The following is a 110,167-nucleotide window of genomic DNA, read 5'->3' as shown; positions in this document are numbered from 1 at the left end:
CCGTGGCAGTCGTGGTTCTACGGACGCGGCGGGCGGCCGCAGAGCCCGTTCGCGTGGACGCACCTGTTCTCGTGGGGCCTGGAGGACGCCCAGGCGGTGTATGCCGACATGTGGGACCAGGTGGCGACGAACCGGATGGCCGGGGCGCTCTGGCCCAACGACACCGACGGCCTGGCCTGGGGAAATCCGGACATCGGCTTCCCACCCGCCGTCGCCCAGCGCGGCTACACGATCGTCGACCCGGGCAACTACACCGGCGGCAGCCAGGACTTCTCGGCGCAGATCGCCGCGTTCCGCACCGCCGCGGCTGAGGTGCTGCTCGGGGTGCCGAACCCGGCGGACTTCGCCGCGTTCTGGCGGCAGGCGTCCGAGAACGGCTACCGGCCCCGGATCGCGACGGTCGGCAGGGGCATCCAGTTCCCGGCCACCGTGGAGGGGATCGGCCAGCCCGCCGTGAACCTCGCCACCGAGGTCGGCTGGTCGCCGAACCACCCGTTCAGCTCCTCGCTCACCGGGCAGAGCGCGGCCGATCTCGCCGGCGCCTACACCTCGGCGACGGGGCGGCAGTGGTCCCAGGCGCTCGGGTTCGCGCACGCGCTGTTCGAGGTCGCCGCGGCGGCGTTCGCCGCCGTCGGATCGGTGGAGGACCGCAAGGGGATCGCCGACGCGATCGCCGGGATGCGGCTCGCGACGGTCGTCGGCCCCCTCGACTTCACCGCCGGCCCGGTGCGGGGCGTCGCGAAGACCCCGCTCGTCGGGGGTCAGTGGCGCCCGGGCACGACCACCCCGTACGAGCTGGTGATCGTGAGCAACGCCCAGCACCCGGAGATCCCGGTCGCGGGCACGGTCGAACCGCTCTGACCGCGGGTCACCCGCCCAGCTTGCGGAAGTCCCAGCTCGTGATCTTGTCCGGCGCCAGTCGGAGCCACGCGTGCCGGCCGTCGTGGACGAACGTGCCGCCCAGGTAGCGATCGGCCATGAGCTGCTCGGGGCCCTCCAGCTCGGGCACCCGCTCACCGGTGCGCGGCACCTCGCCGACGACCTCGACCCGCCCGCGCAGCTCGACTCCGCGCAGCTCGTCGTAGGACGTACCGGCGTCGACGACGACGGCCACTCGCGGGTCGCGCTGCAGATCCGCCCAGCGCTGGCTGCGCACCACGGACGTGAGCCAAAGGGCGCCGCCGTGCCACGCGTACCAGAGCGGCGTGGCGTGCGGGCCGTTCGGGCCGACGGTGGCGACGCGGCAGGTGCGCTCCTCGGCCAGGAACGCGTCCACCTCCGCTGGGCTCATCGCGATCCGCCTGCCCCGGCGCTGCTCCACCATGACTACGCAGCGTAGCCGACCCGGTGGGGTCGTCACCTGCCGTGGGCGAGTAGAACCAGGGGCGTGGACGACGTGGTCGACCTGGCGGTCGTGGGCGCAGGCCCCGCCGGCAGCGCCGCGGCCCTGCGCGCGCTGCAGCTGCGCCCGGAGGCCCGCGTGCTGCTGGTCGACGCCGCGGAGTTCCCGCGCGACAAGACCTGCGGCGACGGGATCGCCGCCCACGCCCTCGACCTGGTCGAGGCGCTGGGCGTGCCCGGCGTGTCCCGGCTCGGGCCGCCCGTGCCGCGGATGCGCCTGCGCAGTCCGGGCGGGCAGGTGGTCGAGCGCACCTGCGCGCGGCCGAACCGCGTGGTGCCACGCACCGTCTTCGACGCCGAGCTGGTGGCCGCCGCCGTCGCGCGCGGGGCGCGCCTGCTGCGCCACCGCGTCCGGCGCCTCGAGGTGCGCCCGGACCGGGTCGTCCTCGACGGCGCGGTCGCGGCGCGGGTCGTGGTCGGCGCCGACGGGGCGAACTCCACGGTCCGCCGCATGCTCGGTGCCCCGGTCGCGCCGCCGTCCGCCACGGCGGTGGCCGTGCGCGGGTACGCCCCCACGGCCGTCGACCCGGACACGCTCGTCATCGAGTTCGCCCGCGGGTCCTATCCCGCGTACGCCTGGTCCTTCCCGCTGCCCGGCGGCGGGGCCAACGTCGGGTTCGGGGTCTTCGACAAGCGCGGCAGCGGCTCCCGCGCCGAGCTCGTGGCGGCCCTGCGGGCGCTCCTGCCCGGCCACGAGCCCGACCCGGCCTCCGTCCGCGGTCATCACCTGCCGCTCTCCACGACGCCCCGCCACCACCCGGACGGCCGCGTGCTGCTCGCGGGCGACGCGGCCGCGCTGGTCAACCCGCTGACCGGGGAGGGGATCTTCGACGCGCTCGCGTCCGGCGTGCTGGCCGGGCGGGCCGCGCTGCTCGGCGCGGCGGCGGGCGCGGCGCACCGGGCCGCGATGCGCCGGACGTTCGGGCGGCACCACGCGCACGGCGCCGTGCTGTCGCGTCTGCTGCACCGCCCCCGGTTCCTCGACGCGGCGGTGCTCGCGGCGGCGCGGCGCCAGTCCGTCTTCGACTCCGCCGTCGACCTCGGCCTCGGCTGCGGCACGGCCTCGCTCTCCTCGCTCGCCCATGTCGCGCTGAGCTACGCGACCGCGGGTTCGTAGGCTTGCCCCGTGGTGGGTGCGGTGCTCGAGGACGTGCTGCGGCCCCTCGTCCCGCAGGTCCTCGGCGTGCTGGTGCGCCGGCACGGACAGTTCGAGGCGTGCGAGGACGCGGTGCAGGAGGCGCTGCTCGCGGCCACCGTCCAGTGGCCGGCGGAGGGCGTGCCGGACAACCCGCGTGCCTGGCTGCTGACGGTGGCCACCAGACGTCTGACCGACCAGTGGCGCAGCGAGCACGCGCGGCGCCGCCGCGAGACGACGTCCGCGCTGCTGGACGGTCTGGAGGAGGTCGCACCCGAACAGCCCCCCGCCGAGGACGACACGCTCACGCTGCTGTTCCTGTGCTGCCACCCCGCGCTGTCGCCGCCGTCGCAGGTGGCGCTCACGCTGCGTGCCGTCGGCGGGTTGACCACCGCCGAGATCGCCCGCGCGTTCCTCGTGCCCGAGTCGACGATCGCGCAGCGCATCAGCCGGGCCAAGCGCACGGTGGCGGGCGGCGACTTCGCGCTGCCGGCCGAGGCGGATCGCACGTCCCGGCTGGGTGCGGTGCTGCACGTGCTGTACCTGGTGTTCAACGAGGGCTACACGGCGACGTCCGGACCGGACCTGCAGCGGCCCGACCTCACCCGGGAGGCGCTGCGGCTGGTCCGGCAGGTCCACCGGCTGCTGCCCGACGACGGTGAGGTGGCCGGCCTGCTCGCGCTCATGTCGATCACCGAGGCCCGCCGGCCTGCTCGTACCCGGCCCGACGGCGGGCTGGTGCCTCTCGCCGAGCAGGACCGCGGCCTCTGGGACCGTGCCCTGCTCGCCGAGGGGATCGCGCTGATCGAGGCGACCATGGCGCGTGCCCCGGTGGGGCCCTACCAGCTGCAGGCGGCGATCGCGGCCGTGCACAGCGAGGCGGAGTGCGCGGAGGACACCGACTGGCCGCAGATCGCGCAGCTGTACCGGGTGCTGTCCACTGTGGCGCCGGGCCCGATGGTCACGCTCAACCGGGCCGTGGCCGTCGGGATGGTCGAGGGCCCGCAGGCCGGCCTCGACCTGCTCGCCACCCTGGACGAGGGCCCGCTCGCGGGACACCACCGGGTGCCGGCCGTGCGCGCCCACCTGCTGGAGCTGGCGGGCGAGCGGGAGGCGGCCCGAGCCGCCTACCTGGAGGCGGCCCGACGGACGACGAGCGAGCCCGAGCGCCGGTACCTGGAGGAGCGCGCTGACCGCCTCGGGTGACACCCGTACTCGGGAGTATCGAGACGATCACTGCATCGTTGTGTCGATGTGCGCCGCTCCCCGGCCCGATGGGTCGCCCCGGTTCTGCTCGCCACCGCCATCCCGCTCGCGACGGCCGGTCCGGCCGCAGCGGAGCCCGAGCAGACGCCGGTACAGCGCTACGTCGCGCTCGGCGACTCCTACGCGGCCGGCCCGCTCGTGCCGATCCCCACGGGCGAGCCGGCCGGGTGCCTGCGCTCCAACCAGAACTACCCGTCGGTCGTGGCGAAGGAGCTGGGCGTCGCCGACTTCCACGACGTCAGCTGCAGCGGGGCGACCACGGAGAACATCACCGGGCCCCAGAGCGTGCCGCTGGGGCAGAACCCGCCGCAGCTGGACGCGCTGGCGCCCGAGACCCAGCTCGTGACGATCTCGATCGGCGGCAACGACATCGGCTTCGGCGACATCGTCACCGAGTGCGCGAAGCGCTCGCCGCTGCAGCCCACCGGAAGCGCGTGCAAGGACCACTACACGGCCGGCGGCACCGACCAGCTCGCCCAGCGGATCGACGAGGCCGCACCGAAGGTGGCCCGCGTGCTCGCGGCGATCGACGAACGTTCCCCGGACGCGCGCGTGCTGCTCGTCGGCTACCCCGCGATCCTGCCCGACGAAGGCCCCGGCTGCTTCCCGCTGGTCCCGTTCAGCCCCGGCGACGTCGACTACCTGCGCGGCGTGGAGAAGCAGCTCAACGCGATGCTGGCCGACCAGGCGTCCCGGGCGCGGACGGACTTCGTCGACACCTACACCCCGTCGATCGGCCACGACGCCTGCCAGCTGCCGGGCACGAAGTGGGTGGAGGGCCTGGTGCCCACTTCGCCCGCGGCGCCCGTGCACCCCAACGCTCTTGGCATGCGCGAGATCGGCGGGATGGTCGTGGACGTGCTGGGCGACCAGCCTTCTCGCGCCGCCGCCTAGAAGGCCTTCTCCAACCGGTTGACCCACTCCTCCCAGCCGCTGCGCAGCTCGTCGTAGTAGGACGGTTCGAACTCCGGCCCGGTCCAGGAGTTCACGAGCGTCAGCTCGGTGCGCCCCGGCTCGACCTCGCGGAAGGTGACCTCCACCTTCTCGTCGCTGATCCGGTCCTCCGGGGTCTGGGAATGGTGGGTGAAGGTGAACGCGATCCGCGTGGGCGGCGTGAGCTCCAGGTACTCGCCGGTGAAGCCGTTGACGCTGCCGTCGTCCTCGTGCAGCTCGATGCGGTACCGCCCGCCGACGCGCACGTCGGCGTCGACGACGGTGGCGTACCACTGGCGCATCTTGTCCGGCTCGGTCCACGCGGCGTAGAGGGCCTCGGGGGAGGCGGCGATCGTGCGGACGACGGTGACGCGGTGCGGGACGGTCCTGGGGATGTCGGTCACGGGGACTCCTCATCGGCTCGGGTGACGAACGCTTCGAGGGCGTCGATGCGCTCGGTCCAGAACTGCTCGTAGAAGCGCAGGTGGCGGCTCGCCGCGGCGAGGGGCTGGGCCTCGAGACGGCAGACGTGCCGCCTGCCGAGCACGGTGCGCCGCACCAGACCGGCCCGTTCCAGCACCTTGAGGTGCTTGGACGCGGCGGCGAGCGAGATCGGGTGCGGCGCGGCGAGCTCGCCGACGGTGCGCTCGCCCTCGGCGAGGGTGCGCACCATGGCGCGGCGCGTCGGATCGGCCATCGCGTGGAAGACCGCGTCGAGTTGCTCAACCACTCGGTTGAACATAGTGCGGAGCGCGGCAATCGTCAACCGATCGGTTGAGTGTTGACAGCAGGGTTATGGTGAACCTCGAAGTTAATTAACCGAGAGGTTTGATTCGTGGTCGACGATCAGCTGGACACCGTGTTCGGGGCGCTGGCCGACCCCACCAGGCGCGCGATCCTCACGCGGCTGGCCCACGGCGAGGCCACCGTCACCGAGCTCGCGGCACCGTTCGCGATGAGCATGCCGGCGGTCTCGAAGCACCTGAAGGTCCTCGAACGGGCCGGGCTGATCAGTCGGGGCCGCAACGCGCAGCAGCGGCCGTGCCGGCTGGAGGCCGCGCCGCTCGCGAGCGTGGCGGAGTGGGTGCAGACCTACCGGCGGTTCTGGGAGGGCAGCTTCGACCGCCTCGACGAGCACCTGCAGGAGCTGCAGGAGGGAGGTCCGGCGTGACCGCCACCCGGGAGTTCACGATCACCCGCGAGTTCGCAGCGCCGCGCGAGCTCGTCTTCCGGGCCTGGACCGACCCGCAGCACCTCACCCGCTGGTACGGGCCGCACGGCTTCACCACACCGCTCGACTCCATCAGCGCGGACGTCCGCCCGGGGGGCATGTGGCGGGCCACGATGGTCCTCGACGCCACCGGCCAGGAGTTCCCGACGGGTGGCTTCTACCTGGAGATCCGCGCCCCGGAGCGGCTGGTGTTCACGTGGCGCGAGCCGGGCGGTGACGCCGAGTCGGTGATCACCGTCGAGCTCACCGACCTCGGCGACGGCCGCACCGCGATGACCTTCCACCAAGCGGGCTTCACCACCGAGGAGGCCCGGGAGAACGTCCACGACGGCTGGTCGAGCGCGTTCGACCGCCTCACCGAGCACGTCACCCATCCCGAGGAGGACACCCGAGAATGAGCACACCGACGCGCACCGAACTCGCCCCCGAGGCGTTGCCCCCGATCGTCACGCCGCAGGAATGGGCCGTGGCGGCCGCCGAGCTGCGGGCCGCCGAGAAGGAGCACATGCGCGCGGGCGACGCGCTCGCGGCGCGGCGGCGCCGGATGCCGATGGTCGAGTTCGGCAGCTACACCTTCCAGGGCGCCGACGGGCCGGCAACCCTGCTGGACCTGTTCGAGGGCCGCCGCCAGCTCGTCGTCTACCAGTTCATGCGCGGGCCGTCCTGGTGCGAGGGCTGCTGCATGTTCACCGACCAGATCAGCGAACTCGCCCACCTGTACACCCGCGACACGACGATGGCGAACGTCTCCCTGTCGCGGTACGAGGACCTCGCCGCGCTGCGCGAGCGGATGGGCTGGCAGGTGCCGTTCTACTCCAGCCTCGGCAACGAGTTCGCCGCCGACTGCGGCACCGCGGAGGGATTCGGTCTCAGCGTGTTCCTGCGCGACGGCGACCGCGTCTTCCGCACCTACTTCACGAACAACCGGGGCGTCGAAGCCATCGGCAGCGTCTGGTCGCTCCTCGACCGCACCCCGCTCGGGCGGCAGGAGACCTGGGAGGACACCCCCGCCGGCCGCCCGCAGACCGCCGCGTACGAGTGGTGGCGCCTGCACGACGAGTACTGATGGCGGCCGAGATCGCGGCCTTCCAGCCGCTGATCGGGGCCTGGGCGACCTCCGGGCGGACCGTCGAGGGCGTCACCATCGAGGGGAGCGACGTCTACGAGTGGCTTCCCGGCGAGCGCTTCGTCGTCCACCACGTGGACGTGCGGATGGGCGGCCAACAGGTGGACGTGCTGGAGGTGATCGGCGAGCCGGACGGCGACGCGTTCCTGATGCGCTCGTTCGACCGCCAGGGCGGCACCGCGGTGATGCGGGCGACCGTCGACCACGCGGGGGTGTGGACGTTCGCCGGGCCGACCGAGCGCGCCACGCTCGTGGTGGCCGGCTCCACGATGTCCGCGAAGTGGGAGCGCAACGTCGGCGGTGCGTGGGAGCACTGGATCGACATGGAGTTCCGACGCTCGCAAGACGTCGCCCTCGCCGAGTCCGCGGACGCTTCTCAGCGTTCGTCGTAGCCCTCGACGACGCGGGCCTGCATCGGGAAGCGCACCGGCGTATCGCCGAACAGGCGCCGCCCGGCCGTGGCCGCGGCGGCGTGGACGGCGGCGGCGGTCTCCTCGGCCACCTCGGCGGGGGCGTGCAGCAGCACCTCGTCGTGCTGGAAGAACACGAGCTGGGCGGGGCTGCCGGACGCGCGCAGCTGCCCGCGCAGCTCGGCGAGCAGCACGAGCGCCCACTCCGCCGCGGTGGCCTGCACCACGAAGTTGCGGGTGAACCGCCCGCGGGCCCGCGCCGCGGCGGGCTGCTCGTGGCCGGGGCGCGCCGGTGGGCAGGTGCGGCCCAGGTGTGAGCGCACCAGGCGGCCCTCCTCGCCGGCGCGGGCGGCGTCCTCGACGAATCCCATCGCGGCCGGGAAGCGGCGGCGCAGCGTGGCGAGCAGCACGCCGGCTCCGCCGTAGGTCTGCCCGTACATCGCCGAGAGCAGGGCGAGCTTGGCCTTGGCCCGGTCGCCGCCGAACTCGCGGGCGGCGAGCGCGGTGTACAGGTCGTCCTCGCCGGGGGCGAGCGCGTGGTCGCCGGAGAGCGCGGCCAGCACCCGCGGCTCCAGCTGCGCGGCGTCGGCCACCACCAGCCGCCAGCCGGGGTCGGCCCGCACGGCCGCGCGCACCGCCTTCGGGATCTGCAGGGCGCCGCCACCGCGGGTGGCCCACCGGCCGGACACCACCCCGCCCACCACGTACTCGGGGCGGAACCGCCCGTCGCGCACCCAGCTGCGCAGCCAGGCCCACCCGTGCGCGGAATGCAGGCGGGCCAGCTCCTTGTAGGCGAGGAGCGGCGCGACGGCGGGGTGGTCGACCTGCTTCAGCTCCCAGGACCGCGTGGTGGCCAGCTCGTGCCCGGCCCTGGCGAAGGCGCGCAGCACCTCGGCGGGGGAGTCGGGGTTGACCGGGCGGCCGAACGCCGCGTCGACCGCCTCGGCGAGGGCCGCCAGCTTCGGCGGGCGCCCGCCCAGCACCGGCCGCGGCCCGAGCAGGTCGACCAGGAGCCGGTCGTGCACGTCGGCGCGCCAGGGCAGGCCGGCGGCGGTCATCTCCTCGGCCACGAGCATCCCGGCCGACTCGGCGGCCGCGAGCAGCCGCATGCCGGGACCGGCCGCGGCGAGGGCCCGCTGCTGTGCCGCGTGCACCGCCACGACGTCGGCCAGCTCGTCGCCGGGAGCGGCCGTGTCGAACAGCGCGGGCGGGCCGTCGTCGACGGCCGGCGGGTCGGGATCGGGCGCGCGGCCCTGCAGGCGGGCGACGGCCGCGGCGAGCCCGTGGGGCTCCCCGAAGTGCCCGTCGGCGGCGACGAGCAGGCCCTCGACCAGCTCGACGTCGTGCGCGCGGCCCACCCCGGCAGGCGGCCCGGCTCCCGCCGTGAGCAGGCGCCGATAGGTGCGGGCCCTGGCGAAGACCCACCGAGGTGCCTCCCGCTCCTCCAGCACGGCCACCGCCGTGAGATCCGGCAGCGTCTCCGGTGCGGCGGCCGGGGAGCCGTCCTCGTGCAGCCGCTGGATCCGCGGCCGGCCGTCGCGCGGTCCCGGGTCGAACGCGACCCTCACCGGCGGCGCGGCAGCAGCCCGGCGAGCAGGCCGCGCTGCGGGCCGCCGCGGAGCTCCTCAGGGGCGGCACCCACCTCGGCGAACACGTCGTTGGCCGCCAGCACCCCGGTAGCGGCCGCACGTTCCATGAGGCCCGTGAGGAACGGGGTCGTGACGTGATCGCCCGCCACGCGGAGACCTCGGCACGAGCCGGTGACGTTGATCCGGGACGCGGCACCGCCCGGTGGGAACGACGGCGCGGTGGCCTCCATCCGCTGCTGCTGGTGCAGCACACCGGCGTCGGCCGTCTCGGGCCACAGCTGCGCGAGCTCGGCCCGCATCCGGGCGGAGGCGCTGTCGGCGTCGGGCGCGGAGCAGGCGTAGGAGTGCAGCTCCACGACCGAGCCGCCCGTGCGCGCGGCCCACCGGGCCGACGGCTCCTCGAGCCGGGAGTAGACCGTGACCGAGTCGAGCGTGCGTTCGCGGCTCACGGCGTTGAACGTGGCGCGGTGGGGGGCGACGTCGCGGTCGAGCCACAGCCGGGTGACCGCGAACGGCGGCGCCACCGGCAGCGCCGCCGCCTTGGACACGAGCCGCGGCGCCACCGCCGCCACCTGCGGGGACGCGGCGAGCAGGGCCCGCAGCGCAGGCGGCTCGGTGGCGAGCACGAGGTGCCGGGTGAGCAGGGCGCCGTCGTCGAGCTCCACGCGCCAGCGGTGGCCGTCGGCCGGTGTGATCACCCGGGCCGGTGTGGCGGTGCGCACCTGCGCGCCGAGCTTCTCCAGGTACGCCGTGAAGGGTTCCCAGATGGCCGTGCGGTGGTCGGTGGCGGGAGCGTCGAAGCCGATGCCGTGCGGGTTGCCGAGGAAGTAGTAGTGGAACATCGCGATCAGCTCTGCCGCCGAGAGCGCGCCGGGGTGGGCGAAGAAAGAACGCGCGAACGCCTCGAAGAGCATCGCCTGCGCGCGGTCGGACATGCCGAGCGAGGCCAGGAACCGCGCGGCCGGCACGTGGTCGAAGCGCGCGGTGGTGCGGACCCGGTCGTAGGCCAGCAGCTCGGCGGCCAGTGACTGGCGGGAGCGGAGCAGGTCGCGCAGGCCGAGGCTGGGGGAGCGGGCGAACAGCGCGATCAGGTTGAACGGCGGGTTGCCCGGGAGCCCGGTGAGATCCTCGTCCGGCCAGTCGCGGGAGATCACCGGGTAGCCGTCGACGGGGCGGAGGAACCCCAGCTCCGGGTCGATGCGGCGCAGCAGCGCGCGCCAGGTGTGGTAGTGGCGGAAGAACGCGTGGAACCCGTGCTCGACCACCTGCTCGGTGCCGTCGGGCAGGGTGTGCGGCCACGCGCCCAGCCGGCCGCCGAGGGTGGGCGCCGCCTCCAGCAGCGTGACGGCCACGCCGCGCTCGGCCAGCACCACCGCCGCCGAGACCCCGGCGATCCCGCCGCCCACCACCACGGCCTCGGTGCCTTCCGGGGCCTTGTGGGGCAGCGACGGGTCGGCCGGCACGAGTACCCGTGCACGCGGTTCGCGGCTCACCCGCCGACTCTATGTGCGCGCCCCGACACTTCGTGGAATGCCCGCGCACGCCGGCCGCGTTGGCCCCTGACATGACGATCGATGTGGGCCGGTACGGGATCTGGCGGGGGAAGCAGGGGCTCGGCCCGGAGTTCGCGGTGGAGGCCGAGGCGCTCGGGTACGGCGCCATCTGGATCGGTTCGTCGCCACCCGGGGACCTCGCGCTCGCGGAGGCCCTGCTCGACGCCACCGACCGCATCGTGATCGCCACCGGCATCGTCAACATGTGGGCGACCCCGGCGCAGGAGGTGGCGGCCTCCTACCACCGGATCGTGGCGAAGCACCCGGATCGCTTCCTGCTCGGCGTCGGCATCGGCCACCCGGAGAAGTCGGAGGAGTACCGCAGCCCGTACGCCACCATGGTCGACTACCTCGACACCCTCGACGAGGCGGGCGTCCCCGTGGCGGGCCGGGCACTCGCCGCGCTCGGCCCGAGGGCGCTGCGGCTCGCCGCCGACCGCACGGCCGGTGCACACCCTTACCTGACCACCCCCGAGCACACCCGCGAGGCGCGGCAGCTCGTCGGCGACGGTGTCCTGCTCGCCCCGGAGCAGAAGGTGGTCCTCGACACCGACGCCGAGCGCGCCCGCGCGGTCGGCCGCCCGTTCGTCGACCAGCCGTACCTGCACCTGGTCAACTACCGGTCCAACCTGCTGCGGCTCGGCTGGACCGAGGCGGATCTCGACAATGGGGGCAGCGACGCGCTCATCGACGCGCTCGTCGCCCACGGCGACGCCGGCACGGTGGCCGAGCGGCTCACCGCCCACCTGGAGGCGGGCGCCGACCACGTCTGCGCGCAGGTGCTCACCGCAGGCGGCGCCGACCCGCTGCCCGCGCTGCGCGAGCTCTCGGCGGCACTCGGACTGCGCTGATTCCCGTCCGCTACCGCGGCGTGCCCGTCGGGTGCAGCGGTGGCCCGGTCATCGGGCAGTGCACGCACTCCTCCACCCGGATGCCGTCAGCGGCGGGCGCCTCGGCTTCGAGCGGCTTGCGGATCAGCGTGTACCCGGCCAGCGCCGCCGCGACGAGGAGGCCTGCGCCGATCATCATCGCCACCCGGAAGCCGGCGTCGAACGCGGCCGGGTCGGTGTAGTCGTCGCCCGTGATGCCGGCGAGGCCGGGCACGACGGCGACGGCGAGGAGGCCGGCTGCCCGGGCCACCGCGTTGTTCACGCCGGACGCGGCGCCCGCGTACCGGTCGGGGGCGGAGTCGAGCACGGTGGCGGTGAGCGGGGCGACCGTGAGCGTGAGGCCGGCGCCGAACACGAGCATCGCGGGCAGCAGGTCGGTGAGCCACGACGTCGTGGCGTCGACCCGCAGGAGCAGGAGCAGGCCCGCGGCGCTCACCAGCGGGCCGACGGTCATCGGCAGCCGTGGCCCGATCCGCCCGGTGAGCGCGCCCGCCCGCGCCGAGAACGCCAGCATCACCGCTGTGACCGGCAGCAGCGCCGCCCCGGCCGCGAGCGGCGTGAACCCGGCCACGGTCTGCAGCTGCAGCACCAGTAGCAGGAACACCGCTCCCATCGCGCCGTAGATCAGGACGGTGGCCACGTTGGCGGCCGTGAACGTCCGGTTCCGGAAGAGGGCCGGCGGCACCAGCGGGTGGGGTGAGCGCCTCTCGACCAGCACGAACGCCACCAGCGCCAGCACCCCGACGGCCACGGCAACCACCGGGAGCGGCTCGGCGCCGACCTCGCCGAGCCCGGTGAGGCCGTAGGTCAGCGCACCGAGCCCGACCACCGCCAGCACCGTGCCGGTGATGTCGAGGCCGGGAGCCGACTCGGCGTCGCGGCTCTCCGGCACGTGCTTCAGCGCGATGACGATGATCAGTGCCGCGAGCGGGATGTTGATCAGGAAGACCGCCCGCCAGCTCCACTCGACGAGCCAGCCGCCCAGGAACGGGCCGACGGCGCCCGCGATGCCGCCGAGGCCGGACCACGCGCCCACGGCCGCGGCGCGGTCCGGCCCGTGGAACGAGGCGGAGATCAGCGCGAGGCTGCCCGGCGTGAGCAGGGCACCACCCACGCCCTGCAACGCCCGCGCCGCGATCAGCGTGCCGATGTCCGGGGCCAGCCCGCAGGCCAGCGACGCCACGGCGAACCAGGCGACACCGACGATGAACACCCGCCTGCGGCCGAAGTGGTCGCCGAGCGACCCGCCGAGCAGGATGAGGGCGGCGAGGGTGAGCGTGTACGCGTTGACCGTCCACTGCAGGCCGGTGAAGCCCGCGCCGAGGTCGGTGCCGATCCGCTCGAGTGCCACGTTCACGACCGTGCCGTCGATCATCGCCAGACCGGATCCGAGCACCGTCGTGGTGAGCACCCAGCGCCCCGCCGCAGTGCCCATCCGCAGTTCCCCCGCCACCATGTGGCGCAGCTTACGGCGCTCGAGCACGCGCCCGAGCCGATCACCGGTAGATCGAACAACTCCCCGTGCACGACGTATGACACCCCGTCACCTCTGCGGAGCGCGGTCGTTGACCGTGCAGGAACGGGAGGCGACATGGGACGAAGCGCGCGGCGGCTACCAGCCGCCCGTGTGGCGGTTGGCGCACTGGCGACGGTCATGGCGACCGGACTGCTGGGACTCGGGTACGCACAGGCGAACCCGCAGGTCGCGGCCCCCGGCCTGCCCCCCGCGCCTGCCGTGGCCGGTCCCGCCCAGCCCGCGGAGCGCACCCCCGACGACGACTCCCGCCACGCCGCGACCAGCGACCGGGACCTCGAGCCGGAGGCGCCGGGCCGGGTCCGTGCCGCCGCGCCCAACGCCGGGCACTCGACGGCGCGCCGTGCTGCGCCCCCTCCCGACGCCGCCCAGAACACGGGGTCGAAGCCGGCTCCGCCCGGGCCCGCCCTGGTGGCCGGCACCCCGTGCACCGTGACCGCGCGCGCCTGCGTGGCGCTGACCGAGCGGCTGGCCTGGCTGATCGAGGGCGGCGTCATCAGACGGGGACCGGTCCACATCCAGCACGGCGACGCGGCGGACCCCACCCCACGGGGCACCTTCAGGGTGCAGTGGAAGGCCGAGCAGTACACCAGCCGCGAGTACCTCACCCAGATGCCGTACTCGGTGTTCTTCGCCGACGGCGGGATCGCGTTCCACGAGGGAACGCAGGACAACCCGTCCGCGGGCTGCGTGAAGCTCGAGCACGCGGATGCGGAGGCGTTCTTCTACTTCTTGCAGAAGGGTGACGAAGTACAGATCCACTAGGTGGTGCCGGGGCTTCTACCTCCAGTAGAATGGCGTTCGTGCCGACACTGGGTGAGCTGGAACGCGCCGTGATGGAGACCCTCTGGTCGGCCAGTGCACCAGTCACCGCTCGCGACGTGCAGGACGCGCTCGCGGGCCGTGACCTCGCCACCACCACCGTGCTCACCGTCCTCGGGCGGCTGGAGCGCAAGGGCCTGGTCACCCGGGAACGGGCGGGTCGTGCCCACCGCTACCGGGCCGTCGCGAGCCGCGAGGACCACGTCGCCGAGCTCATGCGCGACGCCCTCGACGCCGCTCCCGACCGCGGTGCCGCGCTGGCCCGGTTCCTCGGCTCCATCCCCGAGGACGAACGCGCCGCCCTGCGCGACCTGCTCGACTGACATCCTTAGTACTCATGGAGAGCGCGGCGCTGTTGCTGCTCGTGCTCGGCGTGCTGCTCGCCGAGCCGGTCAGCCGTTCGCTGGCTCGTGCGCAGTGGACCGTCCGCGACCCGGTCGGTGCCCTGCTCGTCTGGCAGGCCGTCGGGCTGGCCGGAGGGCTCGCGCTGCTCGGCTCGGGGGTCGTGTACGGCCTGGCACCGCTCGGCCCGTCCCTCCCGACGGCGGTGGGCAACACCGCGGAGATGCTCGCCGCCGGGCGGGTGCCGCAGCTCGGCGTCACCCACGTGCTGGCCCTGCTCGCCGCACTGGTGCTGGCGCTGCGGCTCGTCGGGGTGCTCGTGGCGGTCACGACGCGCACGCTGCGGGCCCGCAGGCGCCACCGCGACCTGCTCGACCTGCTCGCGACGCCGTGGCCGGACGTGCCGCACGCCCAGGTGCTCGACCACCCGGTGCCCGTGGCGTACTGCCTCCCCGGGCTGCGTTCGCGGCTCGTGGTCTCCGCCGGGGTGCTCGACGCCCTCGACCCGCCCGCCGTGAAGGCCGTGCTCGCCCACGAGCAGGCGCACCTGCGGGAACGCCACGACCTCGTCGTGCTGCCGTTCGTCGCGTGGGGCGCCACCGCGCCGTTCGTGCGCGGGATGGTGTGCGCGCAGGTGGCGGTGGCTGCGCTCGTGGAGATGCGGGCCGACGACGTCGCGTCGGCGGCGGTCACGCCCAAGCAGCTCACGGGGGCGCTGCGCACGGTCGGCGGGGCCGCTCCGGCCGCCGCGCTCAGCTCCTTCACCGACGCCCTCGACCGGCGGCTGCTGCGCATCGTGCGCCCACCGGCCCCGCTGCCGTCCGCGGTGCGGATCATGGTGCGGCTCGGCGCCCTCGGGCTCGTCGCGATCCCCACCGGCCTGCTCCTGCTCTCCTGACCGGTCAGGCACGCAGCGGGGCACTGGCGGTCCGCAGCTGGCCGAGCGACTCCGCCCACGACCGGACGAGGCCGGTCTCGTGGTAGTCCACCCCGACCTCGCCGCAGAACTCGCGCACCAGCTTGCGCGACCGGCGCAGGTTCGGCGTGGGCATGCTGGGGAAGAGGTGGTGCTCGATCTGGTGGTTCAGCCCACCCATCGCGACGTGCAGCAGTCCGTCGGTCAGCCGCCCACCTGCCACGTTGCGCGAGGTGAGCACCTGCTTGCGCAGGAAGTCCATGCGCTCCGTCGGCATCTCCATGCCCTTGTGGTTCGGGGCGAAGATCGAGCCGAGGTAGATGCCGAACAGGCCCTGGTGCACGACGAAGAACGCCACGGCGAGCCCGGGCGGCAGCACCGCGAGGAGCGCCGTCAGGTAGCCGGCGGCGTGCACGGCCAGCAGCGTGAGCTCGAGCCCACGACCACGCACCTTCGAGCCGTTCGCGCCGAGGAGGCCCTGCAGGCTCGCGCGGCGCAGGTCGATACCGGCCAGGGTGAGCAGCGGGAAGAAGAGCACCGCCTGGTGGCGGTTCAGGAACCGGTTGATCCCGCGGCTCGCCTCGGCCTGCTCGCCGGTCCAGGCCAGCGCGCCCGCCTCGACGTCGGGGTCGAGGCCCTCGTGGTTCGGGTTGGCGTGGTGGCGGGTGTGCTTGTCCATCCACCAGCCGTAGGACATCCCGATGCCGAGGTTGCCGAGTATGCGCCCGACGACCGCGGACGGGCGGCGCGTGCGGAACACCTGGCGGTGGGCCACGTCGTGGGCGAGCAGCGCGATCTGGCCGTACAGCACGGCGGCCGCCGCGGCCACGGCCAGCTGCCACGGCGAGTCGCCGATCAGGACGAAGGCGGTTGCGGTGGCCGCGGCGAAGGCGCCCACCAGCGCGAACCGGGCCAGGTAGTAGCCGGGGCGGCGGCGCATCAGGCCCGCCGCGGCCACCCGCGCGGAAAGGCGGGCGAAGTCGCTCCCGGCGGGGCCCGCCGCGGTCTCGGTGATCGTGCTGCTGGTCATGGTCAGAGCCTGGGGGAGCAGCACGCCGGTGATGAGCCTGCGAGCCCCCGGACCGGGGGTGGGGCTCGCCCCCCGCCGGCCGCGCGGAACTCACAGCGTCGTCACAGCGACGGTCTGGGAACGTGTGGCTCTCGCTGCCCGACACCCGGAGACGCACGATGTCGATCTCGCTGCACACCGGTGGCCGCACCGCGACCGTCAGCTCGTCGTGGACCGCGTGGGACGCTCCGTTCCGGCTGGTGGTCACCGACCCGTGGGCGATGCACCACGCCCGCCACCAGGTGGCGGACGTCGTCGGCGCACTCGTGGCCACCGTCGATCGCCGCCTCCCGGCTGCCCGGCGTGATGCGCAGCTCGTTCAGATGCTCGGTGGGACGCGCAGCACCCCACTGCGGCCCTTCCCGTACGGGATCGCGGCCTCGCCCGCCGACGGGGACGTCCACCGCCCCGCACCCACGCGGTGGCAGCAGGCGTTCACCGCCGCCGGGCGCGCCCGCGACGGCTGGTCGGTGACCGCCGGACCCGCCGCTCCTGCCCTGATCGCGCAGCGGTGCGCCGAGCTCGTGGCCGAGGCGGCCTCGTGCGGTGTGCTCGTGGCGTTCGGCGACCACGTCGCCACGTCCGGGCTCGCGCCGGTCGGCGGCTGGCGGGTGCAGATGCAGGACGCGCTCGTCGCGATCGACGGCGGAGCGGTCTCCTCGACCAGCTGCGTGCAGCGCGGCCGGGCCGACCGGCTCCAGCCGTTCGCGGTGGCGGCGACCGGGCGCACGGTCGTGCCCGCATGGCGGTCGGTCGCGGTGGCCGCGGCCGACGCCCCCGCTGCGAGCGCGGCGTGCAACGGCGCGCTGCTGCGCGGCGCCTGCGCGCCCGCGTGGCTGGCCGAGCTCGGGCTCCCGGCGCTGCTCGTGGACTCCCACGGCGTCCCGCACGCCGTGGGACGCTGGCCCGTTCCGGCCTGACCGGTCGGTAGCGTCAGGCAGGAACGGGATCGGCCGCCGCGACCCGGTCGGGCCCGCCGAGCAGGAGCGTGGTGAGCCCGGCCAGCGGGAGCACCACGAGGAGGCAGAACGCCCCGGCCACGCCGATCACCTCGGCCAGCCCCCCGACGAGCGCAGCGCCGACGCTGGCGCCGGTGAGGAACACCAGCGTCGCGATGCCGAGCGCGACCCCGCGCTGGGAGTCGCGGACCGCCGTCCCCACCGAGGAGATCATCGCCGGCTGCCCGACCCCGAACGCGCCGCTGACCAGCATCACGGCCAGCGCGAGTAGCACCGGGGCCTGGAGCCACGCGCCGGTGGCGGCCACCAGCAGCGCGACCACGGCCGTCGGGCAGGCCAGGGCGATCGAGCGCCGCGGGCCGAGCCGGGCGAGCAGCGTGCGGGCGATCCTGGGGGAGACGAACCCGACCACGGCGGACGGCACCAGGAGGACGCCGGTGGCGAACGGTGTCCAGCCCCAGGAGGCCGCCGTGAGCGGCACCCCGAGCAGCAGGGCGAACCAGCTCGCCGGGATCGCGCCCGCCGCGAAGGCGCTGCGCAGCACCGTGGTGTTGGTGACGATCTCGCGCGGCAGGAACCCGTGCGGCCGCACCCGGACCCGCAGGGCGAGCAGCGGCGCGCCGACCACCAGCAGCACGGCTCCGACGGTCCCGGCGACCACGCCGGCGGACGGCGACTGGAGCAGCAGCACCAGCCCGGACGCTGCGACCGCTACGAGGACCGCACCGATGCCGTCGATGCGCTCACCGGTGCCTTCGGCCGGGGAGACCCGCCACAGCGGCACGATCGCGAGGGCACCGAGCACCGGCAGCACCACGGACCACCGCCAGCCGCCGAGCGCCTCGAGGCCGCCGCCCGCGAGCGGGCCGAGCGACCCGAGCGTGGCGGCCACGCCCGCGATGCGCCCGAGCGCCGCCCCGCGCTGCTCCCCGCTCCACCGCGCGGTGATGAGCGCCGTGGCCAGCACCGGGATCGCCGCCGCGCCCGCACCCTGCACCAGCCGGGCGATCATGAGCACGGTGAAGGACGGTGCGAGCGCCGACACCAGTGCGCCGAGCGACATCGCCCCGATGCCCAGCACGAGTGGGAGCCGAATTCCGACCATGTCGGCGATCCGCCCGTACGCCGGTGTGCCGACGGCCAGCGCCACCGTGTAGCCGCTCACCATCCAGGCGGCCGTGGCGTGGCTGACGTGGAGCTCCGCCGCGAGCTCCGGCAGTGCGACGGTAACGGCCGACGTCGACATGCCGGCGAGTCCGAACAGGAGACCGAGCAGGGCGGCGGACCGCCCGGGAGACCGCATGTGTACGGGGAACCCCGCGACCGCGGTGAACATTCCCGCTCGCGCACTCAGAGCGCGACTCGCGCGCACGGACACCGCGACTCGCGGGGCCTAGCGCCCCCGCTCTCGCGAGTCGCGCTCTGAGTGCAGGTGAGTCGCGTTCAGGGTGTCAGGACCACCTTGCCCGTCGTCGCCCGCGTCTCGAGGGCCTGGTGCGCCGCCGCGGCGTCGGCGAGCGGGAACGGCGGGTTCACGAGCGGCACGAGGTGCCCGGCGGCGGCCTCGGCGAGGGATCGCGTCTCGAGACCGCGCAGACCGCCGTAGCGCTTCATCATCCGCGGCCCGGTGACCCACGCGACCGACAGCGAGCGCGCGGCGATGTCGGTGCTCGTGAACGGCGTGACGCCCCCCGACGTCCAGCCGAACATCACGATCCGCCCGCCGGTGTCCAGCATCTCGAGCCCGGCTCGCCCGACCTCGCCGCCCACCCCGTCGAGCAGGACGGTGGGCTTGCGCCCGTCGAGCGCGGCGAGGACGCGGTCCGGCCAGCCCGGCTCGCGGTAGTCGACGGCGACGTCCGCGCCGAGCGCCTGCACCCGACGCACCTTCTCCAGCCCGCCCGCGAGTCCCACGGCCACGGCGCCCGCCCCCCGTGCGGCCTGCACGAACAGGCTCCCGAGCCCGCCCGCCGCCGAGGGCACGAGCACGACGTCCTCCGCCTCGATCTCGGCGGCGTCGAGGATCCCCACGGCGGTGCGCCCCGTCCCGATCATCGCGACGGCGGCCTCCGCGGTGAGGGAGTCGGGGATCTCGTGCAGGGACGTCTGCGCCGCGACCGCGAGGGAGGCGTAGCCGCCGCTCGCCATGCCCAGGTGGGCGACCACGCGCTTTCCGGTCCAGCTCGGGTCGGCGCCCGGTCCGGTGGCCACGACGGTGCCGGCGACCTCCCGCCCGGGCGTCATCGGCAGCTCAGGCCGTGGGAACGGTCCGCCCGTCTGGCCCGCCCTGATCGCGGTGTCCAGCAGGTGCACGCCCGCCGCGGCGACCTCGACCAGCACCTGCCCCTCGCCGGGCACCGGGTCCGGGACCTCTTCGTAGCGCAGCGTCTCCGCCGGTCCGAACTCGTACTGCCGGATCGCCTTCACGTTCGTCTCCTCGCTCGTTCCGATCTCGTCGAACCGCACGCTAGGAGTTGAAGTCAGGTCGAGGTCAACGGAAACGGTTGGCGGTTGACCGGTGTTGCGGGCGTAACGTTGATTACGTGCCTTCTGGACTACCCAGCACCCTGGGCGCGCTCCGCGCGTCCGGCCACGAGCTCCGTGGCGTCAAGGACGAGATCCGCACCAACCTCATCACCGCGCTCCGGGAGGGGCGCGACCCGTGGCCCGGCATCGTCGGGTTCGACTCCACCGTGCTCCCGCAGCTGGAACGCGCGCTGATCGCCGGGCACGACGTCGTGCTGCTCGGCGAGCGCGGCCAGGGCAAGACCCGGCTGCTGCGCACCCTGGTCAACCTGCTCGACGAGTGGACGCCCGTGATCGAGGGCTCCGAGCTCGGCGAGCACCCCTACGACCCGATCACCCCCGCCTCCCGCCGCCGTGCCGCGGAGCTGGGCGACGACCTGCCGGTGGCATGGCGCCACCGCGACGAGCGGTACACCGAGAAGCTCGCCACCCCCGACACCGCCGTCGCCGACCTGATCGGCGACATCGACCCGGTCAAGGTCGCCGAGGGCCGCTCCCTCGGCGACCCGGAGACCATCCACTACGGCCTGGTGCCGCGCGCCCACCGCGGCATCGTCACGATCAACGAGCTGCCCGACCTGGCCGAACGCATCCAGGTGGCGCTGCTCAACGTCATGGAGGAGCGCGACATCCAGGTCCGCGGCTACACGCTGCGGCTGCCCCTGGACGTGCTGCTCGTGGCGTCGGCGAACCCCGAGGACTACACGAACCGCGGGCGGATCATCACCCCGCTCAAGGACCGCTTCGGGGCCGAGGTCCGCACGCACTACCCCCTCGAGCTGGCCGACGAGATCGCACTCGTGCAGCAGGAGGCCCAGCTCGTCGCCGACGTCCCGCGGCACCTCCTGGAGGTGATCGCCCGGTTCACGCGGTCGCTGCGCGAGTCGAGCGCGGTCGACCAGGGCTCGGGCGTCTCGGCCCGGTTCGCCGTGGCCGCCGCCGAGACGGTCGCCGCGGCCGCGCTGCGCCGCGCCGCGATCACCGGCGAGGAGCGGCCCGTCGCCCGGCCGATCGACCTCGAGTCGGTGCCCTCGGTGCTGCGCGGCAAGCTCGAGTTCGCGTCCGGTGAGGAGGGGCGCGAGTTGGAGCACCTCGAACACCTGCTCCGCCGCGCCACCGCCGACACCGCCCGCGCCCGACTGCGCGGGATCGACCTGAACCCCCTCGCCGAGGCGGTGGCCGAGGCGCCGGTGCGCACCGGCGAGCGGGTGCCCGCGGTCGAGGTGGTGGCCGCGCTGCCGGCCGTCGAGTCGCTCACCGAGGTCGCCAAGCGCCTGGACGCGGCGGGCACCGAGGACCCCGGTCCCATGGCGAGCGCGGCGGAGCTGGCCCTGGAGCTGCTCTACCTGACGAGGCGCCTGACGAAGTCGGAGTCCGACGACGACAAGGTGATCTACGAATGAGCGGCCCGACCGACGAACGGCGCGTTCGTCGGATAGGTACCGACGAACGCGCCGCTCGTCGGAATGCGTGCGGGGAAGGAGCGAGCCGTGGCGCGACCTAGCAGGCGATATGCATATGGGCCCTATGTCGACGGGCCCGACCCGCTCGCGCCACCCGTCGACATCCGCGCCGCGCTCGACGAGATCGGCCGCGACGTCATGGAGGGTTCGTCGCCGCGCTCGGCGCTGCAGGAGCTGATGCGACGCGGCACCCGGGAGCGGCGCGGCCTCGACGAGCTCACCCGCGAGGTCTGGCAGCGGCGCAGCCGCCTGCAGCGGGAGAACCGCCTCGACGGCACGTTGCAGCAGGTCCGCGAGCTGCTGCAACGTGCCCTCGACGCCGAGCGCGACGCGCTGGGCCGCCAGGACACCGACGACGCCCGGTTCCGGGAGATGCAGCTCGACGCGCTGCCGTCCGACACCGGCGGTGCGGTGCGCGAGCTGGACTCCTACGACTGGCAGTCCGGCGATGCCCGCGAGGCCTACGAGGAGATCCGCGACCTGCTCGGCCGGGAGATGCTGGACCAGCGCTTCGCCGGGATGAAGCAGGCGATGGAGAACGCCACCCCGGAGGACGTCGAGCGGATCCGCGAGATGCTCGACGACCTCAACTCGCTGCTCTCCGAGCACGCGCAGGGGCGGGACACGCAGCAGCAGTTCGAGCAGTTCATGCAGAAGCACGGCGAGTTCTTCCCGGAGAACCCGCAGAACACCGACGAGCTGGTCGACCTGCTCGCCCAGCGGGCGGCCGCGGCGCAGCGGATGCTCAACTCGATGTCCGCCGAGCAGCGGGCCGAGCTGATGGAGCTGGCGCAGCAGGCCTTCGGCGACCCGCGCCTTGCGCAGGCCCTCGCCCAGCTGGACGCCCAGCTGCAGGGCCTCCGGCCCGGCGAGGACTGGGAGGGCCAGGGCCGCTTCCGCGGCGACAACCCGCTCGGCATGGGCGAGGCCACCCGCGCAATGGAGCAGCTCGGGCAGCTCGACGCGCTGGCGGAGCAGCTGTCGCAGAGCTACCCGGGTGCGCGGATGGAGGACATCGACCTCGACGCGCTCGGCGAGCACCTGGGCGACCAGGCGCGCGTCGACGCCCGCGCGCTGGCCGAGCTGCAGCGCGAGCTGGAGCGCCAGGGCCTGTTCGAGCGGGCACCGGACGGGTCGTTGCAGCTGTCGCCGAAGGCGCTGCGGCGCCTCGGTGAGTCGGCGCTGCGCGACATCGTCGACAAGATCGGTGCGCGGCGCGGCGAGCGGGAGGACCGCAGGTCCGGGCCCGCCGGCGAGGCCACCGGGGCCACCCGGCCGTGGGCGTTCGGCGACACCGAGGCGTGGAGCGTGCCGCGCACGCTGCTGAACGCCCAGCTGCGGCGGGCGGGCGGGGACGAGCGGCGGCTCGACGTCACCGACGTGGAGATCGTCGAGACCGAGCAGCGCTCCCGCGCGGCGGTGGCGCTGCTGGTGGACACGTCGTGGTCGATGGTGCAGGACGGGCGTTGGGTGCCGATGAAGCGCACGGCGCTCGCGCTGCACCAGCTGATCTCCACCCGCTTCCGCGGCGACGACCTGAAGCTGGTCACGTTCGGCCGCCACGCCCGGTCGGTGGAGCTCGGGGAGCTGGTCGGCCTGGAGGGGGTGTGGGAGCAGGGCACCAACCTGCACCACGCCCTGCTGCTGGCCGGCGAGCACCTGCGCCGCAACCCGGACGCGCAGCCGGTCGTCCTCGTGGTCACCGACGGCGAGCCGACCGCCCACCTGGAGGCCGACGGCGAGGCGGTGTTCGACTGGCCGCCGAGTCCGGAGACGCTGCGGGCCACGATCGGCGCGCTGGACAAGATCACGACCCTGCGCCCGTCGATCACGTTCTTCATGCTCGGCGACGACCCGCGGCTCGCGATGTTCATCGATGACGTGGCTCGGCGCTGCGGCGGCCGCGTGGTGGCTCCGACGCTGGACGGCCTGGGCGCGGAGGTGGTGTCGGACTACATCCGCTCCCGCAAACGCTGATCATGCGTATCGCCGCTCGCTCGCCCGCCGCCGAAGGCCGGTGCAACGGTCACCGATCAGGTGCGTGCGGGCGGGCGAGCACCAGCGGCATGTGGTGGAGCTCGTAGCGGGTGATCATCCCCGAGGTGATCGCCGGATCTCCGGCCACCAGGCGTTCGGCCGCATCACGCGACTCCGCCTCGAGCACCCCGATGCCCCAGACGCCGGCCGGGTCGGCGACCGAGCCGACCACGACCACGGCGCCCTTGGTCAGGTGGCCGTGCCAGTACTCCGAGTGCTCGGCCATCACCCCGGCCTCCGCCTCGGTCATGTCCGTGGCGAAGCTCGGGCGGGGCGGGATGAGCCGGAGGAGGAAGTGGCTCGTGCTCGTCATGGGGCAAGCCTGCCAGCGTCGGTCCGTCCCGGCGACGATCACGGTCTGCGCTCCGGCGAGCGCACTGCCCGGTCGGGCGGACGGTCACCTCGGGAGGAGCCGACCCGCCCGGTAGACCTCGCGGACCTTCAGCCCGGTGTCGAGTACCACGAGGTCGGCCCGCCGGCCGGGGGCGATCACCCCGACGTCGGCGAGGCCGAGGGCGCGCGCCGGAGACGTGGCCGTCAGCGCCACCGCGCGGCGCAGGGCCTCCTCGTGGGGCACCGCGGCGTGCCGCACGACCTTCGCGAATAGGACGTCCGTGGTGGCGGTGCTGCCGGCGATGGCGCCTGCCCGGCCGTCGCTGCCCGCGGCGAGCCGGGCCACGCCCTCGGCCACGGTCACCCGCATCGCCCCGAGGTGGTACTCGCCGTCGGGCATGCCGGCGGCGGCCATCGCGTCGGTCACCGCCGCAACCCGACCGGTGCCCGCGCTGCGGACGACGTGCTCCCACAGCGCCGGGTGCACGTGCAGGCCGTCGGTCACGAGCTCGACCGTGACGCGGTCGTCCTCCAGCAGCGCGACGGCCGGGCCGGGCTCGCGGTGGTGCACCGGCGCCATCGCGTTGAACAGGTGCGTTCCGACGCGGGCGCCCGCGTCGATCGCCTCGCGGGTGAGCGCGTAGCTGGCGTCGGTGTGCCCGAGCGCGGCGACCGCTCCCGCGTCGACGACCCGGCGCACCGCGTCCAGGCCGCCCTCCCGCTCGGGGGCGAGCGTCACCATCCGGACGGCGCCGTCCCCGGCCCGCAGGAGGCGGTCCAGCTCGCCGGGGTCGGGGTCGCGCAGCTGCCGCGGGTCGTGCGCGCCGCAGCGCCCCTCCGCGAGCCATGGGCCCTCCAGGTGCACGCCGGCGAGCTCCCCGTCCGCGACGAGCTCGGCGAGCGCGTCGACGGTCTTCAGCAGGTCGTCCGGGCCGGCGGCCACCAGGCTCGCCACCATGGTGGTGGTGCCGTGCGCGCGGTGGAACCCCACGGCCCGCAGCGCGGTCTCCGCGTCGCCGTCCGGGAAGGCGGCACCGGCTCCGCCGTGCACGTGCATGTCGACGAAGCCGGGCACGAGCACCGCGTCGCCGAGATCGACATCGGCGGGCCGGGGAGGTGCGCCCGCGCCGGTGGCGACGATCCGGTCGCCCTCGATCTCGACCCAACCGGCACCGACCGGGACGCCGTCGGCGACGAGCGTGCCGGCTGTGACGATCGACGCCGGGATCGTCACAGGGTCTCCGTGATCTTGCTCAGGCCCCGCGGGGCGTCCGGATCACCGCCGCGCCCGACCGCCACCTGCAGCGCGAGCAGCTGGAACGGCAGGATCTCCAGCAGCGGCGACAGCTCTTCCGGCGCCCCCTCGGGCAGCGCGAAACCCACCGCCGCGTCGGTGACGGCGCTCGGGTGACCCACGCAGCACACGTCCGCGCTGCGTTCGGCGAGCCGCGGCAGCACGTCGCCCATCGCGGCGCCGCCCACGCCCGACGCGACGACGGCGAGCACCGGCACCTGCGGGTCGACCAGCGCGAGCGGGCCGTGCAGCAGGTCGGCACCTGAGAACGCCTGCGCCGACACGTAGGAGGTCTCCATCAGCTTCAGCGCGGCCTCCCGGGCGGTGGGGTAGGAGTAGCCGCGCGCCGTGGTGATCATCCGCTGCGCGAACCGGTAGCGCTGCGCGAGCGCCGTGATCTCGTCGGTGCGTGCGAGCAGCGCGTCGCCCAGGTCCGGAAGCGGCGCGGCGGCCTCCCGGCCGTCGACGTCGCGGACGCGCTCCAGCAGCAGGTACAGCGCGAGCAGCTGCGCCGTGTAGGACTTGGTGGCGGCCACCGAGCGCTCCGGGCCCGCGAGCACGTCGACGTGCGCGTGCGCGGCCCGAGCCAGCGGTGAGGACACGTCGTTGGTGACCGCGACCGTGAGCGCCCCCTGCTCCCTGGCCACCTCGAGCGATCGGACGAGGTCGGGTGAGCCGCCCGACTGGCTGACCCCGACCATCAGCACGTCGCGCAGGTCCGGCCGGGCGCCGTACGCGGTCATCGTCGAGGGGGAGACGAGGCCCGCCGGCAGGCCGTGGCGGATCTCCACCAGGTACTTCGCGTAGAGCGCTGCGTGGTCGCTGGTGCCGCGGGCGACGAACAGCACCGCACGGGGCCGCCGCGAACGGATCAGCTCGGCGGCGGCGTCGATCCCCGCCGCGTCGGCGTGGGCGAGCAGGCTGCGCCAGATGGCGGGCTGCTCGCGGATCTCCGCCGCCATGAGGTGGCCCGGCCGGGAGGCGAGAGCGGGTGTCACAGGATCTCCATCTCGGGACGGGGGATGGCTGCGGCGAGCCGCACCGCACCGACGGCGGGGGCGTGGGTGAGCAGCCGGACGTCGACGCCGGTGAGCCGCTCGCGCACGGCCCGCTGCAGCAGCGGCTGGTGCACGGCGAACCCGCCGCCGAACACCACGGGGCCGGGCAGGTCCAGCCGGTCGAGCACGCGGGTGGCCAGCGCCGCGAGGGCGTCGGCGGCGGTGTCGATGATGAGGGAGGCAGGAGGGTCGCCCCGCGCGGCGAGCCCGATGACGACGGCGGCGCGCTCCGCCCAGTACCGCTTGTCCTGCCGTGCGTAGAAGAAGTCGATCAGTTCCGTGCGGTCGGTGAGGCCGCAGTCCGAGACCAGCGCCGTCGTGAGCGGGTCCGCAGGCGCTCCCGCGTCCATCCGGTCCAGCGCGTGGCGGATGGCGGCGAGCGCGACGTGGTACCCGCTGCCCTCGTCACCCAGCATGTGGCCCCACCCGCCCGCGCGCGCCTCCCTGCCGTCGGCGCGCCTGCCCCACGCCACCGAGCCGGTGCCCGCGATCAGGGAGACGCCCGCGTCGAGGCCCTCGGCGGCGAGCATCAGCCGCGCGTCGTGCACGACGCTCACCTGCGCGCCGGGCACGCGTTCGGCGAGCAGGCGCGTGAGGGCGCCGATCGACTCGGTGCCGTCGGCGCCCGCCGCACCCGCGCAGACGGCGTCGACCGCGTTGACGTCCAGCTGGGCGAACAGGACGTCGAGCTGGCGGCCGGCTTCCGGAACCCCGACCGCGGCGACGTTGGCACTCCCCGCCACGGCCTCGGCCACCGGCTCACCGTCGACGGCCAGGATCCCGTGCGTCTTGGAGCCACCGATGTCGACGCCGATGACGGTCCGCACGCGCGTCCTCGCAGAAGTAGACGTTTGGTCTAGATGACTTGCCTCAGGTTGTCACGCGGCAGGGCCACGGGCAAGTGGGCGCGGCGGGTGGGCAAGCTGTGCGCGTGCACACCTGTCGGCACTGCGGCGCCCCGCGCGATCCGGACGTGGCGGACGCCATCGCGTGGGTCCTGGAGCGCGACCCAGACGGTCGGGAGCACTGGCTGTGCCCGCCCTGCGCCCGCCGCCACCTGCGTGACATCGAGGCCAAGCTCCCGCACGAGTGGTGGGGCTGACGGGCGGGGCTACCGGTGTGCCAGCTGGGCCACCACCGGCGTCCGGTTGCCCGCGACGGTCCTGACGATCGCCCGGTCCAGCCCGGGGATCCTGCTGAGCTTCAGGGCGGCCCTGCGCAGCCGGACCTGCCGCTGCGAGGCCGGCAGGAACCACCGCGCCGCCCGCCGGCCGGCCTCCTGCCGGTCCGTCGTGATCGGGCGCCAGGTCCGCTCGTACCGCTCGAGGCCGGCCTCGAGCGTCGGGGCGGCGGCGAGCTCCTCGGCCAGGACGTACGCGCCGCCGACCCCGAGCGACGCGCCCTGACCGGCGAGGAGCGACACGGCGGCGCACGCGTCGCCCAGCAGCGTCACCCGACCGCGGCTCCACCGCGGCACCTCGATCTGGGCGACCTGGTCGTAGAAGACCTCGGACGGCGGCGGGCAGGCGGCGAGCGCGCGCGGGACGAGCCAGCCGAGCGAGCCGTACTCCTCCCGGACCGCGGCCCGCGCGTCCGCCGGCAACGTGGGGTCGGGCGTGCGGTGCACGGTGAACGTCACGACCCGCCCGCCGCCCAGGCCGTAGATCCCCATCTGGCGCTGCGGGGTGTCGGTCAGGCAGACGCGGTGGCGGGTCGCCTCCTCCGCCACCGGGTCGTGGAACTGGAAGGCCGCGGTGTGGAACCCGAGGTAGCGCAGGAAGCGGCGGTCCTCGCCGAAGACGAGCCGCCGCACGGTGGAGTGGATCCCGTCCGCGCCGACGAGGAGGTCGGCGGCCACCCGGGTGCCGTCGCCGAGACCGAGGTCCACGCCGTCGGACCCGTCGCGCACGTCCGCCACGCCCGCTCCGAACCGCAGCTCGACCGCGTCGGGCAGCTGCTCCCGCAACGCGGTTTCCAGCTCGGAACGCAGGAGGCTCAGCAGCCGGCCCTTCTCCGCTGTGGCGAAGCGCGCGAAGGTGAGTCGCCCCGTGGTGCGTCCGGCAGCGTCCACGTAGGTCGCCTCGTCGATCGGGTGCGCCCGCTCACGCAGTGCCGGCAGCAGCCCCATCGCCTCGGCCGCGTCGAAGCCGGGACCGAAGAAGTCGATCATGTAGCCCTGCTCGCGCGGGCCGGGTGCGCGCTCCAGCACGACGACGTCCCAGCCGTGTGCGTGCATCCGGTGCGCCAGCGCGAGCCCGGAGATCCCCGCACCGCAGATCGCGACCTTCATCACTGCTCCCCCTTCTCGACGATCCGGTGCAACACGGGCGCCACGGCCGGTGCCGGACCGAGCGACCGGTGCAGCAGCACCCCGTCGATCACGGCGGCCAGCACGGCGGCCGTTGCGTCCGGATCCGGCACGCCGTGCTCGTGCAGCCGCCCGGCGAGCCCGTTCCGGAACTCGTCGAGGACGGCGGAGAGCTCCCGGCGCAGTGCCGGGTCCCGCGTGGCGGCCAGGTAGGTCTCGACGGCGAGGAGCGAGGCCGGGTCGGTGCCGGTATACCGGTCCGCCTCGCCCGCGATCAGGTCGACGATCTCGGTGGGGCTGCCGGCGTGCTGCAGCAGCGCCCCGACGCCGCCGACCATCTCGCGCAGCGCACCGACCGCCGCCTCGGCGAGCAGCGCCTGCAGCGATGCGAAGTGGTAGTGCACCAGTCCGGGCGCCACCCCCGCCCGTTCGGCCACGGTGCGGGTGCTCACGGCCGTCCACCCGCGCTCCGGCACGAGCTCCCGCGCGGCCTGCACCAACCGGCGTCGCACCTCGCGTCCCCGGCTTGCCGAGGTCTCGGCCATCGGCCCTCCTTGGACGTTCGCCTTGGGCAACTGCCCAAAGGATAGCATCGCGTAAGTTGTTGCCCATGCAGACCTGGGCATCCGTCGACGTCCCGCGGCTAGAAGGTGGGGGTCCACCGCTTCGGCTGCACGACACCGCATCCGCCCGGATCCGTCCCACGGCGCCGGGCAGCACGGCCACGATGTACGTCTGCGGCATCACCCCCTACGACGCCACCCACCTCGGCCACGCCGCCACCTACCTCGCGTTCGACCTCGTCCACCGGGTGTGGCGGGACCTCGGTCACGACGTGCACTACGTGCAGAACGTCACCGACATCGACGACCCGCTGCTCGAGCGGGCCGCCCGCGACCAGGACGACTGGGTCGTGCTCGGCATGCGCGAGACCGCCCTCTTCCGGGAGGACATGGAGGCGCTGCGGGTGCTGCCGCCCCGGCAGTTCGTGGGCGCCGTCGAGGCCATGGGGGAGATCGCGGAGCTGGTGGGCAAGCTGCTCGCGGCCGGAGCGGCCTATCGCGTGCCGGACGCGGAGTACCCCGACGTCTACTTCGACTCGGACGCGAGCGGCCACTTCGGCTACGAGTCGAACTACGACGAGGCCACGATGATCGCGCTGTCGCGGGAGCGCGGCGGCGACCCGGACCGGCCCGGCAAGCGCCACCCCGCCGACGCCCTGCTTTGGCGCATGGCGCGGCCGGGGGAGCCGCAGTGGGAGTCCGACCTCGGTGCCGGGCGCCCGGGCTGGCACGTCGAGTGCACCGCGATCGCGCTCAACCGACTCGGCAACCAGATCGACCTCAACGGCGGCGGATCCGACCTGGTCTTCCCGCACCACGAGTTCGGCGCCGCCCACGCCGAGGCGTTCACCGGCGTGCACCCCTTCGCCCGGCACTACGTGCACACGGGGATGATCGGCCTCGACGGCGAGAAGATGTCGAAGTCACGCGGCAACCTGGTGTTCGTCTCCAAGCTGCGCGCCGAGGACGTCGACCCCAACGCGGTGCGGCTCGCCCTGCTCGCCGGTCACTACCGCACCGACCGCGCATGGACCGCCGACCTGCTCGCCACCGCGCAGCAGCGGCTCGCCCGGTGGCGGTCCGCCGTGACGCTCCCCGCCGCCCCGCCCGCCGACGACCTGGTGACCCGGCTGCGCACCCACCTCGCCGACGACCTGGACACGCCCGCCGCGCTGGCGGCGATGGACGCGTGGGCGGCGGAGGCCCTCGACCGCCACGGCCGCGACGAGGGCGCGCCGCGGCTCGCCCGCGACGCGGCCGACGCGCTCCTGGGCGTGGAGCTCTAGCCGAGCCCCCGCCGACGGGATCAGTCCGGCGGCTCCGTGGCACCGGCGCCCGGCTCGACGTCGTCGTCGTCGGGGACGTTGCCCGGCTGATCGTCGGCGCCCTCGCCTCCGGGCAGGTCCACGTCCAGGTCGGGCGTGCCCGGAGGGCCCGGCGGGTCCGGCTCGGGTTGCTGCGGTTCGGTCATGCGCGCGGGCTACCCGTTCTGGTTGGGTGGGGCACATGGCGCGCAACGTCCTTGGCGGCGAGCTGCAGACCTGCGGCACCGACCCGATGACCGGCTTCTACCGCACCGGCTGTTGCGACACCGGCGCCGAGGACGCGGGGGTGCACACGGTCTGCGCGCAGGTCACCGCCGAGTTCCTGGAGTTCAGCGTCGGCCGCGGCAACGACCTGTCCACCCCGCGGCCCGAGTACGGCTTCGCCGGCCTGCAGCCCGGGGACAGGTGGTGCCTGTGCGCCGACCGCTGGGTCGAGGCGCTCGCCGCCGGGGTCGCGCCACCGGTGGTGCTGGAGGCCACGCACGCCCGCACCCTGGACTGGGTGGACCTCGGCGACCTGCGGCGCCACGCCGTGCAGACGACATGATCTCTGTCGAGCTGGCGCTGCGCCTGCGCGCGGCCGGGCTGGCCTGGAAGCCAGAGTCCGGGGACCGCTTCGTGATCCCCGGCCGGGAGATGGACGCCGAGGTGTTCGTGGTGAGCGAGCTGACCATCGACGTCCACCAGGCGCCCACCGGCCCGTTGATCCGCTTCAACGGCACCACCGAGTGGGCGCTGGACAGCGTTCCGCAGGAGGCGGTGGTCTGGCTGCCGCACGAGGGCCGGCTCCGCGAGGCGCTCGGGCCCCGGTTCCGGCGCCTGGAACCCATCGGTGACGGCTTCGCCGTCGTGGTCGAGGGGCGGGGCGGCGACGAGGAGCGCCACGTCGACCTGGACGCCGAACGGGCCTACGCCCGCGCCCTCCTCTCGGTCCTCGGGGAGTGACCGCTCGGGGCGGCGGGTCCGAAGCGCCGGTGGCAGGATGCGCCGGTGGACGTGCGGAGCAGGAACAACGTCGTCGTCACCGGCCCTCCGGCGGGGCGCACCGTTCTGCTGGCCCACGGGTTCGGGTGCGACCAGAACATGTGGCGCCTCGTCGTGCCGCGGCTCGCCCGTGACTTCCGGGTCGTGCTGTTCGACCACGTCGGAGCGGGCCGGTCGGACCTGTCCGCGTGGAGCGAGGAGCGCTACGCCGCCCTCGACGGCTACGCCGAGGACGTGCTGGAGATCTGCGCCGAGCTGGACCTGCACGACGTCGTGCTCGTCGGGCACTCGGTGAGCGCGATGATCGCCGTGCTCGCCGCGAACCGGGATCGTGAGCGCTTCGCCGGGCTGGTGCTGCTGACCCCGTCGCCCCGGTACATCGACGACGGGGACTACCGGGGCGGGTTCAGGGCGGCCGACATCGAGGAGCTGCTCGACTCCCTCGAGAGCAACTACCTGGGCTGGTCGGCCGCGATGGCGCCGGTCATCATGGGCAACCCCGACCGTCCGGAGCTGGGGGAGGAGCTGACGAACAGCTTCTGTCGCACGGATCCGGCCATCGCGCGCGTCTTCGCAAGGGCCACGTTCCTGTCGGACAACCGCGCCGACCTCGCCGCCGTCGACGTACCGACGCTGGTCGTGGAGTGCAGACAGGATGCGATCGCCCCGCCGGAGGTGGGCGCCTACGTGCACGCCGCCGTGGGCGGCAGCCGGCTGGTCACGCTGGACGCCACCGGGCACTGCCCGCAGCTCAGCGCGCCCGAGGCCACCGGCGCGGTGATCGCCGAGTTCGTCGCCGAGCTGCGTTGACCGGCCCGGCCTCCTGGCCCGCGGTCCCCGAGGAGACCGTCGAGGAGCTGTACGAGCACGCGCCCTGCGGCTACCTGTCGACCTCCCCGGACGGGTTGGTCACCCGGATCAACACGACGCTGCTGCAGTGGCTCGGCTACGACCGCGAGCAGGTCGTGGGTGCACTGCGCTTCGCCGACCTGCTCACGGTGGGCGGCCGGATCTACTGCGAGACCCACCTGTACCCGCTGCTGCGGATGCAGGGCGCGGTCGGCGGGATCGCGCTCGAGCTGCGTACCGCGGCCGGTGGGCGGCTGCCCGTGCTGGTCACGTGCACGCTCGGCGTCGATGCGGACGGACAGCCGAGGCAGGTCCGCGCCGCGGTGTTCGACGCCCGTGACCGGCGCGCCTACGAGCAGGAGCTGCTGCGGGCCCGCCAGGAGGCCGACCGGGAGCGGGACGAGGTGCGCCGGCTGGCCACCGCGCTGCAGCGCAGCCTGCTGCCGCCGGTCCTCCCGGCGGTGGCGGGGCTGGAGATCGCGGCCCACTACCACGCGGCGTCGCCCGACGAGGTCAGCGGCGACTTCTACGACCTGTTCCCCCTGCCCGGCGAGCGCTGGGGGATCGTGCTCGGGGACGTCTGCGGGAAGGGGGCGGGCGCGGCGGCGCTGACGTCGCTGGCCCGGTACACGGTGCGCGCCACCGCCGTGCACGACTCGGACCCGGCCGCCGTCCTGCGAACCCTCGACACGGTGATCAAGCAGGAGCACGACGACGTCGACGCGCGTTTCTGCACGGTGGTCGCCGGGCGCCTCACCCCTGGCGGGTCGGGGTACCGCGTCGAGCTCGCCAGCGGCGGTCATCCCCCCGCGCTGCTGCTGCGCGCGAACGGCACGGCCGACTACCTGGACACCCCCGGCGGGCAGCTGGTCGGGATGCTGCCCGACCCGCAGTTCGTCGCCGCGACGGTCGACCTCGGGCCGGGCGACACCCTGCTGCTGTACACGGACGGCCTCACGGAGATGCGCATCGACAGCACCCGCGACCGCTACGAGGAGGCCGCGCTGCGCGAGTTCGCCGGCACGCTCGCGCCCGCCGCCGCCTCCGTCGTCGTGGAGGCCGTGCGCGCGCTGCTGGTCGAGGCGGGGGACCGGCTGGACGACGACACCGCCGTGCTCGCCGTCGGGGTGCCGTCGGCCGGGTGACCCTCAGCCCTCGCGTTCTCGCGGCAGTACGGCCGGCACCGCGAGCGCGAGCAGTGCCGCCGGTACGAGGAACCCGGCGAGGGGTGCTGCGTGGTAGAGCGGGGTGAACGCCACCGGGCTCAGCGCACCCCCGCCGAAGCGCAGCGACTGCACCACCGACACCGCCCCTCCGCGGTTGTGCTCCGAGCCCAGTACGAGCGCGTTGACGCCGACGAGCAGGAGCTGGGTGGCGACCCCGCCGACCGCCCACGCGAGCGCGATCATCCAGAGCGTGGGCAGCGTCCCGACTCCCACGATGACGATGGCCCCGCACGCCGCGCCGATGAGCACGCTTCGTCGCCGCCCGATGCGGTCCACGCTGCCGCCGACGAGCCGGGCCGTGAACAGCCCGGCGACTCCGGCGGCGGTGAGCACCAGCCCGCGCGTCCCCGCCCCGACCTCGAACCCCTCCTCCAGCCGCAAGGCGACCATGAAGCTCAGCCCGGTCAGGCACCCCCAGCCCAGCGCGGCGGCCGCCCCGATGCGCAGGACCTCGGGCCGCAACGCCGCGCGCAGCGCGGTGGCGAGCGGTTCCCGTCGCATCCCGTCGGAGTCCTCGTCCGGGGGGATGCCGACCAGGGCGAGCGCGGCGGCCACCACCGCGACCCCGCCGAACGCGAACCGCCAGTCCGCTTCGGCGGCAACCCCACCGAGCAACGGGGCGGACGTCTGCCCCGCCGCCTGCAGCGACCCGAACCAGCCGAGCGCGCGGCCCAGCCGGTTCCGCGGCGCCGCCGCTCCGAGCGCGGACAGCAGCAGCGGTGTGGTGAACGCGTTCGCCACACCTTGCAGCGCCCTCGCCGCGAGGAACAGCGGGAACGTCGGGGCGAGGACGCACGCCAGCGACGCCACCACGTAGCCGGCGTAGCCGAGGACGACCGTGCGCCGCCGCCCCCAACGCTCGCCGAGCGCACCCGAGAAGAACATGACGGCCGCGAACGGCAGGAAGTAGGCCGTGACCGACAGCGACGCCGTTCCGGCCGACACGCCGTAGGAGGCCCCGAGCTCGGGCAGCATCGCGACGGTGACGCCGGCCCCGAACGGCCCGAGGAACGCCCCGGCGTAGAGCCCCGCCCGTGCGAGGGCGGCCCTCAGTTGCCCGAGCCCCCCGTGCCCCGGCGGCGCAGGTACCGCTCGAAGTCGGCGGCGATCGCGTCGCCGTCGGCCTCCGGCAGCGCGTCGGCGTCGGCCTCCGCCTGCTCCTCGAGCTGGCGCACGTACTCGCGCACCTCGTCGTCGGCCTCTGCCATCTCCGAGACCGTGCGCTCCCACTCCTCGGCCTGCTCCGGCAGCCCGCCGAGCGGCACCTCGACGTCGAGGACCTCCTCCACGCGGTGCAACAGCGCGACGGCGGCCTTGGGGACGCGGGCTTGCGAGACGTAGTGCGGCACGGACGCCCAGAACGACACCGCCGGGATCCCGGCCTCGACGCACGCGTTCTGGAAGACGCCGACGATCCCGGTGGGCCCCTGGTAGCTCGACGGCTCCACCCGCAGCTCGCCCGCCGACGACTTGTCGTAGGAGATGCCGCTCACCGGCGTGGGCCGGGTGTGCGGCGTGTCGGTGAGCAGAGCACCGAGCGTGATGACCTTCGTCACGCCGAGCTTCTCCACGTAGTCGAGGAGCTCGCGGCAGAAGCTGCGCCAGCGCAGGTTCGGCTCGATGCCGTTGACGAGCACGACGTGCCTCTCGGTACCCGGCAGCTTGGCAACCGAGAGGCGGGTGGTCTGCCACTCGATCTTGCGGGTGACCCCGTCGGCCAGTCGTACGTGCGGGCGCGTGACCTGGAAGTCGTAGTACTCCTCGGGGTCGATCGACGCCAGCGGTGTGGCGTCCCAGCTCAGCTCGAGGTGCTCCAGCGCGGTGCTGGCGGCCTCCCCTGCGTCGTTCCACCCCTCGAAGGCGGCGATCATCACCGGCTCGACCAGACGCGGCAGGTCGCCCGACGCTCCGGTTCGCGGATCGCGATCGGTCATCGGTCCAGCCTACGGCCCTCGCCCCGCCCCGACCGGTAGATACCCCCGGGGCGGCTACCGTGGGCTCGTGCGGTCCGATCTCGACTCGACGTTCCTCGACACTCTCGCCGAGCGCGTGGTGCTCGCCGACGGGGCCATGGGCACGATGCTGCAGGCGGCCGACCTGGTACTGGACGACTTCGACGGCCTCGAAGGCTGCAACGAGATCCTGAACGACACCCGCCCGGACGTGGTGCGCCACATCCACCGGGCGTACTTCGAGGCGGGCGCCGACGCCGTCGAGACCAACACGTTCGGGGCCAACCTGCCCAACCTGGCCGAGTACGACATCGCCGACCGGATCCGCGAGCTGGCGGAGAAGGGTGCGCGGCTGGCGCGGGAGGTCGCCGACGACCTGTCCACCCCCGACCGGCCCCGGTTCGTCCTCGGCTCGGTCGGCCCGGGCACCAAGCTGCCCACGCTCGGCCACGAGGCGTTCGCCCGGCTCCGCGACGCCTACACCGAGTGCGGCCGCGGGCTGCTGGCCGGCGGCGCCGACGCGTTCATCGTGGAGACCTGCCAGGACCTGCTGCAGGTGAAGGCGGCCGTCCACGGGATGCAACGGGCCATGTCCGCCGAGGGCAGGCGCATCCCGCTCATCACGCAGGTCACGGTGGAGACCACCGGCACCATGCTGCTGGGCAGCGAGATCGGGGCCGCCCTCGCGGCGATCGAGCCCCTCGGCGTCGATCTCATCGGCCTGAACTGCGCCACCGGGCCCGCCGAGATGAGCGAGCACCTTCGCACCCTCTCCAAGCACGCCCGGATCCCGCTGTCGGTGATGCCCAACGCAGGCCTGCCGCAGCTCGGCCCGAAGGGCGCGGAGTACCCGCTCACGCCCGACGAGCTCGCCGAGGCGCTCGCCACCTTCGTCCGCGACTACGGGCTGAGCCTGGTGGGTGGCTGCTGCGGCACCACGCCCGAGCACATCAGCACCGTCGCCGCCGCGCTCCGCGATCTCCGGCCCGCGAAGCGCACGCCGCGCCCGGAGCCGGGCGTCTCCTCCCTCTACGCCGCCGTGCCGTTCCGGCAGGACACCTCCGTGCTGATGGTCGGCGAGCGCACCAACGCCAACGGCTCCAAGAAGTTCCGGGAGGCGATGCTCGCCGAGGCGTGGGACGACTGCGTCGCCATCGCCCGCGACCAAACCCGCGAGGGCGCCCACATGCTCGACCTCTGCGTCGACTACGTGGGCCGCGACGGCGTGGCGGACATGAGCGAGCTGGCCGGCCGGCTGGCCACCGCGTCCACCCTGCCGATCATGCTGGACTCCACCGAGCCGGAGGTGCTGCGCGCCGGGCTGGAGCGGCTCGGCGGGCGCTGCATCATCAACTCCGTCAACTACGAGGACGGGGACGGGCCCGGGTCGCGGTTCCAGCGGGCGATGGAGCTGGTCCGCGAGCACGGCTGCGCGGTGGTGGCGCTCTGCATCGACGAGGAGGGCCAGGCCCGCACCGCGGACTGGAAGGTGCGGGTGGCCGAGCGGCTCATCCGCGACCTCACCGGGAACCACGGCATGCACGTCGAGGACATCGTCGTCGACACGCTCACCTTCCCGATCACCACCGGGCAGGAGGAGGTGCGCCGCGACGGCCTGGAGACCATCGAGGCCATCCGCGAGCTCAAGCGCCGCCACCCTGACGTGCAGACCACCCTCGGCGTCTCCAACATCTCCTTCGGGCTGAACGCGGCCGCCCGGCAGGTGCTGAACTCGGTGTTCCTGCACGAGGCGGTGAACGCGGGCCTGGACACCGCGATCGTCTCCGCGGCCAAGATCCTTCCGATGTCGAAGATCCCCGACGAGCAGCGCTCGGTGGCCCTCGACCTCGTGTACGACCGCCGCCGCCCGGGCTACGACCCGCTGAACAGGTTCATGGAGCTGTTCGAAGGCGTCACCGCGAGCTCGTCAAAGGCCGGGCGCGCCGAGGAGCTGGCCGGCCTGCCCCTGTTCGAGCGGCTGGAGCGCCGGATCGTCGACGGCGAGCGGAACGGGCTGGAAGCCGACCTGGACGAGGCGCTGGAGTCCCGGCCCGCCCTGGAGATCATCAACGACACCCTGCTGTCGGGGATGAAGACCGTCGGCGAGCTCTTCGGCTCCGGGCAGATGCAGCTGCCGTTCGTGCTCGCCTCCGCCGAGGTGATGAAGGCCGCGGTGGCCCACCTCGAGCCGCACATGGAGAAGACCGACTCCGACGGCAAGGGCACCATCGTGCTCGCCACCGTCAAGGGCGACGTCCACGACATCGGCAAGAACCTCGTGGACATCATCCTCACCAACAACGGCTACACCGTCGTCAACCTCGGCATCAAGCAGCCGATCTCCACGATCCTCTCCGCCGCCGAGGAGCACCGGGCGCACGCCGTCGGCATGTCCGGCCTTCTGGTCAAGTCCACGGTGGTGATGAAGGAGAACCTGCAGGAGATGAACGCGCGCGGGGTGGCGAAGAAGCTCCCCGTGCTGCTCGGCGGTGCCGCGCTCACCCGCTCCTACGTGGAGAACGACCTCTCGGAGGTCTACGAGGGCCGCGTCTCCTACGCCCGCGACGCGTTCGAGGGCCTGCGGCTGATGGACGCCACGATGGCCCGCGCCCGCGGCCTCGCCCCGGCCGTCGACCCGGAGGAGGAGGCGAGGCAGGCCGAGCGCAAGGCGCGCCACGAGCGCTCGCAGCGGATCGCCGCCAAGCGGAAGGCCGCCGAGGCGGAGGCGGCCGGGCCCCTGCCGGCCCGCTCGGACGTCGCCCTGGACAACCCGATCCCCACCCCGCCGTTCTGGGGCACCCGCGTGGTCAAGGGCATCGCGGTGGCCGAGTACTCCGGCATGGTCGACGAGCGCGCGCTGTTCCTGGGCCAGTGGGGGCTGCGCGGCGCGAAGGCCGGCACCGGGCCGAGCTACGAGGAGCTGGTGGAGACGGAGGGCAGGCCGCGGCTGCGGTACTGGCTGGAGCGGCTGTCCACCGAGGGCATCCTCGCCCACGCCGCCGTCGTCTACGGGTACTTCCCCGCGGTCGCCGAGGGCGACTCGCTCGTCGTGCTCGGCGAGCCGAAGCCGGACGCCGACGAGCGGTTCCGGTTCACGTTCCCGCGCCAGCGCCGCGACCGGCACCTGTGCCTGGCCGACTTCTGGCGCCCCCGCGACCGGGCGACAGCCGAGAGCCAGGTCGACGTGCTCCCGCTGCACCTGGTCACGATGGGACAGCCGATCGCCGACTTCGCCAACGAGCTCTTCGCCAAGGACGCCTACCGCGACTACCTCGAGGTGCACGGCCTCGGCGTGCAGCTCACCGAGGCGCTCGCCGAGTACTGGCACCGGCGCATCCGCGAGGAGCTGGTGTTGCCGGAAGGCGGGGCGGTCGCGGCGGAGGACCCGGACGACGTCGAGGAGTTCTTCAAGCTCGGCTACCGGGGCGCGCGGTACTCGCTCGGCTACGGCGCCTGCCCGAACCTCGACGACCGCACGAAGATCGTGGAGCTGCTCGAACCCGGCCGGATCGGTGTGCAGCTGTCCGATGAGCTGCAGCTGCATCCCGAGCAGTCGACCGACGCGCTCGTGGCCCACCACCCGGAGGCGAAGTACTTCAATGCTGGCTAGTGGCTCTGGTCCCGCGGCTGTTCTGTGGGACATGGACGGCACGCTGGTCGACTCGGAGAAAGTCTGGACGATCTCCCTGGCGGACACCGCGCAGTGGCTCGGTGGGGAGCTCTCCACCGAGGCGCGCGAGGCGATGGTGGGCTCGAACATGGCCCGCTCGCTCGCGCTGATGTTCGATGACCTCGGCCTGGACCGGGACCCGGAACCGATCGCGCAGGCCGCGCGGTACCTGACCGACCGCACCGGGGAGCTGTTCGCGGCCGGGCTCGAGTGGCGGCCGGGGGCCCTCGACGCGCTGCGCATGGTCCGCGCGGCGGGCTGGCCGACGGCGCTGGTCACCAACACCCTGCGCACGCTCACCGAGAAGGCCCTCGACAGCATCGGGCGCGAGCACTTCACCGTCACCGTCTGCGGCGACGAGGTCCCGCACGGCAAACCGGACCCCGACCCGTACCTGCGGGCGGCCGAGCTGCTCGGGGTCGCGGCCCGGTCCTGCCTGGCGGTCGAGGACTCCCCGACGGGCGCCACCGCGGCGGAGCGGGCCGGCTGCGCCGTGCTCGTCGTGCCGTGCGACGTGGCGGTGCCGACCGGCCCACGGCGCGTCCACCGGGGCTCGCTCCTCGGGCTGACCTCGGACGACCTCAAGGTCAGCTACGCACAGGCACAGGGCGAGCGCGTGGCGTGACCGCTCGTCCGCGGGCAGGGTCCGCTCGCCGGACACGGAGCCCGTGATGCGAGGCTTGAGACCGTCCGGCGCATCGCGCTGACCGGGCGCAGCACGAGGTCGGGTCCCGTTCGCGTCGCCCTCGACCAGATATGACACTGACCAGGAGAGGAGAACCGAACGTGAAGACCTTCGACGGGCTGTACGCCGAGCTCACAGAGCGCGCCGCCACGAGGCCGGCGGGCTCCGGCACGGTCGCCGCGCTCGACGCCGGGGTCCACGAGCAGGGCAAGAAGCTGCTCGAGGAGGCCGGGGAGGTCTGGCTCGCGGCCGAACACGAGGCCGACGACGCCTTGGCCGAGGAGATCTCCCAGCTGCTCTACCGGATCCAGGTCCTCATGATCGGGCGCAAGATCACGCTCGAGGACGTCTACAAGTACCTTTGAACCACTGTGCATCTTGAACGGCACTGCACGTAGCTCTTGAGGAGAGTCCCATGCTCCGCGTCGCACTCCCGAACAAGGGGACGCTGGCCGAGCCCGCCGCGACCATGATGCGGGAAGCGGGGTACCGGCAGCGCTCGGACTCGCGCGACCTGAGCATGTTGGACGAGGAGAACGAGGTCGAGTTCTTCTATCTGCGCCCCAAGGACATCGCCACCTACGTCGGCTCCGGCGACCTGCACCTGGGCATCACGGGCGCCGACCTCATGGAGGAGTCCGGCAGCCAGGTCAAGACCGTCATCCAGCTGGGCTTCGGGGCCTCCAAGTTCCGCTTCGCCGCGCCTCCGCTCACCGACAACGGTGAGGAGTGGACGATCAAGCACCTCGAGGGCAAGAAGATCGCCACGTCCTACCCGCGCCTGGTCCGCGCGCACCTGGCGCGCAACCGCGTCCGCGCCGACATCATCAAGCTCGACGGCGCCGTCGAGATCTCCGTGCAGCTCGGGCTCGCCGACGCGATCGCCGACGTCGTGTCCTCCGGTCGCACGCTGCGCCAGCACGGCCTCGTCGCCTTCGACGACGCGATCGCCGTGTCGCAGGCCACCCTGATCGAGCGCGAGCCGCGCCCCGACCGCCCCGAGACCGCCGAGATCAAGGCGGCCAAGGTCGTGTTCACCGGCCGCATCCAGGGCGTCGTCTACGCCCGCCAGTACCTGATGCTCGACTACGACTGCCCCGACCACGTGCTCGAGCAGGCCAAGCGGATCACGCCCGGCATGCAGGCGCCCACCGTCTCCCCGCTCACCGAGCCCGGCTGGTCCGCGGTGCGGTCGATGGTGCGCCGCACGGTGGCCAACAGGGTGATGGACGACCTCGCCGAGCTCGGTGTGCGCGCGATCCTCACCTCGGAGATCCGCTCCTGCCGCGCGGTCGACGGCGCGATGATCCAGCCGTACCCGAGCTAGGTTCCTCGGGCGCGCCGTTCCGGGCACCTCTGCTTCGGCCGCAAGGCCTCCTGGCTCCAGGTCTTGCTTCCCCAGGCCCTCCTGGCGGCGCCGCGCATTGTGCGGGGCCGCCCCTCACAGCTCAAGGGCGCCTGCGGCGTCGCTGCGCGATCGCTGCGCGGCCCTTGACCTGCGAGCCTCTGCGGCCCCTGAGGGCAAGCAGTGCGGGCAGGCCCAAGGGCCTGCCCTCTTGGTGCGCGGCGCCGCCAGGAGGCCGGTGTCGGGCATCTTCCTGCGCTCGCACACCGACTTCTGCGCTGACACACCGATTGCAGTCGGTGTGTGAGCACCGAAGTCGGTGTGTGACCGACTTCGTCGGCCGTTTTGCCCGTTTCTGTGGGAGGGAATCCTCGATCATGGTGGTGAGACCGACTTCGGTGGCGCCGCGCGCCGAAGGGGCAGGCCCACCGCCTGCCCGCGAAGCGGGCCTTCCAGGGGCCGTAGAGGCTCGCGGGTCAAGGGTCGCGAAGCGATCGCGGCAGCGACGCGCAGCGCCCTTGAGGCGTGAGGGGCGGCCCCGCACGATGCGCGGCGCCACCGAAGGCCTGGTGAGAGGTGGCCTGAGCGATGTGTGGCGCAACCAGAGGCCTGGTGGGGTCGGCCTTGGCGATGCGTGGCGCCACGGAAGGGCCGGTGGAGGCCGAGCCTGGACGTACAGGCGACGACGCTGAGCCGCCGACCACCGAGGGCGTCTACCCCCGCGGCCGCACGATCAGCGCCTGGGCGCTGCGCCCGGTCTGCCCGTCCTCGTCGTGCAGCAGCGCCGAGACCGTGCCGCCCCCGGTCGGCCCGATCACCGTGGTGGCGCTGACCCCGATCCACTCGCCCACGGGCGGGCGGTGCAGGTGGACGGTGAGATCGGTGTTGACGAAGAGCCATTCCCGCAGGTCCAGTGGCGCCCCGATGCCGTTGGCACAGTCGGCTGCGACCATGAGCCGCTGCGCGGGGCTGGGCTTCTCGCCTTCCACCAGCGGCACCCGCAGGCGAACCCACGCCACGCCAGGGCCCGTCCCGGGTGGCCCGCCGGCCAGCCACCGCCACTCGACGGCGTCGATGAAGCCCGGGAGCCATCCCTCGGCCCACGTGGTCTGCGGGGTGGCCTGCGTGGGCGGCGGCAGCGGGTCGGCGGCGCCGACGGCGGCCGCCGTCGTGTCGCCGGCGGCGAGCCGCCATGCTCGGGCACGCAGCACCGGCCGGCCACCCGCGCTCATCTCCGCCGTCATCAGCTGGATCGCCCGGCCCGGTCGCTCCACCGCCGCGGTGACGTGCACCTCGCCGGCCGGCACCGGCCCGAGCACCTCCACGGTCACGCGGGCGAGCTGGGTGCCGGCGCCGCCGTCGAGCCGCTCCAGAGCCCGGGTCAGGAGCGCGGACGGCGGCCCGACGTGCTGGGCGTCGGCGAACCACGGCCCGGTCGTGGAGGCCGTGGCGTGGAAGCGGTGGCCTTCCGGGCCGTCGAGGGGGAGGTAGAACGGCTCGAGCTCACTCATGTTCCGGAGCCCGGGGACGGGCCGGTGCCGCCGCCGGACAGCATCCACCGGCCGTCGACGCGGCGCAGGTGCGTGGTGCCCGGCCCGGTCTTGCCGTTCACCTTCGACGTCCACTTGATGACGGCTTCGTCACCGGTCACCCGGACGCTGTCGATCGTGGCGTTCTTCGCGACCTGCTCCACGATCTTCGCGTTCTCGGGGATCGCGTAGACCGCGGTCATGCCTTCCTCGCACGTGCCGGCGTCGACACCGCGGGTGTGCAGGTCCGCCAGCAGTCGGCTGGTGGTCTCCGGCGCGTTGTAGCTGCACGCCTTGGCGAAGTCGCGGTCCTGCAGCGCGCGGTAGTAGTCGCGGAACACGGTCTCGACCGCCTGCCGGTCGGCGGCCGGGCTGGGCGGCGGTGTCGTCCGGACCGGCGTCGCCGGCGGGGCGGGCTGTGGGGCAGGCGTCCCGGCCACCGGGCTGCCGCACCCGGCGAGGGCGGCGACCAGCGCGGCGGCGGCCACCGCGGTGCGGATCGTCTTCACCGGGTCAACCTAGAGCAGCCACCTCGGTGAGGGCCGCGCCGCCCGGTAGTGTCGGTGGTCTCGCCTACGCTGCGGAGCGTGACCGACACCGCGGGCATCCAGATTGCGGGCACGGCGGTGGAGCCCGCCCCGCGGCGTCGTCCTGCCCTGTCGCCGTCACGGGCAGGCGATTTCAAGCAGTGCCCGCTGCTGTACCGCTTCCGCGCCATCGACCGGCTTCCCGAGCTGCCCTCCCGCGCCCAGGTCCGCGGCACGCTGGTGCACGCCGTCCTGGAGCGGTTGTACGACCTGCCCGCGCCGCAGCGTTCCCCCGAGGCGGCCCGCGGGCTCGTCGGGCCGGTGTGGGAGGAGCTGTCCGCCGCGCTGCCCGAGCTGGTGGGGCAGCTGTTCGTCGACGCGGAGGATCCCGAGCTGCCGGTGTGGCTGGAGTCCGCGGCCGAGCTGCTGGAGGTGTACTTCCGGCTCGAGGACCCACGCCGTCTCGAACCCGCTGCCCGTGAACTGCTGGTCGAGACGGAGCTGGCGTCGGGCCTGCTGCTGCGCGGCTACATCGACCGCCTCGACGTCGCTCCTTCCGGTGAGATCCGGGTCGTCGACTACAAGACGGGCTCGTCGCCCCGCGAGGCGGGAGAGGTCGCGGCGCTGTTCCAGATGAAGTTCTACGCGCTCGCGCTCCTGCAGGAGCGCGGCGTGGTGCCCACCCAGCTGCGGCTGCTGTACCTGGCTGACGGCGAGTACCTCACCTACGAGCCCGACGAGCCGGAGCTGCGCCGGTTCGAGCGCACGCTGGAGGCCATCTGGGCGGCCATCCGCACGGCGGGGGAGACCGGTGACTTCCGTCCCAACCGCACCCGCATGTGCGACTGGTGCAGCCACAAGGCGCTCTGCCCCGCCTGGGACGGCACTCCGCCCGAGTACCCGGGCTGGCCGGAGTCGGCCGAGGACACCGTTCTTGATCGGATGGAGTAACGCCTCACCCGTTCAGCCGCTGCGGGCAGGAAGGGGACGCGTGACGGGCCGACGACGGTGACCGTTAGCGTTACGCCTCGTGCCCGAGCCCCGACCCGCCGACACCGACCTCCCCACCCGCGGCGGCCCGTTCCGCGCAGGCGACCGGGTGCAGCTCACCGACCCGAAGGGCCGGCACTACTCGATCACCCTGCAGGCGGGGGCGGAGTACCACACGCACCGCGGCGGGCTCGCCCACGACGACCTGATCGGCAAGCCGGAGGGCAGCCTCGTCGTCTCGCCGGTGGGCACGCCGTACCTGGCGCTGCGGCCCCGGCTGGCCGACTACGTGCTGTCGATGCCGCGCGGGGCGCAGGTGATCTACCCGAAGGACGCGGCCCAGATCCTGATGTGGGGCGACGTCTTCCCGGGGGCGCGCGTGCTGGAGGCGGGCGCCGGGTCGGGGGCGCTCGCGTGCTCGTTGCTGCAGGCAGTGGGCCCGGAGGGGGGCGTGGTGTCCTACGAGGTCCGCGCCGATCACGCCGAGCACGCCGAACGCAACGTGCGGCAGTTCTTCGGGGAGCTCCCCCCGCACTGGAGCCTGCGGGTGGCCGATCTCGCCGCGCTCGGCGAAGACCACCCGGACGAGCGTTTCGATCGGGTGGTTCTGGACATGCTCGCGCCGTGGGAGCACCTGGACACCGTCGCGAAGGCGCTCGTTCCGGGCGGTGTACTGGTGGGTTACGTCGCGACCACCACCCAGCTGTCCCGGCTCGTGGAGGACCTGCGCTCGCAGCAGTGCTGGACCGAGCCCCAGGCGTGGGAGACCCTCATGCGTCCGTGGCACGTCGTCGGCCTCGCCGTGCGTCCGGAGCACCGCATGCAGGGCCACACCGCGTTCCTCGTGACGGCGCGCCGCCTCGCGGAGGGTGTCGTTCCGCCCCGTCCGCAGCGCCGTCCGACGAGCCGGTGAGCCCGACCGGCTTAACGGAGGCGGTCCCAGCGGTAACCGGACCAGGACTATCGCCTGGCGTCAAGGTGCCGTCCGGTTGAGTGGTGGATCACCGGTTCGCCGCAAGGTGGGAACCGCCCATTGGCAGGTACCGTATGGAAACGGAACACGGAGGGAGGATGCCGTGAACCCCTACGACGGTCCCGGCAGGCGTGAACCAGGTGATCGTGGCGAGCTGAGCCCCGCAGAGGCCGCCGCGCAGATCCGGTTCCTCGAAGAGGAAGTCGCCCTGCTCCGCCGCAAGCTCACCGAGTCCCCGCGGCACGCGCGCGTCCTCGAGCAGCGCCTGGCCGAGTCGGCGAGCCGGCTCGCGCAGCTCTCGGCCCGCAACGAGAAGCTCACCGAAACCCTCAAGGAGGCCCGCGGCCAGCTCGTGGCGCTCCGCGAGGAGGTCGACCGGCTGGCGCAGCCGCCGAGCGGCTACGGCGTCTTCCTCACTCGTTACCCCGACGAGACGGTCGACGTCTTCACCTCCGGCCGGCGCATGCGTGTCGCCGTGTCCCCGGCCGTCGACACGTCCGACCTGCGCAGCGGGCAGACCGTGCGGCTCAACGAGGCGCTCACCGTCGTCGAGGCGGGCGACTACGAGCGCATCGGCGAGGTCTGCGGGCTGCGGGAGGTGCTGTCCGAGCCCACCGAGGACGGCCTCGCCGGCCGTGCGTTGGTGATCGGGCACGCCGACGAGGAGCGCGTGGTGTGGCTCGCCGCACCGCTGTTCCCCGGCCCGGACGACCCCGACGGCGTCGCGCTCAAGCCCGGCGACTCCCTGCTGGTCGACACGAAGGCCGGCTACGCCTACGAGCGGGTGCCGAAGGCCGAGGTGGAGGACCTCGTGCTGGAGGAGGTGCCCGACGTCGAGTACGAGGACATCGGCGGCCTGTTCCGGCAGATCGAGCAGATCCGCGACGCCGTGGAGCTGCCGTTCCTGCACGCCGAGCTGTTTAAGGAGTACGAGCTGCGCCCGCCGAAGGGCGTGCTGCTCTACGGCCCTCCCGGTTGCGGCAAGACGCTCATCGCCAAGGCGGTGGCCAACTCGCTCGCCAAAAAGGTCGCGGCCGTGCGCGGCGACGACCCCAACGAGGGCAGGGCGTTCTTCCTCAACATCAAGGGCCCCGAGCTGCTCAACAAGTTCGTCGGCGAGACCGAGCGGCACATCCGGCTGATCTTCCAGCGGGCCAGGGAGAAGGCATCGGCCGGCACCCCGGTGATCGTGTTCTTCGACGAGATGGACTCGATCTTCCGCACCCGCGGGTCGGGCGTGTCCTCCGACGTCGAGACCACGATCGTGCCGCAGCTGCTGGCGGAGATCGACGGTGTCGAGGGCCTGGAGAACGTCATCGTCATCGGCGCCTCCAACCGCGAGGACATGATCGACCCCGCGATCCTGCGGCCGGGCCGCCTGGACGTGAAGATCAAGATCGAGCGGCCGGACGCCGAGGCGGCGCAGGACATCTTCTCCAAGTACATCACCGAGACCTTGCCGATCCACGCCGACGACATCGCCGAGTTCGGCGGCAACCGCAAGGCCTGCATCGACGCGATGATCCAGCGGATCGTCGAGCGGATGTACGACGAGACGGAGGAGAACCGATTCCTCGAGGTCACCTACGCCAACGGTGACAAGGAGACCCTCTACTTCAAGGACTTCAACTCCGGCGCGATGATCCAGAACATCGTCGACCGGTCGAAGAAGGCCGCGATCAAGTCGGTGCTCGAGACCGGCCAGCCGGGGCTGCGCGTGCAGCACCTGCTGGACGCGATCGTCGACGAGTTCGCCGAGAACGAGGACCTTCCCAACACCACCAACCCCGACGACTGGGCGCGGATCTCCGGCAAGAAGGGGGAGCGGATCGTCTACATCCGCACCCTCGTCACCGGCAAGAACACCGAGACGGGCCGCGCGATCGACACGGCGTCGAACACCGGTCAGTACCTGTAGTCCTGTCGCGAAGCGGCCCGCCGATCACGTCCGGTCGGCGGGCCGCTTCGTGCCCGTCAACGCCGTCACCACGAGCCCGACGCCGAGGACCCCGGCCATCGCGCCCACGACGTCGGTCGGGAAGTGCTCGCCGAGCACCACGCGGCTCGCCGTCGTGACGGTCACCGCGAGCACCTCGACCGCCAGTACGGCTCGCGCCAACGACGGCGCGGACCGGCGGCAGAGGACGACCGCGGTGACCGCCACGGCCGTCACCACCGCGGCGTGCCCGCTCGGGTAGGTCCAGTCCTGCCCGGCACCCGGTGGGCCCGGTCGCTGGAAGAGCACCTGCGTCCCGGCGACGGCGGCGCATGCGGCGAGCAGGACGGCGTGGCGCCAGAGCTGCGCCCGTACCGCCGGCAGGCGCAGCGCTGCGGCGACCGCCAGCACGAGCCCCGCCACCGCCAGCAGCACGCCCGCTCCGGCGACGGCCTCGACGACGGGTGGGTCCACCGGCAGCCGGAACTCGCGCACGAACCACGTGTCGAGCGGGGACCACCGGTCTCGCACGACGGCACCCAGCACCGCGGCCGTGCCGATCGCGGTGGCGCCACCGACGAGCAGTCTGGCCCTGTGGTCGGATGCGAGGTCGTGGGAGGTCATGCCGGAAAGCGTCCCGTCGCGGTCGCACCCGGCCATCCGGGATGTCCCCCAGCCGACCCCGGTCACGCCTCGGCGGGCTCCCGCAACGTTCGCAGCAGCAGCCAGCTCAGGGCCGGGAACGCGATCAGCGGCGTGAGCGCCACCTGCAGGGACGTGTGGTCGGCCAGCAGACCGATGAACGGGCTCGCGATGCCCCCGACGCTCACGGTGAGGCCGAGCGTCACGCCGCTCGCGGTGCCGACGCGGCGGGGCAGGTAGTCCTGGCCGAGGGTGATGCTCAGCGAGAACGGCACGTAGAGGCAGGCCGAGGTCAGCGCCACGCAGACGAGCATGAGCGGGCCTGGCACGAACACGACGCCCGCGACGGCGAGGACGCCGACGGCCGCGGACCAGCGCACGACCGCGACCCGGCCGAAGCGGTTGGCCAGCGTCCCGCCGAGCACGGTGCCGACGGCGCCGCCGAGGTACAGCACGAACAGCGCGGCGGTGCCCGCGTCCTCGCCGCCGCCCGTGCGCTCCGCCCCGTAGAGGGCGATGAACGCGCTCAGCCCGACGAACACGATCGAGCGGCAGACGATCGAGCCCGACAGCTTGCCGAACGACGCCCAGTCGTCCGAGCCCGGCGCGGGAGTGGCATCGGTGCCCGCGGGGCGGCGTGCCGGCACGGCGCGCACGGCGGCGAGGCAGAGCGCGCTGCCCACCACGGCGGGCACGACCAGCAGCGGCGACGCGCCGAGGCCCCCGACCGCGACGACCACGCCGACCATCAGCGGTGCCGCCGCGAACCCGAGGTTGCCGCCGAGGGAGAACCAGCTCATCGCGGTGTGGCTGCCGCCGCTCAGCGCCCGCGCCACGCGGGCCGACTCGGGGTGGTAGGCGGCGACGCCGATGCCCGACAGCGCGAGGAGTGCCAGCGTCAGGGGGTAGGAGTCGGTGACGCCGCAGAGCGCGACGCCGATGCCGGCGAGGAGCGTGCTGACCGGCAGCAGCCAGGGCATGGGCCACCTGTCGGTGAGCCCGCCGAACAGGGGCTGCACCACCGACGACAGCAGCGACGCGGCGAGGACGAGTCCGGCCGCCGCAGCGTGCGTGTAGGCGCGTTCGGACACGAAGAACGGCACCAGTGCGGCCACGGCGCCCTGGTAGACGTCGACGCAGCCGTGCCCGGAGGCCATGAGGGTGATCGATCGGGAGCGGGTGGCGAGCCGGCGGTTCACGGCTCGATCGTCACCGCGGTGCGGCCTGTCCCGCTTCCGATAAAGTGCCAACACATGCCGGACATCCGCCACGCACCGGTGGCGCCGACCCGGCTGCAGCCCCTCGCCGCCGGGGAGAGCATCGACCCGCACCGGCACGACGACCACCAGATCCTCTACGCGGGCTCCGGCGTGCTGGCCATCACCACCGACGCCGGCACCTGGTTCGCGCCCGGCACCCGCGCGATCTGGGTCCCGGCCGGCACCGTGCACGCCCACCGCGCGTACGGGGATCTCGAGCTCCACATGCTCGGCCTGCCGGCCTCCACCAACCCGCTCGCCCTGGACCGTCCCACGGTGCTGGTCGTCGGTCCGCTCCTGCGCGAGCTGATCCGCGCCTACACCGGCTCCCCGCACGACGACAGCCCCGAACGGCGCCGGCTCCGGGCCGTGTTGCTCGACGAGCTGCGCGCGTCCCCGCAGCGACCCGTGCACCTGCCCGAGCCGACCGACCCGCGGCTGGCGGCGGTGTGCGCGGCCCTGCGCCGCGACCCCGCCGACTCCCGCAGCCTCGCCGCGCTCGCCGCGGAGGCCGGAGCGAGCGAGCGGACGCTCACCCGCCTGTTCCGCTCCGAGCTCGGGATGACCTTCCCGCAGTGGCGCACGCAGCTGCGCCTCTACCACGCGCTGCGGATGCTCGCCGACGGTTCGCCGGTCACGAACGTGGCCCACGCCTGCGGCTGGTCGTCCGCGAGCGCGTTCATCGACGTCTTCCGCCGCGCGTACGGCCACACGCCCGGCACGCACCTGTCCGATCCGTTCACGACCCGCAGGCGGCACCGCGCCTAGCGTCTCGCCCATGACGATCGAAGCGAAGCTGGACGCCGTCGGCATCGTGGCATCCGACCTGGCGAAGTCCCTGGCCTTCTACCGCGCCCTCGGACTGCCGGTGCCCGACGGCGCCGAGAACGCGCCGCACGTCGAGGTGCCGCTCGGGGGCGGGATGCGACTGATGTTCGACACGGAGGAGACGGTCCGCTCGTTCCACCCGTCGTGGAGCCCGGGCGGCGGCGCGGGCCGCATCGGCCTGGCCGTCTCGCTCCCGGATCCCGCCGCGGTGGACGAGATGTACGCGAAGCTGACCGCTGCCGGTCACCACGGCGAGCTGGAGCCGTTCGACGCCCCGTGGGGGCAGCGCTACGCCAGCATGAACGACCCGGACGGCAACGGCGTGGACCTCTACGCGCCGTTGCCCGGCTGACCCGCGTACATCTGGCTGGGCGCGACGCCGGCCAGCGCGCGCACCTCCCGGGACAGGTGCGGCTGGTCGGCGTAGCCGGCCTCGGCGGCGGCCTCGGCGATGGGGACACCGTCGTAGAGCAGGAGCGAGGCCCGGCGGAACCGCAACACGCGGCGCAGCACGGCCGGTCCGTACCCGAACGCGGCGAGGCAGCGCCGGTGCAGGGAACGTTCCGTCCAGCCGAGCCGCTCGGCCGTGGCGGCCGCCGACGCGCCCCTCGCGAGCTGCGCGGCGACCACCCGCAGCGCGTGCTCGGCGGGATCGCCGGGAAGTGCGAGCGCGAGGTCGAGGAGCACCGGGAGGGGCGGGCTGCCTTGTTCGAGCCGTGCCAGCGCCCGCCGGGCGAGGGCGGGGTGCACCGCCGCCAGCGGTGCGCGCTGGTCGCGTACCTCGGCCGCGGGAAGCCCGAGCATCGCCGGGAGCCGGCCGGGCGCGAAGCGAAGGCCCGCGCTCAGGACCCCGGGGTCGCGGCGGGTGGGGTGCGGCCCGGTGTCCGGCCCGGCGACGAGCAGCTCCCGCCCCGTCCAGACCAGGTCCATGCACGCGTCGGGCAGCACGTGCAGCGACTCGGCGGGAGCGTCGGCGGCGACCCCGGCCGTCCAGGCGCACTCGATCTCGCCGCGCAGCGGGCGCGGCGGCGGGATCTCCCGGTAGCCCACCCGGTCACGGTAGCGCTGCCCTCCGACACCTGCTGCCCCGCGCGGATCAGCTCGGCAGCTCCAGCGCGAGCAGCCGGGAGCTGAGCGACTTCCCGTGCGTGTCGAGGGCCAGCGACGTCGTCACGCCGCCATCCCGGATGCCGGTGCAGACGAACTGCAACGCCGGCAGCAGCGGCAGCTCGTAGCGGCGCACGTCGCCGTCGACGTGGCCGGCGAGCTGGGCGCGGACCCGCTCGGCGGTGAGCTCGCGGACGAGCAGCGGGTAGTCCGCGTCGGAGTAGGGGATCACCGAGAGGGTGGCGACGTTGCCCTTGTCGCCCGCGCGGCAGTGGGCGAGCTCATGCAGCCGGACGGACATCCCCGGCCTCCAGGATCGTGACGGCGGGCTCGACCGCCGAGCGCGGGACGAGCGTGGACACCACGCCGATGACCTCCCGGGTGAACGCGCGCACGCCACCGCCGCCCGCGGGGCCGTTGGTGTAGAGGGCCTCGACCTCGTGCCCGACGATCTCGAGCAGGCTCGGGTCGGCGGCGAGCGCGGCGACCCGCACCCGGCACTCGGCGTGCTCGTCGGCGTCCGGGGGCGCGACGCCGAGCACGTCGATCCGCGGGCGGACGGGCAGGCAGGCGAGCCGCTCGGCGAGCACATCGGCGGCGAGCGCGGCACGCCGGTCGGCCCGCGGCCCGGAGTAGGAGATCTCCGCCTCGACCTTGTGCCCCGCCCGGTAGCCCACGCTCACCTTCAGCTGGTCGGGCCGCGGCCGCCCGCGTGCGCCGGCCACCCGCACCCGGTCCGGTGCCACCTGGGCGACGGTGACCCCGCGCAGGTCGAGCAAGACGTCCGGGGTGCGGTAGCCGGTGGGGTCGGTGATCTCGTAGAGCAGCTGCTCGCGCACCGTGGCCCGGTCGAGCACGCCGCCGGTGCCGGGCAGCTTGCCGTACTCCGCGCTGCCGTCGGCCGCGACGTCGGCGTAGGGGAAGCCCAGCTGGGCGAGGCCGGGCACGTCCTTGACGCCGGGGTCGGCGAAGTAGCCGCCGGTGAGCTGGCCCGCGCACTCGAGCAGGTGCCCGACGAGCGTGCCGGCCGCGGCGAAGCCCGGGTCCGCGAGGTCTCGGCCATGGCGGTGGGCCAGCGGCGCGAGGAAGAGCGACGGGTCGGCCACCCGCCCCGTGACGACGACCTGCGCCCCCGCCTCGAGCGCGGGCAGCACCGCGTCCGCCCCCAGGTAGGCGTTCGCCGCGACCACCTCGCCGTGGTCGCGCAGCGGCCGCCCGTCCTCGGACGCGGGGGCGTCCAGGTCGAGCCGGTCGAGGACGTCGTCGCCGGTGACCACGCCGACTGCGGCACGCCGGCCCAGCCGGGTCAGCAGGTCCCGGGTGACCTCGCCCGCGCGCAGCGGGTTGGCCGCGCCCATGTTCGTGATCACCCGCACGCCGCGCTCGAGCGCCACGGGCAGCAGCCGCTCGAACCGGGCGATCAGCCGCGGGTCGTACCCGGCGGCGGGGTCGGCGAGCCTGCGCTGCTGACCCAGCGCGATCGTGCGCTCGGCGAGGCACTCCAGCACGATGTCGGCGAGCCCGGCCCGTTCGGCCAGCTCGACGGCGGGTTCGAGGCGGTCACCCGCGAACCCGGCACCTGCGCCGATCCGGACGGTCCTCATACGATCGCCCCGGTGACGAGCGCGACAACCGTCATGACGAGCGTGGTGCCGAACGCCCAGCCGAACACGAACCGCTGGTGGGCACCCAGCTGCACCCCGGCCATCCCGACGAGGATGAACGTGGAGGCGGTGAGCGGGCTGAGCGGGAACCCGGTGGTCATCTGGCCCAGGATCGCCGCGCGGGCGACCTCGGCCGGGTCCCCGCCGAGCGTGGCCGTGGTCTCGGCGAGCACCGGGAGCACGCCGAAGTAGTACGCGTCGGGCGTGAACACGAGGCTGAGCGGCATGCTCGTGACGGCCACGAGCGTGGGTAGCGCCCCGCCCGCGCCGTCGGGCACGAGGCCGACGAGCGCCCTGGCCATCGCCTCGATCATCCCGGTGCCGCCCAGCACGCCGGTGAACACACCTGCGGCGAAGATCATCGTGGTGACGAGCACGACGCTGTGGCCGTGCCGCGTGAACAGGTCCTTCTGGGCCTCCCAGCCGGGCCGGTTCACCAGCAGCGCCAGCACGAACGCGACCACGAACACGACGGGCAGCTCGGCCAGCTGGGCCAGCAGCACCACCACGAGCGCCAGTGTGAGCGCGACGTTGAGCCAGAACCGCACGCGGTCGGCCGTCGTGCCGCGGTCGACGGGAGCGTGGGCCGCGCCCGGCCGGTCGGCCGGTACGGAATCGCCCGGCGCAGAATCGGCCAGCACAGAACCGCCCGGGACCGCGTCACCCGGCGCACCTGGCTCGGTGACCGTCCCGATCCGCTTGCGCTCGGCGCGCCCGATCAGGAAGGCCGCCACCAGCACCCACAGGATGCCGGCGGCCATCGCCGGCAGCACCGGCACGAAGACGTCGCCGCTGCCCAGGTCGAGGGCGGCCATGGCGCGGGCGGTCGGACCACCCCACGGGATCATGTTCATCACGCCTGCGCCGAGGCAGACCACCGCGGTGAGCACGATCGGGCGCATGCCGATCCGCTGGTAGATCGGCAGCATCGCGGACACCGTGATCAGGAAGGTGGAGGCGCCGTCACCGTCGAGCGCGACGAGCAGCGTGAGCACCGCCGTTCCCACGGTGATCTTCAACGGGTCGCCGCCCGCCCAGCGCACGACGCGGCGCACGGCCGGGTCGAAGAGCCCGGCGTCGATCATCAGGCAGAAGTAGAGCACCGCGAACGTGATCATGATCGCGACCGGGGCCACCGTCTCGAACCCGCCGAGGATCAGCTCCCCGAGCCGGCCGCCCGCGCCGACCACGAAGGCCGCGAGGATCGGCAGCACCGTTAGCGCGATGAACACCGACACGCGCTGGGACAGCACCGCCACCAGGAAGGCGGCGATCGTGAGGAAACCGGTCGCGGCGAGCATCGTTGACCTCCGGCGGTGTGGGATTGCCTCCGCTTCGCTCCGGCGCGCGCGGGCCGTGTGGCGAGACCACATCGACTGGGACTCACCCTGTTGGGCCTGAGGTATGCGCGTCAAACACCAGTTCGCGATAGATTCATGCGCCATGCGCACGGATCTGACGCTCCAGCAGCTCCGCGTGGTGATCGCCGTGCACGAGGCCGGCAGCTTCACGGCTGCGGCCGAGCGGCTGCTGGTGGCGCAGTCGTCGCTCAGCCGAACGGTGGCCGAGGTGGAGCGGCGGCTGGGCACCCCGCTCTTCGAACGGACCACCCGCCGGTTGGAGGCCACACCTGTCGGCCGGGAGGTCGTTGCTGCGGCGCGGCGCGCGGTCGACGCCGTCGACGCCGAGATGCGGCACGTGGAGGGCTACCTCGCGGGGCTCATGGGACGGGTGCGGATCGCGACGCTGCCATCGCTGGCCGCGATCCTGCTGCCCGGAGTCGTCTCGGCGTTCCGGACCGAACACCCGCAGGTGGACCTCTCGATCGAGGACGCGCTGTCCGGCGAGGTCCTCGAACGGGTGCGGGGTGGCGTCGTCGACCTGGCGGTCACCGTGGTCTCGGAGGCACCCGACCCGCTCACCGACCTCGCGGTGACACCGGTGGCGACCGACCGGTTCTGCTGCGTGGTGCCGCCCGGGCACCGGTTCGCCGAGCGGGAGGTGCTCTCCTGGGCGGAGCTGGCGGGGGAGGCGTTCATCGCCTTCGACGGCACCACGAGCATCCGCCAGCACGTCGACGCCTCGCTCGCCGCTGCGGGCGCCGTCCCGCGGCAGGTGGTGGCCGCCCGCAACATCGCTGCGGTGGCGGGTCTGGTGGCGGCCGACCTGGGCGTCTCCGTGGTGCCCGGCCTTGTGCTCCCGCTGATGGGGTTCGCCGGGGTGCGCCACGTCGTGCTGGACGAGCCCACCGCGCACCGCACGATGGCCGTGGTGCGGGCCGCCGCGCGCCCGCTCTCGCCCATCGCGGCAGCGTTCGTCGCGGCGCTCACCAACCCCGCGCGGGCGCGACCGGAGCTGCCGGAGCAGGCGAGCTGGCTGGAGCGGGATGCGGAACGGCCCGGCCCTCACGGGAGGGGGGCCGGGCCGTCGTAGGTCGAGCGGGGCTCACGCCTTGCGCAGCACGCCCTCGATCTCGAGGTGGATCTGGACCTTGTCGCTGACGACGACGCCGCCGCCGTCGAGCGGCATCTTGATGTCGACGCCGAAGTCGTTGCGGTCGATCGCGGTGGAGGCGGAGAAGCCGGCGCGGGTGCCGCCCCAGGCGTCCGGGCCGAAGCCGTTGATCTCGAGCGCCAGCGTCACGGGCCGGGTCACGCCCTTGAGCGTCAGCTCGCCGTCGAGGGCGAGGTCCTCACCGTCGACGCGCAGGGCGGTGGAGCGGAAGGTCCACTCCGGGTGGTTGTCGACGTCGAAGAAGTCGGCCGAGCGGATGTGCCCGTCGCGCTGCTCGTTGTTGGTGTCGATCGAGCTGGCGTCGATCGTCGCGGTGACGGAGGAGTCGGCCAGGTTCTCGCCGGTGACGATCTCGCCGGAGAACTTGCCGAAACGGCCGCGTACCTTGCTCACCATCATGTGACGCACGGTGAAGGAGACGTCGGAGTGGCTCGCGTCGATGTCCCAGGTTCCCGCGAGGTAGCCGGGGATCGAAGTGGTGGCTGCGCTGGTCATCGAAGCTCCAGGAGTTAGTTGAACTCTCACTTGTTGAGAGTGACACTAGCTGAAGGCGCATGAGCGCTCAACTATTCCGGAGGTGTGGTGTCCGACACGCGTTGGCTCGACGAGCACGAGCAGCACACGTGGCGCAGCTTCCTGACCGCCCAGCGGCTCCTCTTCGACGGCATCGAGCGGCAGCTGCAACAGGACTCGAGCCTGCCGCACACCTACTACGAGATCCTCGTGCGGCTGTCCGAGATCCCCGACCGCACGCTGCGGATGAGCGAGCTCGCGAGCTCGTCGCTGTCCTCCCGCAGCCGCATCTCGCACGCGGTGGCCCGCCTCGAGGAGATCGGCTGGGTGCGGCGGCGGCAGTGCGAGCACGACAAGCGGGGCCAGCTCGCCGAGCTCACCGAGGAGGGGATGGCCGGGCTGGAGGCCGCAGCACCCGGGCACGTCCAAGCCGTACGCCGAGGCCTGTTCGACGCGCTCTCCGCGGAACAGGTGGCCGCCCTGCGGGACATCAGCGAGACGCTGGTCGCCCACCTGTCGAACGAGCCGGTGTGGCCCGCGGCAGATGATCAATCCCGGACGGCGACTGGGCGCAAGCCCGCAGGCTGACGCGGCCTAGAGTCGTTCCCATGGCAACTCACGTCGATGTCGTGGTCCTCGGAGCGGGTCCGGGTGGGTATGTGGCGGCGATCCGTGCGGCCCAGCTCGGCCGCAGCGTCGCGGTGGTGGAGGCGAAGTACTGGGGCGGGGTGTGCCTGAACGTCGGCTGCATCCCGTCGAAGGCGCTCCTGCGCAACGCGGAGCTCGCCCACATCGTCACGTCCGACGCGAAGACGTTCGGCATCTCCGGCGACGTCTCGTTCGACTTCGGCGCGGCCTTCGACCGCAGCCGCACCGTCGCCGACGGCCGGGTCAAGGGCGTGCACTACCTCATGAAGAAGAACAAGATCACCGAGGTGGACGGGTGGGGCTCGTTCGTCGACGCCAACACCGTCGAGGTGAAGCTCGGCGACGGCGGCACCGAGCGGATCACGTTCGACGACGCCATCATCGCCGCAGGCGCCGAGACGAGGCTGCTGCCCGGCACGTCGCTGTCGGAGCGCGTGGTGACCTACGAGGAGCAGATCCTCACCCGTGAGCTGCCGCGCAGCATCATCATCGCCGGCGCGGGCGCGATCGGCGTCGAGTTCGCCTACGTCATGCGCAACTACGGGGTCGACGTCACGATCGTCGAGTTCCTGGACCGGCTGCTGCCGCTCGAGGACGTGGACGTGTCCAAGGAGCTGGCCAAGCGCTACCGCAAGCTGGGCGTGCAGGTGCTCACCTCCACGCGCGTGGAGTCGATCGACGACTCCGGCGACCAGGTCACCGTCACCGTCACCGGCAAGGACGGGCAGACCCGCGAGCTGCAGGCCGACAAGGTGATGCAGGCCATCGGGTTCACCCCGCGCGTGAAGGGCTACGGCCTGGAGAACACGGGTGTTCAGCTCACCGAGCGCGGCGCGATCGCCATCGACGACAACATGCGCACCAACGTGCCGAACATCTACGCCATCGGTGACGTCACCGCCAAGCTGATGCTCGCCCACGTCGGCGAGGCGCAGGGCGTGGTGGCGGCCGAGACGATCGCCGGTGCCGAAACCATGCCGCTGGACTACGTGATGATGCCCCGCGCCACGTTCTGCAACCCGCAGGTCGCGAGCTTCGGCTACACCGAGGCGCAGGCCCGCGAGCTGGCCGACGAGAAGGGCTGGAAGGTCAAGGTCGCCCAGTTCCCGTTCACGGCGAACGGCAAGGCGCAGGGCCTCGGCGAGCCGGGCGGGTTCGTCAAGCTCGTCGCCGACGAGACCTACGGCGAGCTGCTGGGTGGCCACCTCATCGGCCCGGAGGTCACGGAGCTCCTGCCCGAGCTGACCCTGGCGCAGAAGTGGGACCTCACCGCCCACGAGCTCGCGCGCAACGTGCACGCCCACCCCACCCTGTCCGAGGGTCTGCAGGAGGCGATCCACGGCCTGGCCGGCCACATGATCAACCTGTAGGGCGACCACGATCACCGGTCGCGGTCTAGTAGTACTACTCAGCCGGGATGTCGTGATCACGGTTGTTCGGTGCTCTTGCCGGGCCCCGTCCAGTGGTGGTCGCGGGCATGATCCGGAGTATCGGTTGTCAATGGCTGTGCCGACAACCATGGACAACCGCTACACGCGATCTTGGGGTTCATGATCCGGCATATCGGGTGTCCATGGTTGTGGAGGCAGCCATGGGCAACCGCCAATTCGGATCATGGTCGCCCGGGCGGCGCGTTGTGCCGCCTCGGCACACGGTCTCTGCCGTCTGTGGGAACCGCCGTGCCCCGCGGCTGCGTTCCGCGGAACGCACGAGGGACCGTGATCAGCGGCCGCCGCAGATCCACTCGCCCGGGCGCCGGCGCGCCGACCATGGAATGGCGATCACAGGGCTGGCCTTCGCCGGGTCTCGGCGCCCACCGTGCACACCGTCCCGGCGCGACGCACACCACCGGACATGTGCGCTGACCCCGCACGATGTGCACGCCCACCCGGCCGGCGTTCCGAGGCCGCCGTCACTCGTCTAGTACCCCGGCGGCGGTGTGAACCCGCCGAGCTCGCGCTCCACGAGCTCGGCGAAGCGGATCGTGGTGCGATCGCCGTACATCGGCCCGATGGCCTGCACCCCGACCGGCAGGCCGTCCTCGGACAGGCCGACGGGCAGGGCGGTGGCCGGAAGGCCGGGCAGCGTTGCCACACCTGCGAGGGCGATCTGGTCGAGGTAGTCGTGGTCGACGCCGTCGATGGTGATCTGCCGGTCTCCCATCGGGCCGTGGTCGTGCGGGAAAGCCGGCGTCGGTGCGACCGGGTGGACGACCACGTCGAACTCGGCGAAGAGCTCGTTCCAGTGCTGCCGCAGCACGGCGCGCCGGGCGTCGGCGAGGATCCAGTCGCGGTGGCTCAGCACCGTGCCGCGGACGCGCTCGGCACGGAGGCTCTCATCGGCGGGATCCAGCCCTGCGGCCGCCGCGAGCACCTGCTCGTAGACCTCCGCCGGGAAGCGCGACCCGAGCGTCGACATCAGCAGGCGCGTGTACACCCGGGCCGCGTCGGCCTGGTCGGGCAGCAGCGGGCTCTCGCGCTCCACCCGCGCGCCCGCCTTCGCCAGCGCCTCGGCGAGGCCGCCGATCGCACTGCGCACGCTCGCCGCGCTCGGGATCGACGGGTGGGTGTCGACGACCAGCACCCGGTAGTCGGCCAGCTCGGCGTGCCGGGACGCCGGCAGCGCGAGCCGGTAGGCGACGCCGGAGCTGAGCGGGTCGGGCTCGGCGAGGACGTCGAGCAGGAGCGCCAGGTCCGTCGCTGAGCGCGCCATCGGCCCGATCACCGCCAGGTCGCTCTCCGTGGGCAGCGCGGGCACCCCGGGCGGCGTGTGACCGCGCGCCGGTACCAGCCCGAGCGTCGGCTTGTGGGCGTAGACACCGCAGTAGTGGGCCGGGTTGCGCAGCGAGCCGCCGATGTCCGACCCGAGTGACAACGCCCCGTACCCCGCGGCGAGCGCTGCGGCCGACCCGCCCGACGAACCGCCGGGGGTCCGCTCCGGGTCCCACGGGTTGCCGGTGGTGCCGTAGATCGCGTTGTAGCTCTGCACGTCGCCCAGTACGAGCGGCACGTTCGTCTTGCCCAGCACGACGGCGCCCGCCGCCTTGACCCGCTCCACGGCCAGCGCGTCGGTGTCGGGGACGAAGTCCTCGAAGTCCGGGACGCCCCACGTCGTGGGCAGGCCCGCGACGTTGTACGACTCCTTGACGGTCATCGGCACCCCGAGCAGCGGCCGCGTCTCGCCGCGTGCGCGGGCGGCGTCGGCGGCCCGCGCGGCCTCGAGGGCCCGCTCGAAGTCCGGCACGCACACCGCGTTGATCGTCGGGTCGTACCGCTCGATGCGGGCGATGGCGTCCTCGGCCAGCTCGACGGCGGACACCGCCCCCTCGTCGAGCAGCCCGACGAGCTCGCTCGCGCTGCGGTGGGCCGGCTCGCTCCCGGTCACACCCGTCCCCGTTCTACTCGTTGATCCACGACTCCGGACTACTCCTCGGATCGCCCGCTGTCGAGCCACCGCCGGACACCGATGCGCCCGTCCGGGGCGAACGGGCGGTCCGGGTCGGCGAGCACCGCCCGGAGCTCGGGCAGCGTCACCCAGCCACCCCACACGACCTCCTCGGGCTGGTGGTGGATCGGCCCGTCCCAGCGCACCTCGTAGAGGAACACGTGGTAGCGCACCGACCCGTCGTCGTAGGCGAACCGGTCGATGGGGGTCAGCGGGACGCCGCGCACACCGAGCTCCTCGTCGAGCTCGCGCACCGCAGCGGCGTCGGGCAGCTCGCCCGGCCCGAGCACGCCGCCCGCCCAGCAGTCGTAGCACCCGGGGAAGATCAGCTTCTCGGTGGAACGGCGGTGCAGGTAGACGCGTTCACCGTCTCCGCTGCGCACCAGCACGCCGGTGCTGGCGTGCCACAGCCCGTCGCGGTACACGACGCCGCGTGGCGCCACCCCGATCTCGTGCCCGGCGGCGTCGTAGCGGGCCACCGGTTCGTCCGCGTCCTGCATGGGCTCAGCATGACCCGTGCTCGTGGTCGGCAGGCGGGGCGGCCGGGTCGGCGAGCAGCTGCTCGACCCGGCCGCGGCTCGCGTCGTCGACCGGCGTGTAGACGGTCATCCGCAGCCCGGGTGCCTCCGTGACCCCGAACGTGGTGACGGACATGGCGATGTCTCCGACGGCTGCGTGCCGGAAGTGCTTGACGCGGGTGGCCGCCACCGCGACGTCCTGCGCCGCCCACATCTCGGCGAACTCGGGGCTGGCCGCACCGAGGTCGGCGACGAACTCCTCCCATGCCGGGTCCCCGGCGTGCCCGGCCCACTCGCTGCGCAGCAGAGCGACCAGCTGCCTCAGCTCCGCCTCCCGGTCCACCGCGAAGGGGGAGCAGCACGGCGGGAGCGTGAAGCACTGCCGGAGCACGTTGCGCCGCGGATCGGCCAGGGTGCGGCGCCACAGCACGGCGTACGGCGCGTTCCAGGCATGGACGTCGAAGCGCGCGTCGAGCACGCACGCCGGCAGGGGCGCGAGGGCGTCGAGGACCTGCTGCACCTCCGGCCCGATCCGGTCGGCCGGGGCGGGGGGCGGCACTCCGGGCAGGCCCGCGAGCCGGTGCAGGTACGCCTGCTCGGCCGCGTCGAGCCGGAGACTGCGGGCCACGGCGGTGAGGACCTCGGCGCTCACGTTGATCGGCCGACCCTGCTCCAACCACGTGTACCAGGTGCTCCCGACGCCCGACAGGACGGCGACCTCCTCGCGGCGCAGACCCGGCGTGCGCCGGCTCGGCCCCGGAACCAGCCCCACATCCACCGGCCTGATCCGCGCCCGCCGGCTGCGCAGGAACGCCGCCAGCTCGGGACGGCGACGGGACGGGTTCGGCACGCCGTCCAGTGTGCGCCGCCCGGTGGCCGGGACGGTGGTGCCGGCAACACCAGCACCGGCAGGCACTCGGGTCGCCGGGCCTGCGGACCGCACCATCGGGGGGACGATCATCATCGAGCCGACGGAGGAAACCATGCGGATCGACGGGGCGGTCGCCCTCGTGACCGGCGCGAACCGGGGCCTCGGCAGCGCGATCGCGGCCCGCCTGGTGGCGCGCGGCGCCCGCGCCTACGGCGGAAGCCGCAGGCCTTCCGAGCCGACGGCGCCGGGCGTCACCCCGGTGCCGCTCGACATCACCGACCCGGCCGGGGTCGCCGCGGCCGCCGAGCGCTGCGGCGACGTGACGCTGCTGGTCAACAACGCCGCGGTCGCGAGCCCCGGGGCGCTGCTCACGGGTCCGGCGGACCTCGCGCGGCGCGAGATGGAGACGAACTACCTCGGCACGCTGGCGATGTGCCGCGCGTTCGCGCCGGTGCTCGCGCGGAACGGCGGGGGCGCACTGGTGAACATGCTGTCGATCACGTCGTTCTTCAGCTTCCCCGGCCTCGGCTCGCTGTCGGCGACGAAGGCGGCGGCGTGGTCGATGACCCACGGCGTCCGTGCCGAGCTGCGGGCACAGGGCACCCTGGTCGTCGGCGTCCACGCGAGCGCCATCGACACGCGGCTCGCGGAGGGCTTCGACATGCCCAAGCACCAGCCCGAGGAGGTGGCCGACCTGATCCTCGACGCCGTCGAGGCCGGTCACGAGGAGGTGCTCGCCGACGAGCGCACCCGATGGGCGAAGCGGTCCCTCCCGCGGGACCTCGAGCTCGTCTACCCCACCCTGAACTCCGAGTTGCGTCCCTGAGCCGCCGTCCGGGGGCACTAGGCTCGGGGTATGAGCGCGCACGTCGAGGTGGGCCGGTGACCGCCCGCCGGATCATGGGCACCGAGGTCGAGTACGGCATCTCGGTCCCCGGGGACCCCACCGCCAACCCGGTGATCACCTCCACGCAGGTGGTGCTCGCCTACGCAGCGGCCGCCGACATCCCGCGTTCCCGGCGCGCCCGGTGGGACTACGAGGTGGAGTCGCCCCTGCGCGACGCACGCGGCTTCGACCTGTCGGCGCCCACGATGCACAACCCGGCCGAGTCCGAGCTGGACGACCTGGGCGCGGCCAACGTCATCCTCACCAACGGCGCCCGGCTCTACGTCGACCACGCCCACCCCGAGTTCTCCACGCCGGAGGTCACCAACCCGCGCGACGTCGTCATCTGGGACAAGGCGGGGGAGCGGGTGATGGAGGAGGCCGCCGAGCGCGCCGCCACCGTGCCCGGGGCTCCCCGGATCCAGCTGTACAAGAACAACGTCGACGGCAAGGGTGCGAGCTACGGCTCGCACGAGAACTACCTGATGTCGCGCCAGACCACGTTCCCGTCGATCGTCGCCGGGCTGATGCCGTTCTTCGCGACGCGCCAGGTGTTCAGCGGCGCCGGCCGGGTGGGGATCGGGGCCACCGGCGACGAGGCGGGCTACCAGATCTCACAGCGCAGCGACTACATCGAGGTCGAGGTCGGGCTGGAGACCACGCTCAAGCGCGGCATCATCAACACGCGCGACGAGCCGCACGCCGACGCCGACAAGTACCGCCGCCTGCACGTCATCATCGGTGACGCCAACATGAGCGAGTACTCCACGCTGCTCAAGGTCGGCACCACGGCGCTGGTCCTCCACATGATCGAGTCCGGGGTCCGGTTCGACGAGCTGCGCCTGTCCGAGCCGGTGCGCTCGGTCCACCGGATCAGCCACGACCCCAGCCTCAAGACGCTGGTCGAGCTCACCGACGGCCGGAAGATGACCGCCCTCGACGTGCAGCGCGCGTACTTCGAGAAGGCCCAGAAGCACGTCGAGAACACGCTCGGCGCCGACGTCGACGACGCCACGGCCGAGGTGCTCACGCTGTGGGGCGAGGTGCTCGACGACCTCGCCCGCGACCCGATGAGCACCGCCGACCGCCTGGACTGGACCGCGAAGCTGCGGCTGCTCGAGGGCTACCGCGAGCGCGACGGCCTGAACTGGAACTCCGGCCGCCTCGCACTGGTCGACCTCCAGTACACCGACGTGCGCATGGCCAAGGGCCTGTACAACCGGCTCGTCGCGCGCGGGTCGATGAAGCGCCTGGTGTCCGAGGACGACGTCGTCGACGCGATGCACCGCCCGCCGGAGGACACCCGCGCGTACTTCCGCGGCCGCTGCCTGGAGCGCTACCCCACCGAGGTCGCCGCGGCCTCGTGGGACTCGGTGATCTTCGACCTCGGGCGCGAGTCGCTGGTGCGGATCCCCACGCTCGAGCCCCTGCGCGGCACCCGCCGCCACGTCGGGGAGCTGCTGGACCGATCCCGCACGGCCGAGGAGCTGGTGGAGGCGCTCACCCGCGGCTGACCCGCGGTCGACCCGCAGTCACAGAGCCGGACGCGCCCGACGCGCCCACCGACCCGTCCGCAATCCCGGGCGTGTCGCGAATCCGCTAGGTACTGTTCACCTACACCGATCCGGCACGCCGAACGGCTGCCGGGCAGGCGAGGAGGAGCACGATGTCGCAGGAGCAGACCAAGCGCCAGGGCGGCGGCGGGGGCGACGACGAGGACGGTGCCGACGCCGCTGCGGCAGGCCAGGAGCGGCGTGAGAAGCTCGGCGAGGACGTGGACACGATCCTCGACGAGATCGACGACGTGCTCGAGGAGAACGCCGAGGACTTCGTCCGCGCCTACGTGCAGAAGGGCGGCGAGTAACCGCTCGCTGCGCCTGCGCCACCCCTGCACCGCACCCGCGCGGAGAGAGGCTCTCACCTGACCATGACGTTCCCCGAGCGTCCGCCCCTCGGCGTGCCTACCGGCCTGGGCGCGTACCTCGCCCCCGGCGCCACGTCGTTCACCGACTTCGTCGCCGCCACCGCTCCGCACCTGCTCCCCGGCCGGGTACCGCCGGGCGCCGCGCCTGCCGCCGGTGCGGGCACGCCAGGAGGACTCGACGTCCCCCACGGCACCACGATCGTCGCGCTCACCTTCGCCGAGGGCGTGGTGATCGCCGGTGACCGGCGCGCCACCATGGGCAACGTGATCGCCCAGCGCGACATCGAGAAGGTGTTCATCACCGACACGTACTCCGCGGTCGGCTTCGCGGGCACGGCGGGCAACGGCCTGCAGATGGTCCGCCTGTACAGCGTCGACCTGGAGCACTACGAGAAGACCGAGGGCGTGCCGCTCTCGCTCGACGGCAAGGCCAACAAGCTCGCCGGCATGGTGCAGGCCAACCTCGCCGCGGCGATGCAGGGCTTCGTCGTCGTCCCCATCCTCGTCGGCTACGACGTCGACGCCGAACCGGCCAAGGCCGGCCGCATCATCACCTACGACGCCGCGGGCGGGCGCTACGACGAGCTCCTCGGCTACCACGCCATCGGCTCGGGCTCGGTGTTCGCGAAGTCGGCGCTGAAGAAGCGCCACGACCCGGGTGCCGACCTCGAAGGCGCCGTCCGCATCGCGGTCGAGGCGCTCTACGACGCCGCCGACGACGACACCGCTACGGGCGGCCCCGACCTGACCCGCCGGATCTTCCCCGTGGTCGTGAGCATCACGGGCCCGGACGGTGCCGTGCGCCGGTCCGAGGAGGAGATCGAGGCGGTCGTGCGCGACGTCGTCGCCGGCCGCACCGAGAACCCCGGGGGCTGACGAGTGTCCCCCGTGTTCCGCTCCCCCTCGATTGACCAGGAGTTCCTCCCGTGACGATGCCCTTCTACTCGTCGGTCGACCAGCTGCTGCGCGACCGGTCGGAGCTGGCGCGCAAGGGCATCGCCCGCGGCCGCAGCGTCGTCGTGCTCACCTACACCGGTGGCGTGCTGTTCGTCGCCGAGAACCGCTCCACCGCCCTGCACAAGGTCTCGGAGATCTACGACCGCATCGGGTTCGCCGCGGTGGGCCGCTACAACGAGTTCGACAACCTGCGCACCGCCGGCATCCGCCACGCCGACCTGCGCGGCTACACCTACGACCGCCGCGACGTCACCGGTCGTGGGCTGGCCAACGGCTACGCCCAGCTACTCGGCACGTCGTTCGTCGAGCAGCAGAAGCCCTACGAGGTGGAGCTGTGCCTCGCCGAGGTCGGTCCCGACCCCGGCTCCGACCAGCTCTACCGCATCACCTACGACGGCTCCATCACCGACGAGCCGCAGTTCGTGGTCATGGGCGGCACCACGGAGCCGATCAGCGCGAAGCTGAAGGAGACCTACCGCAGCGGGCTGGAGCTGGGGGAGGCCATCGCGATCGCGGTGGAGGCACTGCAGTCGGGCTCCACCGCCAACGGGGGCAGCAACGAGGTGCTCGGGGCCGGCACGCTGGAGGTCGCGGTGCTCGACCGCACCCGGCCGCGCCGCACGTTCCGCCGCATCACGGGGAACGTGCTGCGCGACCTGCTCCCCGCGGCCAACCGGGCCGTGAGCGGTGGCCGGGGGGCCGAGGCGGGTGGCGACGACGCCCCGGCCGGCAGCGGAGCGGTGAACGGCGACTCCAGGTCTTGACCTGAACCAGGCTTCACCTCCCATCCTGGTGCCATGGCTGTCGAGCTGAACCACACCATCGTCTCCACCCGCGACAAGCAGGCCGAGGCACGATTCGTCAGCGAGGTGCTCGGTCTGCCCGAGCCGGGGTCGTTCGGTCCCTTCGCCGTGGTCGAGCTGGCCAACGGGGTCAGCCTCGACTTCATGGACGTCGACGGCGAGATCGCCGCGCAGCACTACGCGTTCCTGATCAGCGAGGACGAGTTCGACGCCGTCGCGGGCCGGCTGCGGGAGCGCGGGATACGGACCTGGGCCGACCCGGGTCGCCGCACGCCCGGCTTCAACACCAACGACGGCGGGCGCGGGCTCTACTTCGACTCGCCAGAGGGCCACAACCTCGAGGTGCTCACGGTTCCGTACGGGGGCTGACGGCGCGCGCCACGGCGTAGAGCCGCGCGGCCACCACCACCGCACCAGCAGCGGCCACCACCTCGGCCGCGACGAGCGCGGTGGGCCACACCTCGGCGAGGTCGCGGAATGTGGTGCCGCCGACGAGCGGTCCCGTCACCCGCGGCAGGACCGCGAGCAGCAGGAGCGGCAGGGCGTACGGGACGAGCCGCAGGACCGGCAGGCGGGACCGGCGCGCCCGAGCCCATTCCCGCGACCGCAGCACCGCCCTCGCCGCGGCGAGCATCGCGGCGACGGCGAGAGCGACGAGCACCAGCTCGGCGAGGAACGCCAGTGGCGGGCCGGGAGCCGGTGGCGCCTCGCCCCGGATCAGGGCGACCAGCTCGTCGGCCAGGTCGTCCACCTCGCTGGGACCCGCGCCCGTCCCGGCGTCCAGGGGCTCGCGGCTGTTCGCGAGGACCGCGACTCCGTAGCGGCTCTCGGGCAGTAGCACCAGCGTGGCCGACGCCGTGGCCGTCCGCCCGCGCAGCACGAGCTCCCCGGACCGGTCCTCCCACCCGAGCCGTTGCACCTCGCGCAGCCCGTCACCCGCCATGACCGTGCGGAGGCCCCGGCCCGCGTTGAAGGCCAGCCAGGTGGCGACGTCCTCGGCGGGGCTCACGACCCCGCCCGAGCCGCCGACGAACCGGTCGGGCTGCGGCTGGACCCGGCTGACCCCGAGGAACCGGTCGTGCCCGTCGACCAGGCCGGGCACCAGGTCCCGCGTGCCGGCGACGGCGGTGGTGGTGAGCATGCCCGTCTGGAAGAGCACCCGGTCCGAGAGCACCGTGTCGAACGGGCGCTGCGTCGCCACCTCCACGATCCGGGCGGCGACCCAGTAGCCGGGCTCGCTCCGCACGCGCCGCTCCCCGGGTGGCGAACCGAGCGTGACGTCGTGCAGCGCCGCCACGGCCTCCTGCAGCGATCGCGGACGGCCACCCGGCGGATCGACCGTGGCCGGCAGGCCGGACGTGTGGTTCAACAGCTGCCGCACGGTGATCTGCGCGGAGCGCGGGTCGGCCGTGGCGAACTCCGGCAGGTGCGCGACGACCCGGTCGTCCAGCGGGACCGACCCGAACCCGGCCAGCTGCGCCAGCACCATCGCGGTGAACGACTCGGACGCCCCACCCAGCCACATCGGCGTCCTGCCGGTGACGGGCTCGCCGCGGGAGTCGCGGCCGTACCCGCCGACGTGCAGGACCCGGCCGTCGTGGACCACCGCGACCGCCACGCCCGGCAACCGGGTGACCCCGACGTGCGCCTGCGCGAGTGCCGCGATCGCGCCCGCGTCCGGTTCCCCCGGCTCCGCGGCCGCAGCCGGGGTGGTGAGCCCGGCCAGGACGCACGCGACCGCCGCGACCGCGAGCGCCCGCGCCGTCATCCGAGGAAGGGGCGATCCCGCCCGCGCCAGTTGTCCTCGTGGCGGCGGTAGACCGGCACCGGCCGCTGGGCCACCCGGAACGTGAAGCGCCCGGCCTCCTCGACCACCTCGCCGTCGGTGGCGAGGAAACCGGGAACCACGAGCTCGACGTCGAGCTCGGCGACCTCGCGCTGGTGGTAGACGCGGCTGTGCCCCAGCGCCCCCAGCAGGAGCGCGACCACCGCGCGCAGCCGGGAGAACCGGACGTCGGCCCGCAGCCAGCGCACGTCGAGCAGGCCGGAGTCGAGCGACGGGCGCCAGGCCGGCACCATGCCGCGCGGGTGGTAGGGCCCGTTGCCGACGAACAGCAGCCAGACGGAGAACCAGCGCCCGTCCACCTTGATCCGCACCGGCTCGGCCCGGCGCAGCACCACCACGAGCGCCGCGGCGAACGCGGGCCACTTGCCCCAGCGGCCCTCCCACTTCTCCCGCAGCCGCACCAGGTCCGGGTAGGAGCCGAGGCTCGCGGTGTTGAGGAAGTGGCGCTGCCGCACCACGGCGTCGCTCAGCGGGTCGGCGCCGCGCCCCGGGTGGACGTCCACCACCCCCAGGTCGACCGCGACCGCCTCGCCCGCGGCGGTGGCGTCCACGGCCTCCTGCGTGTCGTACACGCCGACGTCGCGGGCGAAGTGGTTGAGCGTGCCGGTGGGCACCACCACGAGCGGCAGGTGCCGCCGGCCCGCCACCGTCGCCGCCGCGGCCACCGACCCGTCGCCGCCCGCGACGCCGATCGCCCGCACCCATTCCTCGCGCTCGGCGACGGCGGCCTCGAGCTGGTCGTCGATGTCCTGCTCGGGCGTGGCCCGCAGCACGACGGCGGCCGGGAGGTTCTTCTCCAGCTCCTCGGACGGGTCGTGGTTCGGGTCACCGGAGCGCTGGTTGGAGACCAGCACCAGGCCCTCACCGTCGGGCAGCGCCGGCACGGCGTCCAGGGGGCGCGCCCTCGCCTCGTCGGTGCGCCGCACCGGCCACCAGCGGCGGGTGGCGAACGCGATCCCGCTGCCGACGGCGGCTCCCACCGCGACGTCGGAGGTCCAGTGCACCCCGACGTGCACCCGGGAGTAGGCCACGGACGCGGCCAGCGGCGCGAGGGCGATCCCCAGCTTCGGGCTCTCCATCGCCACGGCGGTGGCGAACGCGGCCGCCGACGCCGCGTGCCCGGACGGGAACGACGACGACCTCGGCGGGTTGGGCAGGGTCTGGTAGGCGGGCAGCTCCGCCGCGGCCGGGCGCCTGCGCGGCATCAGCGGCTTCAGCAGACCGTTGGCCGTGGCGCTCGCCCCGGCGATGGCGAGCACGCCGCGGGCGGCGGCCTTGCGGCTCGCCCCGCGCCGCGCCGCGAGGATCGCGGCGACGGTGAACCACAGCACGCTGTGGTTGGCGGCGATGGAGACCGTTTTCATGACCGTGTCGAACGGACTGGGCGGCAGGGCCGAGATCGTGCGGGACACCGCGCGATCGGCCTCGACCACCTCGTCGGTGACTCGCCGGATCCATGGCAGCACGACTTGACACTACGCACATGGACCAGCGATGCCCTCCGGAGGAAGGACACGCCACGGCCAGTCGGTCACAGGCGTGACACGACCCGGCTCTCTCCGCTTACCCTTGCGTGATGCAGCGGCGGATCTACGGCGTCGAGACCGAGTTCGGGGTCACGTGCACCTTCCACGGGCAGCGACGCCTGTCGCCCGACGAGGTGGCACGCTACTTGTTCCGTCGGGTGGTGTCGTGGGGGCGCTCGTCGAACGTGTTCCTCCGCAACGGCGCGCGGCTCTACCTGGACGTCGGCAGCCATCCCGAGTACGCCACGGCCGAGTGCGACTCGCTCGCCCAGCTCGTCTCCCACGACAAGGCCGGTGAGCGGATCCTCGAGGACCTCCTCGTCGACGCCGAGCGCCGCCTGGTCGACGAGGGCATCGGTGGCGACATCTACCTGTTCAAGAACAACACCGACTCCGCGGGCAACTCCTACGGCTGCCACGAGAACTACCTGGTCGCCCGGGCCGGCGAGTTCTCCCGCATCGCCGACGTGCTGCTGCCGTTCCTCGTCACGCGGCAGCTGATCTGCGGTGCTGGGAAGGTGCTGCAGACCCCGCGGGGCGCCGTCTACTGCCTGTCCCAGCGGGCCGAGCACATCTGGGAGGGCGTCTCCAGCGCCACCACCCGCTCGCGGCCCATCATCAACACCCGCGACGAGCCGCACGCCGACGCCGAGCGCTACCGCCGGCTGCACGTCATCGTCGGCGACTCCAACATGTCCGAGGTCACGACCCTGCTGAAGGTCGGCTCGGCCACCCTCGTGCTGGAGATGATCGAGGCGGGGGTCCAGTTCCGCGACTTCACCCTCGACAACCCGATCCGCGCCATCCGCGAGATCAGCCACGACCTCACCGGCCGCCGCACCGTCCGGCTCGCGGGCGGGCGCGAGGCCAGCGCGCTGGACATCCAGCGCGAGTACCACAGCAAGGCCGTCGAGCACGTCCGCATGCGCGGCAGCGCCGACCCCACCATCCCGCGCGTGCTCGACCTGTGGGGGCGCGCCCTCGACGCCGTCGAGAGCCAGAACCTGTCGATGATCGACCGTGAGATCGACTGGGCCATCAAGCACCGGCTCGTCGAGCGGTACCGGGCCCGCAACGGCCTCGACCTCGCGAGCCCGCGGATCGCGCAGCTCGACCTCGCCTACCACGACATCCGCCGTGGGCGGGGGCTGTTCGACCTGCTGCAGCGCAAGGGCATGGTCGACCGGGTCACCGACGACGGCGAGATCGAGGCGGCCAAGGACACCCCGCCCCAGACCACGCGGGCCAAGCTGCGCGGCGACTTCATCGCCGCCGCCCAGGCCGCGGGGCGCGACTTCACCGTCGACTGGGTGCACCTCAAGCTCAACGACCAGGCACAGCGCACCGTGCTGTGCAAGGACCCGTTCCGGTCCGTCGACGAGCGGGTGGAGCGCCTGATCGCGTCCTTGTAGCCGCGCGTTTGCGCCGGTCGGCCGCGGCGGGCCCGGGCCCGGTCGTACGATGCCGTGGTGTCCTCTGCCCGGGCCGAGCGGCTGGTGAACCTGGTTCTCTGCCTGCTGTCCACCCGGCAGTTCCTCACGGCGGAGCGGATCCGCCAGATCGTGCCCGGGTACGCGGACGCCCGCGGTGACGAAGCGTTCTTCCGCATGTTCGAGCGCGACAAGGCCGAGCTGCGCGAACTCGGCGTACCGCTGGAGACCGGACGGCTCTCCACCTTCGACACCGTCGACGGCTACCGGATCGCCCGCCAGGACTACGAGCTCGGCGACATCGACCTCGAACCCGACGAGGCCGCGGCCGTCGCACTGGCGGCCCGGCTGTGGGACTCGCCCGACCTCGCGATGCCGGCCCACAGCGCGCTGGTCAAGCTGCGCGCCGCAGGCGTCGAGGTCGACGAGGAGCAGGGACGCGTGCAGCCGCGGGTCCGCTCCGCCGACCCGGCGTTCGCCGCGTTGCTCGCCGCGGTGCGCGCCGGTCGGGCCGTCACGTTCGACCACCAACGCGGTGGCGTCGGCGGCCCGGTCCAGCGGCGCACGGTCGAGCCGTGGGGCGTGGTGTCGTGGCGCGGGCGCTGGTACCTGTGCTGCTACGACCGCGACCGCGCCGCCCCCCGCTGCTTCCGGATCTCCCGGATCATGGAGCCGGTCACCCCGGTGGGGCCGGCCGGCGCGGTGCGGGTGCCCGAGGGCGTCGACCTGATGGGGATGGTCCGCGAGGGCGTCGATCCGCCGCCCGCCACCGAAACGGCGCGGATCTGGATCGCCGACGGCCGTGCCCACGGCCTGCGCCGCCTCGCCCGGGTCGTCGGCCGGCACACCCACGCCGGACGGCCCGGCGACGAGGTGGAGCTCGACCTGCGCAACGTCGAGACCCTCGCCCGGTGGGTGGCCGGCCACGGCCCGGACGTGGCGGTCCTCGGCCCGCAGCGCCTCGCCGACGCCGTGCGGGCGAACTGGGCGGCGTCCGTCGCGGCCCACACCGAGCCGCTGGCCCGGACATGAGTACGGGTGGCGTCACGGAGCGGCTGCCGCGGCTGCTCTCGCTGGTGCCCTACCTGCTGGCCCGCCCCGGTATCCCGGTCGCCGAGGCGGCGGCCGACTTCGGCATCTCCGAGAAGCAGCTGCGCCGCGACCTCGAGCTGCTCTGGATGTGCGGGCTGCCCGGCTACGGCCCCGGTGACCTCATCGACCTGTCCTTCTCCGGCGACACCGTCACCGTCACCCACGACGCCGGCATGCGCAGGCCCCTGCGGCTCACCACTGCCGAGGCCACGGCGCTGCTGATGGCGTTGCGCACGCTCGCGGACGTGCCGGGCGTGGCCGACACCGAGGCCGTGCGGCGGGCGGCGGCGAAGGTGGAGCGCGCGGTGGGTGACGCCGGGCTCGCGGGCGTGGCGATGGACGGGCCGACGCGCGAGGAGGCAGCCACCACCGCCACGGTGCGCGATGCGCTCGCGGTGGGGCGGGCCATGCGGATCGTCTACTACACGGCCGGGCGTGACGCGGTCTCGCAGCGCACGATCGACCCGATGCGGCTGCTCATCGTCGACGGCCGCGGCTACCTGGAGGCCTGGTGCCGGCGGGCCGAGGGGGTGCGGCTGTTCCGGCTGGACCGCGTCGAGGACGCCGCCGTGCTCGACGAGCCCGCCGCGCCACCGCCGGACGCGGAGCCGACGGACGTGTCGGAGGGCCTGTTCCGGCCGAGCGCCGAACACCGGTCCGCCGTGCTGCTGCTGGAGCGCGAGGCGCGCTGGGTGGCCGAGTACTACCCGGTCGACGACGTCGTGGAGCTGGGCGACGAGCGGGTGCAGGTCCAGCTGCGGTTCGCGGACCCGGCCTGGCTGGTCCGGCTCGTGCTGGGCCTCGGAGGCGGGGCACGGCTGGTGGAGCCACCGGAGCTGGTGGAGGCGGTGGCGAGGCGGGCACGTGAGGCGCTCGACGCGGTCGAGCGGGAGCGAGGGGATGGGTGACGTGCTGCTGGTGATGCTCACGGCCGGCGTGGGGATCGTGCTGCTCGTGGTGCTGCTGCTGCTCGTGCTGCCGCCCGTGCGGCGGTTCGCCCGCACGAACGCGGCGGTGCGCGCGAGCGTGGCGGAGCGGGTGTCGGTGCTGCGTGCCGTGGCGGGCGAGCGGCGAGGCGGATCGGCCTGAGTTCCGCCGCCCGCGTGCGGGCAGGCGCTACGCCTCCTCGGACTCGCCCGTCGTCGCGAACCAGGTGCCGTTCCCGCGGAGCGTGAGGCGGACGAAGGGGTACTTGGAGCTGATGCACCCCTTGACCGGAAGGCAGTTGTCGACGCGCGCCTTCTTGATGCTGGTGACCTCGGGCGCCGGCATGCGGCCGACCGAGTCCTCGATGACGTCGCCGAAGGATGCGAACGCGGACGCATCGGTGAACCTGTGCTCCCGGTTCTCCACACCGACGACGTTCGTCCCGTCCGTGCAGAACTGGGCGCTGTGGGTGAACTTGTAGAAGGTGTTGCCGATCAACGTCTTGGCGTGGTGCGTTCCGGTGGCCTCGAAGCACCGCTGGCCCGCCTGGTTCGGGGCCCGCTCCACCACGCTGACGCTCCTCGCGTCGCCGGGCTGGGCCGTGCCCGCCTGCGCGGCGAGGGCCACCTGTCCCTGCACGGCGCCGGTGCTGAAGATCGCGATGGACATCGCGACCGTGGCGGCGGCTCGGACCGCGCTCGTTCGTACGGTGCTCGCCTGCTGCCACAGCTTCTCGGGCCGTCCACCGGTGCGTGCCATTTCGCTCTCCGTTCTCGGGGCGCCGCTGTCGGGAGGACGGTGGCAGCGCACCTCCCCGGCGGTGAAGGAAGAGTTCTCCGGTGCGTCTCCGTGGGCTGAGCTACGAGAGCTGCAGCGATGTGGTCCGGGCGCGATCCGCGGGGCCATCACCCGGCTGCGAGCCGTGGCTCCGGGTCGGGAGGTAGGCTTCCTAACGAGCCCACGAAGGGAGATTGACCATGATGCCGGGTGGCTGGGAATGGCTCATCATCATCGGGGTCCTGGTACTCCTGTTCGGAGCGAAGCGCTTGCCGGACATGGCCAGGTCCATCGGCCAGTCCGCCCGTGTGTTCAAGGGCGAGATGAAGGGCATGAAGGAGGACGGGTCGAAGTCCGACGCCCCGGCCGACCAGCCCGCCACGCCGCCGCCGGCCACGGCCGAGCCGAAGGCGCTCCCCGAGAGCCAGGCCAAGCCTGTCGACAAGACCCCCGAGTCGTCGCGTGCCTCGCAGCCGGGCTCGGGTAGCACCTCGGCCCAGTAGTCCCAGCGCGGTGGCTCGAATCCCGTTCCGTCGGGCAGGCAGGCGGCCGAAGAACCCCGACGGCACGATGTCGCTCGTCGAGCACCTGTACGAGCTGCGCGGTCGCCTCACGGTGGCGCTCGTCGCCATCGTCATCACCACGATCTTCGGCTACATCTGGTTCGAGGTGGCGTTGTTCGGCCTGCCGAGCCTCGGCGAGGTGCTGAAGGCGCCCTACTGCTCCCTGCCCGAGTCGTCGCGGGCCGTCTTCACGGCCGACGGATCGTGCACGCTGCTCGGCATCGGCCCGTTCGACCAGTTCATGCTGCGGCTCAAGGTCGGCGCCACGGCGGGCGTCGTGCTCGCCTGCCCGGTCTGGCTCTACCAGATCTGGGCGTTCGTCGTCCCCGGGCTGTACGCGAAGGAGCGGCGCTACGCGCTGTCGTTCGTCGCGGTGGCGTCGGTGCTGTTCGTCGCCGGTGCCCTCCTCGCGTACGCCGTGATCACCCAGGGCCTGGCCTTCCTCCTCACCATCGGCTCGGAGATCCAGACCACGGCGCTGTCGGGCGACCAGTACTTCTCGTTCGTCATCGCACTGCTGCTGATCTTCGGGGTCAGCTTCGAGCTGCCCCTGTTCGTGGTCATGCTGAACATCGCGGGTGTGATCAGCTACGCCAACCTCAAGGCGTGGCGCCGCGGGCTGGTCTTCGGGCTCTTCGTGTTCGCCGCGATCGCCACGCCCGGCCAGGACCCGATCTCGATGATCTCCCTCGCGATCGCGCTCACGCTGCTGTTCGAGCTGGCGATCCAGATCACCCGCATGAACGACCGGCGCCGCGCCCGGCGGCGGGCCGCCGAGGGCTGGGACGACTGGGACCCCGACGCCCCGAGCCCGATCGACACCGCGCCCAGCGAGATCGACACGAGCCCCAGCCTGCTCGACCCCACACCCTCGGTCGGCGAGGCGAAGCGGCTCGACGACGTCACCTGACGGCTCGTCACGCCAGGACGTCGGTGGCGCGGTGGTCGGCGCCGACCCCGTCCACGAGGATCGCCGATCCCGTCGAGTTCTCCAGCCGCAGCGGGAGGATCTCCTGGTAGGCGGGCGAGGTGTACCAGGCATCGGCCTGCTCGCGGGTCGGGAACCCGATCACGATGAGGAACCCGGGGAACTCGCCCTCCAGCACGTCGGGCGTCGCCCCGTGCACCACGAACCGGCCCTCGAAGGGGGCCAACGTGGCATCGATCCGCTCCAGGTACTCGACGATCGCGGGCCCCGGCTCGACGGTCTGCATGTGGGCGACGGCGTAGGTGGTCATGTCTTCAGCCTCGCCCGCTGGATGAGGCTCATCGATTACCCCACAGGTAGTGCCCCGGCGCGGACGTGCGGTCACGGTGCTTTCGCCAGGAGCCGCCAGGTGGCCGTCGCGGTGTCGGCCGGCGAGGGTCGCTCGTCCGCTACGCAGTGGGCGATCACGCCGACGAGGGCACCCGCGAGGTAGGCCGTGTGGATGCCGAGGGGCAGACCGGCTGCCGAGGCGGGCACCGCTCCCGCCCGGAAACGCTCCAGGAGCGCGTCTTGCAGGGCTTCGCGCAGCCGGGCGGCGAACCGGGCACTGCCCTGGGGGCCGAGCATCCGCGCGTAGAGGGTCGCATGTGCCCCGACGTGCTCGAAGAGCTCCACGAGCGGCGGGGGCGGCGCGCCGGCGGGTGCGTCGAGCGGGCACAGCTGGGCGGCGCGCGCGACGGTGGCGACCGCCTCCTCCATCGCGTCGGCGAAGAGCGCGTCCAGGTCGGGGTAGTGCAGGTAGACCGTGGCCCGGTTGACGCCGGCCCGGCTCGCGACGGCCGAGAGGGTGAGGGTGGCCGGGTCGCGCTCGCCGGCCAGTTCGAGGGCGGCTCCGCGAAGGCTGGCCCGGGTGCGCCGGGCCCGTGGATCGTCCGGTGGCATGGCCGGCACTATACGACACATGTCGACTAAGCGATATCTGTCGTATAAGGTGGCGGCATGCGTGTCGAGATCTGGATGGACGTCGTCTGCCCGTGGGCCTACATCGGCAAGCGGCGGGTGGAACGTGCGGTCGCCGACTTCGACGGAGACGTCGAGGTCGTGTGGCGGCCGTACCGGATCGACCCGTCCGCGCCCGTGCCGGGGGAGCCGCTCGCCGAGGTGCTGCGGGACCCCGTCGCCGACGAGGCGCTGCGGGCCTGCGCACCCGGACTGGCGCCTGCCGAGAACCGGCTCCGCGTCGACCTGATCGCTGCGAAGGAGGGCCTCGGGCCACCGTGGGGTGCCGCGTGGCGGGCGAGCAGCCACGACGCGCACCGGCTGATCGCGCTGGCCGAGCCGGCCGGTGTCCAGGACGCGGTGGTGGAGGCCCTGCTGCGGGCCCACTTCGTCGACGCCGTGGACATCAGCGACCGCGAGGTGCTCGCCCGGGTCGTCGGCGACGTGTTCCCGGAAGGGGTGGCTCTCCTCGACGGCGACGCAGGCGAGGAGCGGGTGCGCGAGCTGCTCCTCGAGGGCCGGGCCCGGGGGATCCGGACCTCCCCGACGATCGTCGTCGGCGACCGGGCGCTCGCCGGTGCCCAGCCCCCGGAGGTGATCGCGGAGTTCCTCGCGGAGGGCGGTGAGCGCCGCTCGGTGCCGTCCGAGGTGGAGCGCTACCGGTGGGCCGAGTCGCTGCTCGACCAGCGCGACCCGCTCGGCGCGCTCGTGCTGCTCCGCCCACTGCTCTCCGAGCACGGGAGCGATCGCTCGGTGCGGTTGCTGGCCGCGCGCGCCTGGTACGCCTCCGCGCAGCTGGGACGGGCCCGCGCTGCACTGGAGGAGTTGGTGGCCGCGCACCCGGCCGACGCGTACGCCCACGTCCTGCTGGGCCGCACGCTGCAGCGCATGAGCCGGGGCGAGCAGGCGGGACCACACCTGCGCCTCGGCGCGGCGATGGCCGAGCCCCGATAACACCCCTGTGTGAGCAGGCGCTCCGGCCCGCGCGGCGGCCATGTGGAAACCTGGGATCGTGGCCAGCAGCCAGTCTGCTCCCGCGGATGCCTATGCCGCCGCGCGGAGCCGCGCCGCCCGACCCCGGCTCGCCGAGTTCGCGCAGACGCTCCCGTTCGAGCTCGACGGGTTCCAGCACACCGCCTGTGCCGCGTTGGAGGACGGACACGGCGTGCTCGTGTGCGCCCCGACCGGCGCCGGCAAGACGGTCGTGGGCGAGTTCGCCGTGCACCTCGCGCTCGCGCAGGGCCAGAAGTGCTTCTACACGACGCCGATCAAGGCGCTGTCCAACCAGAAGTACGCCGATCTGGTGGAGCGGCACGGGGCGGCGGCGGTCGGGCTGCTCACCGGCGACCAGGCGATCAACGGCGACGCGCAGGTGGTCGTGATGACCACCGAGGTGCTGCGCAACATGATCTACGCCGAGTCGCGGCAGCTGGAGCACCTCGGCTACGTGGTGATGGACGAGGTGCACTACCTCGCCGACCGCTTCCGCGGCGCGGTCTGGGAGGAGGTCATCCTCCAGCTGCCCGAGCACGTCTCGCTCGTGAGCCTGTCGGCCACCGTCAGCAACGCAGAGGAGTTCGGCGACTGGCTGGTCACGGTGCGCGGCGACACCACGGTCGTCGTCGACGAGCACCGGCCGGTGCCGCTGTGGCAGCACATGATGGTGGGCAACCGGCTGCTCGACCTGTTCGCAGGCGAGACCGCGGCTGGTGAGCTGAAGGTCGACCCCGACCTCGTCCGCCACACCCGGGAGCTGGACCGGCAGAGCGCGATGAGCCAGTGGGACCGAGGCGCCCGGGGCCGCGGGCGCACCGGCCCGCCGCGGCGCAACGGGTTCCGCCCGCCGTCGCGCACCACGGTGATCGACCGGCTCGACCGGGCCGGCCTGCTCCCCGCGATCACCTTCGTGTTCAGCCGCGCCGGGTGCGACGCCGCCGTCGGGCAGTGCGTGCGGTCGGGGCTGCGGCTCACCACGGAGGAGGAGGCCGGGGTGATCCGGCGCACGGTGGAGCGGCGCACCGCCGAGCTCCCCCAGGCCGACCTCGCCGTGCTGGGGTACTGGGAGTGGCGCGACGCCCTCGAGCGCGGCATCGCCGCCCACCACGCCGGGATGCTGCCGGCGTTCAAGGAGACGGTGGAGGAGCTGTTCGTCCGCGGGCTGGTCCGCGCGGTCTTCGCCACGGAGACCCTCGCACTGGGGATCAACATGCCCGCCCGCACGGTCGTGCTGGAGCGGCTGGTCAAGTACAACGGCGAGTCCCACGCCGAGCTCACGCCCGGCGAGTACACGCAGCTGACGGGCCGGGCCGGCCGCCGCGGCATCGACGTGGAGGGCCACGCCGTCGTCGTGTGGCAGCCGGGGGTCGACCCGGAGCAGGTCGCCGGGCTCGCCTCGACCCGCACCTACCCGCTGCGCAGCTCGTTCCGGCCCGGCTACAACATGGCCGTCAACCTGGTCGGCAGGCTCGGCACGGAGAACGCGCGGGAGCTCCTGGAGCTGTCGTTCGGGCAGTTCCAGGCCGACCGGTCGGTGGTGGGCCTCGCACGGCGGATCGAGCGCAACGCCGAGGCGCTCGAGGGGTACGCGAAGTCCCTGGAATGCCACCTCGGTGACTTCCGCGAGTACGCCGCGCTGCGCAGGCGCGTGGCGGATCGGGAGAAGGCACTGTCGCGGCAGGGGGTGGCTGAGCGGCGGGAGGCCGCCGCCGACTCGCTGCGCACCCTGCGCCCGGGCGACGTGATCGCGGTGCCCGGCGGGCGCCGTGCCGGGCTCGCGGTCGTGCTCGACCCGGGCATCGGCGCCGACGGCGACCCCCGCCCGCTCGTGCTCAACGAGGACCGCTGGGCGGGGCGGCTGTCCGCGGCCGACTTCCCGGCGCCCGTCGAGCCGCTCGGCCGGATGCGGCTACCGAAGCGGGTGGACCACCGCGCCCCGCGGGTCCGGCGCGACCTCGCCTCGTCGCTGCGCAACACGGGGATCGTCGCGCCGCCGACGCAGCGGCGGCGGTCGCGGGGTGGCGCCGTCGACGACCCCGAGCTGGCCACGCTCCGCCGCGCCCTGCGCGCCCACCCGTGCCACGGGTGCACCGACCGCGAGGCCCACGCCCGGTGGGCCGATCGGTACTCGCGCCTGGAGCGCGACACCGAGCAGCTGCGTCAGAAGGTGCGCGCCACCACCCACTCCCTGGCCCGCGCGTTCGACCGGATCCGGTCGCTGCTCGGCGAGCGCGGCTACCTCGACGGGGAGCAGATCACCGAGCACGGTGAGCGCCTGTCGCGGCTCTGGGGTGAGTCCGACCTGCTGACCGCCGAGTGCCTGCGGCACGGGGCGTGGGACGGCCTGGAACCGGCCGAGCTGGCGGCGGTCGTGTCCGCGCTGGTCTACGAGTCGCGCCGCGACCACGGACCGATGCCGCGGGTGCCCTCGGGGCCGGTCTCCGACGCGCTGGCCACCACCGTGCGCCTCTGGGCCGAGCTGGAGGCCGACGAGCGCAGGCACAAGGTCGAGCGCACCCGGGAGCCCGACCTGGGCTTCGCGTGGCCGATGCACCGCTGGGCCCGCGGGGAGTCGCTCACCGCCGTGCTCACCGCGGCGGAGCAGAACGGGGTGGAGCTCTCGGCGGGAGACTTCGTACGCTGGTGCCGGCAGGTCCTGGACCTGCTCGACCAGGTCGCCGCGGTGGCGGGGCGGGGCAGCGGGGTCGGCCGGGCCGCGGCTACGGCGATCTCGACGATCCGCCGCGGAGTGGTCGCGGTCGGTACCGGGTGAGCAGGGCGAAGGGCCGACCGGCTCTGTGCCCGCTCCGCGGGCTGTGCTTTGATCGCCCGACCGCACGTCTCCAGGGGGAAGGCCCGCGATGAGTACGCCACAGGGACCGCAGCCGCCACACGGCGCGCCGCAGCAGCCTGCCGAGCAGCCCGCGTGGGGCCAGCCGCAGCCGCAAGGCGGGTGGGGGGCCCCGCCGGCGGGGCAGCAGCGTCCCGGTGAGCAGCAGCGTCCCGGTGAGGAGACCCGCGCCGTCCCGCAGCAGGAGTGGAGCGCACCTGAGACGAGCGAGGTGCCCCAGCAGGAGGCAGCTGCGCCCGCCGACCAGTCCTCCACCAACCCCGGTTCGCAGCCCCCTGCATCGCAGCCCTCAGCAACGCAGCCCCCTGCCAAGCCCGCGGAGGGCGATGGCGGCGATGTCGACCTGTTCAAGTCCTCGAGCGACGCCGAGCAGGCACCCGAGAAGCAGGAGGCGGACGACGCGGGGCAGCAGGCCACCACCGTCGTCCCGACGCAGGCCACCCCGCAGGGTGAGCCTGCCCAGCAGCAACAGCAGGGCCAGCCGCAGGTGTGGGGGCCCGCGGACCAGACCCAGGCTGCGCCGCCGTACGCCTCGCCCGAACAGCACTACGGCGTACAGCAGTCCCAGCCGGGGCAGCCGCACCCGGGGCAGCAGCAGGGTACGGCGCAGTACACGCAGCCGCAGTCCGCGCAGCCGGGCCAGCCGCCCTCGCCGTACGCGCCTCCCGGCCAGCCGCCCTACGCAGCCCAGCAGGGCCCGTACGGCGCGGCCCAGCCGGGATACGGCCAGCAGCAGCCCTACGGGCAGCAGCCGTACGGCGCTGCGCAGAGCCAGGCGTACGGCCAGCAGCCGACGCAGCAGTTCGGTCAGCCGCAGTTCGGTCAGCAGGCCCAGCAAGGACAACCGACCCAGCAAGGACAGCAGAGTCAGCAGGGCCAGCAGGCCCAGTTCGGGCAGGGGCAGTACGGCCAGCCGGGGCAGCCGCCGTACGGGCAGGCTGCGTACGGCCAGCAGCAGGCGGGGCAGCAGTCGCCGTGGGCGGGCCAGCAGGGCGGCTGGGCCCAGCCGCCCGCCGCAGGTCAGCAGCCCACCCAGCAGTGGGGTGGCCGCCCCGACGGCCAGCAGCCGTGGGCGCCGGGGGCCCCGCAGGAGGCGCCGGGCGGAGGCGGGAAGAGCCGCTTGCCGATGATCATCGGTGCTGCGGCGGTTGTCGTGCTCGCGCTGGTCGGGGTGCTCGGGTTCGTCAGCCCCGGCTTCTTCAACACCCGGGTGCTCGACGCCAACGCCGTGCAGAGCGGGGTGCAGCAGGTCCTGAGCCAGGACTACGACCTCGAGGTGCAGACGGTCACCTGCCCCCAGGGGCAGGAGGTCGTGCCCGACGCCACCTTCGAGTGCACCGCCGTGGTCGACGGCGACCAGGTCACCGTTCCGATCAAGATCACGAGCGTGGACGGCAACTACGAGGTCGGGCGGCCGGCTTGACGGTGGCGCTCGCCGTCCGTCCGCTCAAAGCAGATGAGCTGCGCGCCGCGCTCACGCTGTTCGGCGCCGCCATCCACCGCCCTCCGGCGGACGACGCGGGTTGGGCCGCGTCAGCGCGTCTCTACAGCCCCGGCCGCACCTTCGGTGTGCACGCGGACGGCGCGCTCGTCGCCACCACCACCTCGTTCCCCAGTGAACTGGCGGTGCCGGGTGGGGCGGTGCTGCCGATGGCCGCGGTCACGCGGGTCGGGGTGCGCGCCGACCACACCCGGCGCGGCCTGCTGAGCGCGATGATGCGGGCCCAGCTGGACGACACGGCCGCCCGCGGCGAGCCGGTGGCGACGCTGAGGGCCAGTGAGGCGCGGATCTACGGCCGCTTCGGCTACGGGGTCGCCACCCGCGGCCGGTCGGTGCAGGTGCGCGCCGATGCGAGCCCCCTCCGCCCGGGCGCTCCACTCGGCGGGACGGTCCGGCTCGTGGCGCGGGACGAGATCGTGCCGGTCCTGCAGGAGGTCCACGCGCGGATCGCGCTGCGGCGGCCAGGGGGGATCACCCGCACCGAGGGTTGGTGGGCGATCGGAGTCGGCCGGCGCGTGCACGTGGAGCGCGAGCACGTGCTCGCCGCCGTGCACACCGGCCCGCAGGGTGACGACGGGTTCGCCATCGCCTACCCCGGCGACATCCCGGGCCTGCCCCGACGCTGCCTCGATGTGGCCGATCTGCACGCCGCTGACGTCGCCGCCACCGCCGCGCTGTGGCGGTTTTTGCTCGGAGTGGACCTGGTCGAGGCCGTGCAGGCCCGCCTGCGCCCGCTCGACGAGCCCCTCGAACTGCTGCTGGCCGACCCGCGGGCCTGCGCCGTGACCGGCAACGAGGACGAGACCTGGCTGCGGATCGTCGACGTCCCCGTCGCGTTCGCGGCCCGCAGCTACGGCGCCGCGGAACCGGTGCTGCTCGCCGTGCACGACGGCTTCCTGGAGGCGAACTCGGGCGTCTACCGGATCGCGGACGGGTCCGCGGAGCGGGTCGGCCCGCTCGGCGGACCGGTGCGGCCCGAGCTGGAATGCTCGGTGGACGCGCTCGCGATGGCCTACCTCGGCGACCGGCGCCCGTCGGAGCTCGTGGCGAGCGGCTGGTGGAGCGCACCGGAACCGGCCGCGGTGCCCCGGGCCGACGCGGCGTTCGCGACGCCCGGGGTGCCGTGGTGCGGCACGTACTTCTGACTCCTCAGGCGAGCTTCGCGAAGAAGGTCCTGATGTCGCCTGCGAGCAGGTCCGGCACCTCCATGGCCGGGAAGTGGCCGCCGCGGTCGAACTCCGACCAGTGCGCCACCGTTCCCGCAGGGTCGACCAGGCTCCGGATCGTGGTGTCGCCCGCGAAGACCGCGTAGCCGGTCGGCGGGCCCGCCGGCCAGTCCTGGCCGCCACCCGTCTGCTGGCCGGCGATCGCGCGGTAGGCCTGCATGCCCTCGTAGACGGCGTGGGCGGCGGACGCGCCGGCGCCGGTGAACCAGAAGATGCTGATGGTCGTCATCAGCTGGTCGAGGTCGACCGCGTCCTCGGGGAGGTCGTGAGCGGGGTCGGTCCAGTCGCGGAACTTCTCGGCGATCCACGCCAGCTGTGCCACCGGGGAGTCGTGCAGGCCGTAGCCGATCGTCTGCGGGCGGGTGGCCTGGATGTGCAGGTAGCCGAGGCCGTCCTGCTGGATGTGGTTGAACTGCTCCGCGCGGGCGCGGTCGGCGCCGTCGAGGCCGTCCAGCTCGATCGGTGGCCCGAAGGGGAAGGCGGCGGCGGTGCCGCTCACGTGGATGCCGATGACCCGCGCCGGGTCGATCATGCCCAGCAGGAGGGCGAGGCCGGACCCGGCGTCGGTGCCGTGCACGGCGTAGCGCTCGTACCCGAGCCTGGTCATGAGCTCCGACCAGGCCTGGGCCACGCGGAACAGGTTGCCCCACCCGGTCTCACGCATCGGCGTGGAGAAGCCGTACCCGGGCAGCGACGGGATCACCACGTGGAAGGCCTGCGCCGGGTCGCCGCCGTGGGCGCGCGGGTCGGTGAGCGGGCCGATGACCCGGAGGAACTCGACCGGCGAGCTGGGCCACCCGTGGGTGAGGACGAGCGGGCGCGCGTCGGGTTCGGGGGAGCGGACGTGCAGGAAGTGGATGCGCTGGCCGTCGATCTCGGTGGTGAACTGCGGGATCTCGTTGAGCTGCGCCTCCTGGGCACGCCAGTCGAACCCGTCGCGCCAGTAGGCCGCGAGCTTGCGCACCTGGTCGAGTTGGATCCCGCGCTCCGGGCCGACACCGGCGATCTCGTGGGGCCAGCGGGTGCGGGCGAGCCGGTCGTGCAGGTCGTCGAGGTCGGCCTGCGGGATGTCGACGCGGAAGGGCTTGATCTCGGTCATGGGGTGAACACTAGGAAGGCTTGCGGCACGTTCCTTTCCTCATTTGCCCGGATACTGAAGAGATGTTGCCGACCTCCGCCCGGCTGCTCCGGCTGCTCGGGCTCCTGCAGACCCAGCGCGACTGGTCCGGCCCGCAGCTGGCCGCGCGACTCGAGGTGAGCGCCCGCACCGTGCGCAACGACGTCGAGAAGCTGCGGGCGCTCGGTTATCCGGTGCACTCCACGACGGGGGTGGCGGGCGGCTACCGGCTCGGGTCCGGTGCGGCCCTGCCACCGCTGCTGCTCGACGACGACGAGGCGGTCGCCGTCGCGGTCGGGCTGCGCTCCGCCGCGGGCGGCACGGTCGCAGGCATCGAGGAGACCTCGGTGCGGGCACTGGCGAAGCTGGAGCAGGTGCTCCCGTCCCGGCTGCGGCACCGGGTGGCGGCGCTCGCCGGCGCGGTGGTGGCGCTACCCGGCACCGGCCCGGCCGTGGACGCAGGCGTCCTCACCGCGATCGCGGGCGCGATCCGCGCGCACGAACGGCTCCGGTTCGACTACGCCGACCACGAAGGGGCCGCGACCCGCCGGGACACCGAACCGCACCGGCTCGTGCACACCGGCAGGCGCTGGTACCTCGTGGCGTGGGACGTCACGCGCGACGACTGGCGCACGTTCCGGGTGGACCGGATCACGCCGAAGATCCCGACGGGCCCGCGGTTCGTGCCGCGGGACCCACCGGACCCCGACATCGGCGGATACGTCTCCCGCCGCACCGCCCAGGCCCTGTGGCGCCACCACGCCCGGGTGCGCCTGCACGCGCCGATCGCCGCCGTGCAGGACCGGTTGACGCCGGCGATCGGCACGTGCGAGCCCATCGACGACGAGCACTGCCTGTTCACCACGGGTGCGGACACCCTGCCGATGCTCGCGCTCTACCTCGGCATGCTCGACGTCGACTTCGACGTGCTGGACCCGCCGGAGCTACGCGCCGCGCTGGCAGACCTGGGCGCCCGCTACACCCGGGCCGCCACCCCGCCCGAACGTCAGCAAGGTGGCCATACGGACGTGGCAGGGCAGTGAGGCCACCTCGCTGACCTCCCGCCCCGAGCCCTCAGCGGGCGTTCTTCAGCATCGCCGTGCAGAGCCGTTCGATGGAGCTCCCGACGCCCCAGCGTTCGCCGAGCGCAGCCAGCCGCTCCAGGTCGACCGGCTCACCGGGCAGCGTGTCGGGCCGGTCCAGCTCCACAGGAGCGTCGAGGGCCACCCGCACCACCGGCTCGACGACGGCGAGGTACGGCGCGGCCGCGGCCAGCTTGGTGCGGACCGGCGGGCTGAGCCGGGTGTCGGCCTTGTCGATCACGGCGGCCCGCAGCTCGGCCCACGAGCCGAAGCGGCCCACGAGGGTGGCCGCGGTCTTGGCGCCGATCCCGGGCACGCCCGGGAGCCCGTCGGAGGGGTCACCGCGCAGCATCGCCATCTCGGCGTAGGCCTCCCCGGCGCGCTCCACCGGCACCCCGTACTTCGCGGCGACCTCGACCGGCCCGAGGTGCTCTGCCTTCGCCAGCCCGCGTCCGACGTACAGCAGCCGCACCGGCACGGGCTCGTCACGCACGATCTGCATGAGGTCCCGGTCGCCGCTCACCGCGATCACGGGGTCCGCGCGCTCGGCGGCGGCGAGGGTGCCGATCACGTCGTCGGCCTCGTGGCCCTCGGCGCCCGCGGTGGCGATCCCGGCCGCGGCGAGCACCTCGAGCAGGACCGGGACCTGCGGTTCGAGCGTGTCGGGCACGATCTCCGGCAGCCCGGCCGGTGCGACGTCCGGCTCGCCGGGCACGCGGTGCGCCTTGTACGAGGGCAGCGCCTCCACCCGGAACGCCGGGCGCCAGTCGAGGTCGAGGCACGCGACCAGACGGGTGGGGCGGCGGTCGGTGATCAGCCGCGCGACCATGTCGGTGAACCCGCGGATCGCGTTCACCGGGGTGCCGTCCGGACCCGTGATGGACTCCGGCACCCCGTAGAAGGCGCGGAAGTACAAGCTGGCGGCGTCGAGCAGCATCAGCGACTGCGCAGGCGGTGCAGGCGGGGTCACGCGGCACAGCTTGCCGGAATACCCTCCCCTGCATGACACCGGCCGTTCCGACTGCGCTGCTCGCCGACCGCATCCGCCGTGCCGGCGAGGTCGCCGCCGAGCAGGGCACCGACCTGCTGCTCGTCACCCCCGGCCCGGACCTGCGGTACCTGCTCGGCGTGTCCGGCGAGTCCCACGAGCGCCTCACCTGCCTCGTGCTCCCCGCGGCGGGGCACCGCGCCCCGCCTGCCCTGGTGGTGCCGCGGCTGGAGGCGCCGGGGTTCGCCGCGCTCCCGCTCGACGAGCTGGGGATCGAGGTCGTCACCTGGCGCGACGGGGAGGACGCACACCTGCTCGTCAGCGATCTGGGCGGCGGCCCCGGCCGCGTGGGGCTCGCCGACGCGATGCCCGCAGCGCACGTCCTGCCGCTGCGTGCCGCGTTCCCGGACGTGGAGCAGGTGCTCGCCGGACCGGTGCTGCGTGAGCTGCGGATGCGCAAGGACGCCGCCGAGGTGGCCGAGCTGCGCGCGGCGGGCGCGGCGATCGACCGCGTCCACGCCCGCATGGCCGAGTTCCTCAAGCCGGGGCGCAGCGAGGCGCAGGTCGCCGCGGACATCGCCGAGGCGATCGTCGCCGAGGGCCACACCGAGGCCGCGTTCGTGATCGTGGGGTCCGGGCCGAACGGATCCAGCCCCCACCACGACGTGTCCGACCGGGTGATCGAGAGCGGTGACGTGGTCGTCATCGACATCGGCGGCCCGCTGATCAGCGGCTACAACTCCGACTCCACCCGCACCTACGCCGTCGGCGGCGAGCCGCCCGCCGCTGTGCGGGAGGCCTACGCCGTGCTGCAGGACGCCCAGGACCGGGCGGTGCGGGCGGTCCGCCCGGGCGTCACGGCCGAGCAGGTGGACGCCGCCGCGCGCGAGCCGATCAGCGACGCCGGCCTGGGCGAGCGGTTCGTGCACCGCACCGGCCACGGCATCGGCCTCGAGGTGCACGAGGAGCCCTACATCGTGGCGGGCAACGCGCTCGCGCTCGAGCCTGGAATGGCCTTCAGCGTGGAGCCTGGCGTGTACTTCGACGGCGAGTGGGGCGCGCGCATCGAGGACATCGTGGTGGTCACCGAGGACGGCTACGAGCGGCTCAACAACCGTCCGCACGACCTCGTGGTGCTCTGAGCCGGAGATCGTGAGCGTGGGGCGCGCTCACGCCGCCGGCGCCGCCGCCGGTGGCGCTTCCAGGTGGGCCCGACCGTCGGCACCCGCCACGCACGCCGAGGCGCTCGACCCGGAGCGCACGAACTGACCCATGCAGCGGCCGATCTCGGCGTGCGCGGCCGCCGTGGGGTGGAACGACTCCTGGGCGAGGTGGAAGCCGATGGCGTCCAGCCCGCCGTGCACGAGCGCCTCCGGGTCGACGGTGATGCGCCGCTGCCACTCCTGGTCCTTCAGCGGCTTCGTGCACGCCTCGAAGCCCTCGGTGGCCCGCGCCAGGTCGAGGAACCGCGCGCCGGTGCGCTCGGCGACGCCCTGCAGCGCCGCCGACAGCGCCGGGAACAGCGTGGTGCGTCCCCAGGCGGCGTCCGGCCGGCTGTACGGGCAGCCTGCGAGCGCCTGCAGCGGGATCATGTGCTCGGTGACCGGGGACGCGTAGGAGGCGAGCACGAGCGTGTAGTCGCGGCCCCCGTACCCGGCCCGCCGCATGGCGGCTCGCACGTCCCGCACCGCCGCCTCCACCTTGGTGGCCGTGGCGGCCATGCGCTCCGGCACGAGCGGGTCGAGCGTCTCCCGGCACGGAGGCTCGCGCGGATCGACGAACGCGCGGATGCAGGCGACGCCGGTGTCGAACAGCGCCGCGTCGTCGTTCGCACCGATCTGCACGATCACCGTGCTGACCCGGTGGCGGCCCGCGACCTCGACGAGCCGCTCGGCCTGGGACGCCTCGGTGTAGTGGGTGCCGCTGCCGAACGCGACGTCCGCCGCCCTCGCCCCCGAACACGCCAGGTTCACCGACTCGGGGGCGAGGCCGGTGCGGTGGACGTAGGCGTGCTTGGAGCGGTGGCACCAGTTGCCGTTCTCCCCGCGCGTGCCCGGCTCGTAGTCGTCCGCGCCGTCCCCGGCGGCGGCGCTGTCGCCGAGCACGACCACGGCTGCAGGCGTCTGGGCCACGGCCACGGCAGGCGTACCGAACACGGTGAGCGCCACGGCGCCGCTCGCAGCGACGAGCAGGGCCAGGGAGCGTGATCGCGTCACGGGAGGGACGCTATGCGCATGCGCAGCGGCCTGACCAGGGCATTCACCGACACCAGCGATCACCGCCCCCGCGGCGCAGCCCGCGGTCACGGACTGCGAGTGCGGTGACGCTTCTGGGGGTACCGCCAGGGGAACCTCAGGGGTGCCTCCGGGCGTTTCCCGAGTCCAGCGCCGGTCACGACGCCGACACTGGGTACCAGCGGCGAAACACGCCGCGATCTGGAAGGAGCCCAAGGTGGCATCGACCCTGACCCGCCCGCGACACGGCAAGGTCATCGCCGGCGTGTGCGCGGGCCTGGCGGACCGGTTCGGGATGAGCCCGTTCGTGGTCCGGCTGCTGTTCGTGATCTCCTGCCTGCTGCCCGGCCCGCAGTTCGTGGTCTACATCGTGCTGTGGATCCTCATGCCCAAGCGCGACTACTGATCCGGTAGATATCTCGGGTGACCCGCACCCTGCTGCTCGGCGTCCGGCTCTTCGACCCGGCGTCGGCGGCAGGAGCCGTCGAGATCGAGGGTGAGCGGATCAGCTGGGTGGGCGACGCGGCCGCCGCGCGGGAACGCCTGCCCGGCTCGGCCGTGCTGGAGCTCCCGGGCGCCGTCGTCACCCCGGCGTTCGTCGACGCCCACGTGCACGCCACCGCAGCCGGCCTGCTGGCCGACGGCCTCGATCTCACCGGCTGCGGCTCGGCGCGGGCGCTGCTCGACGCGGTGGCGGCCCGCGTCGCGGCACGGCCGGGCGCGCTCGTGTGGGGCCACGGCTGGCAGGACCAGACCTGGCCCGACGAGCTCCCGCCGCGTTCGGAGCTCGACCGGGCCGCTGATGGCGCCCCCGTCTACCTGAGCCGGATCGACGTCCACTCGGCCCTCGTCTCCTCCGCCCTGCTCGACCGCGCCCCCGGCGTTACGGACGCCGCCGGGTGGTCGCGCACAGCGCTGACCGGGGACGCCCACCACCGGGCCCGCCGAGCCGCGCTCGCAGCCGTCGACTCCACCACCCGTGACGCCGCGCAGGCCGCGTTCCTCGCCGACGCCGCCGCCCGCGGCGTGGCGGTCGTGCACGAGTGCGCCGGCCCGGACATCTCGTCCGTCGCCGACCTGGCCGCCCTGCGGGCCCGTCCCGGGCCGGAGGTCGTCGGCTACTGGGGCGAGGCGGTGCGCACCGCAGAGGAGGCCGGGGAACTGGTCGCGGCGACCGGCGCCCGCGGGCTCGCGGGCGACCTGTTCGTCGACGGATCGCTCGGCTCGCACACGGCGGCGCTGCGGGAGCCCTACTCCGACGCCGCCGGCTGCACCGGCAACCGCTACCTCGACGCCGCCGAGATCGGCGCGCACGTCGCGGCCTGCACCGTGGCCGGGACGCAGGCCGGTTTCCACGTGATCGGCGACGCGGCCGCGGACGCGCTGCTCGCCGGGCTCGACGCGGCCGCCGCCGCGACCTCACCCGCCGCCGTGCGCGCCGCGGGCCACCGGGTGGAGCACCTGGAGATGGTCGACCCCGCGCAGGCGCGCCGGCTGGCCGAGCTCGGCGTGGTCGCGAGCGTGCAGCCGCTCTTCGACGCCTACTGGGGCGGCCCGGAGGGCATGTACGCCATGCGCCTCGGCCGGGCCAGGGCGCAGGGGATGAACCCGTTCGCCGACCTGGCGCAGGCGGGCGTCGTCCTCGCCCTCGGGTCGGACGCCCCGGTCACCCCGGTCGACCCGTGGGCGGCGGTGCGGGCCGCCGTGGAGCACCGCACTCCCGCCTCCGGGCTCACCCCCGCCCAGGCCCTCGCGGCACACACCGTGGGCGGGTACCGCGCGGCGGGGGACCGGTCCCCGCTGGCCGGACGCCTGCGGCCCGGCGCACCCGCCAGCTATGCGATCTGGGACGGCACGGGCACCCTGGACGGGAGCGCGGCGAACCCGCGGTGCCTGCGCACCGTGCACCGCGGAACGGTGCTGCACGACGCGCTGAGCAGCCGGCCAACGGTCCACTGATCACCTGCACCGGATGGCACGCCCCTTCGCCGGGCCTTCGGTGGCGCCCCTCGCGGGCCTTCAGTGGCGCCGCGCATCGTGCGGGGCCGCCCCTCACGCCTCAAGGGCGCTCCGCGAGCCTCTGCGACCCCTGAAGGCCCGCTTCGCGAGCAGGCCCACGGGCCTGCCCCTTCGGCGCGCGGCGCCACCGAAGGCCGGTCTCACGGCATGATCAGCGCTTCGGCGCGAAAACCGACGCCCTGCGTCGGGAAACGCGTCCAGCGGCCGATCATGAGCTACTCCACCGGGCCTGACCGGCGCCAGCAGCACTTCCCGGTCGCGGGCGGCACCGTGGTGTGCTGCTCGGGGTGATCTCCGCAGGTCACGACCCGTTCTCGCCCCCACGCTGCCCGTCGGCGGGGCGCGGCGGCCGACACGGGGTGTGGGAGCGCAGACCGGGCCGCGTGATCCTGAGGTCCGCACGCTCCTCGGCGGTGGGTGATGGCGACCCTCACCACCCTGCTGCCGCCACCTGAACCGTCGGGCGGTGCGCGCCGTATGCCTTGGGACAAGGGCTTCGGAGGTCGAGATGCTGGACAAGGACGAACGCGAGGCGTTGCGCGAGATCGAGCGGCGGATGTCGGCCGCTGACCCGGATCTCGCCGCTCTCCTGAGCAGTGGCCGCACCAGGACGCGCAGGAGGTGCCAGCGCACCGTCCTCGGGCTGCTGGCCGTGCTCGTCGTGGTGTTGCTGGTGCTGGGGCTACCGGGGTGCGCCTTCGTCGTGGCCGGTACCGGAGCAGGGCTGTGGTGGGCGTGGGGATACCGCCTGCCCCGTCCTCGAGCCCGGACCCGTCGCGCGGAGGCGGGATAGCCGGCGCCGTGTCCTGCGTCCCATCCCGGGGCGACCCGATGGTGGGGTGCGGGCGAGGTCTGGCAGAATCTCGCGCCGTGGCGGACCGGACGTACTGCGCGGGCGTGACCCTGTGCTGTCCGGGGTGCTGTCGCTGCTGTCGCAGCTGACCCCCGGCCCCGTCCGTCCGGCCGCTTCCGCGGCCCCGCACGTCTGCGAACCCACTGATGATCAGCACCCCCGATCTGCGCGGGCACACCGTCCTCGTCCTGCACGCCCACCCGGACGACGAGGCGATCTTCACCGGGATCACGCTGCGCCGCCTGGCCGATGCGGGCGCGCGCACCGTCCTCGTCGTCGCGACGGCGGGCGAGCTGGGCGGCTCCCGCGTGCCGCTGCGGGCGGGCGAGACGATCCCCGAGCGCAGGCTGGCGGAGCTGGAGCGCGCCGCGGAGCTGCTCGGGGTGTCCCGGCTGGCCCTGCTGGGCCGGCGGGACTCGGGCCTGCCCGGGTGGGCCGATGCGCGGCACGAGCGGGCGCTCGCCGTGGCGGACCCGCTGCAGCTGGCCCGGGACGTCGCCGAGATCGCCGACGACGAGGGCGCCGCCGCGATCGTCCACGACGACGAGCACGGGATCTACGGCCACCCAGACCACCGGGCGGTCTTCCGGATCGGGGCCACAGCGGCGGACATGCTGGGCGTCACCGGCTACCGGGTGACGGTCGACCGCGAACACCTGCACGTCTCAGCACGGGACCGGCACCTGGTGCACGGCGCGGCACGCGCCGCCGCCGTGCCGTTCGGGCGGGTCACCGCCGAGATCGGGCTCGCCGTCACCGGCACCGAGGCACACCTGCAGAACAAGCGGGCCGCGATGGTGGCGCATGCCAGCCAGATCGCCGACGACGACGTGCCCGTCGACGGCTTCGCCAGCGCGTACGGGTACGAGTGGTTCACCCGCAGCGGCGCGCGGGGCCCGCTCGACGCGCTCGGCAACGCCCACCTGCTGGCGCCGGTGCCGGCCTGACCGGCTCGATCACCGGCTCCACACACCCGACACGTAGGCTCACGCCGTGGCCGCACCCACCGCCGAACCCGTCGCGCCCGAACCGGGCACCGGGCCACCCGCACCCGATGCGGCGCGCAAGCGGTGGAACCCCGCCGTGGCGGCCCGGGTGGTCGGGGCCGTGGGCGGCGGCGCGCTCCTCTACCTCAGCTTCCCGCCGCGCACGCTGTGGTGGCTGGTGCTCCCGGCGTTCGCGCTGCTGGGCATCGTCCTGTACGGGCGCCGGGCGCGCGCCGGATTCGGCTACGGGTTTCTCTTCGGCCTGGGTTTCCTGCTCCCGCTCCTCGAATGGGTCACGTCGCTGGTCCAGCAGCTGCCGTGGATCGCGCTGTCGGTGTTCGAAGCGCTGTTCATCGGGCTCGCAGGCGCCGGGATCGCCGCCGTGTCCCGGCTGCCCGCAGCGCCCGTCTGGGCCGCCGCGGTGTGGATCGCAGGCGAGGCGGTCAGGGGACGGATCCCGTTCGGCGGGCTGCCGTGGGGTCGGGTGGGCTTCGGCCAGCCGGACGGGCCGCTGCTGCCACTCGCCGCGATCGGCGGTGAGCCGCTGCTGTCGTTCGCGGCCGTGCTCGCGGGGCTCGCGCTCGGCGAGCTGGTGCGCAGGCTCGTTCGACGGCAGAGCCCGCGCCGGATGGTGGCCCCGGCACTCATCGCCGTCCTCACGATGGCGGCGGGACCGCTCGCAGCGCTGGTGCCGGCCACCCCGAACGGGGACGACCGCACCGTCAACATCGCCGCGGTGCAGGGCAACGTCCCGCGGCTGGGTCTCGACTTCAACGCCCAGCGCCGCGCCGTGCTCGACAACCACGTGAAGGCCACCGAGCAGCTCGCCGCCGACGTCGCCGCAGGCCGGGTACCGCGCCCGGACCTGGTGATCTGGCCCGAGAACTCCAGCGACATCGACCCGCTGCGCAACCCCGACGCCGCCGCCCAGATCGACAGGGCCGCCCGCGCCGTCGGCGTCCCCGTGCTGGTGGGCTCGGTGCTGCGCAACCCCGACGGGCTCACCACCTCGAACTCCGCCCTCGTCTGGGAGGGTGGGGTGGGGGTCGTGGAGCGCAACGACAAGCGCCGGGTGCAACCGTTCGGGGAGTACATGCCGTGGCGGGAGTTCTTCCGCCTGTTCTCCCCGTACGTCGACCGCGCCGGCTACTTCGTGCCGGGCAACGGCACGGGCGCCGTCGACATGGCGGGCGTCCGCGTGGGCGTCACGATCTGCTGGGAGGTCGCGTTCGACGACCTCGTGGCCGACAGCGTGGCGGCCGGCGCCGAGGTGCTCGCCGTGCCCAGCAACAACGCCACGTTCGGGCTCACCGAAATGACCTACCAGCAGCTCGCGATGTCGCGGATCCGCGCCGTCGAGCACGACCGCCCGGTGATCATCGCGACCACCAGCGGGGTGAGCGCGACGATCACCCGGGACGGCACGGTCACCGCCAGCACGCGGCAGTTCACCCCGGATGTCCTGGTCGATCGGACCCAGTTGCGGGACACCACTACGCTGGCCACTCGATGGCGGTCTGCACCCGAATGGGCGCTTGTCGCCATGGGGGTGCTCGCGATCGGAGTCGGGATCGTGAACAGGCGTCGCGCGGTGAGGCGTGCGGGAAGGGACGAGGATGGCTGAGCCGAGGGGCCGGATCCTGGTGGTGATCCCCACCTATCAGGAGCGGGACAACCTGGGTCCGGTCGTGGCGAGGCTGCATGCGGCGGTACCCGAGGCGGACGTCCTCGTGGTCGACGACGCGAGCCCCGACGGCACCGGTGACCTCGCCGACGAGATGGCGGCTGCCGACCCACGGGTCACGGTGCTGCACCGCGCGGGCAAGCAAGGGCTGGGCGCGGCCTACCTGGCTGGGTTCGCCGAGGCGCTGCGCAGGGACTACCAGGTCGTCGTCGAGATGGACGCCGACGGCTCGCACCCGCCGGAGGACCTCCCCGCGCTGCTCGCGGCCCTTGACAACGCGGACGTCGTGCTCGGCTCCCGGTACGTGCCCGGCGGTGTCGTGCGCAACTGGCCCGCCCGCCGGCAGCTGATCTCCCGGGCCGGCAACCTGTACTCGCGGGTCGCGCTCGGCGTGCCGATCAAGGACATCACCGCCGGGTTCCGGGTGTTCCGCCGGCAGGTGCTCGAGGAGCTCGACCTCGACCAGGTCGCGTCCCAGGGTTACTGCTTCCAGATCGACATGGCGTGGCGGGCCGTGCTCGCGGGGTTCCGCGTGCGCGAGGTGCCGATCACGTTCACCGAGCGGCAGCGCGGGGCCTCGAAGATGGACACGTCCATCGTCGTAGAGGCGTTGTGGCGGGTCGCCTGCTGGGGGGCGGGCCGGCTGGTGCAGCGCACGCCCACCGTGCTGCGCGCCGACCGCCCGGCCGCGGAGCCACCGCAGGCCACGAAGCCTTCCCACGTCACGGAGCCGGCGCGGGCCACGGAGCGCGAGGCCGGTGACGAGGCCGTGAGCGACGGCCCGGTCCGCACGTGACCGCGCCCCGCGAGGAGCTCACCTGGGAGCTGTTCGGCGCCGCCTCCCGGGAGCTCGCCGAGCAGATCGCCGCCGACGGCTACGAGGCCGACATCATCCTGTCGATCGCGCGTGGTGGCCTGTTCGTGGCGGGCGCGCTCGGCTACGCGCTGGACGTCAAGAACCTGCACGTGGCGAACGTCGAGTTCTACACCGGCGTGGACGAGCGGCTCCCGGTGCCGATCATGCTGCCGCCGGTGCCGAACGTGGTGGACCTGTCCGGGGCGCGCGTGCTCGTGGCCGACGACGTCGCCGACACCGGCGCCACGCTCAAGCTGGTGCGGGACTTCTGCGCGGGTCACGTCGCCGACGTGCGCTGCGCCGTGGTGTACGAGAAGCCGCACAGCAGCGTGCAGTGCGAGTACGTGTGGCGCCGAACCGATCGCTGGATCAACTTCCCGTGGTCGACGCTCCCACCGGTCGTCAAGCGCGCGCAGCAGGTCCTCGACGCCTAGACATAGAACGAGAGCCGGGCCGCCCGAAGGCGACCCGGCTCTCGTTCACGTATGAGGTCAGGCGATCTCGCGCCTGCGCTCGGCGAGCAGCTCCAGGCGCTCGTTGAGGAGCACCTCCAGCTCGGCCACGGAGCGACGCTCCAGCAGCATGTCCCAGTGGGTGCGCGGGGGCTTCGCCTTCTTCTGCTCGGGCTCGGCGCCGTCCACGAGGCGGGAGATGCTGCCGTGCAGACGGCACTCCCAGGTCGCCGGGGCTTCGGCATCGCCCGCGAAGGGCACCTCGAACTCGTGGCCGCGCGGGCACGCGTAGCGCATCGACTGCCGCGGCGCGAGGTCGTGGTTGCGGTCCGTCTCGTAGCTGACAGCCCCGAGCCGGCTGCCACGGAGCACGCGGTCGGCCATGCGTCATCCTCCCTACCTGGGCCGAGGGAGCCTCCCTCGGCCGTCACCACCGGGTGTAACGTCTGCACTGCAGCCGTCCATTCCCGCCATTGGGGCGGAATCCGACCGGGTGTGGTCAGTTCATGCGACCACACCGGACGTCCGCCGCCCCGGTACACGAGTGTCCCCGATGCGGCGCCGCTACACACGCAGTTGTGACCTGTCAGCCAACTGTGACTTATGTCACTGAGCGCTGACGTGCTGTTCACAGCCTCGCAGCCCTCGCGTTACCCGGCACGGGCGACCACGATCGGGGGACGCACCGGCCACAGCGCGAGCAGCCCCGCCACCAGCACCAACACGATGCCCACGATCCCGGCCCGCTGCGTGCCGAAGAGCGAGACGAACAGGCCGAACAGGGTCGGAGCCAGGAACGACACCGCACGGCCCGTGGTGGCGTAGAGGCCGAAGAGCTGGCCTTCGCGGCCCGGCGGGGCCAGCCGGGCGAGGAAGGTGCGCGACGACGACTGCGCCGGCCCCACGAAGAGCACCAGCGCCAGGCCGAACACCCAGAACATCAGCGGTCCGGACACCACGAGCAGCACCAAGGCCGCCGCGATCATGCCGAGCAGCGACCCCATGATCACCGGCTTCGGCCCGACCCGGTCCTCCAGCCGCCCACCCGCGATCGCTCCCGCCGCCGCGACGACGTTGGCGGCCACCCCGAACAGCAGCACGTCACCGGCCCCGATGCCGTACACGCCGACCGCGAGCACGGACCCGACCGTGAAGATCGCGGCGAGCCCGTCCCGGAACAGCGCGCTGGCGCCCAGGAAGTACACGGTGTGCCGGTCCTCGCGGTAGAGCGCGACGAGATCGGCGCCGAGCGCGCGGTAGGCCGCGACCATGCCGAGGCGGGCCGAGCGGCCGGCGGCGGGCGGCGCCTCCGGTACCAGCAGGAGGAGCGGCAGCGCGAACAGCAGGAACCACGCCGCCGCGACGAGGGCGACCGCCCGCACGTTGAACCCGTCGTCGCGCGGGAGGCCGACGAGCCCGGCCGTCGCGCCCTCGCCGGCCACGAACCCGTAGTAGACGACGAGCAGCAGCACGATGCCGCCGACGTAGCCCATGGCCCAGCCGAACCCGGACACGCGCCCGATCGTCGCCGGTGTGGAGACCTGCGCGAGCATGGCGTTGTAGGAGACCTGGGCGAGCTCGGCGACGACCGAGCCGACGGCCAGCAGCACCAGGCCGGGCCACAGGTAGCCGGGGTCGTCGCGGATGGCGAACAGAGCCGCCATCGACGCGATCGTGCAGGCGGTCCACACGCCGGTCGAGAGCTTCCGCCGCCCCGCCGCATCCGCCCGCTGCCCGATCACGGGAGCCAGCAGTGCGATGACGAGGCCGGCTCCGCCGATCGCGTAGCCGAGGGCGGCGCTGGCCGCGGGGCTCCCGTCCCCGACGGCGTCGGTGAGGTAGACCGAGAAGACGAACGTGAGGATCACGGCGTGGTAGGCCGCGGAGCCCCAGTCCCACAGCGCCCACGCGAGCACGCGGCCGCGGTCGACGACGGTGGTCGGCCCTGTCACCGGGGGAGACTAGCGCCCGGACCTGCGTCAGGCGGCCTGCCACACACCGCGGGCATGCAGCACGGCGCGCAGCACGTCGGGCCGGTCCGAGATCAGGCCGTCGGCGCCGAGGTCGAGCAGCGCCGTCATGTGGGAGGCCGCGTCCACCGTCCACACGTGCACCTCGCGGCCGGTCGAGTGCGCTGCCCGCAACAGGGCGGCGTCCACCACCGTGAGCGGGCCGATGTGCCGCGGCAGCTGCGCGAGGTCCCCGGGCGAGGGCGGCGCGGGAAGGCGCCGCAGCGGCCCGGGCAGCTCGTCCAGCCACGCCCGTGTACGCAGGCCGAACGCAGCGCCCTGCGCCATCGACGTGCACAGCCGCGACCCGGCCGCCTCCCGGGCCCGGCGCAGCCACCCGTCGTGGTAGCTGCCGAGGCACACCCGGTGCCAGCTGCCGGTGCGCTCGAGCACGTCGAGCACCGGCTCCACCACCGCGCCCGACTTCAGCTCCACCGTGAGCCGCGTGTCGGGCAGCTCGGTCAGCACCTGCTCCAGGAACGGAACGGGCTCCCGGCCGCGTACCCGCACCCCGGCGATCGTGGCGGCGGGGAGGGCGCTGATCGGCCCGTGGCCGTCGGTGGTGCGGTCGAGCGTGGCGTCGTGGTGGACCACCGCCACCCCGTCGGCACTCGCGTGCACGTCCAGCTCGAGGTAGCCGAAGCCCTCCGCGACCGCGCGGTGGAACGCGGCGAGGGTGTTCTCGCACCCGTCGAGGTCGTCGATGTGCCAGCCGCGGTGGGCGTAGGCGCGCGGGTAGGGACCGTCGAAGTAGGGGTGCCGGGGCACGGCCGAAGCCTTCCAGGCCGACTCGATCAGCCGCGACGGGGGAGGCGTTGCGGTTCGGTGAACAGCGGGGCGAGCAGGTCGCCGTGCTCGGCGATGCGGGCGGGCAGGTCGCTCGCGGTGAACACCAGATCGTCGGGACGGCGGCAGGCCCGCACCTCGTCCCATGTCACCGGGGTGGCGACGGTCGGGCGTGCTCGCCCGCGCAACGAGTAGCTCGCGATCGTGGTCTTGTACGGGTTGTTCTGGCTCCAGTCGACGAACACCTTCCCTCGCCGCCGCGCCTTCGCCATCACCGCCGTGACCTTCCCCGGCGACTCCCCGGCCAGCTCCTCCGCGAGCGCCTTGGCGAACTCGGACGTCTGCTCCGCCGCCGAGACCGTGACCGGCAGGTACAGCTGCATGCCCTTTCCGCCGCTGGTGCGCGGGTACGCGACGAGGCCGTCGTCGGCGAGGCGCTCGGCGATCCGCTCGGCCACCCGCGCGCAGTCCACCACCGTGGTGCCCTCCCCGGGGTCGAGGTCGAACACCACCAGGTCCGGCAGCTGCTGGGCACCGCCCGGGCCCACCCGCCACTGGGGAACGTGCAGCTCCAGTGCGGCGAGGTTCGCGGCCCACGCGAGGCCCTCCGCATCGTCGACCAGCGGGAAGTCGGCGTTCTCCGACCGGCCGCCCGGGGTGCCGACGCGCGCCGTGCGCAGCCAGTTCGGGGCGTGGCGGGAGACGTCCTTCTCGAAGAACGAGCCCCGCTCCACGCCGTCCGGCCAGCGCACCAGCGTGACGGGGCGGTCGCGCAGGTGCGGCAGCATCACGTCCGCGACCGCCAGGTAGTACGCCAGCACGTCGGCCTTCGTGGTGCCGGTGAGCGGGTAGAGCACCTTGCCGGGATTGCTGAGCGCCGCCCGCCCGAACCCCTTCGACCTCGCCCGTCGCGGCGAGGGCTCGGGCGCCCCGACCCCGGTGGCCACCTGCACCCAGCGCTCGCTGGTGGCGCCCGGCTCGTACGGCGAGTCCGGGTCCTTCGCCACGACGTAGGGGAGGTTCTGCTGCCTCGCGGCGGCCAGCACCTCCGGCCCCGCTCCGGGGAACACGGGAGCGGGCCGCCAGCGCGGCCCCTCGAGCGGCAGCCGTTCCAGCAGCGCCCGCCGCTCCCGGAACGGCAACGGGCACGTGTCGCGGCCGTCGACGTGCAGCACGTCGCCGATCCAGAGGTAGGCACCCTCCGCCCCGCCGACCAGCTCGGCGTCCAGCAACGCCTGCGTGGCACCCAGGGACGGCCCCAGCTCGCGCAGGCTGGGCGCGGCGACCTCGTCACCCTCGGCGTCGGTGATCCGGATGCGCCCGCCATCGGCCCGCACGATCACCCGCCGCCCGCCGAACCCGATCTGCGGCCACCACTCACCATCGGCCGGTAGCTCACCGGCCGTCGCGAGCATCGGGCGCGCGTCGTGGGGGAGCGGTGCGCCCGCACCGTTGCGGTCCGAGCGGCGCAGCAGCCAGTTGTCCTTCCCGCCGTCGCGGTCGGTCCGGATGAACACGAACCGCCCCGCCGCCCGCTCGCCCCTGAGCTGGACGATCACCTCGCGCGGGTTCCACTTCTCCGTCTCGTACGTGCCGGAGTCCCAGATGGTCATCGCCCCGCCGCCGTACTCGCCGGCCGGGATCTCACCCGAGAAATCCAGGTACTCGATCGGATGGTCCTCGGTGCGCACGGCCAGCCGGACCGTGTCCGGGTCGGTGGGGAGCCCCTTCGGCACCGCCCACGAGGCCAGCACGCCGTCGCGTTCCAGCCGGACGTCCCAGTGCAGCCGGCGTGCGTGGTGCTCCTGGATGACGAAGCGGTGGCCGGAGCCCTCGGGCGCGACCGGGTCGTCGGCGGGGATCGGCTCCGGCGTGCGCCGCGCGTCGCGCTTGCGGCGGTACTCGTCGAGCGGCACTCGCTGAGGGTAGTTCTTGCGTCCAGCCCGGGGCGGATGTGACCATAGGTAAGCCTTGCTTGACCGAAGGAGTGCCTGTGTACGTGTGCGTCTGCTACGCAGTGCCGGACTCGGAGATCCGGGCCTGCATCGCGCGTGGAGCGCGCACGGTCGAGGAGGTCGGCGACGCCTGCGACGCGGGCACCGGCTGCGGGTCGTGCCTCGACCGCATCGACGTCTTCCTCGCCGCAGCTCACGCTCCGTCGTCGATCGCGGGTCTGCCGAAGTCGGCATAGCTCCGCCTCGCATCCGCTGAGGTTCGCCTGACCTGCAGAAAGGCGATCCTGGGTCCGTCGCCCCTCGAGGCCGTGACTACCGTCCGCGGTGCCCCTGCCCGCCGACGACGCAAGCGAGGACCCATGCGTGGCGACGACGAGATCATCGCGCTGCTCAACGAGCAGCTCACCAGCGAGCTGACCGCGATCAACCAGTACTTCCTGCACGCCAAGATGCAGCAGAACTGGGGCCTGACCAAGCTCGCCGCGTACACCAAGAGCGAGTCGATCGACGAGATGCGGCACGCGGAGCTCATCACCGACCGCATCCTGTTCCTCGAGGGCCTGCCCAACTACCAGCGGCTGTTCCCGCTGCGGATCGGGCAGACCGTCCGTGAGCAGCTGCAGTCCGACCTCGCGATCGAGGTCGAGGTCGTGGAGCGGCTGCGCCCCGGCATCGCCCTGTGCCGCGAGAAGGGCGACATCACCACGGCGAAGCTGTTCGAGGCCATCCTCGCCGACGAGGAGCACCACATCGACTACATCGAGACCAACCTCGAGCTCATCGACCGGCTCGGCGAGCAGCTCTACCTGGCCCAGCTGGTGGATCAGCCGCCGACCCCGGGCTGAAACCTCGATCACAACCGCGACGCCGGCACCTCCTGATTGACTATCGTCCGCCCGGACTTAGGCAAGCCTTCCTCGGAGGTCCCGGTGTTCGGACGCGTGCCCGTGGTGGCAGTGGCGGCTCTCGTCGCCCTGAGCGGGTGCGCGAGCTCGCCCGCGGTCGGAGAACCGCCTGCGGCGGCGCCCGCGCCGGCGGAGGCGCCGGGTCCCACGTCGATCCCGGACGGGATGGGCGCCGCCGAGCCGGACGGCACCTTCCCGCGGACGGTCACGCATTTCGGTGGCACCACCACGATCACGGCGCCGCCGCAGCGGGTGGTCGTGATCGCCACCGGGCAGACCGACGCAGCACTGACCCTCGGGGTGGTACCGGTGGGCGCCGCCTCCGGTGACGACGCGGACCTCGTACCGCGCTACGTCCGCGACGCCTTCCCGCAGTACGCCGACCAGCTCGCCGCCGTCGCGCCCGTCGGATCACGCCAGAGCCCGAACCTGGAGGCGATCGCGGCCCTGCAGCCCGACCTCGTGCTCGCGAACGCCGCCGCCTCGCAGGACATCTACCCGGCGCTGTCCGCGATCGCGCCGACCGTCCTCGTGGAGGGTACGGGCGTCAACTGGAAGCAGGACTTCCTGCTGCTCGCCGACAGCCTCGCGAGGCAGGGCACCGCCCAGGCGTTCCTCGACGACTTCGCCGCCGACGCCGCGAAGCTGGGGGAGAGCGCCGGGCCGGAGACGGTGTCGTTCCTCCGGGTGACGGCCGACCGGACGCGGGTCTTCGGCGTCGCATCTTTCGCCGGCTTCATCGCGTGGGACGCCGGGCTGCAGCGACCGCCCGCACAACGGTTCGACGCGACGTCGAAGGACCTGTCGCCGGAGGAGCTGCAGCTCGCCGACGCCGACCGGATCTTCTACTCGGTGCAGGGCGCCGCCGCCGAGGCCGCAGCCGCGGAGTCGGCGACCATGGCGAACCCGTTGTGGAAGGATCTTCCGGCCGTCCGGGACGGGCGTGCGGTGCTCGTCGACGACGACCCGTGGTACCTGAACGCCGGGCCCACCGCAGCCCGGCTGGTGCTTACCGAGCTGACGGCGGCACTTCTGTCATAACGGGGTGCCCATGCGTTTCGGCGTGCGCCGGCAGGGAGTCGAAGATATGTTCGAACCATGAGTGACAACCGCAGCGACGCCGCCGGGCCCGCGGCGAAGGATCCGGACGACTGGACCACCGGTGACGAGCCGATGACCGGCCCGCAGCAGTCCTACCTGCAGACGCTCGCGCAGCAAGCCGGCGAGGAGCCGCCGAAGGACGACCTGACCAAGGCCGACGCCTCGCGGCTGATCGACGAGCTGCAGGAGCGCACCGGCCGAGGCCGCTGAGCGTTCCTCCAGGGCGTGGCCGGTACGCAGACGCTACCCCCGGGAGTCGATCGCAGGCGCCCTCTCCGGATCCGGCAGCTCTGCCCAGAATTTCGTCAGAGCCTCGGCAACCGGCGCGGGCGTCTCCTCCGGCCACCAGTGGCCCACGCCCTCCAGATGCACCATCCTCGCGCCCGCCTGGCGCGCTGCCCACTCGTGCTGCACCAACGTCCCGCTGGCTCTCTCGAAGTCGTCCACGGCGATGAGAGCGAGCCCCGGACGTTGTGCGGCGCTCGGCAGGAGCCGTCCCGCTTCGGCCATCGCAGGCTGTCGTGCCGACCGCAACAGCTTGAGGACGGCGCGGCCCATCTCGGGATCCATGCCTGCCGCGACCCGTTCTGCCATGCGCCCGGTCATGCCGAGGGCCGAGGTCACCGCGAGTCGCTGCTGCAGGTCGCCTCCCCAGATCTCCCGCACCGAGGCTTCCCCCGGGCCCTCCTGCTGCCACACCTGTGCCCGCGGGTGCCAGAGGTAGTCGGGCGCGAACACGCCGAGGGCATCGGAAGCCCAACTGCGAATCAGATCCGGACGGCTCATGGCCAGCGCCGCGACGTGAATTCCGCCCCAGTCGTGACCGACCAGGTCGACCGGAGCGCGGAACAGCTCGAGCTGAGACGCCAGCCAGTCTCGATAGGTCGTGGCCGACGAGTCGAAGCCGCGGGGCGCAGGTACGCCGAACCCGGGCGGGGACAGGACGACCGCGTCGGCCCGGTCGAGCTCCCCGATGAGCGGCCCCCAGATGGCCGCGGACTCGGGGTTGCCGTGGACGAGGACGAGTGGAGTGCGCGACACGTAGCCACCTCTCAGAAACTTATTGGTCGACACACAAGTATCAGACGGACACCGATCTGTCCAGGTGGTGGAGCCCAGAAGACGGTGTTGCAGGAAGCGGCTTGCGATCTCGCGGGTGGTCGGGCCTTCGGCCTGTCAGGTGCCGAGGTGGCCTGCTCGAGGTGCTCGATGGCGATGCCGCGGCTGTGGAGCCAGTTGAGCAGCGTCCTGGTCAGTCGGGAGTTCTCACACCAGGTGCGACCCCGGCCTTGTTGAGCCGATAATCGACGTTATGACAGTTATGACCTAGCGGACGCTCTCGCCCGTCTCCTCGTCGACGGCCCCACGACGGGCTCGCGGGTCGGGCCGAGGCTCCAACGGGGCCCGGTCGCCCGCGGAGCCGGGGCCGCGGTAGAGCCAGACGGTGACCTCGGAGTGCGAGGCGACCCGTTCCCCCGCGACGGGCTTCTGCTCGACCACGTGGAAGTCGGCAGCCTCGGGCCCGAGGAACGGCATCGGCGCCGGATCGGCGATGACCGGGTGCAGGTGCTCCTCGATCAGCCGGTGCTGCGCGAGCGGCCATGACATGCCCACGACGTTCGGGACCGTCACGCGCGTGCGCACCGGTGGCGCCGGGGCCGGCTCCTCGTCCAGGTCCTTCCAGCGCTCCCATGCCGACTGCCGCGAGACGCCGAGGCGCGTGGCGATCTCGGCCCACGACTTGCGGTTGCGGCGTGCGGCCCGGACGGCCTCGAGCTCGGCCTGGTCCAGCGATCTGCGGACGACGCCGATGTCGGACAGCGCGTCGAGCGCCCCCTCCCCCGAGGTGGGCGGAACGGCGAGGCGCTCCCACGCGGCGCGGGCCTCGCGCCAGGCGTCTCGGGACATGACGTCAGGCTAGCCTGACGCGCTCAGGTGCGCCAGGGCTCGCTGTCGGGCGGGTTCAGCAGATAGCGGTCCCAGAGGTGCAGCTGCCGGGCGATGCGCGTCCGCAGCCCGGTGCGTGGGGCGTCCCGCGGCGCGACCGGCGCGAGCGCCGTCAGCACGAGGGCGAGCCCGACGATCAGGAGCGCTGCGTCCACGCCTGCTCCCCGATCGTGTGGCCGGTGAGCACGGGGATGGGGTGTCCCCGGGTGCAGCGCATCTCCACGGCGATCACCCCGGGTTCGAGGTTGACCACGCTCGTGAGCTGCGAGCAGTCGAGGAGCACGGCCTCGCCGCAGTCGGTGCAGTAGACGCGCCACATGACGTCGCCCCCTTCCGGTAATGTTTGACAGCGTCAACGGGTTGGTGGCCTCTGTCAAGCTGTTTTCGGAGGGACGAGATGTCCGAGCCGGCACCGGTCGTGGCCCGGGTCCGCGAGTTCAACCGCTTCTACACGCGGGTGATCGGCGTGCTCGAGGCCGGCGTCCTCGGCACGCCGTACTCGCTCACCGAGGCGCGCGTGCTGTTCGAGCTGGCGCACCGCGACGAGATGGGGGTCTCGGAGCTGCGCGGTGTGCTGGGGATCGACGCCGGCTACCTCAGCCGGATCCTCCGCCGGTTCAGCGCCGACGGGCTCCTGGTGCGCGAGGCGGCGCAGGACGACGGGCGGCGCCAGGTCGTGCGGCTCACCGCCCAGGGCCGGGCGGCGTACGGGCGCATCGACGACGAGCAGGTCCGCGCCACGGAACGGCTCCTGGAACCGCTCGACGAGGACGGACGAGGGCAGCTCGTGGCCGCGATGGACTGCATCCGCCGCACGCTCGGCGACCGGCCGCTCCCCCGCACCGTCGTGCTGCGCGGCCCCGGGCCCGGCGAGCTCGGGTGGATCATCTCCCGGCACGGTGCGGAGGAGAGCGAGGCGGCCCGCGTCGTGGCCGGGTTCGCCTGCCGGGCCGACCCGCGGGAGGCGGCGTGGATCGCCGACGTCGACGGCGAGCCCGTCGGCAGTGCGCTGTGCCTCGCCGACGACAGCGACCCGGGCACGGCCCGCTTGACACTCCTGCGCGTGGAACCGGCGGCACGGGGTGCCGGGATCGGTTCACGGCTGGTCGCGGAGTGCGTGCGGCACGCGCGCTCGGTCGGTTACGACGCGATCAGCGCGCAGGCTCCGTCCGGCTCGCCCGCCGCGCGGATCCTCGGGCGCTCCGGGTTCGCGAGCAACGGTGAGGTGTGGACGCGCCGCTGGTGACCCGTTCCCGTCCGGGTCTACGGGATGGGCCCGAGCAGCTCGATCCCGTTCTGTTCGGCCGCGACCAGGACCTCGTCCAGCCCCGGATCGGCACCTAGTGCGGCGACCGCACGCACGAACCCCTCCATCGGGCCACCGGGCGCGTGCACGACGACGGCGACGGCGTCCTCGGCCGACTCGTTGCGAATGGTGTGCGGCGTGCGGCCGGCGAGCGGGACGGCATCTCCTGCCCGGGCGGTGAAGCGCCGGCGGTCGGGATCGACGGCTTCCCCCACGTAGAAGGTGAACTCACCCTCCTGCACCAGGTAGACCTCGCCCGGGTCGTGGCGGTGCAGCACCGGAGGGCCTCCACCTGGGGGCATCCGGACCTGCACGGCGAACAGGGCGCCGCCGGTCTGGGCGCTCGTGGCGAGGACGGTGATCTCGTCCAGGCCGGTCCGGATGCACTCGGGGTCGACAGAGTCGACAGGTAGCATGTCCATATTCGAAGATGGTGGACAGGAGGCCTGTCTATGTCAAGGCGTCTGCCCAGACTGGGCGGGCACGAGCGGCCGGCGAACCTCGCGGTCCTCATGCGCGAGGCGTTCGTGGCGCTCAACGACCGCGTCCTCACCCGGCTCGCCGAACACGGGCACACCGAGGTGCGACCCGCGCACGGCGCGGTCTTCCAGTACCTCGACGACACGGGTACGACCGTGAGCCTGCTCGCCGAGCGGGCGCAGATGACCAAGCAGGCGATGGCGGAGCTCGTGAAGCACCTCGAGACCCACGGGTACGTGCGGCGCGTGCCCGACCCGACCGACCGGCGCGCGAAGCTCGTCGTGCCGACCGAGCGCGGACACGACGTGATCGACATCGCCCAGGGGCTCGTCCCCGAGCTCGAGCACGAGGTCGGCGAGATCCTCGGCGCCGAGCGCGTGCGCCACCTGCGCGCCGACCTGGAGGCGATCCGCCGGGCGATCCGCGCCTGAGCCGCCTCAGGGGGTGAGGAACGCCAGGAGCGCCGGCCGGTCCTGTCCGGACCAGGTGCCGGTCAGCGTCTGGGCACCCTCCGGGTCGAGGCCCTGTCCGATGACCCGCAGAACGGTGAGCCCGCCGACGGCGGTGGTCGTGGGGCCGTCGAGCGGTTCGACGGCCTCGGGTGCGGGCACGGCTGCGCCGGGAGCGCCGGATCCGGTCACCTCGACCGTCGCCTCGCGGCGAACGGGGCCGCTGTCGGACTCGACCCATTCCTCGGCCTCCCGGCCGCCGGTGCGGATCACCGCGGCCAGCGCCGCTACGTAGACCGGGTCGCCGCAGCCGTCGTACACCCACCGGCGCCCGAGGTGGGTGTGCTCCATCGTGCCGACGAGGTGGCGTTCGGCGCCGGCGAGCGGAGCGCCCCGGTAGGTGAGCGGGACCTGTAGGACGACGCCCTCCGCCGTCCGGACGAGGTGGGTCTCCATGCCCACCTCCCCCGCCGGGTCGTCGAACCGGTACGCACCCAGCGGGGCGGGAGGCGCTGTGGTGCCGCCCGACCAGACCCGGGACGGGACCCAGCCCGCGATCAGCTCGGCCTTGGTCGGGGTGATCTGCGCCTGATGGATGACGGCCACGGCGGCGACGCTACGCGGCGACCAAACATGGGATGTTAGGTTGTTTCGATGGGACTGACAGCGGTGCGGCCAGGCCGCTTGTGCGACGAGGTCGTGGCGCAGTTCGAGGCGCTCATCGCGGCCGGCGAGTGGCCGGTCGGGGCGAAGATCCCGCCGGAGCCGGAGCTGGTGGCCGCGCTGGGCGTGGGGCGCAACACCGTGCGCGAGGCGGTGCGGGCCCTCGAGCACGCCGGTGTCCTCGAGCCGCGCCGAGGCGACGGCACGTACGTGCGCGCCACCAGCGATCTCGGCGCCGCCCTGATGCGAAGGGCCCGGCGCACCACCGTGGCGCACGTGCTCGCCGTGCGCACCAGCCTGGAGCGGGACGCCGCCGTCGCCGCCGCGTTGCACCGGACCGATGCCGACGTCGCGGCGATCCGGGCCGCGGTCGAGGCCCGGCGCGCCGCGTGCGACCAGCCGGACCGGGCCGCGTTCGTCGCGGCCGACGTGGCCTTCCACCGGGCGGTGATCGCGGCCACCGGCAACCCGGTGCTCATCGACCTGTACGCCGGCCTCAGCGAGGCCGTGCAGCGCACCGTCAGCGAGATCGACGAGCACGACGACGACCCCGCGGGCTTCCCCGGGCACGAGGAGCTCGCAGCAGCGATCGCCGCAGGTGACCCGGACGCGGCGCGAGCGGCCGCCGACCGCTACCTCGACGCGGCCCGCGCGATCGTGGAGCGCAGGCCGTGAGCGTGAACGCGGCTGCCCCGCCTGCGCGGGCCGGAGTGGCGCCCGCCTGGTGGGTCGGCCTGGCGATCGTGCTGGTCGCGGCGAACCTGCGGCCTGCGGTGGTCGGCGTGGCGCCGCTGCTGTCCCAGATACAGGCCGACGAGCGGCTCTCGGCCACCGCGGCGGGGGTCCTCACGGCCCTGCCGGTGCTCTGCTTCGGCCTCGTCGCCCCGGTGGCGCCGCCGCTGGCGCGGCGGCTCGGCATCGAACGAGCGTTGCTGGCGGCGCTGGCGTTCCTGATCGTCGGCTTCCTGGTGCGCTCGAGCGGTTCGCTCGCGGCGCTCTTCGCCGGCACGGTGCTGCTCGGCTCGGCGATCGCGATCGGCAACGTGCTGCTCCCCAGCCTGATCAAGCGCGACTTCGCCCACCGGACCGGCATGATGACCGGCCTCTACACGATGGCGATCGCGGGCGGCGGTGCCCTCGCGGCGGGCGTCACCGTGCCGCTGGCGCACGCCACCGGGCTCGGGTGGCACGGCGCGCTCGCCGCGTGGGCGCTGTTCGCCCTGCTCGCGCTGCTGTGCTGGCTGCCGCACGTCCGCCGGGCCGGACGCCCCGCCCGGATGGGCAGGCTGCGGGTCGGCGGGCTCTGGCGCGACGCGCTGGCCTGGCAGGTCACCGTCTACATGGGCCTGCAGTCGCTCGGCTTCTTCGCGATCGCTGCCTGGCTGCCCGCGCTGCTCGTGGACCGCGGCTACGACCCCGTGGTGGCGGGGTGGTTGCTCTCGCTCTCCACGGTGGCCGGCATCGCAGGCGCCTTGATCGCCCCGATGATCGCCACCCGCGGACCGCGTCAGCGCGCCGCCGCCCTCGGCATCACGGCCGTGGCCGCGGTCGGGTTGCTCGGATTGCTCGCGCCGGTCGGCGTCGAGCTGGTGGCCGTGGTCCTGCTCGGCTTCGCCCAGAGCGCCGCGCTCGGCCTCGCACTCACCCTCGTCGCACTGCGCGCCCCGGACGCGGCCCACGCGGCGCAGCTGTCCGGGATGGCGCAGAGCGCCGGATACGTCCTCGCGGCGGCGGGCCCGTTCGCGGTGGGCGCGCTGCGCGACCTGACCGGGGGGTGGACCGTCCCGATCCTGCTGCTGCTCGCGCTGCTCGTCGTCCAGGGCACGGCGGGGGTGCTCGCAGGCCGGGACCGCCACGTCCGCCGTGGGACCGTCTGACCGGACGCATCTCGCCGGATTCCGGTCCTCGCTCGGTTTTGTCGGCCACCCGCTCTAGGCTTCGTCGCGCGAGAAGGGGGAACCGATGACCGTCACCGCTGATGCCCCGTCCGGCACATGGGAGCAGCACCGGGTGGAGCTCACCGCCTACTGCTACCGCATGCTCGGCTCGTCGGCCGACGCCGAGGACGCGGTACAGGACACGATGGTGCGAGCGTGGCGCTCGTACGAGAAGTTCGAGGGCCGTTCCTCGGTGCGCTCGTGGCTGTACAAGATCGCCACGAACGTCTGCCTGACGATGCTCGACAGCCGCCAGCGCCGAGCCACACCGATGGACTTCGGCCCGGCCGCCTCCACCGACGGCCCCGCGCCCGCGCAGAAACCCGAGATCGCCTGGCTGGAGCCGATCCCCGACGCGCGGGTGCTGCCGCCCGCGTCCGACCCAGCCGAGCTGGCCGTGGCGAAGGAGTCGGTGCGCCTCGCGTTCGTGGCGGCGCTGCAGCACCTGCCCGCCCGGCAGCGGGCGGTGCTGATCCTGCGCGAGGTGCTGCAGTGGAAGGCGTCCGAGGTGGCCGAGCTCCTCGGCACCACGGTCGCGTCGGTCAACAGCGCGCTGCAGCGCGCTCGCGCCACCCTCGCGGAGCAGGAGCTCGCGCAGCCGGGGCCGAAGGGCGACGGCGCGGGCGAGCTCGACGCCGACCACCAGGAGCTGCTCACCCGCTACGCCGAGGCGTTCGAGCGATACGACGTCGGGGCGCTGGTGCACCTCCTGCACGAGGACGCCATCCTCAACATGCCGCCGTACGACATCTGGCTGCAGGGCGTCGAGGAGATCCAGAAGTGGTGGATCGGGCCGGGGGCGCCGTGCCGGGGCTCGAAGCTGCAGCCGCTCACGGCCAACGGGATGGCCGCCTTCGCGCAGTGGCGGCCCAACCCCGACGGCGACGGCTACTACGCCTGGGCGCTGCAGGTCCTCGACATCAAGGACGACCGCATCGTCGGCTACACGGCGTTCCTCGACGTCGACACCCTGTTCCCGATGTGGGACATGCCGCTGCGGCTCGACCGGGAGGGCCGGCCGATCCCGGGCTGACCGTCACCGGGTCACCTCCAGCAGCCAGTCCATGGCCTGGGGGCACGCGTCGAGCACGGAGATGTGCCCGTCGTCCGGCCGGAACCACAGCTCCGACTGGGGAAGGGTGCGGGCCAGCTGCTCGGCGTGGGTCCGCGGTGCGATCCGGTCCTGCTCGCCCTGCACGAGCAGGACGTGTGCGTCCATCAGGGCGAGGTCCGCGGCCCAGGGGGTGACGAGCGCGATGTCGTCGTCCACCTGGCCGTCGGGCCCCGCGCGGTCTGCGGCGCCGGCGTCCACGCCCATCGCCGCCCAGGTGCCCGACAGCGCCTCGAAGTCGGCCGTGGTGAACACCGCGGGGTCGAACTCGCTCTGCTCGGCGTGGCGCATGCGCGCCTCCCGCCCGGCGAGGGCGGCGCGGAGGGCGCTGTCGTCCGCCATGCCGTCGAACCAGCTGTCGTCGCCGGTGAACGGGGCGATCGCGGCGAAGCACACCACGCCGGTCACGCGGCCGGGCAGCAGTGCCGCACAGGCGAGTGCGTGCGAGCCGCCGCTGGACGAGCCCATCACGGCGAACGAGTCGAGGCAGAGCACGTCGGCCACCTGCGCCAGGTCGGCGGCGGCCGAGCCCACCGTGCGGCCCGGCCGGGGTGTGGAACCGCCGTAGCCGGGCCGGGCGTAGGACACCAGCCGCATCCCGCGTTGCCGGGCCAGCCCGAGCAGCGGCTCGTACAGCGCGCCGGTCTGAGGGGTGCCGTGGTGCCAGACGAGCGCGGTGTCGCCGTCGCCGGTGTCGTGGATCCGCAGGTCCCGTCCGTCCGGCAGCCGCAGGTCCCGCGTGATCACCACCGCGTCACCGTATCGGGGTCATGCGAGGGCCGCGACGAGGCCGTCCAAGCAGGTCTGCGTCGTGCTCGAGGGCGTGAGCAGCATCCCGGGCACCTCCACCGGCGGCGCGAGGGGCCGCACCGAGACGCCCGGGATCGGCTCGCCGCCGCAGCCGCAGACCACCGTGGCGTCGTGGCTGCTCATGCCGATCTCGACGGCGGCATCCTCGAGGGACCGCACCGACCGGCCGGTGCTGGGGGCGATGCCGGCGCCGCGGCAGGCGGCGCGCAAGGCGTCGTGCAGCGCGGGGTCGCTGTCGCGGTCGGGCATGCGCAGCGTGAGGTCGGCGAGCGCGGTCACCGGCAGGGTGGGAGCAGCGGCCGCGGGATGCGCGGCGGGGAGCATCACCTGCAGCGGATCGCGCCACACCTGGATCGCCTGCAGGTCCCGGGCGGCCACCGTCCCGCGCACGAGCGCGATGTCCAGCTCGCCTGCGCGCAGCGCCGCGACGTGCGCGGCGAGCGTGCCG

The 110,167-nt window shown here is 73.6% G+C and carries 117 protein-coding genes (2 of these 117 running past the window's edge); 67 read left to right on the top strand and 50 right to left on the bottom strand.

Annotation, left to right across the window (positions count from 1 at the left end):
- Positions 1-861 carry the 3' portion of an ABC transporter substrate-binding protein gene (locus FB388_RS14880; RefSeq protein WP_170225612.1) on the top strand. 411 nt of this gene lie to the left of the window's left edge, so only the last 861 of its 1,272 coding nucleotides appear in the window; the start codon falls outside the window, past its left edge; the stop codon is at positions 859-861.
- 7 nt (positions 862-868) lie between these two features.
- Here the strand turns inward: FB388_RS14880 and FB388_RS14875 are convergent, their stop codons facing one another.
- Positions 869-1,324, bottom strand: a complete 456-nt coding sequence (locus FB388_RS14875; RefSeq protein WP_142101341.1) for a pyridoxamine 5'-phosphate oxidase family protein — start codon at positions 1,322-1,324, stop codon at positions 869-871.
- A 63-nt stretch (positions 1,325-1,387) separates the two neighbouring features.
- Between FB388_RS14875 and FB388_RS14870 the strand changes: the two genes are divergently transcribed.
- From FB388_RS14870 to FB388_RS14860, 3 genes are read left to right on the top strand one after another with little or no spacing between them, the layout of a single operon-like run.
- Positions 1,388-2,518, top strand: coding sequence for an NAD(P)/FAD-dependent oxidoreductase (locus FB388_RS14870; protein ID WP_211361922.1), 1,131 nt, complete (start codon positions 1,388-1,390; stop codon positions 2,516-2,518).
- A gap of 9 nt (positions 2,519-2,527) precedes the next feature.
- Positions 2,528-3,742, top strand: a complete 1,215-nt coding sequence (locus tag FB388_RS14865) for an RNA polymerase sigma factor (RefSeq protein ID WP_142101339.1) — start codon at positions 2,528-2,530, stop codon at positions 3,740-3,742.
- Between the two features lie 48 nt (positions 3,743-3,790).
- A complete protein-coding gene (locus tag FB388_RS14860) occupies positions 3,791-4,696 on the top strand; it encodes an SGNH/GDSL hydrolase family protein (protein ID WP_142101337.1) in 906 nt (301 codons plus the stop codon).
- Here the strand turns inward: FB388_RS14860 and FB388_RS14855 are convergent.
- Both FB388_RS14855 and FB388_RS14850 read right to left on the bottom strand, forming a co-directional pair.
- Entirely contained in the window at positions 4,693-5,139 is a 447-nt protein-coding gene (locus FB388_RS14855; protein ID WP_142101335.1) for an SRPBCC family protein, read from the bottom strand. The two genes, FB388_RS14860 and FB388_RS14855, sit on opposite strands and share 4 nt — an antisense overlap.
- The gene (locus FB388_RS14850) at positions 5,136-5,465 is read right to left on the bottom strand and encodes an ArsR/SmtB family transcription factor (protein ID WP_246121938.1); all 330 of its coding nucleotides are present in this window, start codon (positions 5,463-5,465) and stop codon (positions 5,136-5,138) included. The genes FB388_RS14855 and FB388_RS14850 overlap by 4 nt, the downstream gene beginning before the upstream one ends.
- 105 nt (positions 5,466-5,570) lie before the next feature.
- Here FB388_RS14850 and FB388_RS14845 point away from each other — a divergent pair, with 105 nt between their 5' ends.
- The 4 genes from FB388_RS14845 to FB388_RS14830 are packed head-to-tail and all read left to right on the top strand — an operon-like array spanning position 5,571 to position 7,484.
- Positions 5,571-5,906 (top strand): ArsR/SmtB family transcription factor, encoded by a 336-nt coding sequence (locus tag FB388_RS14845; protein ID WP_170225611.1) that lies wholly within the window; start codon positions 5,571-5,573, stop codon positions 5,904-5,906.
- Positions 5,903-6,364: an SRPBCC family protein gene (locus FB388_RS14840; protein ID WP_142101331.1), complete on the top strand. Its 462-nt coding sequence runs from the start codon at positions 5,903-5,905 to the stop codon at positions 6,362-6,364. Before FB388_RS14845 ends, FB388_RS14840 begins: the two co-directional genes overlap by 4 nt.
- The gene (locus FB388_RS14835; protein ID WP_142101329.1) at positions 6,361-7,032 is read left to right on the top strand and encodes a DUF899 family protein; all 672 of its coding nucleotides are present in this window, start codon (positions 6,361-6,363) and stop codon (positions 7,030-7,032) included. The genes FB388_RS14840 and FB388_RS14835 overlap by 4 nt, the downstream gene beginning before the upstream one ends.
- Entirely contained in the window at positions 7,032-7,484 is a 453-nt protein-coding gene (locus FB388_RS14830) for a hypothetical protein (RefSeq protein ID WP_142101327.1), read from the top strand. The genes FB388_RS14835 and FB388_RS14830 overlap by 1 nt, the downstream gene beginning before the upstream one ends.
- On the opposite strand, the gene FB388_RS14825 is transcribed toward FB388_RS14830, so the two are convergent.
- Positions 7,469-9,070: a bifunctional 3'-5' exonuclease/DNA polymerase gene (locus tag FB388_RS14825; RefSeq protein ID WP_142101325.1), complete on the bottom strand. Its 1,602-nt coding sequence runs from the start codon at positions 9,068-9,070 to the stop codon at positions 7,469-7,471. The genes FB388_RS14830 and FB388_RS14825 overlap by 16 nt on opposite strands.
- Positions 9,067-10,584: an FAD-dependent oxidoreductase gene (locus FB388_RS14820; protein WP_142101323.1), complete on the bottom strand. Its 1,518-nt coding sequence runs from the start codon at positions 10,582-10,584 to the stop codon at positions 9,067-9,069. Before FB388_RS14820 ends, FB388_RS14825 begins: the two co-directional genes overlap by 4 nt.
- A 71-nt stretch (positions 10,585-10,655) precedes the next feature.
- Between FB388_RS14820 and FB388_RS14815 the strand changes: the two genes are divergently transcribed.
- Entirely contained in the window at positions 10,656-11,495 is an 840-nt protein-coding gene (locus tag FB388_RS14815; protein ID WP_142101321.1) for an LLM class F420-dependent oxidoreductase, read from the top strand.
- Between the two features lie 10 nt (positions 11,496-11,505).
- Here the strand turns inward: FB388_RS14815 and FB388_RS14810 are convergent, their stop codons facing one another.
- Complete coding sequence (locus FB388_RS14810) at positions 11,506-13,017, bottom strand: MFS transporter (protein ID WP_342787904.1); 1,512 nt, start codon at positions 13,015-13,017, stop codon at positions 11,506-11,508.
- A 171-nt stretch (positions 13,018-13,188) separates the two neighbouring features.
- Here FB388_RS14810 and FB388_RS14805 point away from each other — a divergent pair, with 171 nt between their 5' ends.
- The 3 genes from FB388_RS14805 to FB388_RS14795 are packed head-to-tail and all read left to right on the top strand — an operon-like array spanning position 13,189 to position 15,130.
- Complete coding sequence (locus FB388_RS14805) at positions 13,189-13,833, top strand: L,D-transpeptidase (RefSeq protein WP_246121936.1); 645 nt, start codon at positions 13,189-13,191, stop codon at positions 13,831-13,833.
- A 29-nt stretch (positions 13,834-13,862) separates the two neighbouring features.
- Complete coding sequence (locus tag FB388_RS14800; RefSeq protein ID WP_211361921.1) at positions 13,863-14,213, top strand: BlaI/MecI/CopY family transcriptional regulator; 351 nt, start codon at positions 13,863-13,865, stop codon at positions 14,211-14,213.
- 14 nt (positions 14,214-14,227) lie between these two features.
- Positions 14,228-15,130, top strand: a complete 903-nt coding sequence (locus FB388_RS14795; protein WP_142101317.1) for a M56 family metallopeptidase — start codon at positions 14,228-14,230, stop codon at positions 15,128-15,130.
- 4 nt (positions 15,131-15,134) lie between these two features.
- On the opposite strand, the gene FB388_RS14790 is transcribed toward FB388_RS14795, so the two are convergent.
- On the bottom strand, positions 15,135-16,178 hold the full coding sequence (locus tag FB388_RS14790) for a fatty acid desaturase family protein (RefSeq protein WP_142101315.1): 1,044 nt from the start codon (positions 16,176-16,178) through the stop codon (positions 15,135-15,137).
- A gap of 122 nt (positions 16,179-16,300) precedes the next feature.
- On the opposite strand from FB388_RS14790, the gene FB388_RS14785 reads away from it, so the two are divergent.
- Complete coding sequence (locus tag FB388_RS14785) at positions 16,301-17,137, top strand: hypothetical protein (protein ID WP_142101313.1); 837 nt, start codon at positions 16,301-16,303, stop codon at positions 17,135-17,137.
- 13 nt (positions 17,138-17,150) lie between these two features.
- On the opposite strand, the gene FB388_RS14780 is transcribed toward FB388_RS14785, so the two are convergent.
- Together FB388_RS14780 and FB388_RS14775 are read right to left on the bottom strand one after the other, a co-directional pair.
- On the bottom strand, positions 17,151-18,479 hold the full coding sequence (locus tag FB388_RS14780) for an MFS transporter (protein ID WP_170225610.1): 1,329 nt from the start codon (positions 18,477-18,479) through the stop codon (positions 17,151-17,153).
- A gap of 140 nt (positions 18,480-18,619) precedes the next feature.
- On the bottom strand, positions 18,620-19,642 hold the full coding sequence (locus FB388_RS14775) for a zinc-binding dehydrogenase (protein ID WP_246121934.1): 1,023 nt from the start codon (positions 19,640-19,642) through the stop codon (positions 18,620-18,622).
- Positions 19,643-19,719: 77 nt separating this feature from the next.
- On the opposite strand from FB388_RS14775, the gene FB388_RS14770 reads away from it, so the two are divergent.
- Entirely contained in the window at positions 19,720-21,105 is a 1,386-nt protein-coding gene (locus FB388_RS14770) for an ATP-binding protein (protein ID WP_211361920.1), read from the top strand.
- 63 nt (positions 21,106-21,168) lie between these two features.
- On the top strand, positions 21,169-23,142 hold the full coding sequence (locus FB388_RS14765; protein WP_142101307.1) for a vWA domain-containing protein: 1,974 nt from the start codon (positions 21,169-21,171) through the stop codon (positions 23,140-23,142).
- A gap of 49 nt (positions 23,143-23,191) precedes the next feature.
- Here FB388_RS14765 and FB388_RS14760 read toward each other — a convergent pair whose 3' ends face one another.
- The 4 genes from FB388_RS14760 to FB388_RS14745 form a co-directional block, all read right to left on the bottom strand.
- A complete protein-coding gene (locus FB388_RS14760) occupies positions 23,192-23,515 on the bottom strand; it encodes a YciI family protein (RefSeq protein WP_142101305.1) in 324 nt (107 codons plus the stop codon).
- Between the two features lie 84 nt (positions 23,516-23,599).
- Positions 23,600-24,769: an N-acetylglucosamine-6-phosphate deacetylase gene (locus FB388_RS14755; protein WP_211361919.1), complete on the bottom strand. Its 1,170-nt coding sequence runs from the start codon at positions 24,767-24,769 to the stop codon at positions 23,600-23,602.
- A complete protein-coding gene (locus tag FB388_RS14750) occupies positions 24,766-25,791 on the bottom strand; it encodes an SIS domain-containing protein (protein ID WP_142103122.1) in 1,026 nt (341 codons plus the stop codon). The genes FB388_RS14755 and FB388_RS14750 overlap by 4 nt, the downstream gene beginning before the upstream one ends.
- Positions 25,792-25,823: 32 nt before the next feature.
- Positions 25,824-26,714 (bottom strand): N-acetylglucosamine kinase, encoded by an 891-nt coding sequence (locus tag FB388_RS14745; protein WP_142101303.1) that lies wholly within the window; start codon positions 26,712-26,714, stop codon positions 25,824-25,826.
- A gap of 104 nt (positions 26,715-26,818) precedes the next feature.
- Between FB388_RS14745 and FB388_RS39420 the strand changes: the two genes are divergently transcribed.
- On the top strand, positions 26,819-26,989 hold the full coding sequence (locus tag FB388_RS39420; protein ID WP_170225410.1) for a hypothetical protein: 171 nt from the start codon (positions 26,819-26,821) through the stop codon (positions 26,987-26,989).
- Positions 26,990-26,998: 9 nt separating this feature from the next.
- On the opposite strand, the gene FB388_RS14740 is transcribed toward FB388_RS39420, so the two are convergent.
- Positions 26,999-28,177, bottom strand: coding sequence for an FAD-dependent oxidoreductase (locus FB388_RS14740; protein WP_142101301.1), 1,179 nt, complete (start codon positions 28,175-28,177; stop codon positions 26,999-27,001).
- Positions 28,177-28,740, bottom strand: a complete 564-nt coding sequence (locus tag FB388_RS14735) for a TetR/AcrR family transcriptional regulator (protein ID WP_142101299.1) — start codon at positions 28,738-28,740, stop codon at positions 28,177-28,179. The genes FB388_RS14740 and FB388_RS14735 overlap by 1 nt, the downstream gene beginning before the upstream one ends.
- 65 nt (positions 28,741-28,805) lie before the next feature.
- Here FB388_RS14735 and mshC point away from each other — a divergent pair, with 65 nt between their 5' ends.
- Positions 28,806-30,044, top strand: a complete 1,239-nt coding sequence (mshC, locus tag FB388_RS14730; RefSeq protein ID WP_142101297.1) for a cysteine--1-D-myo-inosityl 2-amino-2-deoxy-alpha-D-glucopyranoside ligase — start codon at positions 28,806-28,808, stop codon at positions 30,042-30,044.
- A gap of 20 nt (positions 30,045-30,064) precedes the next feature.
- Here mshC and FB388_RS39415 read toward each other — a convergent pair whose 3' ends face one another.
- Positions 30,065-30,229 (bottom strand): hypothetical protein, encoded by a 165-nt coding sequence (locus FB388_RS39415; RefSeq protein ID WP_170225609.1) that lies wholly within the window; start codon positions 30,227-30,229, stop codon positions 30,065-30,067.
- A gap of 35 nt (positions 30,230-30,264) precedes the next feature.
- On the opposite strand from FB388_RS39415, the gene FB388_RS14725 reads away from it, so the two are divergent.
- From FB388_RS14725 to FB388_RS14710, 4 genes are read left to right on the top strand one after another with little or no spacing between them, the layout of a single operon-like run.
- Positions 30,265-30,630, top strand: coding sequence for a DUF2237 family protein (locus FB388_RS14725; RefSeq protein ID WP_142101295.1), 366 nt, complete (start codon positions 30,265-30,267; stop codon positions 30,628-30,630).
- Positions 30,627-31,028, top strand: a complete 402-nt coding sequence (locus FB388_RS14720) for a pilus assembly protein CpaE (protein WP_142101293.1) — start codon at positions 30,627-30,629, stop codon at positions 31,026-31,028. Before FB388_RS14725 ends, FB388_RS14720 begins: the two co-directional genes overlap by 4 nt.
- A 45-nt stretch (positions 31,029-31,073) precedes the next feature.
- On the top strand, positions 31,074-31,877 hold the full coding sequence (locus FB388_RS14715) for an alpha/beta fold hydrolase (protein ID WP_142101291.1): 804 nt from the start codon (positions 31,074-31,076) through the stop codon (positions 31,875-31,877).
- Positions 31,874-33,061, top strand: coding sequence for a PP2C family protein-serine/threonine phosphatase (locus FB388_RS14710; RefSeq protein ID WP_142101289.1), 1,188 nt, complete (start codon positions 31,874-31,876; stop codon positions 33,059-33,061). Before FB388_RS14715 ends, FB388_RS14710 begins: the two co-directional genes overlap by 4 nt.
- Positions 33,062-33,064: 3 nt before the next feature.
- On the opposite strand, the gene FB388_RS14705 is transcribed toward FB388_RS14710, so the two are convergent.
- Together FB388_RS14705 and FB388_RS14700 are read right to left on the bottom strand one after the other, a co-directional pair.
- Positions 33,065-34,117, bottom strand: coding sequence for an MFS transporter (locus tag FB388_RS14705; protein ID WP_246121932.1), 1,053 nt, complete (start codon positions 34,115-34,117; stop codon positions 33,065-33,067).
- Positions 34,118-34,191: 74 nt separating this feature from the next.
- Positions 34,192-35,076: a PAC2 family protein gene (locus FB388_RS14700; RefSeq protein ID WP_142101286.1), complete on the bottom strand. Its 885-nt coding sequence runs from the start codon at positions 35,074-35,076 to the stop codon at positions 34,192-34,194.
- A 67-nt stretch (positions 35,077-35,143) separates the two neighbouring features.
- Between FB388_RS14700 and metH the strand changes: the two genes are divergently transcribed.
- The 4 genes from metH to hisG all read left to right on the top strand — a co-directional run bounded on the left by metH (position 35,144) and on the right by hisG (position 40,776).
- Positions 35,144-38,704 carry a methionine synthase gene (metH, locus tag FB388_RS14695; RefSeq protein ID WP_142101284.1) on the top strand — a complete coding sequence of 1,187 codons (3,561 nt, stop codon included), beginning with the start codon at positions 35,144-35,146 and terminating at the stop codon, positions 38,702-38,704.
- A 31-nt stretch (positions 38,705-38,735) separates the two neighbouring features.
- Positions 38,736-39,389, top strand: a complete 654-nt coding sequence (locus FB388_RS14690; protein WP_246121930.1) for an HAD family hydrolase — start codon at positions 38,736-38,738, stop codon at positions 39,387-39,389.
- Positions 39,390-39,550: 161 nt separating this feature from the next.
- Complete coding sequence (locus FB388_RS14685; protein WP_211361918.1) at positions 39,551-39,814, top strand: phosphoribosyl-ATP diphosphatase; 264 nt, start codon at positions 39,551-39,553, stop codon at positions 39,812-39,814.
- Between the two features lie 50 nt (positions 39,815-39,864).
- Positions 39,865-40,776 carry an ATP phosphoribosyltransferase gene (gene hisG, locus FB388_RS14680; protein WP_142101278.1) on the top strand — a complete coding sequence of 304 codons (912 nt, stop codon included), beginning with the start codon at positions 39,865-39,867 and terminating at the stop codon, positions 40,774-40,776.
- Positions 40,777-41,507: 731 nt separating this feature from the next.
- Here hisG and FB388_RS14675 read toward each other — a convergent pair.
- Both FB388_RS14675 and FB388_RS14670 read right to left on the bottom strand, forming a co-directional pair.
- Complete coding sequence (locus tag FB388_RS14675) at positions 41,508-42,305, bottom strand: thioesterase family protein (protein ID WP_142101276.1); 798 nt, start codon at positions 42,303-42,305, stop codon at positions 41,508-41,510.
- Positions 42,302-42,832: a nuclear transport factor 2 family protein gene (locus FB388_RS14670; RefSeq protein ID WP_142101274.1), complete on the bottom strand. Its 531-nt coding sequence runs from the start codon at positions 42,830-42,832 to the stop codon at positions 42,302-42,304. The genes FB388_RS14675 and FB388_RS14670 overlap by 4 nt, the downstream gene beginning before the upstream one ends.
- Positions 42,833-42,910: 78 nt before the next feature.
- Between FB388_RS14670 and FB388_RS14665 the strand changes: the two genes are divergently transcribed.
- The 3 genes from FB388_RS14665 to arc all read left to right on the top strand — a co-directional run bounded on the left by FB388_RS14665 (position 42,911) and on the right by arc (position 46,731).
- Complete coding sequence (locus tag FB388_RS14665) at positions 42,911-43,801, top strand: RecB family exonuclease (RefSeq protein WP_142101272.1); 891 nt, start codon at positions 42,911-42,913, stop codon at positions 43,799-43,801.
- Positions 43,802-43,880: 79 nt separating this feature from the next.
- A complete protein-coding gene (locus FB388_RS14660) occupies positions 43,881-44,753 on the top strand; it encodes a tRNA (adenine-N1)-methyltransferase (RefSeq protein ID WP_142101270.1) in 873 nt (290 codons plus the stop codon).
- A 214-nt stretch (positions 44,754-44,967) separates the two neighbouring features.
- The gene (gene arc / locus FB388_RS14655) at positions 44,968-46,731 is read left to right on the top strand and encodes a proteasome ATPase (protein ID WP_246122108.1); all 1,764 of its coding nucleotides are present in this window, start codon (positions 44,968-44,970) and stop codon (positions 46,729-46,731) included.
- Positions 46,732-46,755: 24 nt separating this feature from the next.
- On the opposite strand, the gene FB388_RS14650 is transcribed toward arc, so the two are convergent.
- Together FB388_RS14650 and FB388_RS14645 are read right to left on the bottom strand one after the other, a co-directional pair.
- Positions 46,756-47,373 carry a phosphatase PAP2 family protein gene (locus FB388_RS14650; protein WP_170225608.1) on the bottom strand — a complete coding sequence of 206 codons (618 nt, stop codon included), beginning with the start codon at positions 47,371-47,373 and terminating at the stop codon, positions 46,756-46,758.
- A 62-nt stretch (positions 47,374-47,435) separates the two neighbouring features.
- Complete coding sequence (locus FB388_RS14645; protein WP_142103118.1) at positions 47,436-48,548, bottom strand: MFS transporter; 1,113 nt, start codon at positions 48,546-48,548, stop codon at positions 47,436-47,438.
- Positions 48,549-48,644: 96 nt separating this feature from the next.
- Between FB388_RS14645 and FB388_RS14640 the strand changes: the two genes are divergently transcribed.
- Together FB388_RS14640 and FB388_RS14635 are read left to right on the top strand one after the other, a co-directional pair.
- Positions 48,645-49,418 carry an AraC family transcriptional regulator gene (locus FB388_RS14640; protein WP_142101263.1) on the top strand — a complete coding sequence of 258 codons (774 nt, stop codon included), beginning with the start codon at positions 48,645-48,647 and terminating at the stop codon, positions 49,416-49,418.
- A gap of 10 nt (positions 49,419-49,428) precedes the next feature.
- Entirely contained in the window at positions 49,429-49,830 is a 402-nt protein-coding gene (locus FB388_RS14635; protein ID WP_142101261.1) for a VOC family protein, read from the top strand.
- Here FB388_RS14635 and FB388_RS14630 read toward each other — a convergent pair.
- From FB388_RS14630 to FB388_RS14615, 4 genes are read right to left on the bottom strand one after another with little or no spacing between them, the layout of a single operon-like run.
- The gene (locus tag FB388_RS14630) at positions 49,809-50,528 is read right to left on the bottom strand and encodes a helix-turn-helix domain-containing protein (RefSeq protein ID WP_142101259.1); all 720 of its coding nucleotides are present in this window, start codon (positions 50,526-50,528) and stop codon (positions 49,809-49,811) included. The two genes, FB388_RS14635 and FB388_RS14630, sit on opposite strands and share 22 nt — an antisense overlap.
- 46 nt (positions 50,529-50,574) lie before the next feature.
- On the bottom strand, positions 50,575-50,886 hold the full coding sequence (locus tag FB388_RS14625; RefSeq protein WP_142101256.1) for an AtuA-related protein: 312 nt from the start codon (positions 50,884-50,886) through the stop codon (positions 50,575-50,577).
- Positions 50,867-52,189: an acyclic terpene utilization AtuA family protein gene (locus tag FB388_RS14620; protein WP_142101254.1), complete on the bottom strand. Its 1,323-nt coding sequence runs from the start codon at positions 52,187-52,189 to the stop codon at positions 50,867-50,869. Before FB388_RS14620 ends, FB388_RS14625 begins: the two co-directional genes overlap by 20 nt.
- Positions 52,186-53,550 (bottom strand): CitMHS family transporter, encoded by a 1,365-nt coding sequence (locus tag FB388_RS14615; RefSeq protein ID WP_142101252.1) that lies wholly within the window; start codon positions 53,548-53,550, stop codon positions 52,186-52,188. Before FB388_RS14615 ends, FB388_RS14620 begins: the two co-directional genes overlap by 4 nt.
- A 142-nt stretch (positions 53,551-53,692) precedes the next feature.
- Between FB388_RS14615 and FB388_RS14610 the strand changes: the two genes are divergently transcribed.
- Complete coding sequence (locus tag FB388_RS14610; RefSeq protein WP_142101250.1) at positions 53,693-54,682, top strand: LysR family transcriptional regulator; 990 nt, start codon at positions 53,693-53,695, stop codon at positions 54,680-54,682.
- 12 nt (positions 54,683-54,694) lie between these two features.
- Here the strand turns inward: FB388_RS14610 and FB388_RS14605 are convergent, their stop codons facing one another.
- Positions 54,695-55,258 carry a YceI family protein gene (locus FB388_RS14605; RefSeq protein ID WP_142101248.1) on the bottom strand — a complete coding sequence of 188 codons (564 nt, stop codon included), beginning with the start codon at positions 55,256-55,258 and terminating at the stop codon, positions 54,695-54,697.
- Positions 55,259-55,345: 87 nt separating this feature from the next.
- On the opposite strand from FB388_RS14605, the gene FB388_RS14600 reads away from it, so the two are divergent.
- On the top strand, positions 55,346-55,864 hold the full coding sequence (locus FB388_RS14600) for a MarR family winged helix-turn-helix transcriptional regulator (protein ID WP_142101246.1): 519 nt from the start codon (positions 55,346-55,348) through the stop codon (positions 55,862-55,864).
- Between the two features lie 20 nt (positions 55,865-55,884).
- Positions 55,885-57,294 carry a dihydrolipoyl dehydrogenase gene (gene lpdA, locus FB388_RS14595; RefSeq protein WP_142101244.1) on the top strand — a complete coding sequence of 470 codons (1,410 nt, stop codon included), beginning with the start codon at positions 55,885-55,887 and terminating at the stop codon, positions 57,292-57,294.
- A gap of 550 nt (positions 57,295-57,844) precedes the next feature.
- On the opposite strand, the gene FB388_RS14590 is transcribed toward lpdA, so the two are convergent.
- The 3 genes from FB388_RS14590 to FB388_RS14580 are packed head-to-tail and all read right to left on the bottom strand — an operon-like array spanning position 57,845 to position 60,832.
- A complete protein-coding gene (locus tag FB388_RS14590; protein WP_142101242.1) occupies positions 57,845-59,308 on the bottom strand; it encodes an amidase in 1,464 nt (487 codons plus the stop codon).
- Positions 59,309-59,346: 38 nt separating this feature from the next.
- Entirely contained in the window at positions 59,347-59,868 is a 522-nt protein-coding gene (locus tag FB388_RS14585) for an NUDIX domain-containing protein (protein ID WP_142101240.1), read from the bottom strand.
- Positions 59,869-59,872: 4 nt separating this feature from the next.
- Entirely contained in the window at positions 59,873-60,832 is a 960-nt protein-coding gene (locus FB388_RS14580; protein ID WP_142101238.1) for a helix-turn-helix transcriptional regulator, read from the bottom strand.
- 37 nt (positions 60,833-60,869) lie between these two features.
- Here FB388_RS14580 and FB388_RS14575 point away from each other — a divergent pair, with 37 nt between their 5' ends.
- The 6 genes from FB388_RS14575 to FB388_RS14550 all read left to right on the top strand — a co-directional run bounded on the left by FB388_RS14575 (position 60,870) and on the right by FB388_RS14550 (position 65,696).
- Positions 60,870-61,583: an SDR family oxidoreductase gene (locus FB388_RS14575; protein WP_142101236.1), complete on the top strand. Its 714-nt coding sequence runs from the start codon at positions 60,870-60,872 to the stop codon at positions 61,581-61,583.
- 74 nt (positions 61,584-61,657) lie between these two features.
- On the top strand, positions 61,658-63,157 hold the full coding sequence (dop, locus tag FB388_RS14570; protein ID WP_142103115.1) for a depupylase/deamidase Dop: 1,500 nt from the start codon (positions 61,658-61,660) through the stop codon (positions 63,155-63,157).
- Positions 63,158-63,309: 152 nt separating this feature from the next.
- Positions 63,310-63,507 (top strand): ubiquitin-like protein Pup, encoded by a 198-nt coding sequence (locus FB388_RS14565; protein ID WP_142101234.1) that lies wholly within the window; start codon positions 63,310-63,312, stop codon positions 63,505-63,507.
- 63 nt (positions 63,508-63,570) lie between these two features.
- Positions 63,571-64,443 carry a proteasome subunit beta gene (gene prcB, locus FB388_RS14560; protein ID WP_142101232.1) on the top strand — a complete coding sequence of 291 codons (873 nt, stop codon included), beginning with the start codon at positions 63,571-63,573 and terminating at the stop codon, positions 64,441-64,443.
- A 50-nt stretch (positions 64,444-64,493) separates the two neighbouring features.
- Positions 64,494-65,288 (top strand): proteasome subunit alpha, encoded by a 795-nt coding sequence (prcA, locus tag FB388_RS14555; RefSeq protein ID WP_142101230.1) that lies wholly within the window; start codon positions 64,494-64,496, stop codon positions 65,286-65,288.
- A gap of 33 nt (positions 65,289-65,321) precedes the next feature.
- Positions 65,322-65,696: a VOC family protein gene (locus FB388_RS14550; protein WP_142101228.1), complete on the top strand. Its 375-nt coding sequence runs from the start codon at positions 65,322-65,324 to the stop codon at positions 65,694-65,696.
- Here FB388_RS14550 and FB388_RS14545 read toward each other — a convergent pair.
- Together FB388_RS14545 and FB388_RS14540 are read right to left on the bottom strand one after the other, a co-directional pair.
- Positions 65,674-67,095 carry a serine hydrolase domain-containing protein gene (locus FB388_RS14545; RefSeq protein ID WP_142101226.1) on the bottom strand — a complete coding sequence of 474 codons (1,422 nt, stop codon included), beginning with the start codon at positions 67,093-67,095 and terminating at the stop codon, positions 65,674-65,676. The genes FB388_RS14550 and FB388_RS14545 overlap by 23 nt on opposite strands.
- Complete coding sequence (locus FB388_RS14540; RefSeq protein WP_342787900.1) at positions 67,092-68,639, bottom strand: bifunctional phosphatase PAP2/diacylglycerol kinase family protein; 1,548 nt, start codon at positions 68,637-68,639, stop codon at positions 67,092-67,094. Before FB388_RS14540 ends, FB388_RS14545 begins: the two co-directional genes overlap by 4 nt.
- A gap of 110 nt (positions 68,640-68,749) precedes the next feature.
- Between FB388_RS14540 and pafA the strand changes: the two genes are divergently transcribed.
- From pafA to FB388_RS14520, 4 genes are read left to right on the top strand one after another with little or no spacing between them, the layout of a single operon-like run.
- Positions 68,750-70,111 carry a Pup--protein ligase gene (pafA, locus tag FB388_RS14535; RefSeq protein ID WP_142101224.1) on the top strand — a complete coding sequence of 454 codons (1,362 nt, stop codon included), beginning with the start codon at positions 68,750-68,752 and terminating at the stop codon, positions 70,109-70,111.
- 57 nt (positions 70,112-70,168) lie between these two features.
- Positions 70,169-71,161 (top strand): helix-turn-helix transcriptional regulator, encoded by a 993-nt coding sequence (locus FB388_RS14530; RefSeq protein ID WP_142101222.1) that lies wholly within the window; start codon positions 70,169-70,171, stop codon positions 71,159-71,161.
- The gene (locus FB388_RS14525) at positions 71,158-72,129 is read left to right on the top strand and encodes a helix-turn-helix transcriptional regulator (protein ID WP_142101220.1); all 972 of its coding nucleotides are present in this window, start codon (positions 71,158-71,160) and stop codon (positions 72,127-72,129) included. The genes FB388_RS14530 and FB388_RS14525 overlap by 4 nt, the downstream gene beginning before the upstream one ends.
- Positions 72,122-72,310 (top strand): hypothetical protein, encoded by a 189-nt coding sequence (locus FB388_RS14520; protein ID WP_142101218.1) that lies wholly within the window; start codon positions 72,122-72,124, stop codon positions 72,308-72,310. The genes FB388_RS14525 and FB388_RS14520 overlap by 8 nt, the downstream gene beginning before the upstream one ends.
- Before the next feature lie 27 nt (positions 72,311-72,337).
- Here the strand turns inward: FB388_RS14520 and FB388_RS14515 are convergent, their stop codons facing one another.
- The gene (locus FB388_RS14515; protein WP_142101216.1) at positions 72,338-72,907 is read right to left on the bottom strand and encodes a hypothetical protein; all 570 of its coding nucleotides are present in this window, start codon (positions 72,905-72,907) and stop codon (positions 72,338-72,340) included.
- A gap of 221 nt (positions 72,908-73,128) precedes the next feature.
- Here FB388_RS14515 and tatA point away from each other — a divergent pair, with 221 nt between their 5' ends.
- Positions 73,129-73,428 (top strand): Sec-independent protein translocase subunit TatA, encoded by a 300-nt coding sequence (gene tatA / locus FB388_RS14510; RefSeq protein ID WP_142103111.1) that lies wholly within the window; start codon positions 73,129-73,131, stop codon positions 73,426-73,428.
- Between the two features lie 67 nt (positions 73,429-73,495).
- Positions 73,496-74,398: a twin-arginine translocase subunit TatC gene (gene tatC / locus FB388_RS14505; RefSeq protein ID WP_142103109.1), complete on the top strand. Its 903-nt coding sequence runs from the start codon at positions 73,496-73,498 to the stop codon at positions 74,396-74,398.
- A 7-nt stretch (positions 74,399-74,405) separates the two neighbouring features.
- Here the strand turns inward: tatC and FB388_RS14500 are convergent, their stop codons facing one another.
- Together FB388_RS14500 and FB388_RS14495 are read right to left on the bottom strand one after the other, a co-directional pair.
- Positions 74,406-74,726 (bottom strand): DUF1330 domain-containing protein, encoded by a 321-nt coding sequence (locus tag FB388_RS14500; RefSeq protein ID WP_142101214.1) that lies wholly within the window; start codon positions 74,724-74,726, stop codon positions 74,406-74,408.
- A 71-nt stretch (positions 74,727-74,797) separates the two neighbouring features.
- Positions 74,798-75,358, bottom strand: coding sequence for a TetR/AcrR family transcriptional regulator (locus FB388_RS14495; protein WP_211361917.1), 561 nt, complete (start codon positions 75,356-75,358; stop codon positions 74,798-74,800).
- A gap of 57 nt (positions 75,359-75,415) precedes the next feature.
- Between FB388_RS14495 and FB388_RS14490 the strand changes: the two genes are divergently transcribed.
- The 4 genes from FB388_RS14490 (at position 75,416) to FB388_RS14475 (ending at position 81,908) form a co-directional block, all read left to right on the top strand.
- On the top strand, positions 75,416-76,369 hold the full coding sequence (locus FB388_RS14490) for a DsbA family oxidoreductase (protein WP_142101212.1): 954 nt from the start codon (positions 75,416-75,418) through the stop codon (positions 76,367-76,369).
- Positions 76,370-76,409: 40 nt separating this feature from the next.
- The gene (locus tag FB388_RS14485) at positions 76,410-79,184 is read left to right on the top strand and encodes a DEAD/DEAH box helicase (RefSeq protein WP_142101209.1); all 2,775 of its coding nucleotides are present in this window, start codon (positions 76,410-76,412) and stop codon (positions 79,182-79,184) included.
- 88 nt (positions 79,185-79,272) lie between these two features.
- Complete coding sequence (locus FB388_RS14480; protein ID WP_142101206.1) at positions 79,273-80,685, top strand: DUF4333 domain-containing protein; 1,413 nt, start codon at positions 79,273-79,275, stop codon at positions 80,683-80,685.
- A gap of 2 nt (positions 80,686-80,687) precedes the next feature.
- A complete protein-coding gene (locus tag FB388_RS14475) occupies positions 80,688-81,908 on the top strand; it encodes a GNAT family N-acetyltransferase (RefSeq protein WP_142103105.1) in 1,221 nt (406 codons plus the stop codon).
- Between the two features lie 4 nt (positions 81,909-81,912).
- Here FB388_RS14475 and FB388_RS14470 read toward each other — a convergent pair whose 3' ends face one another.
- Positions 81,913-83,088, bottom strand: a complete 1,176-nt coding sequence (locus FB388_RS14470; protein WP_142101204.1) for an epoxide hydrolase family protein — start codon at positions 83,086-83,088, stop codon at positions 81,913-81,915.
- A gap of 62 nt (positions 83,089-83,150) precedes the next feature.
- Here FB388_RS14470 and FB388_RS14465 point away from each other — a divergent pair, with 62 nt between their 5' ends.
- Positions 83,151-84,149 carry a helix-turn-helix transcriptional regulator gene (locus FB388_RS14465; protein WP_142101201.1) on the top strand — a complete coding sequence of 333 codons (999 nt, stop codon included), beginning with the start codon at positions 83,151-83,153 and terminating at the stop codon, positions 84,147-84,149.
- A gap of 31 nt (positions 84,150-84,180) precedes the next feature.
- On the opposite strand, the gene FB388_RS14460 is transcribed toward FB388_RS14465, so the two are convergent.
- Positions 84,181-85,125, bottom strand: coding sequence for a 5'-3' exonuclease (locus FB388_RS14460; protein ID WP_142103103.1), 945 nt, complete (start codon positions 85,123-85,125; stop codon positions 84,181-84,183).
- 65 nt (positions 85,126-85,190) lie between these two features.
- Between FB388_RS14460 and FB388_RS14455 the strand changes: the two genes are divergently transcribed.
- Positions 85,191-86,318 carry a M24 family metallopeptidase gene (locus FB388_RS14455; protein WP_142101199.1) on the top strand — a complete coding sequence of 376 codons (1,128 nt, stop codon included), beginning with the start codon at positions 85,191-85,193 and terminating at the stop codon, positions 86,316-86,318.
- 27 nt (positions 86,319-86,345) lie between these two features.
- Here the strand turns inward: FB388_RS14455 and FB388_RS14450 are convergent, their stop codons facing one another.
- Positions 86,346-87,392 carry a GDSL-type esterase/lipase family protein gene (locus FB388_RS14450; protein WP_246121924.1) on the bottom strand — a complete coding sequence of 349 codons (1,047 nt, stop codon included), beginning with the start codon at positions 87,390-87,392 and terminating at the stop codon, positions 86,346-86,348.
- A 235-nt stretch (positions 87,393-87,627) separates the two neighbouring features.
- On the opposite strand from FB388_RS14450, the gene FB388_RS14445 reads away from it, so the two are divergent.
- The 7 genes from FB388_RS14445 to FB388_RS14415 all read left to right on the top strand — a co-directional run bounded on the left by FB388_RS14445 (position 87,628) and on the right by FB388_RS14415 (position 94,242).
- On the top strand, positions 87,628-87,816 hold the full coding sequence (locus tag FB388_RS14445; protein ID WP_142101195.1) for a PspC domain-containing protein: 189 nt from the start codon (positions 87,628-87,630) through the stop codon (positions 87,814-87,816).
- 8 nt (positions 87,817-87,824) lie between these two features.
- Positions 87,825-89,369: an amidohydrolase gene (locus FB388_RS14440; protein ID WP_170225697.1), complete on the top strand. Its 1,545-nt coding sequence runs from the start codon at positions 87,825-87,827 to the stop codon at positions 89,367-89,369.
- 568 nt (positions 89,370-89,937) lie between these two features.
- Entirely contained in the window at positions 89,938-90,222 is a 285-nt protein-coding gene (locus FB388_RS14435) for a DUF3040 domain-containing protein (protein WP_142101191.1), read from the top strand.
- 206 nt (positions 90,223-90,428) lie between these two features.
- Positions 90,429-91,229 (top strand): PIG-L deacetylase family protein, encoded by an 801-nt coding sequence (locus FB388_RS14430; protein ID WP_142101189.1) that lies wholly within the window; start codon positions 90,429-90,431, stop codon positions 91,227-91,229.
- A 46-nt stretch (positions 91,230-91,275) separates the two neighbouring features.
- Positions 91,276-92,892 carry an apolipoprotein N-acyltransferase gene (lnt, locus tag FB388_RS14425; protein ID WP_142101187.1) on the top strand — a complete coding sequence of 539 codons (1,617 nt, stop codon included), beginning with the start codon at positions 91,276-91,278 and terminating at the stop codon, positions 92,890-92,892.
- A complete protein-coding gene (locus FB388_RS14420) occupies positions 92,885-93,748 on the top strand; it encodes a polyprenol monophosphomannose synthase (RefSeq protein WP_142101185.1) in 864 nt (287 codons plus the stop codon). The genes lnt and FB388_RS14420 overlap by 8 nt, the downstream gene beginning before the upstream one ends.
- The gene (locus tag FB388_RS14415) at positions 93,745-94,242 is read left to right on the top strand and encodes a phosphoribosyltransferase (protein ID WP_142101183.1); all 498 of its coding nucleotides are present in this window, start codon (positions 93,745-93,747) and stop codon (positions 94,240-94,242) included. Before FB388_RS14420 ends, FB388_RS14415 begins: the two co-directional genes overlap by 4 nt.
- A 57-nt stretch (positions 94,243-94,299) precedes the next feature.
- Here the strand turns inward: FB388_RS14415 and FB388_RS14410 are convergent, their stop codons facing one another.
- The 4 genes from FB388_RS14410 to ligD form a co-directional block, all read right to left on the bottom strand.
- The gene (locus tag FB388_RS14410; protein ID WP_142101180.1) at positions 94,300-94,644 is read right to left on the bottom strand and encodes an RNA polymerase-binding protein RbpA; all 345 of its coding nucleotides are present in this window, start codon (positions 94,642-94,644) and stop codon (positions 94,300-94,302) included.
- 266 nt (positions 94,645-94,910) lie between these two features.
- On the bottom strand, positions 94,911-96,212 hold the full coding sequence (locus FB388_RS14405; RefSeq protein ID WP_246121922.1) for an MFS transporter: 1,302 nt from the start codon (positions 96,210-96,212) through the stop codon (positions 94,911-94,913).
- A 27-nt stretch (positions 96,213-96,239) separates the two neighbouring features.
- A complete protein-coding gene (locus tag FB388_RS14400; RefSeq protein WP_142101178.1) occupies positions 96,240-97,037 on the bottom strand; it encodes a glycerophosphodiester phosphodiesterase family protein in 798 nt (265 codons plus the stop codon).
- 26 nt (positions 97,038-97,063) lie between these two features.
- Complete coding sequence (gene ligD, locus FB388_RS41070) at positions 97,064-98,971, bottom strand: non-homologous end-joining DNA ligase (protein WP_211361916.1); 1,908 nt, start codon at positions 98,969-98,971, stop codon at positions 97,064-97,066.
- A gap of 77 nt (positions 98,972-99,048) precedes the next feature.
- Here ligD and FB388_RS14390 point away from each other — a divergent pair, with 77 nt between their 5' ends.
- From FB388_RS14390 to FB388_RS14375, 4 genes are all read left to right on the top strand, one after another.
- On the top strand, positions 99,049-99,246 hold the full coding sequence (locus tag FB388_RS14390; RefSeq protein ID WP_142101175.1) for a (2Fe-2S)-binding protein: 198 nt from the start codon (positions 99,049-99,051) through the stop codon (positions 99,244-99,246).
- A gap of 123 nt (positions 99,247-99,369) precedes the next feature.
- Positions 99,370-99,855 (top strand): bacterioferritin, encoded by a 486-nt coding sequence (bfr, locus tag FB388_RS14385; RefSeq protein WP_142101173.1) that lies wholly within the window; start codon positions 99,370-99,372, stop codon positions 99,853-99,855.
- An 84-nt stretch (positions 99,856-99,939) separates the two neighbouring features.
- Complete coding sequence (locus tag FB388_RS14380; RefSeq protein ID WP_211361915.1) at positions 99,940-100,956, top strand: ABC transporter substrate-binding protein; 1,017 nt, start codon at positions 99,940-99,942, stop codon at positions 100,954-100,956.
- A gap of 57 nt (positions 100,957-101,013) precedes the next feature.
- Complete coding sequence (locus tag FB388_RS14375) at positions 101,014-101,226, top strand: DUF3072 domain-containing protein (protein WP_142101169.1); 213 nt, start codon at positions 101,014-101,016, stop codon at positions 101,224-101,226.
- Positions 101,227-101,259: 33 nt separating this feature from the next.
- On the opposite strand, the gene FB388_RS14370 is transcribed toward FB388_RS14375, so the two are convergent.
- From FB388_RS14370 to FB388_RS14360, 4 genes are all read right to left on the bottom strand, one after another.
- A complete protein-coding gene (locus tag FB388_RS14370; protein ID WP_142101167.1) occupies positions 101,260-102,057 on the bottom strand; it encodes an alpha/beta fold hydrolase in 798 nt (265 codons plus the stop codon).
- Positions 102,058-102,342: 285 nt separating this feature from the next.
- Positions 102,343-102,924: a PASTA domain-containing protein gene (locus FB388_RS14365; protein ID WP_142101165.1), complete on the bottom strand. Its 582-nt coding sequence runs from the start codon at positions 102,922-102,924 to the stop codon at positions 102,343-102,345.
- Positions 102,925-102,947: 23 nt separating this feature from the next.
- The gene (locus FB388_RS39405) at positions 102,948-103,118 is read right to left on the bottom strand and encodes a hypothetical protein (protein WP_170225606.1); all 171 of its coding nucleotides are present in this window, start codon (positions 103,116-103,118) and stop codon (positions 102,948-102,950) included.
- Positions 103,100-103,282 (bottom strand): hypothetical protein, encoded by a 183-nt coding sequence (locus tag FB388_RS14360; RefSeq protein ID WP_142101162.1) that lies wholly within the window; start codon positions 103,280-103,282, stop codon positions 103,100-103,102. Before FB388_RS14360 ends, FB388_RS39405 begins: the two co-directional genes overlap by 19 nt.
- 78 nt (positions 103,283-103,360) lie before the next feature.
- Between FB388_RS14360 and FB388_RS14355 the strand changes: the two genes are divergently transcribed.
- Positions 103,361-104,209, top strand: a complete 849-nt coding sequence (locus FB388_RS14355) for a bifunctional helix-turn-helix transcriptional regulator/GNAT family N-acetyltransferase (RefSeq protein WP_142101160.1) — start codon at positions 103,361-103,363, stop codon at positions 104,207-104,209.
- A 17-nt stretch (positions 104,210-104,226) separates the two neighbouring features.
- Here the strand turns inward: FB388_RS14355 and FB388_RS14350 are convergent, their stop codons facing one another.
- Complete coding sequence (locus tag FB388_RS14350; protein ID WP_211361914.1) at positions 104,227-104,691, bottom strand: cupin domain-containing protein; 465 nt, start codon at positions 104,689-104,691, stop codon at positions 104,227-104,229.
- A gap of 30 nt (positions 104,692-104,721) precedes the next feature.
- Between FB388_RS14350 and FB388_RS14345 the strand changes: the two genes are divergently transcribed.
- Entirely contained in the window at positions 104,722-105,180 is a 459-nt protein-coding gene (locus FB388_RS14345) for a MarR family winged helix-turn-helix transcriptional regulator (RefSeq protein WP_142101157.1), read from the top strand.
- A gap of 6 nt (positions 105,181-105,186) precedes the next feature.
- Here FB388_RS14345 and FB388_RS14340 read toward each other — a convergent pair whose 3' ends face one another.
- A complete protein-coding gene (locus FB388_RS14340) occupies positions 105,187-105,804 on the bottom strand; it encodes a CG0192-related protein (RefSeq protein WP_142101155.1) in 618 nt (205 codons plus the stop codon).
- Positions 105,805-105,852: 48 nt separating this feature from the next.
- On the opposite strand from FB388_RS14340, the gene FB388_RS14335 reads away from it, so the two are divergent.
- The 3 genes from FB388_RS14335 to FB388_RS14325 all read left to right on the top strand — a co-directional run bounded on the left by FB388_RS14335 (position 105,853) and on the right by FB388_RS14325 (position 108,831).
- Complete coding sequence (locus FB388_RS14335; protein WP_142101153.1) at positions 105,853-106,536, top strand: FadR/GntR family transcriptional regulator; 684 nt, start codon at positions 105,853-105,855, stop codon at positions 106,534-106,536.
- Complete coding sequence (locus tag FB388_RS14330) at positions 106,533-107,738, top strand: CynX/NimT family MFS transporter (protein WP_142101151.1); 1,206 nt, start codon at positions 106,533-106,535, stop codon at positions 107,736-107,738. Before FB388_RS14335 ends, FB388_RS14330 begins: the two co-directional genes overlap by 4 nt.
- 85 nt (positions 107,739-107,823) lie before the next feature.
- Positions 107,824-108,831 carry a sigma-70 family RNA polymerase sigma factor gene (locus FB388_RS14325; RefSeq protein ID WP_142101149.1) on the top strand — a complete coding sequence of 336 codons (1,008 nt, stop codon included), beginning with the start codon at positions 107,824-107,826 and terminating at the stop codon, positions 108,829-108,831.
- A gap of 3 nt (positions 108,832-108,834) precedes the next feature.
- Here FB388_RS14325 and FB388_RS14320 read toward each other — a convergent pair whose 3' ends face one another.
- Positions 108,835-109,659, bottom strand: a complete 825-nt coding sequence (locus FB388_RS14320) for an alpha/beta fold hydrolase (RefSeq protein ID WP_142101147.1) — start codon at positions 109,657-109,659, stop codon at positions 108,835-108,837.
- A gap of 18 nt (positions 109,660-109,677) precedes the next feature.
- Positions 109,678-110,167, bottom strand: the 3' portion of a protein-coding gene (locus tag FB388_RS14315; protein ID WP_142101145.1) for a LysR family transcriptional regulator. Its footprint extends 374 nt past the window's final position; only the last 490 of its 864 coding nucleotides appear in the window; its start codon lies off the right edge, out of view; its stop codon occupies positions 109,678-109,680.

The organism is Pseudonocardia cypriaca (assembly GCF_006717045.1).
Lineage (GTDB): Bacteria > Actinomycetota > Actinomycetes > Mycobacteriales > Pseudonocardiaceae > Pseudonocardia > Pseudonocardia cypriaca.
Note: the sequence above shows the minus strand (reverse complement) of the source record. Positions and strands in the feature narration are given on the sequence as shown.

What these genes read in the sequence shown, in the direction of transcription:
- FB388_RS14585 (WP_142101240.1), bottom strand. Translation starts at nt 59,868, where the DNA reads ATGCAGGACGCGGACGAACCGGTGGCCCGCTACGACGCCGCCGGGCAC.
- FB388_RS14675 (WP_142101276.1), bottom strand. Translation starts at nt 42,305, where the DNA reads ATGAGTGAGCTCGAGCCGTTCTACCTCCCCCTCGACGGCCCGGAAGGC.
- FB388_RS14625 (WP_142101256.1), bottom strand. Translation starts at nt 50,886, where the DNA reads ATGTCCGTCCGGCTGCATGAGCTCGCCCACTGCCGCGCGGGCGACAAG.
- FB388_RS14640 (WP_142101263.1), top strand. Translation starts at nt 48,645, where the DNA reads ATGCCGGACATCCGCCACGCACCGGTGGCGCCGACCCGGCTGCAGCCC.
- FB388_RS14605 (WP_142101248.1), bottom strand. Translation starts at nt 55,258, where the DNA reads ATGACCAGCGCAGCCACCACTTCGATCCCCGGCTACCTCGCGGGAACC.
- FB388_RS14575 (WP_142101236.1), top strand. Translation starts at nt 60,870, where the DNA reads ATGCGGATCGACGGGGCGGTCGCCCTCGTGACCGGCGCGAACCGGGGC.
- mshC (WP_142101297.1), top strand. Translation starts at nt 28,806, where the DNA reads ATGCAGACCTGGGCATCCGTCGACGTCCCGCGGCTAGAAGGTGGGGGT.
- bfr (WP_142101173.1), top strand. Translation starts at nt 99,370, where the DNA reads ATGCGTGGCGACGACGAGATCATCGCGCTGCTCAACGAGCAGCTCACC.
- FB388_RS14800 (WP_211361921.1), top strand. Translation starts at nt 13,863, where the DNA reads ATGGCGTTCGTGCCGACACTGGGTGAGCTGGAACGCGCCGTGATGGAG.
- FB388_RS14525 (WP_142101220.1), top strand. Translation starts at nt 71,158, where the DNA reads ATGAGTACGGGTGGCGTCACGGAGCGGCTGCCGCGGCTGCTCTCGCTG.
- FB388_RS14835 (WP_142101329.1), top strand. Translation starts at nt 6,361, where the DNA reads ATGAGCACACCGACGCGCACCGAACTCGCCCCCGAGGCGTTGCCCCCG.
- FB388_RS14365 (WP_142101165.1), bottom strand. Translation starts at nt 102,924, where the DNA reads ATGTCCCGAGACGCCTGGCGCGAGGCCCGCGCCGCGTGGGAGCGCCTC.
- hisG (WP_142101278.1), top strand. Translation starts at nt 39,865, where the DNA reads ATGCTCCGCGTCGCACTCCCGAACAAGGGGACGCTGGCCGAGCCCGCC.
- FB388_RS14790 (WP_142101315.1), bottom strand. Translation starts at nt 16,178, where the DNA reads ATGACCAGCAGCACGATCACCGAGACCGCGGCGGGCCCCGCCGGGAGC.
- dop (WP_142103115.1), top strand. Translation starts at nt 61,658, where the DNA reads ATGGGCACCGAGGTCGAGTACGGCATCTCGGTCCCCGGGGACCCCACC.
- FB388_RS14465 (WP_142101201.1), top strand. Translation starts at nt 83,151, where the DNA reads ATGTTGCCGACCTCCGCCCGGCTGCTCCGGCTGCTCGGGCTCCTGCAG.
- FB388_RS14615 (WP_142101252.1), bottom strand. Translation starts at nt 53,550, where the DNA reads ATGCTCGCCGCGACCGGTTTCCTCACGATCGCCGCCTTCCTGGTGGCG.
- FB388_RS14480 (WP_142101206.1), top strand. Translation starts at nt 79,273, where the DNA reads ATGAGTACGCCACAGGGACCGCAGCCGCCACACGGCGCGCCGCAGCAG.
- FB388_RS14350 (WP_211361914.1), bottom strand. Translation starts at nt 104,691, where the DNA reads ATGGACATGCTACCTGTCGACTCTGTCGACCCCGAGTGCATCCGGACC.
- FB388_RS14830 (WP_142101327.1), top strand. Translation starts at nt 7,032, where the DNA reads ATGGCGGCCGAGATCGCGGCCTTCCAGCCGCTGATCGGGGCCTGGGCG.
- FB388_RS14360 (WP_142101162.1), bottom strand. Translation starts at nt 103,282, where the DNA reads ATGTGGCGCGTCTACTGCACCGACTGCGGCGAGGCCGTGCTCCTCGAC.
- FB388_RS14610 (WP_142101250.1), top strand. Translation starts at nt 53,693, where the DNA reads ATGCGCACGGATCTGACGCTCCAGCAGCTCCGCGTGGTGATCGCCGTG.
- FB388_RS14795 (WP_142101317.1), top strand. Translation starts at nt 14,228, where the DNA reads ATGGAGAGCGCGGCGCTGTTGCTGCTCGTGCTCGGCGTGCTGCTCGCC.
- FB388_RS14565 (WP_142101234.1), top strand. Translation starts at nt 63,310, where the DNA reads ATGTCGCAGGAGCAGACCAAGCGCCAGGGCGGCGGCGGGGGCGACGAC.
- FB388_RS14495 (WP_211361917.1), bottom strand. Translation starts at nt 75,358, where the DNA reads ATGCCACCGGACGATCCACGGGCCCGGCGCACCCGGGCCAGCCTTCGC.
- FB388_RS14580 (WP_142101238.1), bottom strand. Translation starts at nt 60,832, where the DNA reads ATGGTGCGGTCCGCAGGCCCGGCGACCCGAGTGCCTGCCGGTGCTGGT.
- FB388_RS14410 (WP_142101180.1), bottom strand. Translation starts at nt 94,644, where the DNA reads ATGGCCGACCGCGTGCTCCGTGGCAGCCGGCTCGGGGCTGTCAGCTAC.
- FB388_RS14620 (WP_142101254.1), bottom strand. Translation starts at nt 52,189, where the DNA reads ATGAGGACCGTCCGGATCGGCGCAGGTGCCGGGTTCGCGGGTGACCGC.
- pafA (WP_142101224.1), top strand. Translation starts at nt 68,750, where the DNA reads ATGCAGCGGCGGATCTACGGCGTCGAGACCGAGTTCGGGGTCACGTGC.
- FB388_RS14355 (WP_142101160.1), top strand. Translation starts at nt 103,361, where the DNA reads ATGTCCGAGCCGGCACCGGTCGTGGCCCGGGTCCGCGAGTTCAACCGC.
- tatC (WP_142103109.1), top strand. Translation starts at nt 73,496, where the DNA reads ATGTCGCTCGTCGAGCACCTGTACGAGCTGCGCGGTCGCCTCACGGTG.
- FB388_RS14515 (WP_142101216.1), bottom strand. Translation starts at nt 72,907, where the DNA reads ATGGCACGCACCGGTGGACGGCCCGAGAAGCTGTGGCAGCAGGCGAGC.
- FB388_RS14650 (WP_170225608.1), bottom strand. Translation starts at nt 47,373, where the DNA reads ATGACCTCCCACGACCTCGCATCCGACCACAGGGCCAGACTGCTCGTC.
- FB388_RS14690 (WP_246121930.1), top strand. Translation starts at nt 38,736, where the DNA reads ATGGACGGCACGCTGGTCGACTCGGAGAAAGTCTGGACGATCTCCCTG.
- tatA (WP_142103111.1), top strand. Translation starts at nt 73,129, where the DNA reads ATGCCGGGTGGCTGGGAATGGCTCATCATCATCGGGGTCCTGGTACTC.
- FB388_RS14460 (WP_142103103.1), bottom strand. Translation starts at nt 85,125, where the DNA reads ATGCTGCTCGACGCCGCCAGCTTGTACTTCCGCGCCTTCTACGGGGTG.
- FB388_RS14805 (WP_246121936.1), top strand. Translation starts at nt 13,189, where the DNA reads ATGGCGACCGGACTGCTGGGACTCGGGTACGCACAGGCGAACCCGCAG.
- FB388_RS14485 (WP_142101209.1), top strand. Translation starts at nt 76,410, where the DNA reads ATGTGGAAACCTGGGATCGTGGCCAGCAGCCAGTCTGCTCCCGCGGAT.
- prcB (WP_142101232.1), top strand. Translation starts at nt 63,571, where the DNA reads ATGACGTTCCCCGAGCGTCCGCCCCTCGGCGTGCCTACCGGCCTGGGC.
- FB388_RS39415 (WP_170225609.1), bottom strand. Translation starts at nt 30,229, where the DNA reads ATGACCGAACCGCAGCAACCCGAGCCGGACCCGCCGGGCCCTCCGGGC.
- FB388_RS14545 (WP_142101226.1), bottom strand. Translation starts at nt 67,095, where the DNA reads ATGACGGCGCGGGCGCTCGCGGTCGCGGCGGTCGCGTGCGTCCTGGCC.
- FB388_RS14430 (WP_142101189.1), top strand. Translation starts at nt 90,429, where the DNA reads ATGATCAGCACCCCCGATCTGCGCGGGCACACCGTCCTCGTCCTGCAC.
- FB388_RS14720 (WP_142101293.1), top strand. Translation starts at nt 30,627, where the DNA reads ATGATCTCTGTCGAGCTGGCGCTGCGCCTGCGCGCGGCCGGGCTGGCC.
- FB388_RS14705 (WP_246121932.1), bottom strand. Translation starts at nt 34,117, where the DNA reads ATGCTGCCCGAGCTCGGGGCCTCCTACGGCGTGTCGGCCGGAACGGCG.
- FB388_RS14345 (WP_142101157.1), top strand. Translation starts at nt 104,722, where the DNA reads ATGTCAAGGCGTCTGCCCAGACTGGGCGGGCACGAGCGGCCGGCGAAC.
- FB388_RS14435 (WP_142101191.1), top strand. Translation starts at nt 89,938, where the DNA reads ATGCTGGACAAGGACGAACGCGAGGCGTTGCGCGAGATCGAGCGGCGG.
- FB388_RS14725 (WP_142101295.1), top strand. Translation starts at nt 30,265, where the DNA reads ATGGCGCGCAACGTCCTTGGCGGCGAGCTGCAGACCTGCGGCACCGAC.
- FB388_RS14750 (WP_142103122.1), bottom strand. Translation starts at nt 25,791, where the DNA reads ATGGCGGCGGAGATCCGCGAGCAGCCCGCCATCTGGCGCAGCCTGCTC.
- lpdA (WP_142101244.1), top strand. Translation starts at nt 55,885, where the DNA reads ATGGCAACTCACGTCGATGTCGTGGTCCTCGGAGCGGGTCCGGGTGGG.
- FB388_RS14700 (WP_142101286.1), bottom strand. Translation starts at nt 35,076, where the DNA reads ATGACCGATCGCGATCCGCGAACCGGAGCGTCGGGCGACCTGCCGCGT.
- FB388_RS14875 (WP_142101341.1), bottom strand. Translation starts at nt 1,324, where the DNA reads ATGGTGGAGCAGCGCCGGGGCAGGCGGATCGCGATGAGCCCAGCGGAG.
- FB388_RS14500 (WP_142101214.1), bottom strand. Translation starts at nt 74,726, where the DNA reads ATGACCACCTACGCCGTCGCCCACATGCAGACCGTCGAGCCGGGGCCC.
- FB388_RS14765 (WP_142101307.1), top strand. Translation starts at nt 21,169, where the DNA reads ATGCGTGCGGGGAAGGAGCGAGCCGTGGCGCGACCTAGCAGGCGATAT.
- FB388_RS14375 (WP_142101169.1), top strand. Translation starts at nt 101,014, where the DNA reads ATGAGTGACAACCGCAGCGACGCCGCCGGGCCCGCGGCGAAGGATCCG.
- FB388_RS14470 (WP_142101204.1), bottom strand. Translation starts at nt 83,088, where the DNA reads ATGACCGAGATCAAGCCCTTCCGCGTCGACATCCCGCAGGCCGACCTC.
- FB388_RS14325 (WP_142101149.1), top strand. Translation starts at nt 107,824, where the DNA reads ATGACCGTCACCGCTGATGCCCCGTCCGGCACATGGGAGCAGCACCGG.
- FB388_RS14740 (WP_142101301.1), bottom strand. Translation starts at nt 28,177, where the DNA reads ATGAAGGTCGCGATCTGCGGTGCGGGGATCTCCGGGCTCGCGCTGGCG.
- FB388_RS14490 (WP_142101212.1), top strand. Translation starts at nt 75,416, where the DNA reads ATGCGTGTCGAGATCTGGATGGACGTCGTCTGCCCGTGGGCCTACATC.
- FB388_RS14815 (WP_142101321.1), top strand. Translation starts at nt 10,656, where the DNA reads ATGACGATCGATGTGGGCCGGTACGGGATCTGGCGGGGGAAGCAGGGG.
- FB388_RS14335 (WP_142101153.1), top strand. Translation starts at nt 105,853, where the DNA reads ATGGGACTGACAGCGGTGCGGCCAGGCCGCTTGTGCGACGAGGTCGTG.
- FB388_RS14735 (WP_142101299.1), bottom strand. Translation starts at nt 28,740, where the DNA reads ATGGCCGAGACCTCGGCAAGCCGGGGACGCGAGGTGCGACGCCGGTTG.
- FB388_RS14760 (WP_142101305.1), bottom strand. Translation starts at nt 23,515, where the DNA reads ATGACGAGCACGAGCCACTTCCTCCTCCGGCTCATCCCGCCCCGCCCG.
- FB388_RS14420 (WP_142101185.1), top strand. Translation starts at nt 92,885, where the DNA reads ATGGCTGAGCCGAGGGGCCGGATCCTGGTGGTGATCCCCACCTATCAG.
- FB388_RS14645 (WP_142103118.1), bottom strand. Translation starts at nt 48,548, where the DNA reads ATGGCCTCCGGGCACGGCTGCGTCGACGTCTACCAGGGCGCCGTGGCC.
- FB388_RS14520 (WP_142101218.1), top strand. Translation starts at nt 72,122, where the DNA reads ATGGGTGACGTGCTGCTGGTGATGCTCACGGCCGGCGTGGGGATCGTG.
- FB388_RS14635 (WP_142101261.1), top strand. Translation starts at nt 49,429, where the DNA reads ATGACGATCGAAGCGAAGCTGGACGCCGTCGGCATCGTGGCATCCGAC.
- FB388_RS14550 (WP_142101228.1), top strand. Translation starts at nt 65,322, where the DNA reads ATGGCTGTCGAGCTGAACCACACCATCGTCTCCACCCGCGACAAGCAG.
- FB388_RS14455 (WP_142101199.1), top strand. Translation starts at nt 85,191, where the DNA reads ATGACACCGGCCGTTCCGACTGCGCTGCTCGCCGACCGCATCCGCCGT.
- FB388_RS14780 (WP_170225610.1), bottom strand. Translation starts at nt 18,479, where the DNA reads ATGCGGTCTCCCGGGCGGTCCGCCGCCCTGCTCGGTCTCCTGTTCGGA.